Raw genomic sequence first — 115,343 nt, 5'->3', positions numbered from 1 at the left:
TATTGCGGAGCCATTCAAACGGATCACTTACGATGAAGCCATTGATCTCTTGCAAGAGCATGAAAATGATGAAGATGCGGATTATGAGCATTTGGAACATGGTGATGACTTCGGCTCACCACATGAAACTTGGATTTCAAACCACTTTGGTGTGCCAACATTTGTCATGAACTACCCAGCAGCTATCAAGGCCTTCTACATGAAACCAGTTCCTGGAAATCCAGAGCGCGTGCTTTGTGCAGACTTGCTTGCTCCAGAAGGCTATGGAGAAATCATCGGTGGCTCTATGCGTGAGGAAGACTACGATGCCCTCGTTTCAAAAATGGATGAACTTGGCATGGATCGCACAGAATATGAATTCTACCTTGACCTTCGTAAATACGGTACAGTTCCACACGGTGGATTTGGTATCGGTATCGAGCGTATGGTAACCTTCGCAGCTGGTACAAAACACATCCGTGAAGCCATTCCATTCCCACGTATGTTGCACCGTATCAAACCTTAATAGACGTAAAAACGCCATTAGGCGTTTTTCACTTTTATCTGCGTCAAAAAACTATGAAAGGAAACTCAATGCTGAAAATAGACATCATCGATGGGAAAGAATACGAGGATGGTCAGGGGGCTTTGATCGCAGATCTAGACCATAGCATTCAACAGATGCTCAAGACATCCTACCCGGAAAGTCAAATGGATGATTTTATCACTTATAAAAATTTGAGCCAATATTGCATGGATTATCTAGGTCAGATTATTGAGCGTGCCAATGATAAAAACGAAGCCATTAAACAGCAGGTGACAGGTGTCATGCCCGAAAGCGAGCGCCCCTTTAACGTTGAAGACCGCTTGACAGCCAGCTATACCTTCGGTCAGCGGGTAGCGGATTCTGTTGCGCGCTTCGGTGGTTCTTGGACTTTTATCATTAGTTTTATCCTGATGATGGCTATCTGGATGTTGATCAATGTCTTGCATCCCTTTGGCTGGAATTTTGATCCTTATCCCTTCATCTTGCTCAATCTTGCGCTTTCTACGATTGCGGCGATTCAAGCTCCTTTGATTATGATGAGCCAAAACAGGGCGGCAGATTATGATCGCCTGCAAGCGCGAAATGACTTTAACGTCAATATGGAGTCGGAACGAGAAATTCGCTTACTGCATACGAAGATTGATCATATGGTGCAGCAAGACCAGACGGATTTACTGGAAATTCAAAAGTTGCAAACCGAATTGTTGGTGTCCTTGTCTAATCAAGTGGCCCAGCTGCGTCAAGAAATGAATCAAGAAAAAATGAAGGAGGTGGAGAAGATGTAGGCAACTCTAAGTAAGTCTTTTAGAAACACTTATATAATCTATTGAAAGAGGAAAAACAATGTTTAAAAGAACTTACAAACGCAATATTTCACTCCTAGCAGGTCTGGAATTTACATCTTATTTTGGAATCACCAGTTTTTGGATTCTCTTTTTTATTCAAAATGGTCTTTCCTTGCTTCAAATCGGTCTATTGGAGAGTATCTTTCATGGGACGAGTCTCTTGTGTGAGATCCCGTCTGGTATGTTAGCAGATCGCTTTAGCTACAAGACTAATCTCTATTTGGCTCGCTGGTCCAGTATTGGATCTTCTATCTTGATCTTACTTGGTCAGGGGAATTTTTGGATCTATGCGCTTGCTATGATGGTCAATGCTTGGTCTTATAATTTTGACTCGGGGACCAGTACAGCTTTCTTATTTGATTCAGCTGTGGAAGCAGGTCAAAAAGACCGTTATCTTCAGATTTCTAGCTTTTTGTCTGGTGTGGCCGAAGTTACCCGAACTTTAGGGACAGTTGTGGCAGGCTTCTTTATTCACGGAGCATTGGCTTGGACCTATTATATTGCTATCGGGCTATCCTTGATTTCTATTCTTTTGATTTTTCTGATGAGAGAGCCAGAGAGCAAGAGTGATGAACGAAGTCACTTGACCTTAAAGCGGATATTGGAGGTAGTGAAACAAGAATGGCAGGAAAAACCAGTCTTGTTTTACTGGATGCTCACCTATCAGTTGGTAGGGACCATCATGTGTATGTTTTATTTTTACTACCAACAGAAAATCAGTGACTTAGCCAGTTGGCAAGTTTCGCTTATCATGTTAATTGGTAGTGGATTCAATCTCCTGGCGGTTTATCTGGCCAGTCAAATTGGGAAAAAATGGAATAGTAATCAAGTCTTTCCGGTTTTGGTTGCATTGACAGGATTGGCCTTGTTTTTGGTAGGCTTCAAGACTCCATTCGCCTATCTGTGTGTCTATCTCTTGACCAATGCTCTTTATGCCGTTTATCAACCCATCTACTACAATGATTTACAAGCCTATCTACCTTCCAGTGTGCGAGCAACCATGCTGAGTATCAATTCAATGATGTTTAGTCTTTCCATGATCGTGATCTTCCCACTGACTGGTTGGTTGATCGATACTTGTGGATTTATAGCTGTTTTTCTTATGCTAGGCCTGATAACACTCATCTCTTTCCCTCTCTTGATGTTTGGGTTGGGGAAAATGGGCAAGATCTTAAGCCAGGTAACAAAGACGGAATAAAATTGCTGACCACATCTGGTCAATATTCAACTCTCTCTGCTTTGCAGGGAGAGTTTTTTCATCTTTAGAAAATTGTGATAAAATATGTTTATCCTATTTAAAAAGAATCGAGTCGTATGAAATCATTATTGAAGTATTTTAAGGGCTATCTATGGGAAACTTTTCTAGGGCCCGTGTTTAAGCTTTTAGAAGCTATTTTTGAATTGTGTGTCCCCTTAATCATCGCCCACTTAGTCGATCAGGTCATTCCGAAAAAGGAAACGAGCGCAGTGGTGATGACTGTCGGTGTTTTGTTTTTATTTGCGAGCTTTGGGGTCGTCGTAGCTATTACGGCCCAGTATTTTTCTTCTAAAGCAGCTGTCGGATTTACCCGCGAGATGACCAAGGATTTGTATGATAAGATCTTATCACTTCCAAAGGACAAGCGCGATAGGATCGGTACTTCTAGTTTGGTAACACGCCTTACCTCTGATACCTATCAAATCCAGGTTGGGATCAATCTCTTCTTGCGGCTTTTTTTGAGGGCACCGATTATTGTCTTTGGAGCTATCATCATGGCCTTCACCATCAGTCCTAAACTCACTCTTTGGTTCTTGGGGATGGTAGCGATTTTAACCCTGATTATTGTGATCATGTCACGGATTGTCAATCCGCTCTTTGCTAAGATTCGGAAAATCACAGACCGGATGGTTACGGTGACGCGTCAGCAATTTCAAGGGATGCGGGTGATTCGGGCCTTTGGACAACAGTCTAGTGAATTAGAGGATTTTAGAGAGGTCAATCAGGACTACAAGATCTGGCAAATTCGCGCTGGTATCTGGTCTAGTTTGGTGAGTCCCTTGACCTTTCTTGTGGTCAATACGACCTTGGTTTGTGTCATTTGGCAAGGACAATTGAATATCTCTGCTGGTCTTTTAACCCAAGGGATGTTGGTCGCTTTGGTCAATTATTTATTACAAATTTTAACAGAATTGATCAAGCTGGCTATGCTGGTCACGTCCTTAAATATCAGCTATATTTCAGCCAAGCGTGTCCAAGAGATTTTTGATTTGAAGGAAGAAGACCTCCTTGAAGCTTTACCAGTAGAAACTGCAAGAGAGCAAGAAGCGATCAGCGCCCAGAAAGTTTCTTTCACTTATCCAACGGCTTCAAGCCCAGCTCTAGAAGATATTTCCTTTGATCTGGATCATGGACAGATGTTGGGAATTATCGGTGGTACAGGATCTGGGAAATCCACCCTGGTTCAGTTATTGAGTCACTTGTATGCCGTTAGTCAGGGAAAATTAGCCCTCTATCATCAAGGTCGCTCTCCTCAAACCCTAAAGGAGTGGCGGGAGTGGGTAGCTGTTGTCCCACAGAAGGCAGAGCTCTTTAGAGGGACTATCCGCTCCAATCTTTTACTAGGAATGGAAGAAAATGTGTCCGATGATGATTTGTGGTGGGCCCTAGAAACAGCTCAGGCGGCTGATTTTGTCCGTGAAAAAGAAGGACAACTCGATGAGCCAGTGGAAGCCTTTGGGCGAAATTTCTCAGGAGGCCAACGTCAGCGGTTGACCATTTCGCGTGCCCTTTTGAAGAAGGCTCCTTTCTTGATTTTGGATGATTCAACCTCCGCCTTGGATTATTTGACGGAAGCTCGTCTCTTAAAATCGATTAAAGAAGAATTGAGGGACACAAGTCTGATCTTAGTATCTCAACGAACCAATAGTCTCAAGTCTGCTGATCAGATTTTGGTTTTGAACAAGGGACATCAAGTAGGACTGGGAAATCATGATTTCCTCTTGTCTACCAATGAGATTTATCAAGAAATTCATTATTCACAACACGGGAGGGAGGAAGCATGAGTCAAAAACGTTCTAGTTATGTAAAACGTCTGTTTAGAGATTTTGCTCACCATCCCGGGCTCTTGATTCTAGCTAGTGTCGGAACCATCGCTCAAGTGGCCTTAACAGTCTGGTTACCGATCCTGATTGGACATGCGGTTGACTTGGTCATTAATCCTCAAGGGATGACAGTCTTATGGCCCGTTTTGATCCAAATGGTTCTGGTCATTGTGGCCAATACCTTGATCCAATGGATCAATCCTCTTGTCTACAATCAATTGGTCTATCGGTTTAGCCAAAACCTAAGAGCAGAAGTGATGGAAAAAGTACACCGATTGCCCTTGTCTTATCTAGATAAACAAGGGAGCGGAGACTTTGTCAGTCGTCTCACGACCGATGTAGAGCAGCTTAATAGCGGTCTTCTCATGGTCTTTAACCAGTTCTTTGTTGGCCTCTTAACCATTCTTGTCACCATCGTGACCATGGCAGAATTGGATTTCTTTATGATGGTGGCGGTTCTGGTCTTAACTCCTTTATCCCTAGTGATTGCTCGTTTTATTGCCAAGCGTTCTTATACGCTTTTCCAAAAGCAGACCAAGGCGCGTGGTCTTCAAACTCAGTTGATCGAAGAGTCTTTGACCCAGGAAAGTTTGATCCAGTCCTTTAATGCTCAGGATCAATTCCGTAAGGCTTTTAAAGGGACGAATGAAAGCTATGCCAATTATTCCCAATCCGCTGTCTTTTATTCCTCAACTGTCAACCCTGCCACTCGCTTTGTGAATGCCTTGATTTATGCAGTAGTGGCTGGATTTGGTGCTGTACGCATTATTTCGGGATCTCACTTTACTGTTGGTCAATTGGTGACCTTCCTCAATTATGTCAACCAATACACCAAGCCCTTTAATGATATCTCCTCTGTCTTGTCAGAACTCCAAAGTGCCCTTGCCTGCGCAGAGCGCTTGTACAGCGTCTTGGATCAAGCTGAGGTCGGAGAGACGGGGCAACGGGTCCTGGAAAGTCAGGATGTTAAAGGTGCGATTGGTTTTGAACACGTCACATTTGGCTATGATTTGGGGCGGACCTTGATCAAAGATCTAACCATTCAGGTTCCAGCCGGCAGTAAGGTTGCCATTGTAGGACCTACAGGAGCTGGAAAGTCGACCTTGATTAATCTGCTCATGCGTTTCTACCCTGTTAACTCTGGAGAGATCACGATTGATGGGGTGCCAATTACGGACTACACCCGTGCTTCTTACCGCCAACAGTTTGGTATGGTTTTGCAAGAAACCTGGCTCAAGGTCGGGACCATTCATGAAAATATCGCCTTTTCTCGTCCAGATGCAACTAGAGAAGAAGTCATCGAAGCAGCCAAAGCAGCCAATGCAGATTTCTTTATCCGGCAGTTGCCACAAGGGTACGATACCTATCTTTCAGATGCTGGAGAGTCTTTGTCTCAAGGACAACGCCAACTCTTAACGATTGCGCGGGTTTTCCTTTCAGTTCCTAAGATTTTGATCTTGGATGAGGCTACATCATCCATCGATACTCGGACGGAGGTCTTGATTCAAGATGCCTTTAATCAGCTCATGAAGGGACGGACCAGCTTTATCATTGCTCACCGCTTATCGACCATTCAAAATGCCGATATGATCCTTGTCATGGTGGATGGTGATATAGTTGAGCATGGCACTCATGAAGAGCTAATGCAAGCGCAAGGTGTGTACTACAAGATGCAGACAGCTCAGCAACAGGTTAGTTAGAATGTAGACAAACTATTTTTAAAGTAAATAAGTAAAGTAATTCTGTAAAGAAATAAATATCTACCTAATTTGTATAACGAATTAAGAGAACATTAAAACTTTCCGCCGTGAGAAAAGTGCCTGAAACAATTTAGTTTCAGGCACTCGGGAGTTTTGAAACTTTAGGTTCAAAACTAAGTCATGGAACTTCGTAGAAGTTCGCTGACGTCCGTACTCACCTAAGGAAAGTTTTTAATATGTCTTTATCTTCAATCTAAGCATTTTCAGATTTGAAAATGCTTTTTTGGGTCTAAAAAACATCTAGCAAAATTGCTAGATGCTTCAAAAACCACTATTTTTTAAACGTTTAGAACCTTATCCAAGAATTCTTTCAAGCGTGGGTGTTGTGGGTTGTCGAAGATTTGGTCTGGTTTACCATCTTCGAGGAATTCACCGTCTGCGGTGAAGATGACGCGGTTGGCTACTTGGCGGGCAAATCCCATCTCGTGGGTAACGATGATCATGGTCATGCCTTGCTCTGCCAACTCTTTCATAACGTTCAATACATCTCCAACCATCTCAGGGTCAAGGGCAGAAGTAGGTTCGTCAAAGAGCATAATATCTGGATTCATGGCGAGTCCACGGGCAATGGCCACACGTTGTTTTTGACCACCGGAAAGGCTGTTCGGATTGGCATCGGCTTTATCTGCGAGTCCAACTTTTTCCAACAATTCCATCCCGACTTTTTGAGCTTCTTCACGGGTCATCAGTTTGTGCTCTACTGGCGCAAACATAATGTTTTCAAGGACGCTCATGTGAGGGAAGAGGTTGAAGTGTTGGAAGACCATCCCGACATTTTCACGGACCAAATCGACATTGGTTTTTGGATCGGTTAGATCATAGCCATTTACGGTAATTTGACCTTTTGTAACTTCTTCGAGGAGATTGAGACTACGAAGGAAGGTCGATTTACCAGAACCGGACGGTCCGATAATACAGACTACGTCCCCTTCGTAGAATTTTGCTGAGATTCCTTTTAAGACCTCATTTTCACCATAGTATTTGTGGAGGTCATGGACATCAATTTTTAATTTAGCCATTAGTTAACCTTCTTTTCTAATTTTTTCGCAAATCGTGTTAGCAAGGTGATAATCACGAGGTAGAAGACGGCAAGGATCGCATACATCTTGAAACTTTGGTAGTTTCGAGCGATGATGATCTTACCAGTTTGGAAGAGTTCTACCAATCCGATCGCAGACACAATAGTTGTATCTTTCAGGGCAATGACGAATTGGTTAACAAAGTTTGGAAGCATGAGTTTGGTTGCTTGTGGCAAGATGATCTTACGCATGGTCTTGCCATAAGAGATTCCAAGGCTTCGGCTGGCTTCCATCTGTCCAATCGGTACAGCTTGGATCCCCCCACGAACAATTTCTGCAATATAGGCAGCAGCATTGAGAGAGAGTGCGATGGTACCTGCGACAAAGTCGTTGATTGGGGATTGATGACCTGTGACAGATTCAATCAAGTTTGGAATTCCCCAGAAGATGAAGGCGGCGAGGATCATGAGTGGGATCCCACGAATAACATCGACAAAGATCTCAGCAGTCCAGCGAAGCCATTTATAAGGGCTAACACTAAACATCCCAAAGATAACACCGATCACCATAGCAATGGCGAAAGAGAGAAGGGCAAGGGCAAGAGTGACACCCAAACCACTTAACAATTGTTTGTAGTTGTTTTGAAGCAAGCCCCAGATCGTTGTTTCATCTGCTGTTGTACTTGAAGTACTTGACTTGCTATCTGCTTTAAGGTATTTATCGAGGATCTTTTGGTATTGGCCGCTTTTCTTCAAGTTTGCAAGACCGTTATTGAACATTTCGATCAATTCAGGATTTTCACCCTTTTTAACAGCAAATGCTAGTTGACCACTTGGAGTTCCTTTGATAGGTGTTTTGAATTTACGTCCTTGTTTAATGGCGTATTTGATAACAGGTTCGTCATCCATGATCGCTGCAACAGAACCAGAATTCAAACTGTCATACATAGAAGCTCCGTCAGAGAACGTTTTGATCTTGTAACCATATTTCTTTTGGTTTTCTTCAAGGAAGTTTTGTGAGGAAGTACCGTTTTTAACACCGACTGTCTTTCCTTTTAGGTCATCATAAGAATCAATCTTGCTACTTTCTTGAACGGCTAGAATAGAATTGGCTGTGTAGTATGGTTCAGAAAAATCAAATGTTTCTTTCCGAGCATCTGTTACGGTCATCCCTGCGATCATTCCTTGCGCATGGCCGGATTGGACATCACTTACTGCTGCGTCAAATCCAGGATTATTAATCTCGATGGTAAATCCTTGGTCTTTGGCAATAGCCTTGATCAAGTCCATATCGATCCCTGTGTATTTGTTTTTTCCATTTTGGAAGACAAATGGTGCAAAGGAAGAATCACTTGAAATGCTATATTTTGATTTTTTAGGAGTTGCTTTTTGACCAGCAGGAGTGGTGGTTTCTGGAACGGCACTGTTACTTGATGATTGGCTTTCACCTGTCCATTTTTTGATGATCTCATCAAGTGTTCCATCAGCTTTCATTTGAGCGAGAGCCTTGTTAAATTCAGTGATTAACTTTTCATGATTTCCACCTTTTTTAACACCAAAGGCAAAGCCACCGACTGCTTCCCCGTCCATATTGATAGCTAGGTCCTGACCCTTTTGGATGGCGTATTGAATAACAGGTTGGTCGTCCATCACCGCATCGACCGCACCAGCTGATAAACTGTTATACATGAGATCACCAGTATCAAAAGTCTTGATCTTGTAGCCGTACTTGTCCTTGTTTTTATCGAGGAAGCGTTGGGCTGCAGTTCCGTTTTTGACACCGACTGTCTTCCCTTTTAATTGGCTGTACTTCGTGATTTTGTCAGCTTTCGTAGTCGCGATGACAACTTTTGTATCATAGTAAGTATCAGACATGGTGAAGACTTTTTCACGTTCTGTTGTTTTGGTCATTCCGGCCATGATGGCATCCGCTTGACCAGCTTGAACTGCATTGACTGCTGCATCAAATCCAGGGAAGGATTTGTCCAAATCCCAGCCGTTGATTTCAGCGACCTTGTCTAAGATCTCTACGTCGATTCCTTTATAGGTTTGATCTGAATCCTTAAATTCAAATGGTGCATACGCTGTATCGAAAACGACCTTGATCGTTTCAGCATGAGCATGACCAGCGAATGCAACGATTGGAAATAAGAAAAGCAAACATGCTAGTAATTTTTTCTTCATTTCTGTCTCCTTTAAATTCTTTTCTCTTAGGGGATTTGACCCATGAGCACATTGACCAAAGGATGGCCTAAAAAAAACAAATCATTCATACCAAAACGAGTATGAATGGTCTTATGTTTTTCTACAAGAGCTATTATATCAGAAAAGACGTTGCTTTGCAAGAAAAATCCGGTTTTCATGTTAGGTTTTCTAACACGAAACGATATTGCAGCTCTAGATTTTCTTTGCTACAATGGAACTATCAGATAAATGGAGGTTGATCATGAAGAAAGGAAAGATGATTCAGGATATAAAAACTAACACCTCATGGCCAGTTCTTATTTCTACACTATTTTATGTATTATTAGCATCTCTCTTTATAGAAGGAGGCCTTTGGATTGGTAGTGAACTTGTGGGGCCATTTTCCTTAGTGATAGGTTTTCTAGTGGAGTTCTTTTCGCCAGGAAATGGGACAGCAAGTATTCAAGAATTTTTCTACCATTATCTTCTCTATTATGAGCTTTTCAGTTTTGTAATCATACTATTTCTCTTTATTTTTTGGGTGAAGGTCATAGAGAAGAATGCTTTATCAAGCTTAGGCTTTGTAAAAAGAAATTGGCTCAAGTATCTAGTCTGGGGGATCATGATTTCACTTGTTCAAATGGGAGTGATCGCGCTTGTCTACCAAGTAAGTGGCATAGGGTCTTTTGTGTTAAATGAGCTGAGTATAGACCCCTTGCTTTTTATCCTAGGATTATTTCCATTTTGGCTTCTGCAAGGGGGGACTGAAGAAGTGGCGACGCGAGGTTGGCTTCTGACTCGGATTGCTGCAAGAACTAATCTGCCTTTCGCAATCGCGATTTCTAGTAGTCTCTTTGGCATTCTGCATATGGGAAATGCAGGAGTGACCTTCTTATCCGTTCTGAATATCATCCTCGATGGAGTACTGGCTGGTCTGCTTTTTATCTATACGGATAGTATCTGGCTAGTGGTCGCCCAACACGGAACTTGGAACTATGTACAAGGAAATCTCCTTGGTTTTCAAGTCAGTGGCACAGGCGCAGATGCGTCTATCTTTAGTTTTACCATGGGAGATGGACCTGACTGGTTGACCGGAGGGGCATTTGGAGCAGAAGGATCAATCATCACCACCCTAGTTCTTCTTGTATCCCTAGTGATTGTATATTGCTTAGGGGAGAGGAAAGAAAAGTTTGTTGACTAATCTCTGTGTAATGTCTGAAAGTCATATATGAAAAAGACAAACACCAAAAATGACGTTTGTCTGCATTCTGAGCCGAACACATAATGATGAGTTCGGCTTTTTCTATATAATAATGGGAATGATTAGCTTGACTTGTGCACCATTATGAATATTTTCTAAATGCATAGTTCCATTATGAAGTTTCATGACGCGTTTCACGAAAGATAAACCAAGTCCAAAGTGACTTTCTTGAGAGGGTGTTCTTGCTTGGTCCTCTTTATAGAAAAGATTTCCAGCATGTTGTAAAACATTTTTTGAAAAAGTAGATTGATTATTCCATATAGTTAGAACTAATCGATTATTTTCTTGTGACATTGTTAGTTGGATCTTTGCATCATTTTCTTTTTGATGTTGTATTGCATTATTAATAATATTTGTGATTGCTCGGAAAAATAGATTGGAATGAATGGCAATTTGTGTCGATGAAGTTACTGTGTTAGTAAAAACAAAATGTGTATTTCTAGGGAGTAAAGGAGTAATATGTTCCTTCAATTGATGAGTTACTTGTTTAATTGATATGTTCTCAAGTTGAATATCCTGGTCGTAAAAGGTTTTGGAGTATTGGATAAAGTGGTTAAAATAATCGTTTAACTGAATACTTGCTTGCTCAAGATCTTTTAGACATTCCATTACTTGAGGTGTTTGTTTGGTAGATTGTAGGAATTCAGCATTTCCTCTGATGACGGTTAGAGGAGTTCGAAGATCATGTGCAGCGCTAGATACTTGAAACATGAGTTCTTTTTTTTGTTCTTTTTCATTTTCAATCCTATTTTTTATATCAGATTGCATTTTTTCGATCAGATCATTTGTTTCAATAAATTCTTTAATCTGCAAATGGTGATGTTCATTTTTTGTGAAATATAGACCACTATGATAAACCATATTCATTTCTGTTTGAATCTCAGTTAATAATCGTCTAATATTTATTACAATGATAAAAATTAAAATGATGCAAAGATAAATCCAAGAACTGACGCTAAAAAATAAAGCAAAGCGATTGACATTTTTCTCATTAATTCCAGATACAGAAGATAGAAGAGCTGGAACTATGTAAAAAAGTATCAGACATAGAAGAAATTGCCACATGATTTTAAGGTAGGTACGCTTAATGAGTTGCTTGATTGTCAATTCTTTTTCCATTTGTATCCTCCTCCCCATACTGTTTTGATGGGATCAATTTGATGAATCTTAAATTTTTGTCTGATTTGATAGATGTATTCAGTAATGGATCGTAGTTGTGCATCAGAGTCTACAGGATAGAGGTAATTGTAAAGCTCTTCTATACTAAATATTCGGTTTTCATTTTTTGCTAAAAGATAAAGTAAATCAAACTCTCGCTTAGTTAATGAAATTCTCTTTGATTGATAATAAACTTCTTGACTATCTCGATAAAAAGTTATATTTGAATCCATCTCTTCTTTAGAGGCATGATGTGATCTTTCTTCTCTACGAAGATGCATTTGAATTCTTGCAATTAATTCTTTAATGCTGAATGGTTTTGTGATGTAATCATCTGCCCCAGCTTGAATTCCTTTTAGTAAATCTTCTTCAAAATCTTTAGCGGTTAGAAATAGGATTGGAGTAGTAATTTGTGAACGAATGGAACGACAGATTTCTAAACCAGAAATAGGCATCATGACATCAAGTAAAATTAGATCAAATCCAGTAAAGTCGCAGATATTGATTTCTTCTATATATTTACGAGTTTCCACGTGGAAGTTGTTGGCTTTTAATGCATTCTCTATTAATCGTAAGATTTTTTCATCATCGTCAATGGCTAAAATTTTATACTTCATAGTTCCTCCGATTATATGTGCATATTATAGCAAATCTAGAATGCAATTTGTTAGAAATGAAGAAAATAATTATTCTGATAATTTCCTGATTTTCTCCTGTTATACTTGCTCCAAGTGAAGGTGGAATTTCACTAAAAGTTAGAAAGGAAAAAGAATGAATGATAACAATTCAAAAGCTACATAAGGAATATAATAATAAAATTGTCCTTCAAAACGTGTCTTTCAAAGCCAAGAAAGGTGAGATTACCGGATTGATTGGACCGAATGGATCTGGAAAATCAACTTTAATTAGAATTTTACTTGGTTTAGAAAATAGTCAAATGGGAATGGCTTTGATCGATGGCAAAAAATACTCTCAATTGGGGGATAATCCTTTTTGTATTGTTGGATCATTCCTAGATTGTTGTCAACCTTATCCAACAAGAACCGGATTTCAGCATCTTCGGTGGATTGGCTTGGCTTGTGGCGTTGACAAAAATAGGTGCAACGAATGTTTAGAGTTGGTGGGGTTAAGTGAAGCTAAAAATAAAAAAGTAAAAGACTATTCATTAGGAATGAAGCAACGTCTTGGTTTAGCAACAGCCTTATTAGCAAATCCTGACATCTTAATTTTAGATGAACCAATCAATGGACTAGATCCAGAAGGAATACGCTGGGTACGCAATTTTTTGCAGTCTTTTGTCAATGAAGGTAAAACTGTATTAATGACAAGTCATTATATGAGTGAGTTAGAATTAACTGTAGATCATCTGGTTGGTATTTCTAATGGGAAAATTGTTATTGATGCTCCTACCAAAGACATTTTGAAACAGTTTGGATCTTTTGAGGAAGCATATTTTAAGGCGCTCGAAGGGAAAGAAGGTGAATAGTATGTTGAAGCGTTACTTTTTTAGTGACCTTTATAAATATAGTAGTTTACCTACTTTTAAAATTACTTTTTTTCTTATTTTAGGAGTCAGCATATTTTTTTCAATTCAAAATATCCAGGTGATAAATGCTTTAGTGGAAGGAAATGGTCAAGCAGTTAACCTTGATCCGTCTATGTTATCATCTAATCCAGTCTATACAGTCAGGGATGCTCTTTTATCTTCCCCCTACCAAGCAAGTGTTATTTTCTTACCAATCTTGGTTTCACTTGTTTATTCAACCCATTACCAATTTGGTGATGATAGTTTTACTCAGTTATTGATTCCTAACTGGAAAGTTCGTCTTACTGGGTTTATTGCAAGTTCGATTGTCCTATCGTTACTCTCTACTTTAATATTTTCTATAGTAAACGCTGTTATTTTATTCGTTTTTCTAGATTCAACTCTAAAGAATTTTTTAGAATTGACATTGTTTTTAGATGTCACGGTAAGGGTTATGATATTTGCAATCGTTCTTACTTTATTAGCTTTACTTTTCGTAATCGTAACGAAAAAATCAATGACTGCATTAATTGCAGACGTTTTATTATTGGTAATCACCTTATCAGGTATTCTAAGAGGAATTTCCTCTAAAATAGAAAATCTATTGCCTTTGATTGGAGCAAAGTCATTTGCATTTGGTAGAATTGAAGGGACTCAAACGAGCCAATTGTACGGCTTTACACTTTTAGTAGTAGAAGGGATCTTGTTCTTGGTGTTCATAATGGTTGTAGAAATGATTCGAATGAGGAGGAAGAATGGCAAGAATATTATTTAGTCTTATCGTCAAAAAATATAGTTTAAAACCCGTAAAGTACCAGATAGCTATACAGTCACTTTTGATAGGTTTTGTGTGTCTCTTCGGTGTGTTACCAGTTTCAATCAATGATACTGTTGTACAATTATCTATAAAGCAAGCTCTTGTTTTTGCCTCAATGCTCTCTGTTAGTATAGGGTGTGTTAATGTATTTGTTGAGTTACAATCACACGAAACAAAACTAGTTTATTTGGTAAGTGGAAAAAGGATCTTAAGTTCAATTCGGATCCTGTTCGTAGAGTTATGTGATGTAGTACTACAATCAACCTTTTATTTCATTGTATTGCTTATATGGTTTCATTTTTTTAGTAGCGAAAATGGTGTCAGTTTAGAAATTTTCAGCTTCTATTTGATTGGCTCCATCCAATACTTTTTGATTTCTTACTTCTTAAGTTATTTTTTCAAAAGTCCAATGGGGAGTTTAGCTATTTTATTGCTATTTCCTATTTTAGTACAACCATTCATAGAAAGAGTAGTGGAACCATTGACTAGTTACCTATTTTATAATATTGTTGCAGATACCATTTTAGGGAGAGCTTCCTATTTGCAACTCTGTACTTACGTTATTGGATTTGTATGTTCACTTGGAGCAACTCTCTACTTCTTGGTAAGGAATCAAGAAGTTAAGTAGTAAATAAAAATGATACTGATGAGCAAACTTTTCTAATTTTGGGAGAGTGGGACAGAAATCGGTCATTCGTTAGAATTCGATTTCGTCGTCCCACCTCCGCACAGTTGAGTAGGGCTGTAAAAGTTGATGAAATCAGCGTAGTAGAGCCCACTCAACCACTGCGTCTTGCTCGACAATCCAAAAACAATTAAGAGGCTATGACTTTTGTCCCAGCCTCTTGTTACGTATTGCATGGTTTTAGAATAAAAGACAAGACTTTCGAAGTAATTGCGAGAGTCTTGTTTAGTTTTTATGCTAATGAGTGTCCAATTAATTAGATTGTAATTCGCTCATGTACCAATTTAATAGATCGTTCTGTAACATGTTGTCTTCCCTCTTCATTCCTCATCTCAGAGAATTCTAGTGATTTATGGTAAAATAAGGTCTATATATGTGAGGACAAAGAGATGATTAATCGAATTACAGATAACAAATTTAAACTTGTATCCAAATACCAACCGTCTGGGGACCAACCGCAGGCCATCGAGCAGTTGGTGGATAACATCGAGGGTGGTGAAAAGGCCCAAATCTTGATGGGGGCAACTGGTACGGGGAAGACCTATACTATGAGTCAGGTTATTGCCCAGGTCAATAAGCCGACCTTGGTCATTGCCCACAATAAAACGCTAGCAGGTCAGCTCTATGGGGAGTTCAAGGAATTTTTCCCTGAAAATGCTGTCGAGTATTTCGTCTCTTACTACGATTACTACCAGCCAGAAGCCTATGTGCCATCGAGTGATACCTATATTGAAAAAGATAGCTCGGTAAATGATGAGATTGACAAGCTACGTCACTCAGCAACCTCCGCTCTTTTAGAACGAAATGACGTCATTGTAGTTGCGTCTGTTTCATGTATCTATGGGTTGGGTTCTCCCAAAGAATACTCGGATAGCGTGGTGAGCCTGCGCCCAGGTCTCGAGATTTCTCGCGATAAACTGCTGAACGACTTGGTGGATATCCAGTTTGAGCGCAATGACATCGACTTTCAACGGGGGAAATTCCGTGTCCGTGGAGATGTAGTCGAGATTTTCCCAGCTTCGCGTGATGAGCATGCCTTTCGAGTCGAGTTTTTTGGCGATGAGATTGATCGTATCCGTGAAGTTGAAGCTTTGACGGGTCAAGTCCTTGGTGAAGTAGACCACTTGGCTATTTTCCCAGCCACTCACTTCGTGACCAATGATGACCATATGGAAGTAGCCATTGCCAAGATTCAGGCGGAACTAGAAGAACAGTTGAAGGTTTTTGAAAAAGAAGGCAAGCTCTTGGAAGCCCAGCGCCTGAAACAACGGACCGAGTATGATATTGAAATGCTACGGGAGATGGGCTACACCAATGGGGTCGAAAACTACTCCCGTCACATGGATGGACGGAGTGAAGGAGAACCTCCTTACACCCTTCTTGACTTCTTCCCAGAAGATTTTCTCATCATGATCGATGAAAGCCACATGACTATGGGACAAATCAAGGGCATGTACAATGGAGACCGCTCACGTAAGGAGATGCTGGTCAACTATGGCTTCCGTTTGCCATCTGCCTTAGACAACCGGCCGCTGCGTCGTGAGGAGTTTGAAAGCCATGTCCACCAGATCGTTTATGTGTCTGCGACACCAGGCGACTATGAGATGGAGCAAACCGATACCATCATCGAGCAAATCATTCGTCCGACAGGTCTACTCGATCCCGAGGTGGAAGTGCGTCCGACTATGGGACAAATGGACGATCTCTTGGGTGAGATCAATGCACGTGTAGAACGTGGAGAGCGGACCTTTGTCACCACCTTGACCAAAAAGATGGCAGAAGACTTGACCGACTACTTTAAGGAAATGGGCGTCAAGGTCAAATACATGCACTCGGACATTAAGACCTTGGAGCGGACGGAGATTATCCGTGATTTGCGTTTGGGTGTCTTTGATGTACTTGTCGGTATCAACCTTCTTCGGGAAGGGATAGACGTACCAGAAGTCAGCCTAGTTGCCATTCTCGATGCGGACAAGGAAGGATTCCTTCGTAACGAACGGGGACTCATCCAGACTATCGGTCGTGCAGCCCGTAATAGCGAAGGTCATGTCATCATGTATGCGGATACCATGACCCAGTCTATGCAACGTGCGATTGATGAAACGGCCCGGCGTCGTCAGATCCAGATGGCCTATAATGAAGAGCATGGCATTGTGCCACAAACCATCAAGAAGGAAATCCGTGACCTGATCTCTGTTACCAAGGCTGTGGCCAAGGAAGAGGATAAGGAAGTGGATATCACTAGTCTCAACCGCCAAGAGCGTAAGGAACTGGTCAAGAAACTGCAAGGCCAAATGCAAGAAGCCGTCGAAGTGCTTGATTTCGAGCTGGCAGCGCAAATTCGCGATATGATGTTAGAAGTCAAAGCCTTGGACTAGTAGGAGGGAAGAATGAAGATTTTAGTCATCAACGGGCATCCGGATAAGGAAAGTTACTGTCAGGCTATTTTTCAAACCATTGTCGGAACTATTGACTCAAATCGCCACGAGCTCCAAGTGATCAGTCTCAATGAAGAGGACTTTGATCCGGTTCTTCGCTACGGCTATCGAAGGCGGATGGAGGAAGATCCCTTTATCCTTCGTTCTCAAGAATGGATCCAGTGGGCGGATCACCTGATCTTTGTCTATCCCATCTGGTGGAGTAGTATGCCGAGCCTCCTGAAAGGTTGGATCGATCGGGTCTTTACACCGGGGATTGCCTACTCGGCTAATGACCAGGGCAGCTTTATCTGGAATTACCTCAGAGGCAAGCAATTCAAGAAGTTGCTAAAAGGAAAAACGGCCAGTATTTATGCGACCTCCATGGCGCCTACTTGGTGGTACAAGATCTTTTCAGGCCCTCTCAACATTCCGGATAGTTATGGTATCTCTGTTTTGAAGAATGCCGTCTTGAACCATTGTGGGATTAAAACTAAGCGCGTCTGTATCTTGGGAGAAGTCGGCCGGGATGTGAACACCGCTAGCATGCGGGAACACCATCTCCAAAAGGTAGCAGCAGAAGTGAAGAAACTATTATGAAACAAGATTCTAAGAGACACAAATAATTAAAAAATAGTACAAGGTAAAGAGAAAGACAGATAACTAGACCGATTTGAAAAAAGGGTAAGAAGCTAATGGGGAAAATCCACACAAATGAAAAATAATCAAAGAAAATCAAATACAAAAAAGAATCTATCAAGGAGAGAAAGTTTTCGGTTTTGGATGGATTCGCATAAATTATTAGGCTTCTTCTTGGTATTTGGTCTAATCTTAGGAATAGGAATAGGTATCAATCTTATTTTTAATATTCTTCCTATTCCGTCGCCCTATAGAGATATCAATTATAGTTTTCCATTATATATAAATCTTTTTTGTCTGGTGTATCGATTATTTGACTATTGGTTCCTAGACTTATCTGGGACAAGAATGACAATAAAAAGATATGCAGATTTATTTATTTATCTTAATAGTATCGGTTTAGTGGTCCATCTTTTTATCGGGGTTGGTGGGAAAAATAGTAAGGGGCTCCTGCCTTCACTCTTATCCCTAGATCACAGTTACATTTGGTTTCCTATAGCAACCTATCTGGTCTTTTTTACCGTGTCTGCTTTAACGATTTTGCTTATGAAATATATCGAAACAAAGAGGAATAAATAATAGAAAGGAAATTTATGTCACGTACAACGCCTACTATACTGTGCAATCTTTGCATGGTCGAAGATCTTGAAAATGGGAAAGTAGTCCTCCAATACCGCTCACCTGAAAAGACTCACTGGGCTGGCTATGCTTTTCCAGGTGGCCATATCGAAGAAGGAGAAAGCCTTGTAGAATCCGTCATTCGTGAAATCTACGAAGAGACAGGACTTACAATTACAAATCCAAAACTGGTCGCAGTCAAAGACTGGCCACAAGATGAGGGCAGCCGCTACATCGTCTTTTGCTACAAAGCGACAGAATTTACAGGCCAGCTCAGATCATCTGAAGAAGGAGAAGTTTCTTGGGTTGAAAAAGACCAATTAGATCAGTTGGACTTGTCCTACGATATGCTTCCTCTGCTGGAAGTGATGGAAGACCCGGATTTATCGGAGTACTATTATCGTAAACGGACAGACGACGGCTGGGAAAAATTAAGATTTTAAGCAAAGAACTAGAACTATCTAGTTCTTTTTTAGCTCTAAGGATTGCCCCTTCGCTTGTATCTGCTTCTTAATTGTAGTATGATAGAGGAGTTGAAAAGATGCTAGAAAAGGTGGCAAGTAATATGAAAGATTTTCACTTTGATGCAATTGCTGCATTTGAAAATTATGAAATCGAAAAGATGAGAGATGGCCATGTAGTGGTGACAACCAAAGTCGTGGAATCATCGCTCAATTATTATGGAAATGCGCATGGAGGCTATCTCTTTACCCTGTGTGACCAAGTTAGTGGGTTGGTCGTGGTTTCTCAAGGGGTCGATGGTGTGACCCTGCAATCTTCGATCAATTACTTGAAAGCAGGGCGTCTGGGGGATGTTCTTACGATCCATGGCGAATGTGTCCACAGTGGGCGGACGACTCGAGTTGTGGATGTCGATATTACCAATCAAGACGGGGCCAATGTCTGCAAGGCAACCTTTACGATGTTTGTTACGGGAGTGAGAGATGAATCCGCACAAGTACGCATTTAAAAACTATATTTTTGATTTTTATGGAACCTTGGTCGACATCGAAACCGATGAGTCGAGTCCCATTTTATGGGATACCATGGCTCAGATCTACCAATCCTACGGGGCAAGCTATACAGGAGAAGGTCTGCGCCTGCGTTATAAAGAGTTGGTGCAACAAGCCGAAGAAGACTTGTCTAAGGAAAAACACGTTGCCTATCCGGAGATTGATCTGACGGTCATCTTTGTGCAATTGTATTTAGAAGGTCATCCAAGTGGGGATAGTGTTGCCCACCTCAAAGAGTGGGGACGTTTGATTGCGCGGACTTTTCGTGTCCTTTCTCGCAAGCGGTTGGAGCTTTATCCTCATACGAAAGAAGTATTAGAGGATATGAAAGCTGCAGGTTGCCGAATCTTTCTTTTATCCAATGCCCAAGCAGATTTTACCAATCCGGAGATTGATTTGGTTGGTTTGAGAGAGCTTTTCCATGCCATTTACTTGTCGTCTGACGCAGGTATTCGCAAACCTCAGCCAGAGTTCCTCTTGGAAGTCATCAAAGAACACCAGTTGAACCCTGAGAAAACGGTCATGGTGGGGAATGACTTTACGACAGATGTCGCTGTTGCCCAAAGTATCGGGATGGAGAGTATCTTGATCAATACCTTCCCCTACTCTGATGCTGAACTGCGCGAGAAGAATCAAGCAGGTGTACGCGTGATTCGAGATATTCAAGAATTGCAGGAAGATTGAGAAATATCATCCATGTAGGGAGGCCAAGTCGCCTCTTTTTTTCATGAAAATGCTACAATCGAGCAGGATTTGTCAAATTTTCGCTTTCATGGTATACTATGAAAGTTAATTTGAATAAGGAGATAAAAATGAATAACTTACCAAACTGTCCAAAATGTAACTCTGAATACGTCTATGAAGATGGAGCGCTCTTGGTGTGCCCAGAGTGTGCGTATGAATGGAACCCAGCTGAGGTCGAAGAAGAAGAGGGTGTCGTAGCGATTGATGCCAACGGAAACAAATTGGCTGATGGCGATACGGTAACCTTGATCAAAGATTTGAAAGTGAAGGGTGCACCGAAAGATTTGAAACAAGGTACGCGCGTGAAAAACATCCGTATCGTTGAAGGAGACCACAACATCGATTGTAAGATTGATGGCTTTGGTGCAATGAAACTCAAATCAGAATTTGTGAAGAAAATCTAAAGAAAAGTACACAAATTAATAGAGTTGTTTAAGTTTATAATGGAACTTTCCGCTGTGAGAAAAGTACTTGAAACAGTATTGATTCAAGTACTCGGGAGTTTTGAAACTTTAGGTTCAAAACTAAGTCATGGAACTTCGTAGAAGTTCGCTGACGTCCGTCCTCACTTAAGGAAAGTTCCTGATTAAACTGAAGGGGCTACCCCCTTTTCTTTCAGGAGAATACTATGAAATTCAAATTATTATTTAGCTATCGTTTTCTATTATTTATCTTAAGTGTGCTCGGTGTTTATCTGCAACTGACTAAGCATGGTGGCTTTGGCATGATGCTCTATTACACCATTTTATCTAACATGTTGGTCATGTTCTTTATGGGAGACATGGTTTGGCGCATGGTTCGAGGTCGTTCGACCCAGACTCAGGGTTACCTTCGTATGAAAGGCGCAGTTACCATGTCCATTATGATCACCTGTGTCATCTACCACTTTATGTTGGCGCCTATCGCGACACCCGAGAAGTTTTATCGTTTGGAAAACTTCCTTTGTCATTACATCGTTCCTTTGATGTTCTTCTTTGATACCCTAGTGATTGATAAAGCCAAGCAATACCGTAAGCTCGATCCTTTCTTTTGGACCTTGATTCCACTGGCTTACATGCTCTTTGCCCTTCTCAATGGTTTGGTCTTGAAGTGGCCAATTCCAGGTGCAAAAGATAGTCCCTTTGCCTATTTCTTTATCAATGTGAATAAATACGGCTGGGCTTTTGTGGGCAAATGGGTGGTGATCATCTTTATCGCCTACCTCTTGGCTGGCTATGTGCTCTATGGGATCAAAAATATCAAGCGAAAATCGGCTGTTTCTTAGTAAAAACCGAACATTATTCAGACGAAAAGTCATGTTTTTAAATTTTTTTGAAAAAAGTTGAGTTTTTTCTTGCATGTCATTTGAAACTGTGATATAGTTATCTCAATTAAATAAATCCTTTAATCCTGTCCCGTGAGGCAGGCAAGGAGACTGTGAAAAACAATGGCTAGGACCATAGGGCGAGACTCTATCCTCTTAGACCATCCATTTGCTGAACCTCCTTGAAAAAGGAGGTTTTTCTTTTACAACTAAGGAGGACTGAATGAAAACCAAAGAAGTCGTTGATGATTTGACGATGAAACGGGCCATTACCCGGATCACCTACGAAATCATTGAACGAAACAAAGATTTGAGCCAGATTGTGCTGGTGGGGATCAAGACGCGTGGTGTTTACATCGCTCGCCGGATCCAAGAACGCCTCTCTCAACTGGAACAAATCGATGTCCCTGTAGCAGAACTAGATACCAAGCCTTTCCGAGATGACATGAAGGCGACAGAAGATACAACGGTCTTACCAGTTGATATCGCTCATAGAGAAGTCATTTTGATCGATGACGTCCTCTATACAGGTCGCACGATACGCGCTGCCATTGACAATCTGGTCAGTCGCGGTCGTCCTGCTCGAGTGAGTCTTGCGGTTCTCGTCGACCGTGGGCATCGGGAGTTGCCGATTCGTCCGGACTTTGTTGGGAAAAATATCCCGACAAGTAAGTCAGAGGAAATCATTGTCGAGATGGTGGAGCTAGACGGTCAAGACCGCGTCCTCATCAAAGAAGCTTAAACAAATTGTAAATTATTTGCATCCACATTATAAAAGGAGAATCAACATGTCTGAAAATCAAATCGCTCTTAAAAACCTTGTCTCAATGGAAACTCTTACCAATGAAGAAGTAATGGCATTGATCAAACGTGGGATTGAGTTCAAAAACGGAGCTAAAGTAGCCTACGAAGATCAACACATCATCTCAAACCTTTTCTTTGAACCTTCAACTCGTACCCACAAAGCCTTTGAAGTGGCAGAGTTGAAATTGGGATGTGATCTCCTTGACTTTGATGTGAAGACAAGCTCTGTGAACAAAGGGGAAACACTTTACGATACTATCTTAACCATGTCAGCTCTTGGAGTAGATGTCTGCGTCATCCGTCACCCTGAAGTGGACTACTACAAAGAATTGGTTGAAAGCCCAACGATCACAGCCTCTATCGTCAATGGTGGGGACGGTTCAGGTCAACACCCAAGCCAAAGCCTGCTTGATTTGATGACTATCTACCAAGAATTCGGTCACTTTGATGGCTTGAAAGTTTGTATCGCTGGGGACTTGGATCACTCACGTGTGGCAAAATCAAATATGCAAATCTTGAAACGTTTGGGAGCAACCCTCTACTTTGCAGGTCCAGACGAATGGAGAAGTGCGGAATTTGAAGACTATGGAAGTTTCGTCACTATCGATGAAGTCATTGAAGAAGTAGATGTGATGATGTTCTTGCGTGTGCAACACGAACGTCATGATTACGAATCACTCTTCTCTAAAGAAAACTACCACCGTCTTCATGGCTTGACTCAAGAACGTTATGACCGTATGAAAGATACAGCGATCCTGATGCACCCAGCACCAGTCAACCGTGACGTTGAAATTGCGGACCACTTGGTAGAAGCTCCTAAATCACGTATCGTAGAACAAATGACCAACGGTGTCTTTGTCCGTATGGCCATCATTGAAGCCGTCCTTAAAGGTCGCGGTGCAAAATAAGATAACTGACAATTCATTGAAAGGAAAGGAAGAGGACAGAGTAGACAGCTACATGGAATCTGACTTTCCTTTTTTTGAGGAACTATGATAAAATTGGATTAGTGTAAAAGAAGGGAGGGGTTCGATGAAACGATTATTGGTCCTAGAGGATGGGACTGTATTTGAAGGAGAAGCCTTTGGTGCAGACTTATATGTGACTGGTGAATTGGTCTTTACGACAGCCATGACAGGCTATCAAGAATTGATCACGGATCAGGCTTTTAGTGGCCAGATCCTCTCCTTTACCTTTCCAGTTATTGGCGCAACAGGGATCAATCGGGACGATTCTGAATCCATTACACCCACTTGTTTGGCAGTAGTGGTTCAACATCTGGTGGAGATGCCGAGTAATTGGCGACAGCAGATGACCTTGGATGAATTCTTGAAGCGAAAAAAAATCCCTGGTATTGTAGGGATTGATACAAGACAGGTAGCAAAAATTGTCCGCAAGTATGGACGGATGAAGGCGACTGTCATTAACAAGGGGGATTCGATCGAGCATATCTTAGATCAGTTGCGAGCGACAGTCCTTCCCAAAGACCAAGTGCGTCAAGTCTCGACAAAAACGGCCTATGCTGTACCAGGTTTTGGAAAGAGTATTGCCTTGATTGATCTAGGGGTCAAGCACTCTGTCTTACGCCAGCTGAGTCAAAGGGACTGTAATGTGACAGTTTATCCCTATGATATCTCTTATGATGAACTGATGGAACAGCAACCAGATGGGGTTATTTTATCCAGTGGGCCTGGCGATCCCCATCAGGTGAAAAAACTCTGCCGCTTGATCAAAAAGCTCAATGGTCAAATTCCGATCTGGGGCATGGGCTTGGGAGCACAGGTACTGGCTCAAGCTTATGGAGCGGAGCTAGCTCCCATGGAAGTTGGACACTTCGGATTAAATATTCCTGTTCGTGAAATTGCGACAGGAAAAATTGAGATGACTAGTCAAAATCACTTGTATAGTATCGCACGCGATAGCCTACCCCATGATTTATTGGTCACGCATGAAAACGTCAATGACCATAGTATCGAAGCTTTTCGCCATCGTTACCAACCGATTTTAGGGGTTCAATTCCAAGTGGATGCGAGTCCAGGGCCAAGGGAAAATCTCTATTTTTACGATGAATTTTTAGAATTGATTGATGCCAAAATTCACGAAAGTAGAAGGGAGAAGGAATGATGAAAGAAAACCAGAAATTGCTTCTCCTATGTGGAGATTCTTATCAGGATATTAGCCTCTTGGCTGCGGTAAATGAAGTACAAAAACTTAATGCCAAGGATGGGAATGCTCTTGTCCTTTATCTGGGCGAAGAAAATACTATCACACAAGAAGCTGGAGAACAGGTAGTAGTCAGTAAGCTCAAGCTGGATGCTCTTAGGACGACTCTTCTTTCTTATACTGGATCTCGCTTGCTTCTAGCTTTTGCGGATAAACAGATTTTAAACCTCTTATTTCGATTGGAAGAAACTGGATTTTTCAAAGACGCATCGATCATGATTATCGGACCGAGCCTCCAACGTTATCGTAGTTTTTATCAGCAGGCGGATCAACGACGCCTCTTTCAAGAGCTGGGCTATCAGGTACCCGCTTCTGCCCTGGTCGGTTCTGTTCGAGAAGCCATCGAGTTTTCTGAAGGCATTCAATTTCCCATTATGATCTGGCCGGTAGCGAGTAAGCAAGGGCAGGGACGAAAAATTGCTCATAATCTAGATGACCTGTGCGAAGCAGTGGAAACGGGACTTTCAGTCTCTCCAAGTCAGCAGTGTTTGCTAGAGTTTTCGACCTATGGCTTTAAGGAATTGGATTTTGTCGTCATGCGCGATCGCGAAGACAATCACTACCTGGCGGCCTCTATTGAAAGCATTGATCCTGTCGGGATCCACTCTAGTGACTCTTATCAATTTATGCCAGCTGTCACCCTGACTGACCGGGAGTTTCAAAATCTTCGTGAAGCAGCGATCCACATCAGTCGCTATTTGAAGCTGACAGGAGCCATTTCGATCAAGTTTGCTCTAGATCCGACGAGCTATGCTTTTTATATCCTAGAAGTTAATCCATTTGCTTCAGACAGTATCTCAATGGCCTCTATGGGCTTGGGCTATTCCTTATTTGAGCAAGAAGTTCAGCTACAATTAGGGCGATCTCTCGAGCATTTGCCTCACCCTTTATTAAAGGATCTAAAGGCCGTTTACGAACCAAGTTTGGACTATATCTTCTTTAAGATCCCGATTTTTTCTGATGCTGCTAAAAATGCCCGCCTCAATACCCAAATTCACTCTTATGGGGCAGTTTATGGATTTGGGAAGAGAATCGATGAAGCTTATCAACAAGCCCTAGAAACCATTAAAGATAAGAACTTGCTGACCATCCTTCCTGAGGAAATGAGCGATGATGAATTAATCCAGAAAATTGCTCGTCATATGCCACACCGGCTCTTCTATATCTTAGAAGCTTTAAAACGTGGTTTTGAGTTTGAGGAACTCTTGGATTTGAGTAAATTAGCACCTGTTTATTTGCAGGTCTTGGCCAATCTAGTGGAGTTAGATAAAGGAGTAGAGGCTGAGACAAGTCCAGCCTTTCTTCCGGTTGAACCATCAGCTGGCTTATATGAGGTCAAAGCGGGAGCAGCCTATTATCTGACCCAAAACGGAACCAATGAATCATTGGCTTTGGAGGCTGCTTGTGTCTTGGTGGATGATCTAGAAATCTGCGATGAGAGTTTTTACCAAAAGGTGCGAAAGAAGGCTAAAGAGCTGAAAGAAAAAGGACAACAGGTGATCTTACTCACAAATCGTCCTTTTACAGAATCATTGGTAGATAAAGTCTATTATCTTTCGATCAATGAGACAAGCCTTCGCCTGATTCAGAAAATTGATCAGGTCAAAGATATTGTCAAGCTTTCTAATAGACAATAAAGGATCCGGACAACCTATCCGAATCCTTTTTTTGTTTCTTATTTTTTGGTCACAATACCGATAATGGTATCAACTGCGCGTTCCATGGTTTGGAGACTTACGTATTCAAAGCGACCATGCATGTTTTCTCCACCGGCAAAAATATTTGGTGTTGGAATTCCCATAAAGGAAATTTTAGATCCATCTGTACCACCGCGGATCGGTTCAATGATTGGAGTGATACCAAGATCTTCCATGACTCCCTTAGCAAGGGTAATCGGCGTCATATCTTTTGCAATCACTTGCTTCATGTTGTAGTACTGATCTTTGAGGGTGAGGAGAACGCGTTCGCTACCGAGCTCCGCATTCATCTGATCGGCAATAGATTTCATGAGGTCTTTGCGTTTCTCAAAGCTTTCAGTTTCAAAGTCCCGAATGATGTAGCTGGCACTTGCTTCCTCGACAGTTCCATCGATGTTCATCAAGTGGTAGAAGCCTTCATAGCCTTCGGTTAATTCTGGACGTGCTCCTTCAGGGAGTTTGTTATGGAAATCAATGGCCAATTGAAGAGCGTTGATCATTTGACCTTTGGCTGTACCTGGGTGGACATTGCGTCCTTTGAAGGTAATTTCAGCTCCAGCTGCTGAGAAGGTTTCGTATTGAAGCTCCCCAAGAGGTCCGCCATCAACCGTATAGGCAAAGTCTACGTCAAAATCCTCTGCATCAAATTGATCTGCCCCAACTCCGATTTCTTCATCGGGACCAAAGCCGACACGGATTTCTCCGTGTTTGATTTCAGGATGAGCTGTCAGGTATTCAATAGCTGTCATGATTTCAGCGATACCTGACTTATCGTCTGCACCCAGAAGAGTAGTACCGTCAGTTGTGATCAAGGTTTGTCCCTTGTAGTTGTTCAAATGAGCAAAATCAGCTGGATCGAGTGTGAAACCAGAGTCACCGAGGACAATGACACCCCCATCATAATTCTCAACGATTTGAGGATTAACATTTTCGGCATTGAAGTCAGCGGTATCCATGTGAGAGATAAATCCAATCTTGCGTGTAAAGCTTGGATCATTAGCTGGAAGTGTTCCAATAGCATAGCCGTTTGGTAAATAGTAGACGTTTTGAAGACCCACGCGTTTCATCTCAGGGATCAAGATGTTTGTTGCAAAATCAACTTGTGATTGGGTACTTGGAGTGGTTGTAGAATTTTCGTCTGAACGTGTGTTAACCTTTACATAGGTAATAAAACGGTCCAACAAATTTTGGTATTTCATAATCATTCTCCTTTTTCAGATTCAATTAATTTGTGAATAGCATAGGCCACGCCATCCTCATCATTGGTCAGGGTGATGAAGTCTGCTATTTCCTTGACAGCAGCATTGCCATTTCCCATAGCGACGCTATAACCAGCAAAACGTAGCATTTCAAGGTCATTATTGGCATCTCCAAGAGCCATGACCTGGTCTCTCCTGTAGCCTAATGTTTGACTTAATGCTTGAAGAGCAGAAGCCTTGCTCGCGCCTTTTGGCAAGATTTCAAACAAGATATCCTGTGAACGTACAGTGTTAAAATCGGCCTCTAATGCAGCCTCGTGCTGAGCTTGGAAGGCATCAATAGCAGAAGGATCTCCTACATACATGGCTTGGAAAATAGGAACAAGGTTGGGTAGATCTTCTTCTGAGACAGGTGTCGGTTTACTATTAACAATGCCCGCATCCATCGTGACAAGTTCACTGGCTTCAGGTGCGACCACTAGGTAGTGATCCATATCAAATAAGGTTAGCTGGACGTCTGTATCTTCCGTCAAAACTTGCAAGCGGTGCATGTCCTCAAGGCTCAATTCTTCCTTGTCAATGATTTCCCAATTCTTAGTCGACAAGGTTGTACACCCGTTATTGATAATCATATAGTAGTTGCCATCAGGAAGACCAATCTCTTCAAAGATGGGCCGTACACCCGCTAAGGGGCGCCCAGTACAGATCACAATATCATAACCGGCTTCATGGGCCCGGTGAAGTGCTTCAATATTTCCTTTGGATAAACTCTTGTCCTCGTGTAAGAGGGTGCCATCCAAGTCAATCGCTATTAATTGAATCATTTAATTTCCTCCAAATTGAGAGGAACAAAGCCATCTATAACCTTACCAATCACTCCAGGTTCCTCATCCAGTGGAATGATCTGATCACTATATTTCTTATTGAGGGAAACGAGTCGAATACCGTTGGCCTCACGAAAGACACGCTTGATCAAAGTTTGCCCATCAAAATCAATGGCATAAATAGCTCCTGCCTGATCGTAATAGGTTTGCTTGATTAAGACAACAGCTCCTTTTTCGTATTTAGGCTCGAGGGAATCCGTATGAATCCAAAAAGCCAAATCGTAAGGAATCTTTTGATCAAACCAGACGATATCAGCTTGCTTTTGATTTTGGTAAGCTGCAAAAGAATCATAGACAGAATACGAGTGGTATTGCTTTTCAATTTTCTGTCTTTCTTTTTGATGGGTCAAGAGACTCTTTCCATAAGAAAGAAGATTTTCTTGATTTCCTTCATCGAGCTGTTTATACAATCGTTCAATCTCTGAATCAATGACCACAAAATCATTGCGCAAGCGAGGGTCAATTTCAGCAACTGCTACCTGGAAAAAGGCTGCAATCTTCTCTAAATTTTCGGGAACGGGAAGAGAAGTTCCTTTTACATATCCAGTCAGGGTACTTGCAGGGATTCCAGTAATACGAGATAATTCGATCTGTTTTTTTCCTTGTTCTTTCAGTAATTCTCTAATCTTTTCCGATATAATCCGTAATGCCTCTTTGTCTTGAGGGCTTGCTTTTCCACGACCTCTAGCCAACGTACTCACCTCCTTGTATTTACCCTTACTATTATAATGAATTAAATCGAAAAAGTAAATAGAAATCCCTGAGAAATGTGAAAAAAGATGAATTTGATCTAAATCGGATTTTCTTTTTAAATTTTATTTGGTCTTCCTTTACTTTTTGAGGAAAAAGGTCTAAGATAAAAGCAAAGAGTTCATGGAGGTGGAGGTATGATTCGTACCGTTCAAGTCAGAGATGCAAGTCAAATTAGAGATTTATGTCATCAAGCATTGGGGTATGATTCGACCCTTGAAAAAGTGGCAGCTCAGATTGATAAGTTTAATCAGCCAGATTCGGGTCATTTTTGCTTTGTTTATGAAGAGGACCAAACTGGAAATATTCTTGGTTATGTGGAAGCGGAAGTCTATGAAAGCCTCTATAGTGATGCTGGTTTAAATATTTTGGGTCTTGCGGTTTTTCCATCTGCACGAGGACGTGGGATCGGTCGCCAATTGATGGAGCGAGTTGAAGAACTTGCCAAAAGCAAGCATTATGCTTTTATCCGTTTAAATTCTGCCTCTCATCGAAAAGAAGCTCATGTCTTTTACGAACGGATTGGATATGAGGGGAATAAAACGCAGAAGCGATTTTTGAAAATAATGAATTAAGATAGGCAAAGGCCTATCTTTTTTGTTATAATGAAGAGTACGATTAAATTTACTAGGAAGATGATTATGCCAAATTTTGAAGAATTAAAAAAACGACAAGAGAAGATTCGGAACTTCTCGATCATCGCCCATATTGACCACGGAAAGTCAACCTTGGCCGATCGAATTTTAGAAAAAACCGAAACCGTGTCTAGTCGGGAGATGCAAGCCCAACTTTTGGACAGCATGGACCTGGAACGGGAGCGTGGGATTACCATCAAGCTTAATGCCATCGAGTTGAACTACACGGCTAAAGATGGGGAAACCTATATCTTCCACTTGATTGACACACCAGGACACGTTGACTTTACCTATGAGGTTTCGCGGTCGCTCGCTGCCTGTGAGGGGGCCATTCTCGTAGTGGATGCCGCTCAAGGGATTGAAGCTCAGACCCTAGCCAATGTCTACTTAGCGCTGGACAATGATTTGGAAATCCTTCCAGTCATTAACAAGATTGACTTGCCAGCTGCAGATCCAGAACGGGTGCGCACAGAAATAGAAGATGTCATCGGCTTGGATGCTAGTGAAGCTGTCCTAGCCTCTGCCAAGGCTGGTATCGGGATTGAAGAAATTTTGGAGCAGATCGTTGAGAAAGTTCCAGCACCTACGGGTGATGTTGAAGCCCCTCTTCAAGCCTTGATCTTTGACTCTGTATATGATGCCTATCGTGGGGTAATCCTTCAGGTCCGAGTGGTCAATGGAATGGTTAAACCAGGCGATAAGATCCAACTCATGAGCAATGGCAAGACCTTTGATGTCACCGAGGTTGGGATCTTTACTCCTAAAGCAGTTGGACGTGATTTTCTTGCAACTGGAGACGTCGGCTATATTGCGGCTTCTATCAAAACCGTTGCGGACACCCGCGTCGGGGATACGGTGACCCTAGCGACCAATCCAGCAAGTGAGCCACTACATGGATACAAGCAAATGAATCCAATGGTCTTTGCTGGTCTTTACCCAATCGAATCTAACAAATACAATGATCTTCGTGAAGCCTTGGAAAAATTGCAATTGAATGACGCCAGTCTTCAATTTGAACCAGAAACTTCTCAGGCCCTCGGTTTTGGTTTCCGTTGTGGTTTCTTGGGTCTCCTTCATATGGACGTTATCCAGGAGCGCTTGGAGCGTGAGTTCAACATTGACTTGATCATGACAGCACCGTCTGTTATCTACAAGGTCAATTTGACAGATGGAGAAGCACTGGATGTCTCAAACCCTTCTGAGTTTCCAGATCCAACCAAGATCGCTTCGATCGAAGAACCATATGTCAAAGCACAAATCATGGTGCCACAAGAGTTTGTCGGGGCTGTCATGGAATTGGCCCAACGCAAACGTGGGGATTTTGTGACCATGGATTACATCGATGAAAATCGGGTGAATGTCATCTATCAAATCCCACTAGCGGAAATTGTCTTTGATTTCTTTGATAAATTGAAATCCTCTACTCGTGGCTATGCGAGCTTTGACTATGAGTTGTCTGAATACCGTCCATCTAAATTGGTTAAAATGGATATCCTTCTTAATGGGGATACTGTCGATGCCCTCAGCTTTATCGTTCACAAGGACTTTGCTTATGAACGTGGTAAGTTGATCGTTGAGAAGCTTAAGAAGATTATCCCTCGTCAACAGTTTGAGGTGCCCATCCAAGCAGCTATCGGTCATAAGATCGTGGCCCGTACAGATATCAAGGCCCTTCGTAAGAACGTCTTGGCCAAGTGTTATGGTGGGGACGTCTCACGGAAACGCAAGCTTCTTGAAAAACAAAAAGCCGGTAAGAAACGGATGAAAGCCATCGGTTCGGTAGAAGTGCCACAGGAAGCCTTCTTATCCGTATTGTCAATGGATGAAGAATAAGAAATAAAGTGCCCCCTAGAGGGCACTTTTGTTTTCTGTTTGATATTAAAACGAAATGAACGGGATTAGTGGGCTTGGATCAGATGTGACACTTATCCTATTTTAAAATACCTGCATTTATGGTAGACTAGAGGACGGAAAACGTTCACAAGGAGGTTGAGCATGAAACACAAATTACTAGTCGCATCATTGACGATTCTCTCTGCCTGCACACTAATGGCCTGTAGTCACACCACAAAAAAAGATACAGCAGCTTCTTCTACAAAAGAAAGTAGCAGCAAAGTCGAAAAGCAAACAAGCAGCTCTTCGTCAAAGGATACTTCTTCTACAAAGAAAAACACTTCCAGTCAAGAAACCAAGCGAATTGGTAATGCAGATTATGGATACATCGATATTCCAAGTAAATGGTTCAAGTTCACGGATATCGATGGGACAGAAGCTGTCCAATATACAGATGGCAGTGGCTATAATATTGTCACCTTGAACAGCTTTACGCGGGAAAAGGCCAAAGTTCCTGCGGATATCGAGTTTAATGCTGGATTTCTAGCCAAGAAACTAGCCGTAATGTGGCAAGATAACCAGGATGTTGGAAAGATGACGGGAGCGCGGACTAAAGTCGCAGGTCTAGACGCCTACCAGCTTCAAATTGTCATGAAATCTGGTCAATACCTGATTACTTGGGTTTTCCAGAAGGGTGAAAAAGTTTATACCATTTCTTTTGAAGGGGATGCAGAAACCTTGAAAACCTTTATCCCATACATCGAAGACACATGGAGCTTAGACGGAACGGGCGCTGTAACGGATTGATGAAGAGGAAGTTTGACTTAAACTATCTAGCCTTCGATGTTTGATAAGAATAACAGTATGACGCAGTGGTTGATTGGCATCTTTGTTCGCTTTTTAAGCTCCAAAGATAGCCTAATGAGGGAAACGAAGTTTCCTTTATCTGCAACCTCCAACAGTCTCCCAGACTGTTGGAGCTATGCGGGGGTGGGAAGATTGAAAAGGTTTGGGGAATCTTTTCAACTCTTTGAATTTCTCGGAGTTCTGTCCCACTCCCTTTTTCACAGTCTTTGTGGTATAATGCTTCTATTGTTTAGAAGAGGAAATAGAGGATGACACAGGAAATTGATATTGAAAAATACCATCAGTTAGCTCTCCAAAAGCAAAAGGAGCACCGCAAGGTATTGGCAAATCTCAAGAAGAAGCCACCTAAGAATTTAGATAAAATAGCGCAGGAAATCCACGATGAAGTTTTCCAAGAAATCGACTGTACGGCTTGTGCTAATTGCTGCAAAACCTTAGGGCCCGATTTTAAGGAAGCGGATATCACGCGGATCGCCAAATATTTCAAGATGAAGCTTCCTGCCTTTGAGGCAGAATTTCTTCAAGTTGACGAAGATGGGGACAAGGTTTTTAAATCCATGCCTTGCCCCTTTCTTGGTGGGGACAATCTCTGTTCCATTTATGATGTACGCCCAAAAGCTTGTCGGGAATTCCCTCACACCGATCGCAAGAAGATTTATCAGATCAACCATCTGACCATCAAGAATACCCTCACCTGCCCAGCAGCTTATTTATTTGTAGAAAAATTGAAGGATCGTTTGTAATGGCATATACATTTTTACTTTTTGATTTGGACCATACCTTGTTGGACTTTGAATCTGCTGAAGAAACAGCCTTGACGCAGATGTTAGAAGACATGAATTTTCCAGATGTACAGGCCTTTAAGGATTACTACAAACCCATGAACCAAGGTCTTTGGAAGGATTTGGAACAAAAGAAATTGACCAAGCAAGAACTAGTGGATAGTCGGTTTGCGATTGGGTTTGCCCACTTTGGGATTTCTGTTGATGGGGCTGAGATGGCTCTTCACTACCAAGATTACATCAGTCTTCAAGGGCAGTCTTTCCCCGGTGCTGAGGACTTACTGGCTCGACTTGAAAAAGCAGGTTACCAGCTCTATGGTGCAACGAACGGAGTGACTGCCATTCAAGAAGGACGCTTGGCTCATTCTACAATTGCTTCTTATTTCAAAGAGGTCTTTATCTCTGAGCAGCTTCATACTCAGAAACCAGAACCTGCATTTTTGGACAAAGTTGGCCAACTGATTCCAGGTTTTAGCAAGGAAGAGACCCTCATGATCGGTGATTCCTTGACGGCGGATATCGCAGGAGGAAATGCTGCGGGGATTGATACCGTCTGGTATAATCCTGATCACAAGGAAAATACTAGCCAGGTAGTGCCGACTTATACCGTTCGCAACTATCAAGAAATCGCCGATTTACTGATAAAATAAAAAATTTTAAATACTGTCAAGTTTTTTTCTTGACAGGTCTATAAAATGTGTTATAATAGATCATGTGCTAAATAGCTTGTCTATTTCACCGAAAATTAAAATATAGAAAAGAGACTTATAAAAATGGCAGTTAAAATTCGTTTGACTCGTATGGGTTCTAAGAAAAAACCTTACTACCGTATTAACGTAGCAGATTCACGTTCACCACGTGATGGACGTTTCATCGAAACAGTTGGAACTTACAATCCACTTGTTGAAGAAAACCAAGTAACTTTGAAAGAAGACCGCGTTCTTGCATGGTTGGCTGATGGAGCTCAACCTTCAGATACAGTTCGCAACATCCTTTCAAAAGCTGGTGTGATGAAGAAATTCCACGATTCTAAATTCTCAAAATAATTTTTTAAGTAGGTTGATGTATGGATACGATTGAAAATCTCATTATTGCAATTGTGAAACCCTTGATTTCACAACCGGATGCTTTAACCATCAAGATCGAAGATACTCCTGAATTCTTGGAGTACCATCTTGACCTTGATCCTAGCGATGTTGGTCGTGTAATCGGTCGAAAAGGTCGCACCATTTCTGCGATAAGAACGATTGTCTACTCTGTCCCAACTGAAGATAAAAAAGTAAGAATCGTTATTGACGAAAAATAAGAAAAGCGGGACAAGGTCTCGCTTTTTTTGCAAGGAGAAGGAATGAGAGATTTAACAGTTAGACAACTAGAGGAATACTTACTTGATCATTACCAACAATCTAGAACAGAAGAAGGACTTTTTATCAAACTAGTAGAAGAAGTTGGAGAAGTCGCTGAGGTTTTAAATGGACGTTCAGGTAGAAAAGAGGGTGTCCAAGATTCAAACGAGGAATTGGCAAAGGAGTTGGCAGATGTCATTCACTACACAGTGGCAATTGCAGCTATTAACCATATCGACCTAACGAAGACCATTTTTGAAAAAGACAAGAAGGCAGCCATCAAGTATCAGCATGAACAAGATTTGGAAGGTTTTTTAGTAAAAAAGGGCATTTGAGAAAATCCCTTGAACGTGATAAAATAAAACCTAAGAATGTTAAGTGAATGGTTGTTCAGAAGGAGTTATTTTGATATGAACCGATTTGAAGTATCTACAAAGATTGGTTGTCTATCTGTTACTTATAAAAAGGGAAATAAAATACTAGTTTGTTTAAATGGTGCTGGTTTGATACCAAGTTATGAAAATTTCCTACCAATACTTGAAAAACTTCCTTCCTCAATGGGTTACTTAACGATTGATTTTCCGAATACAGGTAGGAGTCCGATTCATAGTCAAACAGGACTTAATTTGGATAATCTTGTTGAAGCGGTATACGAAATCCTGAAGGGATTGGAAATTTCCAATTATATACTTTGTGTTCATAGTTTAAGTGGTGTTTTGGCTTTAAAGTTAATGAGTAAACCAATTAAGTGTCAAGCTTTGATAGCAATTGAACCAACAACCAAAAATATAATGTTTGCTGATTTTTCAAAAAATCCTTATCCAGAAATGGAAGAGCAAATGAGAATGATCGAAGAATGTGGTCCGGAAAATTATTTTAAGGGGCTAACTCAAGCAACATTTGAAGCTGAAACTGAAAAACTGATTTGGAAATTGATGGAAGAAAAGAGCTTAGAATTTGGAAAGCAAGTTCCTGGATTTCAGCTATCTGTAAATATTACTGCTGAAGATTTTGATAGTTCGTTCTTAGCAGATAATATTCCTATTTTCATATTTTGTCAGGCATATAGAGAAAAAGAGTACAGAGATTCAGAATATTGGAGTACTAAAACAAAACTCATTCTAGGTGGAAATCATCACTATCTACAGTGGTCAGAGTCGGAAAAAATTGCAACTATTATTAGAGACTTGTAGTGATAAACTAATTAAAAGAGGAATGTAAATAATAAAATGAACTACTTTAATGTTGGGAAAATTGTCAATACCCAAGGCTTACAAGGTGAGATGCGGGTCTTGTCTGTGACAGACTTTGCGGAAGAGCGCTTTAAAAAAGGAGCAGAGTTGGCTCTCTTTGATGAAAAGGATCGTTTTGTCCAAACGGTAATCATTGCTAGTCACCGCAAGCACAAGAACTTTGATATCATCAAGTTTAAGGATATGTACCATATCAATGCCATCGAGAAATTCAAAGGCTTTAGCCTCAAGGTTGCAGAAGAAGACTTGACGGATTTAGAGGATGGCGAGTTTTATTACCATGAGATCATCGGCCTTGATGTTTACGAAAATGACCAGCTGATCGGTCAGATCAAGGAGATCCTGCAACCAGGTGCCAATGATGTCTGGGTCGTAAAACGCAAAGGAAAACGTGACCTTCTCCTCCCTTATATCCCACCAGTGGTCCTCAATATTGATATCCCAGGAAATCGGGTGGATGTAGACATCTTAGAAGGGTTAGACGATGAAGATTGATATTTTAACTCTCTTTCCAGAGATGTTTTCACCTTTGGAGCATTCGATTGTCGGAAAGGCGCGTGAAAAGGGACTCCTTGAGATCAACTACCATAATTTCCGTGAAAATGCTGAGAAGGCGCGGCATGTGGACGATGAACCCTATGGTGGGGGGCAAGGTATGCTCTTACGTGCTCAGCCAATCTTCGATACCTTTGATGCCATCGAAAAAAAGAATCCGCGAGTGATCTTGCTAGATCCAGCTGGTCGGACTTTTGACCAATCTTATGCTGAAGAATTAGCTCAAGAAGATGAATTGATCTTTATCTGCGGTCACTATGAGGGCTACGATGAGCGGATCAAGACCTTGGTAACGGATGAGATTTCACTGGGGGATTATGTGCTGACAGGTGGGGAACTTGCTGCCATGACCATGATTGATGCGACAGTCCGCTTGATTCCAGAGGTGATCGGCAAAGAGTCCAGTCACCAGGATGATAGTTTCTCATCTGGACTTCTAGAATACCCTCAATACACACGGCCTTATGAATACAGAGGAATGACAGTTCCCGATGTTCTCATGAGTGGTCATCATGAAAATATCCGTCAGTGGCGCCTCTATCAGAGTTTGAAAAAGACCTTAGAACGTCGGCCAGACTTGCTAGAAAACTATGAGTTGACAGCAGAAGAAGTGAAGATGTTGGAACAAATTAAACAAGAAGACTAACAGCGTCAGCTGTTTTTCTTTTGCTCCAAAATTTTATGAAAAAAACTTTTTAAACCTACTAGTTATTGGTAACAAAATGTGGTATGCTAAGGGGTAGAGAAACTTCAAGAAATGATTCAGTTTTGGGGGTGAGTTTAATGGGAAAGAAATTAGGAAAATCGGTTTTCACGACGGGGATTGCCGCAACAACGGTCCTATCTGGTATGTTTAATCACAAGGCTAGTGCCGAAGAGGTGAAGCAAAATGAAAATGCAGAAACCAACAGTACAGAAGTATTCGAAAAACCAATTACGGTCGATGAGTTGAAGCAAATTACAGCTCAAAAAGGCCAAGTGGTGAAAGATGTCCACTACCAAGAGCAAAAAGTGATCGATGCTCAAACGGAAGTCAAGGCTGCTGGACAAGAACTGGAAGAAAAGAAAGCAGAAGTGACGGATGCGGAAAACCTCATCGCAACGACATCGGATGCCCAAGTTCAGAATGCAGAAAATGACGTCAAGGTGGCTCAAGCTTATGTGACTATCGAAGAAAATAAGGTTCGAGAAGCAGAAGCTGCACATGATCAAGTTGTAGAAGCTGTTCGTCAACAGGAAAATCAGGTTACTGCTCAGGAATCTTTGGTCGATGTAGCACAAAATGAATTGAACCAAGCCAAAGCACCGATTTCAAATGATGAGAATGTGCTCAACCAGGCTTTGTTGGAGCAAAGCCAAGTCGAGCAAAGTATTCGAGAATCTCAGAGTTATCTCGCGACCTTGCAAGCGAGTCAGCAGAATGGGGCTGACACAGTGGCTCAAATTGAGAGCGATATTCAACTGGCTCAAACGCGTCTGACAGATTTGAAAGCGGTCATCGCAACCAAGGAAGCAGAATTGGCAGCCTTAGAACAAGCAGCGGCCAATAGCCCTGTCCAGTTGAGTCAAGCAACCTACGAAGGCTACTTGCAACACTTGGCTGACAATGGCAATGAAGCTGCAGCAAGTGCTTTAGCCCTTTACAAGCGTGGTCGTGAAGAAGACGACTTGACGGTTGGAGAGTCTGGATCTTTGCAAGCCAACCTTCGAGCTCTTGAAATTGCTGATGCTATTAATAACTATCGTCGCAATGCCGGCTTGCCTGAATTGGAGCTGGATCCTTATTCCCTTCCTGCCAGCCAAGTACAGTTGGAATACTTCAAGAAAGCCAACTGGCATATGTTTAAGTATTTGCCAAACGAAAACATTGCTTATGGCTTCTCACCTGCTGGGGCGGTTGACTTTTGGTACAATGAAAAAGCGGCTTATCAAGAAGTAGCGGCTCAATATGGTCTACCAACAGACGAAACTCAAATCGATGCCAACGATATCTATATGAAGATTGGTGCTGAGGCCTTTGCTAAGGTTGGTCACTACCTCCAAATGGTAGACAACAAAGCGACAGCTTTATCAGTGGCTTATGACCCAAGCAATGCTATGTCAGAAGCAGCTTTCTTACACAGCCCAATCAATTCAGCAGTGTCAACCAGTGCACTCGCTTACCAATTGCGTCAGGGAGCTGGGGCCACGACGACAAGATCAGATGTGAAAGCCAAATCTGATGAAGTCGCTAATCTCAAGCTGGACAAGGCCAATCAAGAGTCTCAAATCATTATCTTGCAAGGCAAATTAGAAGATGCCCGCCATGCCAATTCAAATGTGACAGTAGAGATGGCCAATGTCCAAAAGACCATCCAAAATTACAAGATTCTTCTTGTCAGCAAGGACCATGCGGTTGAAAAGGCGAAGGCGACTCTTGATGTATCTCGAGGTCGGATTGAAGCAGCTATCCAGCCAAAAGAAGCAGCCCTTCAAAAAGCCAAAGATTTGTTAGCGGCTGCGCGTGAGAAATTAGATCGTTTAAAAGCAGAAGAAGCAGAAAAAGCCCAAGTCGTTCAAGAAGCGCATGAGGGCTTGAAGGCAGCTCAAGAGCGCCTAGTTGCTGCTGAAAAACGTCTTTCTGACTTTAAAAATGCTCCAGAATTATTGGTCAAAGCCCAATCTGTTTTATCAGCTGCGGTGGCTAATTTAGAGAATAAAAAAGAAAAATTGGAAGCAGAATTCACAACCCTTCAATCTTATCAAAGTGTCGTGGAACTGTTGAATTCCCAATATGAAGATCTAGCCTCACGGATAGATCCAGCTATTTTAGAAGCTGCAGATATGCCAATGGATATCCGCTCAAGCAATCCAACAACTTTCCCGGATAGACCAACGGTTCTTCCAACAACTACCAATAGTCCGAAAGTGCAAGCACCAACAGCTACTCCAGCTCCAAAACAAGAAGCCAAAGTGGAAGAAATCAAGCCTAAAAAAGAAAACAGCCAGGCCGTAGCAGGATCAGATTCATCTAAATATGCAGTAGCAACAACAGGTGTTGCCGTTGGGCTACTTGCTGGATTGTTTGGTTTCAAGAAAAAGAAACAATCTTCAAAAAATGATTAAGCCATACCGAAGATAGAGTGAATGCTTAGACACTTTATTGCTTAAACTCTTCAAAGAAGATAGATGAGGGTGGGAAAAGAACTCGCTTAACAAAATGAGTTCTTTCCTGCTCATTTTTTGTACATTTTTAGAATTTCTGAAAGAAAATGACAGAAAATGATAAAAAGTGTTGACATTTTTTGGAGATGGAGTATAATAGTCCTTGTAATCGATTGCAAAAGGAGGAGAAATGCTTAAGTCTGAACGAAAACAATTCATCCTCGAGAAGGTATTGAAGGAAAAGTTTGTTTCCTTAGAAACCCTTGTACAAGAGCTTGGAACGTCTGAATCAACGGTTCGACGTGACTTGGATGAATTAGAAGCTGAAAGTAAACTTCGCCGGGTTCACGGCGGTGCGGAAAGCCTGCATTTTCTTCAAGAGGAAGAAAGCAATAAAGAAAAATCTATCAAAAACATTCAAGTTAAGTCAAAGATTGCGGTAAAAGCAGCGGAATTGATCAAAGATCATGACGTGATCTTTATCGATGCTGGGACGACCAATGAACTTTTGGTACAAGAAATTGTCAATCCAACGGTAACCGTGGTGACCAACTCGATTCACCATGCGACCAAGTTGGTCGAGCGAAATGTTCCAACGGTCATCATCGGTGGGAAGGTAAAATCTTCTACAGATGCTAGTATCGGAGGGATTGCGCTCAATCAGATCGGTCAGTTGAACTTTGACAAGGCCTTTCTTGGAATGAATGGAATCGATGATGAATTTTACAGCACTCCAGACCTGGAAGAAGGATCTGTCAAGCGTGCGATTATCGAAAATGCGAAAAAAACCTATATCCTAGCGGATGATTCAAAAATTGGGGTGACATCCTTTGTCAAAGTGGCTCCTATCAAGCGAGCCATGATTATCACCAATCAATGTGAACCGCAACGATTAAAGGTTTTAAAAGAAAAAACGGAGGTTATAGAGGTTTGATTTATACAGTTACACTGAATCCAGCAATTGACTATATTGTCCGTCTCGATCATGTAGAGACCGGAGCGGTCAATCGGATGGCTTCAGAAGATAAATTCGCCGGTGGTAAGGGAATCAATGTCAGTCGTGTTTTGAAGCGTCTCGATATCGAGAACACAGCGACTGGATTTATCGGTGGTTTCACAGGACGCTTCATTGAAGACGTACTGATTAGCGAAGCCATTTCAACCAACTTTGTGACAGTGGACCAAGATACACGGATCAATGTCAAGATCAAAGCTGATGAGGAAACAGAGATCAATGGGAATGGCCCAGAAGTGACGGAAGCTCAGTTGCAAGAATTGCTCAACATCTTATCGAGCTTAACAGCAGATGATGTGGTAGTCTTTGCAGGATCTGCCCCATCTTCACTTGGAAATGCTGTTTACAAACAATTGATCGCAGCAACTCGTGCGACAGGTGCACAAGTCGTTTGCGACTTTGAAGGGCAAACTTTGATTGATTCCTTGGAGTTTAATCCGCAATTGGTTAAACCAAACAACCATGAGTTGGGAGATATTTTTGGCGTGACCTTGACGGAATTGCCAGAAATCGAACGCTATGCCAAAGAAATTTTGGCCAAAGGTGCACAAAACGTCATTATTTCCATGGCAGGTGATGGTGCTCTCCTTGTCAGTCCAAGCGGTACTTACTTCGCAAAACCAATCAAAGGGCAAGTGAAGAATTCTGTTGGGGCTGGGGATTCCATGGTAGCAGGCTTCACAGGGAAGCTCGCAACGACGGGAGATGTTATCGAAGCCTTCAAATGGGGCGTGGCTTGTGGCACAGCAACCACCTTCTCAGATGACTTGGCGACAGCTGACTATATTCAAGAAACTTATGAAAAAGTAGAGGTAGAAAAACTATGAATATTCAAGACGTTTTAAATAAAAACGTAATGTTGTTTGACCTTCAGGCAACAGATAAAGAGGGCGTGATCAATGAGATGGTCCAATCGCTCGTTGACAATGGTGTGGTGACAGATTTTGAAACCTTTAAAACTGGAATCATGAACCGTGAAGCACAAACTTCAACTGGTTTGGGTGACGGAATTGCTATGCCCCACAGCAAAAATGAAGCAGTCAAAGAAGCAACTGTCTTGTTTGCAAAATCAAACAAGGGTGTGGACTATGCTTCTCTTGATGGTCAACCAACAGACTTGTTCTTCATGATCGCAGCTCCAGAAGGAGCAAACGACACTCACTTGGCAGCCCTTGCTGAATTGTCTAAGTACTTGATGAAACCAGGTTTTGCGGACAAACTTCGCCAAGCCAGCACTCCTGATCAAGTGATCGCAGCCTTTGATGCAGAGGAGCAAGAAGCTGCCGCTGAAGAAGCGAAAAAAGCAGAAGCGGTCAAAGAAGCAGCTTCATCTGACAAACCTCTCATCGTTGCCGTAACAGCATGTACAACGGGTATCGCCCACACTTACATGGCAGAAGAAGCCCTCATCAAAAAAGGTGAAGAAATGGGTGTTACAGTTCGTGTTGAAACAAATGGTGCATCAGGTGTCGGCAACCGTTTGACAGCTGAAGAAATCGCCAAAGCTGAGGGAGTGATCATTGCAGCGGATAAAGCAGTTGAAACCGCTCGTTTCGATGGCAAAAAATTGATCTCTAAACCAGTCGCAGCCGGTATCCGTCAGACAGAAGAATTGATCCAAACCATCTTGGATGGCAAAGCAGATGTCTTCCACGCTGAAAATGCTGCACAAGCTAGCGCTAGCCAAGAAAAATTAAGCTTGGGTGGAGCCTTCTACAAACACTTGATGAGTGGGGTTTCTCAAATGCTTCCATTCGTTATCGGTGGTGGTATCTTGATTGCCCTTGCCTTCTTGATTGACCAAGTTATGGGTGTACCAACTGACCTTGAGTCTTTGAAACAACTTGGTTCTTATAACCAGCCTGCTGCTTACTTCATGACTGCTGGTAAAGCTGCCTTTGGTTTCATGTTACCAATTCTTGCAGGATTTATTGGATTCTCTATTGCAGAAAAACCAGGTTTGGTTGCTGGTTTTGTAGCAGGTGCTATTGCTGACAGCGGTGCTGCCCTCGGAAATGTTGCATACGGAGCTACTAAAGCAACTATTCCTGCCGCACAAAGTTCCGGTTTCCTTGGAGCCTTGGTTGGTGGTTTCCTTGCAGGTGGGGTGATTCTTGTTCTTCGTAAAGTTCTTGCAGGTCTTCCACGTACACTCGACGGTATCCGTTCAATCCTACTCTTGCCATTGCTTGGTGTTGGATTTACCGCAGCAATTATGTTTGTATTGAACATTCCAATGTCAGCTATTAACACTGGAATGAATACTTTCCTTACAAATCTTGGAGGAAGTTCAGCAGTTCTTCTTGGTCTTCTTGTCGGTGGTATGATGGCTGTCGATATGGGTGGACCAGTTAATAAAGCTGCTTATGTATTTGGTACAGGTACTTTGACAGCTTCAGCTCTTTCTGGTGGTGGTTCTACTGTTATGGCGGCAGTTATGGCAGCTGGTATGGTTCCTCCATTGGCAGTATTTGTAGCTACAGTTTTGTTCAAAGACAAATTTACTAAAGAAGAACGCGATTCTGGTTTGACTAACATTGTTATGGGTCTTTCCTTCATCACAGAAGGTGCCATTCCATTCGGTGCAGCTGACCCCGCTCGTGCGATTCCAAGCTTCATCGTAGGTTCAGCTTTGACAGGTGCCCTTGTTGGTCTTGCAGGCTTGAAACTTATGGCTCCTCACGGAGGTATCTTCGTTATCGCCCTTACATCAAATCCACTTCTTTACATCTTGTTCGTGTTGATCGGTGCTGTCGTAAGTGGTATCTTGTTCGGATTGCTTCGCAAACCTAAAAACTAAATATGACTAAAAGAGGCTGGGCAAAAATCGTCCAGCCTTTGAAGTCTTATAAAAATAAATATATGACGCAGTGGTTGATTGGCATCTTTGTTCACTTTATAAGCTCCAAAGATGACCTAATCAACTGTGCGGGGGTGGGAATACGAACTCTTTTAATTAGTCAGAGTTCTTTCCCACTCCCTTTTTTATTGCGCAAAAATACCAACTAGTAATGAAGTTGCTTATCTCTATAGATTTCGATATGATAGTAGAAAGCATTTTTCTTGGAGGATCAATGAGAAAAAAGAAGAAAGTTCTCATATTGGGATTTACAGCAATTGCGTTATCAGGAGTGGCCATTATCGGTTCTCAATATCAAAACTTGTTTTCAATTAGTAGTCATCAAGCGAATCAAGTCAGTCCTAAGGAACAACAGTTAGAAGATGTAAAGAAGCATGCGAAAGAAATTGAAGATTTTGTAAAATCGTTAAGTCCTAAAGTTGAATCTGTCCAGATTGCTTGGGATGAAACGCAATGGGATGAGATAGGAAATGGTACGCCACAAGGAGGTGGCGAAATTCTTATGGTCTATGGAGGATTTAATCATATCCAAAATTCAAGTTGGAGTGTTTTGGTCTATTTAAAAGACGGTAAAAATGGCGAGAAAGATTTAATCGAAGGTTTTGGTAGCGGTAGTCCACTTCGTGTAGGAGGCGAATATTTTGACGAATAGATCCCTAAAAAACTTTTGCAATGGATTAGATTTTTAGTAGAAAAGGGAAAGGGATAAATGAAAAAGAAAATTATTATTGTTGTTTCGTTAGTTCTAGCAATTGCAGTCGCTGTTTTTGGACTTTTTGCCTATCAACATCAGCAAAAAATAGAAAAAGCCAAGCAGGAGCGTGATAAATATGAAAAGTTATTTTTATATACTGGGAAATGGAAAATTGATTCCTATGAATTTTTAGAGGACGGTCGAGGTGTCGCAGTTCATTGGAAGAGCCAAACAAAAAAGGAAGATGACTTAGTATTAAAGTATGGTTCAAAAACCAGCAGGAACTATTTAAATAATATACATGGAGCATCCAATGAAAATTACATTGTTAGAGAGAATATGAAGCTTGATTCCTATAAGCCTAAAATAATGTCATCAAAAAATAACTCAGAAAATTACTACACATTATCAATTTATAAAATAGCAAATAAGAAATTAGAAGAATCAGAGGTAGATCTCTATAAACTGTTTGCGAAATACAATGCTAACTATGTCCCAACAGCCATAGGAAATATTGCTGAAATGAATGGTAAATTTTACTTACCTATTTCTACATATGAATCTGGCCATGATCTTTCTTATCGAAAACAAGTTTGGATGAATTTGGAAACTAAAACAATAGAATGGGAAGATCATAAAGAAGATCAGAATACTGAGATACCTAGTGTAGCTCTAGGTGAATTGAGAGAACGACTGTCAGATATGAATAGTAAATTAAATACGATTTCGTATTATGATTGGAACCATCAAAATCAAATAATGTTCAATAAAAAGTATCTAAAAGGAAGCGTTTTAGAAAAATATTCTCCCAAAGTATATCAATTATTGTCAGAAAAAGATTCTCAATTTTACATCCTTTTAGACTCAAAACTTGAAAATGATAGAGTTTACGGCAATGTTCAACAGTTTATCGACTTGTACCAACTTTTCGTTCCTGATAATACGAATCTCTATGAAGGAATTACGATTCCAGCAGAATTGAGTTCTGATGGTCTGGTCCATCAAGTGAATACCAAGGATGAGTTTGACAGATATTATGATGTACAAAAGGACGATGAGCTAAACAAGCAACGTCAGGTTTTGGTCGAGCGCCATTAGGTATTCTTTGTTCAGAGAAAGGTCGGGTCTCCGGTCTTTCTTTTTTTCAACCTCACAAACTAGTAAAGAAAATTGCCAATCAAATCAGATTTCGTTATAATTGTAACAACTTTTCCTTTTCTAGGAGGACGGATCATGAAAAAAGGGAAACTGATCATTCTTTTAGCTATTACCTCTGTAATAGCAGGGGGTGTGATCCTTACGAATCAAAAGAAAAATATATTTACAAATGACGCCCAAGCAAGTAAGCAACTCAGTGCGAAAGAGAAGCAACTGGCTTATTTAAAGGAACAGGAAAAAGATATGGCTGATTTTGTAAAATCGTTGAGCCCGAAAGTTGATAGTGTCCAGTTTGATTGGGATAGTATGGAAGTTGGACAAGTAGGCAATGGAACACCTCAAGGTGGTGGCTATATGTTAACTCTTAGAGGAAAGGTGAATCAGAATGAACAAACGAAATTCATGGTTGGCTTTTCTTTAGATAATGCTACCAGCACACCAAAAGAATTTGGAATTTATGAGATGCAACCCATAAGAATTTATAGGGATGGCGGTTGGTATTATTATGACTAATCGTCATTCAAAAGTCTTTATCTTGTTTTTTAGATCCTTACAAAATAATAATAAGCCAAACAAGCGAAGAATAAAGCAAAACTAGTTATCCACTGTCTAAAGAATGGCCAAACTTCCCCTGCCTTTTCTTCTTGTACTAGCAAAAAAATCACCTCAGTCGGCGTTGGTATCTTGAGCTGAATTATGATATAATAAGCCTATCGCATATTTTTAGGAGAATAAAAATGGATATTCAACGTGAAAAAGAATTTGTCAGCCAATACCACTATGATGCTCGTAATTTTGAGTGGGAAAAAGAAAATGGCATCCCTGAAACAAAAGTAGATGTAAACTTTCAATTGATCAATCGTGATCAAGAACAAAACACAACTTCTTTGATTGTCATCTTGAGCTATATGATCGTTTTTGACGGTTTTGTGATCAGCGGAACCATCACTCAAATCAACCACTTGTTTGGTCGTTATGTCAATGAACCAAGTGAATTCAGCAAAGACGAAGTGGAAGAATTGGCTCGCCCTTGCTTGAATATGCTCAACCGTTTGACTTACGAAGTCACAGAAATTGCCCTCGATTTACCGGGTATTAATTTGGAGTTTTAATCAATGAAATTAGCAGTGATCACGGATTCGTCTGCCTATTTACCGCAAGACGTGCTCCATCACGACGACTTATTTATTTTAGAGATCCCGATCTATATCGATGGGGAGTCTTATGTTGAAGGGAAGAACTTGACACACGATGAGTTCTACCAAAAGATGGCGGCGTCTAAGGAATTGCCAAAGACTAGCCAACCGAGTGTGGCAGAGTTAGAAGAAGTCTTATCTGGTTTGACAGCTAAGGGCTATACGCATGCTATTGGTCTTTTCTTGTCATCTGGTATCTCTGGTTTCTACCAAAATATCCAATATTTGAAGGACGAATTCGAAGGCTTGACCGTTGAATTTCCGGACTCAAAAATCACCAGTGCTCCATTAGGAATGATGGCAGAAGACTGCTTGAAATGGGCTGGTGAAGGTCGTTCTTTCGATGAGATTGTGGCCAATGTCCAACACCAGATTGATGGAACCTCTGCCTATATCATGGTGGATGATTTGAACCACTTGGTTAAAGGTGGTCGTCTGTCAAATGGGGCTGCTATTCTTGGGAACCTCTTGAGCATCAAGCCTATTCTTCATTTTAATGATGAAGGCGTGATTGAGGTCTTTGAGAAAGTCCGGACGGAAAAGAAAGCCATGAAACGCTTGGTAGAGATTGTTGTATCAGATATCGCAGATGGTCATTACCAAGTCTTTGTCATCCATGCCAATGTCCCTGAAAAAGCAGAAGCACTTCGCCAACTGCTCATTGAAGAAGGAGTGGAAGGTGATATTCCTTTTGCGACTTTTGGAGGGGTTATTGGGACGCACTTAGGTGACCATAGCTTAGCAGTTGGGTATATCCCTATCGTTTAAGGAGAATTCTATGTCCATTAAAGTCATTATCGCAGGTTTCAAAGGAAGAATGGGACAAGCAGCCTACAAGATGGTTTCTGAAGATCCTGAGCTAGAATTAGCTGGCTTGATCGATCCGTTCACAGATGAGACTGACGTCGCAGGGGTCCCTATCTTTAACCGCAAAGAAGATGTCGTGGGTCTTGAAGCAGATGTTTGGGTGGACTTTACCATGCCAAAGGTTGCTTACGAGAATACTCGCTTTGCAATTGAAAATGGCTTTGCTCCTGTTGTGGGAACGACTGGCTTCACGCCTGAGCAGATCCAAGAATTGACAGACCTTTCGCGTGAAAAGGATTTGGGTGGCTTGATTGCTCCGAACTTTGCTATTGGAGCTGTGCTCTTGATGCAATTTGCAGCGCAAGCGGCCAAGTATTTCCCAAATGTGGAAATCATCGAATTGCACCATGATAAGAAGAAAGATGCACCGAGTGGAACAGCGATTAAGACAGCTGAGCTGATCTCTGAGAAGCGCGAAAAAATCCAGCAAGGTGCAGCAGATGAAGAAGAGTTGATGCCTGGAGCAAGAGGGGCAGATTTTGAAGGGATGCGCATCCATTCTGTTCGATTGCCTGGCCTAGTGGCTCACCAAGAGGTGATTTTTGGTAGCCAAGGTGAAGGCTTGACTCTCCGTCATGATTCCTATGATCGTGTTTCCTTCATGACAGGAGTAAATCTAGGGATTAAAGAAGTTGTCAAGCGTCATGAGCTTGTCTATGGTTTGGAACACTTACTATGAGATTAAAAAAGATGCCTTCTGAGTTTCAGGAGGCTTTACCAATATTAGAGAAGATTAAAGCAGCTGGTTTTGAGGCCTATTTTGTGGGAGGATCTGTCCGAGATGCTCTCTTAGATCGTCCGATTCACGATGTCGATATCGCTTCCTCCTCTTACCCAGAGGAAACCAAGGCGATTTTTGATCGAACAGTAGATATCGGTATCGAACACGGGACCGTCTTGGTTCTTGAAAATGGTCAAGAATATGAAATTACGACCTTCCGGACGGAGGATGTCTATGTCGATTATCGCCGTCCAAGCTCCGTGTCTTTTGTCCGCTCACTAGAAGAAGACCTCAAGCGCCGCGATTTCACCGTCAATGCCTTTGCCTTAAATGAAAAGGGAGAAATTGTCGATCTCTTTCAGGGGTTAGCAGATTTAGAAAACAAGGTCCTTCGGGCCGTTGGGCTTCCTCATGAACGCTTTCATGAAGATGCGCTTCGGATCATGCGTGGCTTTCGTTTTCAAGCCAGTCTTGGCTTTGAATTAGAAGATGCAACCTTTGATGCTATGAAGGAGTGTGCTCCTTTGCTAGAGAAGATCTCTGTTGAGCGCACCTTCATCGAGTTTGATAAGCTCTTACTTTCTCCATATTGGAGACAAGGCTTGGAGGCCATGCTTGCAAGCGAAGCCTTTCACTATCTGCCAGAGATGAAGGATCGCAAAGAAGCACTTGAGCGTTTGTTTGACATAGAGCTTGTATTTACCTTTTCAACTTCTGAGCAAGCTTGGGCTGCTCTGGTTTTAGCACTAGACATCCAAGACATTCCAAAATTCTTTAAGAAATGGAAGACCTCAAGAGACTTTGCCAAGACGGTGGAGCAGATCGTGGAGATTCTTAAGCTTAGAGAAAAAGGAAGTCTAGACAAGCGGGCTTGTTACAAGTATGAGAAGCGCTTGTTGCTACTAGCGGAAGAATTACGTGAGGCTTCTGAATTAAGCGTCGATTACCTAGCGATTGAGCAGGTCTATGATAGCTTGACCATTCATGATAAGCACGAAGTGGTGGTCAATGGTGGCATGCTGATCAAAGAATACGGCTTTCAACCTGGTCCAGCCTTGGGAGAGATTTTGACAAAGATCGAATACGCCATTGTCGATGGGGAGCTGGCCAATGAAAAAGAAGCCATCATTGCCTATATCCAGCAAGTAAAAGAGGAGAAAAAATGAGCGATTTTATTGTCGATAAATTAACCAAATCTGTCGGAGATAAGACCGTCTTTCGTGAGATTTCCTTTATTATTCACGACTTGGATCGGATCGGATTGATCGGGGTCAATGGGACTGGAAAAACCACGCTGTTAGATGTGTTGTCTGGTCGCTCTGGCTTTGATGGAGATGTGAGTCCTTTTTCTGCCAAGAGTGATTATACGATTGGTTACTTGACGCAAGAGCCAGACTTTGATGATCAAAAGACAGTTCTTGATACAGTATTGTCCAGTGATTTGCGTGAAATGCAGCTGATTCGTGATTATGAATTCTTGATGGCGGATTACAGAGAAGAGAACCAAGCACGTCTGGAAAAGGTGATGGCGGAGATGGATTCACTCAATGCTTGGGAAATCGAAAGTCAGGTCAAGACAGTCCTTTCAAAACTTGGGATTGAAGACTTGAATGCAAAAGTTGGGGATCTATCTGGAGGCTTGCGTCGACGGGTACAGCTGGCCCAGGTATTGCTTTCTCACCACGACCTGCTCTTGTTAGATGAGCCGACAAACCACCTAGATATTGATACCATCGAATGGTTGACCAATTTCTTGAAGAATTCTAAGAAAACCGTGCTCTTCATTACCCACGATCGTTATTTTTTGGATAATATTTCAACACGGATCTTTGAGTTGGATCGAGCTAGTTTGATTGAGTATCAAGGCAATTACCAGGATTATGTCCGCTTAAAGGCCGAGCAAGATGAGCGTGATGCAGCCCTTCTTCACAAGAAGCAGCAACTCTATAAGCAGGAGTTGACCTGGATGCGAAGACAACCCCAGGCGCGTGCGACCAAGCAACAGGCGCGGATCAATCGTTTCCATGATCTTAAGCAAGACTTGTCTGGCCAAAGCAACCAGACGGATCTAGAGATGAACTTTGAGACCAGCCGGATTGGAAAGAAAGTCATCGAGTTTAAAGAGGTGAGTTTTGCTTTTGAAAACAAGCCGATTTTACAGGACTTTAACCTCTTGGTGCAAAACAAGGATCGCATCGGGATCGTCGGGGACAATGGTGTCGGAAAGTCCACTCTTTTGAATCTGATCGCTGAGCGACTCCAGCCTCAGTCAGGGCAAGTGACTATTGGGGAAACTGTGCGGGTGGCTTATTTCTCTCAACAGATCGATGGCTTGGATGAGAGTAAGCGCGTGATCAATTTCTTGCAAGAAGTGGCTGAGGAAGTCAAGACGACTGTCGGAACAACTTCGATCGCTGATCTTTTGGAGCAATTTCTCTTCCCACGTTCTATGCATGGAACCTTGATCGAAAAACTCTCCGGTGGAGAGAAGAAGCGCCTCTTTCTCTTAAAACTCTTGATTGAAAAACCCAATGTGCTTCTCCTCGATGAGCCGACCAATGACTTAGATATCGCAACCTTGACGGTTTTGGAAAACTTCCTTCAAAACTTTGGTGGTCCTGTCATTACCGTTAGTCACGACCGTTATTTTCTGGATAAGGTCGCTAGCAAGATCCTGGCTTTTGAAAATGGGGGCATTCGTGAGTTCTTTGGCAATTATACGGATTATTTAGATGAAAAAGCCTTTGAAGCAGCCCAGGTAACGGCTAGTCAAAAGATTGAAAAAGAGAAACCTGTCAAGCCAAAAGAAGAGAAGAAGCGCATGAGCTACAAGGAGAAGCAAGAGTGGGCAAGTATTGAGGCAGATATCGAAGCGATTGAAAATCGAATTGCAGAGATTGAAGTGGAGATGAATGAAAACGGCTCTGACTTTGGCAAGTTGTCAGCCCTTCAAAAGGAATTGGATCAGGAAAATGAGCGATTGCTTGAGAAATACGATCGCTATGAATACCTGAGCGAATTAGATGAATAAGGAGGCCCTATGAATCAATTGAACCGGATATCCCTTGGGATTTCAGCCACTATTTTTACCATTATCGGTATCGTCTTGTTTATCAATCCAATTGAGCATATTGGCTCGTTTAGCTGGTTGATTTCCTGTGGTTTCTTTTTAATCTCCCTTTCGCGTTTTTCACGCTATTACCGATTGCGCCAAGCTGGTATCATTCAGCAGCAACAGCTCTTTCACAGTATGGTCGCCTTGGTTTTTGCGGTCTACTTACTGCTCTATGGCTACAAGACCTTGCCGATTGTCTTTCCAGTTACTTTAGGAATTTGGCTGATCTATCGTTCGATTTTAAACTTCCGAAAAGCCAATTTCTACTCGAGAAAGGTTGAAGAACTGTCCAAGCGTTATATTTTCTTTGCCTTATTGCAGCTCTTTATCGGTTTATTCTTAATTGTTAGTCCGCTTTCGATTAGCGTTTTTCTATTAAATATTATTGGTTTGATTTTTCTGCTTCTAGGACTTCAATCCTTCAGTCTCTTGCTAAAAAATTAAGAAAAGTTACGTGCAAACCTTTGCATTTGTCTAAAAGTCTGATATAATAGAACTGTAAGTGTTTACAAGTTTGAAAGGAGTTACAGATGTCTAAAAAAATTATCGGTATTGACCTTGGAGGAACTTCCATCAAGTTTGCTATCCTCACTTTAGATGGGGAAGTTCAAGAAAAATGGTCTATTAAAACAAATATTTTGGATGAAGGTAGCCATATCGTCGACGATATGATCGAATCAATCGCGCATCGTTTGAAGATGCTTGAACTTGATGCTTCTGAATTCCAAGGAATCGGAATGGGATCGCCTGGTGTTGTTGACCGTGAAAAAGGTACAGTTATCGGGGCCTACAACTTGAACTGGAAGACCCTTCAACCAGTTAAAGAAAAGATCGAAAGTGCCCTTCATATTCCATTCTTCATTGATAACGATGCCAACGTTGCTGCTTTGGGTGAACGTTGGAAAGGGGCTGGTGAAAACCAACCAGATGTTGTCTTCATGACACTTGGTACAGGTGTTGGCGGTGGTATCGTCGCTGAAGGTCGTCTCTTGCACGGTGTGCGTGGAGCTGCTGGAGAACTTGGTCACATCACGGTTGACTTTGATGATCCAATCCAATGTACCTGTGGTAAAAAAGGCTGTCTTGAAACGGTTGCGTCAGCAACAGGGATCGTCAACTTGACTCGTCGTTATGCAGATGAGTACGAAGGGGACTCTCAATTGAAAGTCTTGATCGACAATGGTGAAGAAGTGACAGCTAAAACGGTCTTTGATCTAGCAAAAGAGGGTGACGCTCTTGCTTTGATCGTCTACAAGAACTTCTCACGTTACCTTGGACTTGCTGCAGCCAATATTGGTTCAACCTTGAACCCATCTAAGATCGTTATCGGTGGTGGGGTATCTGCGGCTGGAGACTTCCTCTTGGATGGCGTGCGCAAGGTCTTTGAAGAAAATTCATTCCCACAAGTACGTGAATCTACTCAATTGGCGCTTGCTACTTTGGGAAATGATGCTGGTGTCATTGGTGCCGCATCGCTAGTATTACAATAAGATTAAAAGGAGATCTGCCTCTCCTTTTTTCTTTGTCCTGTGATATAATGAAGGCAATAGTAGTTTTAGGAGGATATATGACAAAAGCAGATACGATTTTTAAAGAAAGCATTCGAAAAATCATGGAAGAAGGGGTCTGGTCAGAGCAGGCGCGTCCTAAATACAAGGATGGTAGAACGGCCAACTCTAAGTACATCACGGGAGCCTTTATGGAATTCGACCTCGCAAAAGGCGAGTTTCCTATCACCACCCTTCGTCCCATCGCGATTAAATCCGCCATCAAAGAGATGCTCTGGATCTACCAGGATCAGTCGAATAGCTTGGACCTTTTAGAAGACAAGTACAATGTCCACTACTGGAATGACTGGGAAGTGGGAGATAGCCGGACGATTGGACAACGCTACGGAGCTGTTGTCAAAAAGCATGACATTACGAACAAGATCCTCAAGCAATTAGAGGCCAATCCTTGGAATCGCCGCAATATTATTTCCCTCTGGGATTATGATGCCTTTGAGGAGACCGACGGACTCTTGCCGTGTGCATTTCAAACCATGTTTGACGTGCGTCGGGTTGATGAAGAGATTTATCTAGATGCGACCCTGACCCAGCGTTCAAATGATATGTTGGTAGCCCACCATATCAATGCCATGCAATATGTAGCTCTTCAGATGATGATTGCCAAGCACTTTGGCTGGAAGGTTGGAAAGTTCTTTTACTTCATTAATAACCTTCATATTTATGATAATCAATTTGAACAGGCTGAAGAGTTACTTCGTCGGGAGCCTTCAGATTGTCAGCCACACTTGGTTTTGAATGTACCAGATGGAACCAATTTCTTTGACATCAAACCAGAAGATTTTGAACTGGTCGATTATGATCCAGTGAGGCCACAATTGAAGTTCGATCTTGCCATTTAGTAATAAATCAAGGTTTTTTGATGCCTTGATCAATTGGTAAAATCCTTTTAGAATTAAAACAATTTTAGCTAAAAATTTTTACTCATTTTTGAGTCAAAATGTTTTGAAAATCGTTCGGTTTTTGTTAAAATAGATAAGGTTTGTAAAAACTAAACAATTTTAAAAAGAATGTTAATTTATAGATAAATATGGAGGTCCATTAGATGGGGAAAGACTTATTTAATGATCGTATTAGCAGATTCTCAATTCGTAAACTGAATGTGGGGGTTTGCTCAGTACTTTTGGGAACGCTTGTCATGGTTGGGACAGCCGCAAGTGCAGCCGCAGAAGAAAAGACAGATACGACAAGTGAAAGTGTAGCAGCAGTTGCAACAGCGTCAGAAGCGCCCGCAACTTCAACAGCTACAGCAACTTCAGCTACGTCAACTGCACCAGCTACATCGACTTATGATGCAAGCCCAGCCGTCACTGCTGCACCAGCTACATCAACTGCCGTAGCGTCTACAAGTGCCGCTTCAAGCGCGAGCACAGCAGCATCTGCTGCCTCGACTGCACCAGCAACATCAACAGGTTCAGAAACACCAAGCTTAGAAGTTGCTAAACCTGCAAACAAGGCGGCAGAAGTAACTTCAACAAGTGCAGATAAAAAAGAAACACCAACTCTTTCAGCTGGACAAGGTCTACCAACAAACAATACACTAGCCACTGAAGAGACAGCACAAACTTCTGGTAAACGTCGTAGTCGTCGTTCAATTGGGGATCCAAACGATCCAAACCTCATCGGAGATGATGTCCAAGATGCCACATCAACTCCAAAAGTTGAAAAACCTGGCTTTACAACAAATATCAAAGCTACAGACTTGGCTAGCCAAATCTCTTGGTTGGATTTTGGAGATGTAGCTAACTGGACAGGAACGACGACAACATCAAGCGGGAATCTGGCCCTTCAAGTAGGCTCTACCTACACCAAGGAAATCATGCCTGGCTATGTGGTCAAGATCAAGGTTAAATCCTTAAAACCCTTCCAAGCGACAGAACTTTATAAAAAACGTCTTGAAGAACGAGGAGCAACAGAAGCAGAAAAAGCGACCTATGACCCAAATGCTAAGAACGGATATATAGGAACAACTACTAATCCTGGAACTAACAATGCATTTGGAAAAGGTGAAGAAGCTAAAATTATTGCCGAAGCTCAAAACCGTTGGACAGAAATAAAAGGTGAAGGCATCGATACTGGCACTAAAAAAACAACCATCAGTTCCGAGTTTGACGGTGGAAATATTGGTGTTCAGTTTGAAATTTCTGCTACTTTCCGTGGCAAAACCGTAAAACCTGCTGTAGTCATGGCAGATGGTGAGTCCGCTAACCCTGGTGAATCGGTTATTTTCACCACAAACGGAGAAGGTTGGAAACAAATTGGGGAGTGGTATAAATATGGAAGAACATCTACTAAAACTTTTATTCCACAAGATACAGACAATTTATTTGGCCCAAATCCTTCCTTTAATATAGAAGGTACGAATTACTATTCGACGAACCTTAACTTACTTAAACGTGCAAATGAAGTGGGACCAGATAAAAAAGCGGTTGCTTGGAAGTACTTTGGAAGTGCTGATTTAACAACTGGAGGCCTCGGAACAGGGGTCTTCGGGCCAAATATTTCTGCAGGTCCTTCTGCCGTTCCCCTTGTTATGACAAAAGGAGCTTCTGAAGTTGGTCTTTACATTGCTTCAAGTGGTAAACAATCAGCCATGCTTGGATTCTTCCCACTTGATGAAGGAGATGCGCCAGCATCTTACGGGAAGGCGATTCATTCGATTGCAACTGTAGATGGTGTAACAGGTAAGAAAGTAAACCAACCTTATCTAGGTCACTTAAGCCCTGATATGGATGAAAACAATACGCTTGATTGGACGGGTGATGACAAGGCGACCACTGCGGATGAAGGCATCGACCAATTACTTCCAAATGATCTCAAAGGGAAAACCAATGAGCTGATCAAGATGGACCGGACACGTCCAGGTAATTACACCATTTCAGTGGAAGCTCATACGGATGGAGCAGCAAAAGCTAACATCTATGGTTGGGTAGATTTCAACCAAAACGGAACCTTCGATGAAGATGAACGGTCTGATTTAACAACCATTACCCAAGATGGAACGGCTACGTTAAGATTTACAAAGAGTAAAACCTATATTGATCCTAGTGTCAATGAATTAGGTGTTCGTGTCCGGATTGCTAAGGATGCTGATCAAATTGAAAGCCCAACGGGGATGGCTTTCTCTGGTGAGGTTGAAGACTTTAAGACTCAAATCACTCACCCACCAAAAGGGGAATTTAAAGAAACAACTGGCCCTCAAGGTGCAAAACAAACAGCAACCGTAGCCTTTACTGCTCGAGGTTTGCAAGGCTATAGCCTAACTGAGTCAGCAAAAATTGATGAAACAGTAGCTCCACAAATGATAGATAACCGTACGGGGCAAGTCGTAACACCTGGTGCAGATGGCTACTATGCTGTAGCTGGTCAAGGGAAGTACAAGATCACTTCAAACGGAACTTCTGTGGATGTTGAGTTCATTCCCGAAGATCACTTCCTTGGAACAGCTGACGGTATCTCTATCCGTCGTACAGACAGCAATGGCTACGATACGGGTTGGTCAACAAAATTCCCAGCCGATGAAGCCAATGTCGATACTGCCATCAATACCATGGACGGTCTATACATCCCAACAGTTACACCAACGGAAATTGAAGGGGTAGATAAGACTTCATCAGATGTCCAAGGTGCGACTCAAACTGGTACACCTACTTTTAACACAACTACAACGAATGCTAATGGCGAAAAGATCTCTGTCACTCCAAGCTTGGAATACCCTGCTAAATTGGTGGACCCAGCGACTGGTCAAGTAACCAATGCAACCTCTGTAACAGTAGCAGGTGAAGGAACATACAGCATTGACGATGCTACTGGTAAAGTAACCTTTGTTCCAGAACCAGGATTCACAGGTACAGCTCAAGGTGTTACCGTATCAGTGACAGCTCCTGTCGGAAGAGATAAAGACGGTACCGTTCGTGATGAATACCTTAAGACAGCGACAGCTAAGTACACACCAACGGTTACTCCAATCACAGTGACTCCTACAGACAAGGTTTCTGCGGATATTCAAAATGTTCCTCAAACCCAAACACCAACCTTTGATTTGAGTAACGATAAGACTGCTGAAATCACAAGCAAGAAATTGGTGGATCCAGCAACTGGTCAACCGACTGATGAAACAACTGTAACAGTAGCAGGTGAAGGTAGCTATACAATCGATCCTACTACAGGAGCGGTGACCTTCACACCTGAAAAAGACTTTGTTGGTACTGCAAAAGGAGTAACTGTTCAGGCAACTGCTACTATTACAAATGCTAATGGTAAGACTGCAACCATTACTTCAGATGCGACCTACACACCAACTGTTGTGCCAGCAGTTCCAACTGCAAACCCTGCAACTTCAAAAGATATCCAAGGTGCAACTCAAACCGGTACACCAACCTTTGCAGGAACTACTGTTCAAGTAAATGGTGAAGATAAAGCTATTACCATAAAAGACAATAGCTACACATTGCTAGATAAAGATGGTAACGAAGTTTCAACGACACCAGCTTATGCGGCAGACGGTACAACCGTGATCGGTAACTTCACAATCGACCCAGCAAATGGTCAAGTAACTTTCACACCGACTGATAAATCATACACTGGTTCAGTCACACCAGCCAAGGTTCAAGCTGAAAGCTCAAACGGTATCAAGGTGGATACAACTTACACACCAGAAATCGTTCCAGTAACCCCAACAGCAACACCAACTGAAACAAAAGATATCCAAGGTGCTACTCAAACAGGTAAACCTGAATTCAAGGGTGGAACTGTAACGGTTGATGGCGTTGAAAAGACTGTTGAAATCAACGAAGATGTTCCAGCGACATTTGACGATGGATCAACTACGAAGACCGTTGAAGGTGTTGGTACTTACACAGTAGCAGCAGATGGCACAGTGACATTTGTTCCTGAGAAATCATTTGTAGGAACTGCACCGGCTGTAACGGTTGTTCGTGAAGACATGAACGGAACTAAGGCTTCAGCGACATACACACCAACTGTAACTCCGGTAACGCCAACTGCAGCCCCAGCTGAAACAACTGATATCCAAGGTGCTACTCAAACTGGTAAGCCTGTATTTACTGAAGGCGACAGCCGTGTGCCAATGAACAATGATGTTCCAGCAACATTTGATGATGGTTCAACTACCAAGACTGTTGACGGCGTTGGTACTTACACAGTAGCAGCAGACGGAACAGTTACATTTGTACCAGAAAAATCATTTGTTGGTACTGCACCAGCGGTAACAGTTGTGCGTGAAGACATGAACGGAACCAAAGCTTCTGCGACTTACACACCAACTGTAACGCCTGTAACACCAACAGCTGAAGATGCTACTTCAACTGGTAAACAAGGTCAAACTCAAACAGGTAAGCCTGAATTTACTGAAGGCAACAGCCGTGTGCCAATGAACGATGATGTTCCAGCAACCTTCGATGATGGATCAACTACTAAGACAGTTGATGGCGTTGGTACTTACACAGTAGCAGCAGACGGAACTGTAACCTTTGTTCCTGAAAAATCATTCACAGGTAAAGCACCAGCCGTAACAGTTGTTCGTGAAGATAAGAACGGAACTAAAGCTTCTGCAACTTACACACCAACTGTAACTCCAGTAACTCCAACTGCAACACCAGCTGAATCTACTGGACCTCAAGGTCTTGTTCAAACTGGCACTGTAACCTTCACTGAAGGTGATGAAGTAGCTCCAATTAACAAGGATTCGATTACTCTTCTTGATGAAAATGGTCAACCAGCAGCATCAGTAGAAGCGAAATCACCAGCAGGTGATGTGATCGGTACATACACAGTTGATAAAGATACAGGTGTAGTTACTTTCACACCAACAGATAAATCTTATTCAGGGGATGTTGTCCCAGTTAAGGTTCAAGCAGCTGATGCAAATGGAACTACAGTTGAAACAACTTATACACCGAAGATTACTCCGGTTGTTCCAACTTCTGAAGATGCTACATCGACAGATATTCAAGGTCAAACACAATCTGGTAAACCAACCTTCACCGAAGGAAATCCAAATGTTCCAATCGATGAAGATACTCCAGCTACCTTCGAAGATGGCTCAACCACTAAGACAGTAGATGGTGAAGGAACATATACTGTTGCTCCAGATGGAACCGTAACCTTCGTACCAGAAAAATCATTCACTGGAACTGCTACAGGCGTAACAGTGAAACGCGTGGACAAGAACGGTACTGAAATCACAGCTAAGTACACACCAACTGTGACACCAGTAACACCAACAGCAACACCAGCTGAATCAACAGATATCCAAGGTGCAACTCAAACTGGTAAACCTAAATTCACCGAAGGTGACAGCCGTGTACCTATGAACGATGATGTTCCAGCAACCTTCGATGATGGATCAACTACGAAGACTGTAGATGGTGTTGGTACATACACAGTAGCAGCAGACGGTACAGTAACCTTTGTACCAGAAAAATCATTCGTTGGAACTGCACCAGCCGTAACAGTGGTTCGTGAAGATAAGAACGGAACAAAAGCTTCTGCGACTTATACACCAACCGTAACACCAGTTACACCAACTGCAGAAGATACAACATCTACTGACAAACAAGGTCAAACGCAAACAGGTACACCAACCTTCACACCAGGTAATCCAAATGTTCCAATGGATGATGATACACCTGCAACATTTGAAGATGGCTCAACTACGAAGACCGTTCCTGGTGAAGGAACTTACACTGTAGCTCCAAACGGAACTGTAACCTTTGTACCAGAAAAATCATTCACAGGAACAGGTACAGGCGTGACTGTTAAACGTGTAGATAAGAACGGTACACCAGTAACAGCTAAGTACACACCAACTGTGACTCCAGTAACCCCAACAGCAACTCCAGCTACATCAGAAGCACCTCAAGGTGTGGTTCAAACTGGAACTGTGACCTTCACCGAAGGTGACCCAGTTGCACCAATTGACAAAGATACCATTACTCTTCTTGATGAAAATGGTCAACCAGCAGAATCTGTAGTTGCTAAATCACCAGAAGGTAAAGAAATTGGTACTTTCACAGTTGATAAAGAAACAGGTGTTGTGACCTTCACCCCAACGGATAAATCTTACTCAGGTGATGTGGTTCCAGTTAAGGTTCAAGGTAAAGATACAAACGGAACAGTTGCTGAAACAACCTACACACCTAAGATTACTCCAGTTGTCCCAACTGCTGATCCTGCAACATCAACAGATATCCAAGGTAAAACACAAACAGGTACACCAAGCTTCACACCTGGTAACCCTGCAATCCCAATGGATGATGATACACCTGCAACATTTGAAGATGGATCAACAACCAAGACTATTCCAGGTGAAGGTACTTATACAGTAGCTCCAGATGGAACTGTTACTTTCGTACCGGAAAAATCATTCACAGGAACAGGTACAGGCGTAACCGTGAAACGTGTTGATAAGAACGGTACACCAGTTACTGCAACTTACACACCAACTGTAACACCAGTAACACCAACTGCAACACCAGCAGAAACAACTGATATCCAAGGTAAGACACAAACAGGCAAACCAACCTTCACACCAGGTAACCCAGATGTACCGATGGATGATGATGTGCCAGCAACATTTGAAGATGGTTCAACAACTAAGACTATTCCAGGTGAAGGAACCTACACAGTAGCTCCAGATGGAACAGTTACCTTCGTACCAGAAAAATCATTCACAGGAACAGGAACAGGCGTGACTGTTAAACGTGTTGACAAGAACGGTACACCAGTTACAGCTAAGTACACACCAACTGTAACTCCGGTAACACCAACAGCAGAACCAGCAACATCAACAGATATTCAAGGGCAAACACAAACAGGCAAACCAACATTCACACCGGGTAACCCAGATGTACCAATGGATGATGATACACCTGCAACCTTTGAAGATGGTTCAACAACTAAGGTAATTCCAGGCGAAGGAACCTACACAGTAGCTCCAGATGGAACAGTTACATTTGTACCAGAAAAATCATTCACAGGAACAGGAACAGGCGTGATTGTTAAACGTGTTGATAAGAATGGTACACCAGTTACAGCTAAGTACACACCAACTGTAACTCCAGTAACACCAACAGCAGAACCAGCTACAACTATTGGACCAAAAGGTAAAGAACAATCTGGTAAACCAACATTCAAGGAAGGCGATAGCCGTGTTCCAATGAATGATGATGTTCCAGCTACATTTGACGATGGTTCAACAACTAAGACTATTCCAGGAGTTGGTACTTACACAGTAGCACCAGACGGAACCGTAACCTTCAAACCAGAACCTGAATTCACTGGAACTGCACCAGCTGTAACAGTGGTTCGCGAAGATGTGAATGGAACCAAAGCTTCTGCAACTTACACACCAACTGTCCTTCCAATCACTAAGTTTGTTGATAAAGAAGGTAAGGAAATCCCAGGATACCCTACAGTTGATGGAGAAGAGCCAAAAGCTGAAATTCCAGGTTACCGCTTTGTGGAAACGAAGAAATTGCCTAATGGTGATACTGAACACGTCTATGAAAAAGTTACAACTTCATACGTAGACGAAAATGGTAATCCTATCCCAGGTAACCCAACAGAAGATGGGGAACAACCGAAGAAGGATATCCCAGGTTATGACTTCGTGAAGACTGTTGTAGATAAAGATGGAAACACACAACATATCTACAAGAAGACTGTGACACCAACTCCAATGCCGGATCCAACTCCGACACCAGAGCCACAGCCACAGCCTACTCCACAACCGCAACCAACACCAGAACCACAACCTACTCCACAACCAAAACCAGAAGAACCAACGATTCCTGTCGTTCCAGAAACGAAAGAAGAAGTGAAGTATATTGATCCACAAAATCCTACTGCACAACTTCCAAACACAGGAACAAAAGAATCTTCTACTGCTGGTCTTGCAATCTTTAGCGCTTTAGCAGGTCTCTCATTATTCGGATTTGCAAAACGCAAAAAAGAAGACTAAGCTAACTTGTGGCTAAGAAAAACCGCGAAAATCTCGCGGTTTTTTCTGTTTGTATTTAAAAAAATATCCTCCAAACTAGATAGTTGAAATCAGTCTTTTATAAGAAAATTTGATAAAATAGAAGTATCAGTGTAAAGGATGAGAGAATGAAAAAGATAATTGGTATCTGGGCTCAGACTGAAAATGGCATTATTGGAAAAGACCAAGTGATGCCTTGGCATCTGCCTGCTGAGCTTCAGCATTTCAAAGAAACAACCATGGGACAAGCCATTCTCATGGGAAGAGTGACCTTTGATGGTATGAAAAAACGGGTTCTACCAGGTCGAACTAGTATTATCTTAACGCAAGATCAAGCTTATGATCCTGAAAACGATGCTGTACTCGTCATGCACAGTAAGGAAGAAGTCTTGGAGTGGTATCAGAAGCAAGAGAAGAATCTTTATATTATTGGAGGCAGTCAGATTTTAAGGCTCTTTTCTGACCAGTTAGAAGAGTTGATCCAGACCATGATTCATGCGGATATTGATGGCGATACATTGGCACCGAGATTTGAAGAGAATCGCTATGAAAGAGTCCGTCAAGTCCATCATCCAAAAGATGAGAAGAACCCCTATGATTTTACGGTCAACTATTATAAGAGAAAGGATTTAGACTAATGGAGCGAAGTGTCTTTGGTTTTTTTACAGCTGTCCTATGTGTCATCTGTTTGATTTGCGCCTTACAAACCTTTCGTAAAAAACGGTTCGGCCTCGCTATTTTATTCTTACTAAATGCTTTTACCAATCTTGTGAATTCCATTCACGCCTTTTACATGACCTTATTTTAAACTAAATAGAAACAGAAAATGACAGAAAGAGGAAATACATGCCAACGAATCAAAATAATGATATGATGGTTTATTGTTCATTTTGCGGAAAGAGTCAAGATGAAGTCCAAAAAATCATTGCAGGAAACAACGCGTTTATCTGTAATGAATGTGTAGAGTTAGCACAAGAAATTATTCGCGAGGAGCTAGCAGAAGAAGTTCTTGCAGACCTTAGTGAAGTTCCAAAACCAATCGAATTGCTCAATATCTTGAACCACTATGTCATCGGTCAAGATCGCGCCAAGCGTGCCCTTGCTGTAGCGGTATACAACCACTACAAACGCATCAACTTCCATGATACGCGCGAAGACGAGACAGATGTTGAATTGCAAAAATCAAACATCCTCATGATTGGTCCTACTGGTTCAGGTAAGACTTTCTTGGCCCAAACCTTAGCACGTAGCTTGAATGTCCCATTTGCCATTGCAGATGCAACAGCCTTGACAGAAGCTGGTTATGTGGGAGAAGACGTTGAAAACATTCTCTTGAAACTTCTTCAGGCAGCTGATTTCAACATCGAGCGTGCTGAACGAGGCATTATCTATGTCGATGAAATCGATAAGATCGCTAAGAAAAGTGAAAATGTCTCTATCACACGTGATGTTTCTGGTGAAGGGGTACAACAAGCCCTCTTGAAGATCATCGAAGGAACCGTCGCTAGTGTCCCACCTCAAGGGGGACGTAAACACCCTCAACAAGAGATGATCCAAGTGGATACCAAGAACATCCTCTTCATCGTAGGTGGGGCTTTTGACGGGATCGAAGAAATTGTCAAACAACGTCTCGGTGAAAAAGTCATCGGTTTCGGTAAAAACAATAAAGCTATTGATGAATCAAGCTCTTACATGCAAGAAATCGTGGCAGAAGATATTCAAAAATTCGGGATTATCCCAGAATTGATCGGACGTCTTCCAGTCTTTGCTGCTCTTGAGCAATTGACAGTTGACGACCTTGTCCGTATCTTGAAAGAGCCACGCAATGCCTTGGTAAAACAATACCAAACCTTGCTTTCTTATGATAATGTTGAATTGGAATTCGATGATGAAGCCCTTCAAGAGATTGCTAATAAAGCCATCGAAAGAAAAACAGGAGCTCGTGGACTTCGTTCAATTATCGAAGAAACCATGATGGATGTCATGTTTGAAATTCCAAGTCAAGAAGATGTCAAACTTGTTCGAATTACAAAAGAAGCTGTAGACGGAACTGAAAAACCAATTCTCGAAACAGCCTAGAAAGATAAAATATGGAAATTAACACACATAATGCGGATATCCTCTTAAGCGCTGCAAATAAGAGCCATTATCCTCAAGATGAGATTCCAGAAGTTGCACTTGCCGGTCGATCCAATGTCGGCAAGTCTTCTTTTATTAATACTCTCTTAAATCGAAAAAACCTGGCCAGAACATCTGGGAAACCAGGAAAAACCCAATTGCTCAATTTCTTCAATATCGATGATAAACTCCGTTTGGTAGACGTACCTGGTTATGGTTACGCACGTGTCTCAAAAAAAGAGCGCGAGAAGTGGGGAAGGATGATTGAAGAATACCTCACTAGCCGGGAGAACTTAAAAGCAGTCGTTAGCCTAGTCGATTTTCGTCATGAACCTTCTGCAGATGATGTCCAAATGTATGAATTCTTAAAGTACTACGAAATTCCAGTAATCTTGGTAGCGACTAAGGCAGATAAAATTCCACGTGGAAAATGGAACAAACATGAATCGATCATCAAGAAAAAACTAGATTTTGATCCAGCTGACACCTTTATCGTCTTTTCTTCTGTAACCAGGGAAGGACTAGAGAAGTCCTGGGATGCTATTTTAGAAAATGCGTTTTACGAAATAAATTGAAATGACATGAAAATGTCATTTTTGTTTTGGATTTATCTCGCAATTGTAATACAAGTGTAATATAAGTGCCTTTGTTTTCTTCTATTTATATGGTATAATCTCTATAAAGATAAAAGATGATAAAAAATTAATTGGAGATAAATTGTATTATGAAAAAGAAAATACGGAATAAAACGAAATTATTTGGTTTGTTCGTTTCTGTATTAGCAGTGGGGACATTTGCTGCTGCTATGAGCGAGCACGTCACATCAGTTGGTGCTAATGATGGAACTTACCAAGCTTATTCAGACCCTACTGAAGCTTTCATCTCACAAATTGGTGAGTCAGCTCGTCAGCTCGGTCAAGAGAATGACCTTTATGCTTCCGTTATGATCGCACAAGCCATCCTTGAAAGTGGATCAGGTCAGTCTGGCTTGTCTTCTTATCCGCATTACAACCTTTTCGGGATTAAAGGAAGTTATGCTGGCCAATCTGCAGTGATGCAAACTTGGGAAGATGACGGGGCTGGAAATGCCTATACCATTAATGATGCTTTTCGTTCTTACCCATCCTACTACGAATCATTGCAGGACTACGTAGCTGTTTTGAAACAAGGACATTTTGCAGGTGCTTGGAAGAGCAACACCTCTAGTTATCAAGATGCAACAGCAGCGTTGACAGGGGTTTATGCGACAGACACAAGCTACTATGCAAAACTTAATAACATCATTGAAACTTATAATTTAACTCAATACGATTCACCAAATGTTCAAGGTGGTATTACAGGTTCGGTATACAATCCATATCGTCAACAGTTCACTTCACAAGAAATCTTGAATTTGGATATCGCTTGGGCAAACCGTTTGAATTATTAAAACTAAAACAGGCAGATGCCTGTTTTTTTATTTGTTTTTAGCACACAGTGATATTCGATATAAAACGTATATGATGAAAAGTTAAGAATTCTTCCTGAAAACCTTTTCAAACTTTTCTCTCTATGATATAATGATTTTGTTCACAAACATTATATAAGGAGAATATTATGTCTGAATCTAATTTTATTCAAAAAGTTGGAGCGGCGTGTAATAAGAAGGAAGATCTCTATCAGAAATCTAAAACGCGCTATGCAGTCCGTTCTATTTTTGCGGGTGGATTTCTTACTTTAAGTACGGCGGTTGGAGCAGTTGCAGCTGACTTATTAAATACCTTTGTACCTGGATCTGGTCGTTTTCTATTTCCATTCATCTTTGCCTGGGGCTTGGTTTACCTCCTATTCTTAAATGCGGAATTAACCACCTCAAATATGATGTATCTGACGGCGGGTACCTATCTAAAGAAAATTAACTGGAAGAAAGCGTTGGAGATTCTTCTTTATTGTACCTTCTTTAATTTAATTGGTGCTTTAATCGTCGCTTTTCTTTTCAATCAAACAACTGCCTTTGCACATATCGATCCAAAAGGTTTCCTAGCCACGGTAGCAGAAAATAAACTCCAACGAGGCAATCAAGTGGTTTTCTTTGAAGGAGTTATTGCCAATATCTTCGTAAATATTGCTATTCTTTCTTATCTATATTTCAAAGATGAAACAGCCAAGGTTCTCTTAGCCCTCTCAGCTATCTATATGTTTGTCTTTATGACCAATGAACACTTGGCAGCAAACTTTGCTTCCTTCTCATTATTAAGCTTTAATTCAGTATCTAGCCAATTACCGCATTTTGAGTTTTTAAATATTTTACGACATTATTGCGTGACTTTCTTTGCCAACTGGGTAGGAGGAGGAGTTCTAATGGGACTAGCCTATGCTTGGTTGAATAATATCAAGAGTCTTTATAACGATTAAAAAATATAAAAAAAGTTTGCAAAAGTACTTGCATTCTTTTTTTATATATGATAAACTAATCTACGGTTTGAAAAAACTGCCTAAGACAGTAGGGGAGCTCGACTCATAAAGATCCTACCGAGGACAAAACGTATCAATTAAAAGAAGCGTATTGTACTTTCGTGTCTAGGTTTGGGCGCGTTTTTCTTTTGGAAAAATTCCCCAAGCAAAATAATTACGGAGGTGAACACACTAATGAGTGAAGCAATTATTGCTAAAAAAGCGGAACTTGTTGACGTGGTAGCTGAAAAAATGAAAGCTGCTGCATCAATCGTCGTTGTAGATTCTCGCGGTTTGACAGTTGAGCAAGATACAGTTCTCCGTCGCAACCTTCGCGGAAGCGAAGTTGAGTTTAAAGTTATCAAAAACTCAATCTTGCGTCGTGCAGCTGAAAAAGCTGGTCTTGAAGATCTTGCATCTGTATTCGTTGGACCTTCTGCAGTAGCATTTTCTAACGAAGATGTTATCGCACCTGCGAAAATCTTGAACGATTTTGCAAAAGACGCTGAAGCACTTGAAATCAAAGGTGGTGCAATCGAAGGCGCTGTCGCATCTAAAGAAGAGATTCTTGCACTTGCAACTCTTCCAAACCGCGAAGGACTTCTTTCTATGCTCCTTTCTGTACTTCAAGCGCCAGTGCGCAACGTTGCTCTTGCAGTCAAAGCGGTTGCAGACAACAAAGAAGACGCAGCTTAATCTTAAGCTACGCAGCGTAGCCTAGCTACAAAAAATAAAAACATAAAATTAAAACTTATTTGGAGGAAATAACAATGGCATTGAACATTGAAAACATTATTGCTGAAATTAAAGAAGCTTCAATCCTTGAATTGAACGACCTTGTAAAAGCTATCGAAGAAGAATTTGGTGTAACTGCAGCTGCTCCTGTAGCTGTTGCTGCAGCTGGTGCTGCTGACGCAGGTGCTGCTAAAGATTCATTCGATATCGAATTGACATCTGCAGGCGACAAGAAAGTCGGCGTTATCAAAGTTGTGCGTGAAATCACTGGTCTTGGTCTTAAAGAAGCTAAAGAACTTGTTGATGGTGCACCTGGTGTCATCAAAGAAGGTGTTGCAGCTGCTGAAGCTGAAGAAATCAAAGGTAAATTGGAAGAAGCTGGAGCTTCAGTTACTCTTAAATAATAGAGTTTCCAATCAAAATGAAAACCGAGGTTTAGGCCTCGGTTTTTTTGTCGTTGAAAAAAATGATGATAGAATGTGAATAGAGGACTTTTATAAAGCTAACATGTGTAGCTCTCTTTATTTTCTCTAAACCTACTAAATAGTGCAGTTTTAATGATGTTACATTTGCTATATTCCCTTGAGATGTTGCTAATTTGTTGCTATAATGGCTATAAATCATATCATAAAGGAGAAGATGATGAAAAATTTTAAACGTCTTTTGTTAGCTGTTGTAGCTGTCTTTGCAGCCGTCCTTTTGGTAGCTTGTGGCGCTAAAAGCGATAATGGGACTTACGTGTTTGAGCCTACTAAGGATGAGATCAAAGATATTATGCCAAGTGAATTTCAATCTTTGATAGGTGATAATTACTCATTCACTATTTCGATTACAATCAATGATAAGAAAGGTGAGATGAAAGTAGACACCAATGCAGGTGGTCAAAATGTAAATCAAGTGATTGATTTGGAAGTAGACCAAAAAGCTAAAACTCTTGTCTCAGAAAATGAGTATGGGAAAGCGGAAATTACTTATCAAGTTTCAGGAAATGTGTTAACGATTAAGGATGTGAAGAATTCTTTGATGGGTGACACAGACATGTTTAATAACTACATGAAAATTGCTAAGTTCAAAAAAGTTAAATAAGCAATCATGGCGGGATTTAAATTCCGCCTTATTCTATTTCTTTGTTGATACAAGAAATATTACAAGAATATGACATTTATAAACTTTCATTGCCGTGTACCTGAATTGTTGATATAATAGTGTTAATCTAACTAAAAAGGAGAAGTTATGAAAAACTTTAAACGTATTCTTTTGGCTGTAGTAGCTGTTTTTGCAGCAGTCCTCTTGGTGGCATGTGGTGCCAAAAGTGATAACGGGACTTATGTCTACAAACCATCAAAAACTGAAGTGAAGGAAATCCTTGAAGAACAAGGTGCTCCAAGTTCAAGTGTAGATGCATTGATCGACAATGTTAAATTGGAAGTTTCAGTGACCATTAAAGATAAAACAGGTAGCCTTAAAATTAAAGGTGAAATGATGGGACAAAAGACTGACCAATCATTTGATATGAAAGTTGACCAACAAAAGAAAACTCTTCAATCTAAAACAGGTGAAGGTGAGAAGGTTAAATACAAAGTTTCAGGCGATGTGTTCACTTTTGATTTATCTGGTGAGAAGAGTTCAGGTCATGAAGCTGCTTTGGAAATGTTCAAAAACGCTAAATTCAAACGTACAAAATAATACAAGAGAAGGGCAGAGAGTATCTGCTCTTTTTCTTCTTTAAAACATCTTGAATCGGTATTAAAATAGTGGTAAAATCTGATTATAAAATACATTAGGAGATTGATTATGAAAAATATTAAACGTATTCTTTTAGCTTTCGTTGCAGTTTTTGCAGCAGTCCTCTTGGTGGCATGTGGTGCAAAAAGTGATAATGGGACTTATGTCTACAAACCATCAAAAACTGAACTCAAGAAAATTCTTGAGGAGCAAGGCTTATCAGGTAGTCAATTAGAGTCTATTGGAAACGTTATTAATTTTGAAGTTTCTATTAAGATCAAAGATTCTAAAGGAACCCTCAGCATCGCGGGTGAAGTCGCTGGTCAAAAGAATGAGCGATCTTATGATGTCAAAATCAATCAAAAAGAGAAAACAATCTCGTCAAATGATGGTAAAGGAGAAAAGATTACATACAAGGTCGATGGTGATTATTTGACATTTGATCTTTCTAAGTTAAGTAATAGCAACCAAGGGGATCTTATGATTCTTAAAAACGCTAAATTCAAACGCACGAAATAATGCATATGAAGAGTGGGGAAACCTGCTCTTTTGCTTTACTTTTATGACTAGTTTGGTATAATGAATGAGACTACAGATGGGACTGGGGCAGGAATGATTTTCTTTGAAAATGATTTCGTCTCGCTCCCTCTTTTCTGTGTGATCAAGGTTATTATTTATGGAAAAGGAGAATCATCTATGCTTTATATTTGGTCTTACTTGAAAAAGTATCCCAAGTGGCTAGCCCTGAATCTATTTTCAGCGGTCCTGTTTGTTATTGTCAATTTGGGCTTGCCAACGATTCTAGCTCGCATGATTGATGAGGGGATTAACCCGCGTGATGTGGATCGGCTATATTTCTGGGGCTGGGTCATGTTTGCGATCATTTTGCTTGGGATTGTGGGACGGATTATCTTGTCTTACGCGGTTGGTCAACTAACGACCACCATGGTCCGCGATATGCGCAATGACCTCTATGCTAAGTTACAGGAGTACTCGCATCGCGAGTATGAGCAAATTGGGGTATCGTCATTGGTCACTCGCTTGACTTCGGATGCCTTTGTTTTGATGCAGTTTGCGGATTCTATGTTGAAGATGGGGGTCATTACACCCTTGATGATGGTTTCCAGTGTTCTCTTGATTCTCACGACCAGTCCTTCTTTAGCGTGGATTGTAGCGGTTTCTGTACCATTTCTTGCTGTCGTCGTCTGGTATGTAGCAGTTAAGACACGTCCACTTTCCGAGAAGCAACAAAAGACCCTGGACCATCTTAATCAATTTGCACGTGAAAATTTGACTGGACTTCGTGTGATTCGTGCCTTTGCCCGTGAAGAATTCCAGGAAGAGAAATTTGCGGCTGAAAATGCAGTCTACGCAGAAAACTCGAATAAATTGTTCAAACTTACTGGTTTGACAGAGCCCTTATTTGTGCAGATCATCATTGCTATGATTGTGGCGATTGTCTGGTTTGCTTTGGATCCTCTTCATGACGGTAGTTTGAAAATTGGGGATCTGGTTGCTTTTATTGAGTATAGCTTCCACGCGCTCTTATCTTTCCTCTTTTTAGCCAATCTCTTTACCATGTATCCTCGGACTGCGGTTTCTAGCCGTCGTCTCAAGGAAATCATGGATATGCCCATTTCGATCGATCCAAATGAGAATGGTGTAACAGAAACAGCATCTCGTGGCTATTTGGAATTTGACAATGTCACCTTTGCTTATCCAGGTGAGACGGAGAGTCCAGTTCTTCACAACATTTCCTTTCAGGCCAAACCCGGCGAAACGATCGCCTTTATCGGCTCGACCGGTTCTGGGAAATCATCGCTTGTGCAGCTGATTCCTCGATTCTATGATGTAACACTTGGGAAGATTTTGGTGGATGGTGTGGATGTCCGTGACTACAATCTGAAAGCCCTTCGCCAAAAGATTGGTTTTATTCCACAAAAGGCCTTGCTCTTTACAGGAACCATTGCTGAAAACCTTCGTTATGGGAAAGAAGATGCATCTGTCGAAGAATTAGAACAAGCGGCTGATATTTCCCAAGCCAAGGAATTTATCGACAGCCGTGAGGAACGCTTCGACACGCATTTAGCAGAAGGTGGTAGCAACCTTTCGGGTGGTCAAAAACAACGCTTATCCATCGCTCGTGCTGTTGTCAAAGATCCAGATGTCTTTATTTTTGATGATTCCTTCTCTGCCCTAGACTACAAGACGGATGCCACTTTGCGGAAGCGTCTCAAAGAAGTTACAGGAGATGCGACCGTCTTGATCGTAGCGCAACGTGTGGGAACCATTATGGATGCGGATCAAATTATTGTCTTGGACCAAGGGGAAATCGTTGGTCGAGGAACCCACGATGAATTGATGGAAAGCAATGAGATCTATCGCGAAATTGCCAATTCGCAGCTCGATAGTCCATCATTAACAGAGGAATAGAAAGGAGAAGCAGATGAAACAAGAACAAAACAGTTTTAGTAGACTATGGACTTATTTGAGAGCCTATCGCTTGGAAGTTTGCTTGTCCATTTTCTTAAAAATCCTGAGTGTCGTCATGAGTGTTGTCGAACCCTTTGTTTTGGGGCTTGCCATTACTGAGTTGACAAAAAATCTCATGGATATAGCAAAAGGCCTTGCGGGAGCTGGTCTTAACACCTCCTATATCGCGATCATTATGACGCTCTATCTATTCCGTGGGGTCCTCTATGAGTTGGGATCTTATTATTCCAACTATTTCATGACTAATGCTGTTCAAAAGACCGTTCAGGACATGCGAAATGATTTGTCCCATAAAATCAATCACATTCCCGTTTCTTATTTTGACCGGCATCAGTTCGGAGATTTGCTGGGACGTTTTACTAGCGATGTCGAAACCGTCTCGAATGCCTTGCAACAGTCCTTCTTACAAATCGTCAACGCTATCTTTACCTTGCTCTTTGTCATCAGCATGGTCTTATACTTAAACATCCAGCTGGGGCTAGTGGTCATCTTGTCCATTCCGATCACTTATTTCAGTGCTCGATTTATCATGAAAAAATCGCAGCCTTACTTTAAAGAGCAGGCAGATGTTTTGGGGGCAATGAACGGATTTGTACAAGAAAATTTAACAGGCTTTAATGTCCTTAAGCTCTACGTCCGGGAAAAATCTTCCCAGGAAGAGTTTCATGATATTACCCATCACCTTCAAAAGGTAGGATTCAAGGCTAATTTCATTTCCGGCTTAATGATGCCGATTTTAAATGGGATTTCAGATTTGACTTATCTCATTATCGCTTTGTTTGGTGGCTTGCAAGTGATAGCAGGCCGTTTGACTGTCGGGAATATGCAGGCTTTCGTTCAATATGTTTGGCAGATCAACCAACCAATTCAAAACTTGACCCAATTGGCAGGTCAGCTACAAAGTGCTAAGTCGTCTCTAGATCGGATTTTCCAAGTCATGGATGAACCAGATGAAGTAGCAGATGTGACAGAAACCCTCTCTGGAGATTTGACAGGGCAAGTCAGCTTTAAAAACGTTGATTTCCAATATGTAGCGGACAAACCCTTGATTCGTGATTTCAACCTAGAAGTCAAACCAGGTGAAATGGTGGCCATTGTCGGACCAACCGGAGCAGGGAAAACAACTCTGATTAATCTGCTCATGCGCTTTTACGATGTGACTGCGGGATCGATTACAGTGGATGGTCATGATATTCGCCATCTGTCACGCCAAGATTACCGCAAACAATTCGGAATGGTGCTTCAGGATGCTTGGTTATATGAAGGAACCATCAAAGAAAACCTTCGCTTTGGTAATCTCGAGGCAACGGATGAAGAAATTGTGGAAGCTGCAAAGGCAGCCAATGTCGATCACTTTATCCGGACGCTTCCTGGTGGTTACAATATGGAAATGAACCAGGAGTCTAGCAATATTTCTCTAGGGCAAAAGCAACTTCTAACTATTGCGCGTGCGCTCCTTGCTGATCCCAAGATTTTGATTTTGGATGAAGCGACGTCTTCTGTCGATACGCGTTTAGAGCTCTTGATTCAAAAAGCGATGAAGAATTTGATGAAAGGGCGGACTAGCTTTGTTATTGCTCACCGCTTGTCTACCATTCAAGAAGCAGATAAAATCCTTGTCCTCAAAGATGGTCAAATCATCGAGCAAGGAAATCACCAATCCTTGTTAGCAGACAAAGGGTTCTACTATGAGCTCTACAATAGCCAATTTTCAAATAAAAAAGCGGAATAAGCGCGTGTCATCAAAAGAGGTTTGAGATAGAATTCTCAGCCTCTTTTTCTTGCTCACTTTTATTACTACATAAAAAGGTTAACATATCTGCAACAAATTGATACAGAATATTCACACAATTCACCTTGTTTGTCATGATATTTTTTATTAGGATAGAATTGTTGTAAAAAATAAAAGGAGAAATGTGTGATGAATCATTTAAACAAAGATATCGTTTTTGGCATTCGCAAGTCTAAGCTTGGAGTCTTTTCTGTCGTGATTGCGATCATGGGGGCTTGTTTTTTGACTGGACAATCTGTGGCAGCTGATCAAGCTGGAGAGCAGACACAAATCCAAACACAAGGGCAAGAAGCGACAACCTCTGATCCCGCTAGCTCTCAAGTAGATACCAGCCAATATGGCGCATCTATGCCTTACACCCGTTATGAAGCAGACAAAGGGAACCTCCTTGGAAAGGCAGAGGTAGAGCAGTCTCAAGACAGTCACTCAACAGCTATTGAAGCTTCTGATCAGACTTATGTCGCTTTAAAAGAAAAAGGAGATGGTGTCTCCTTTAAGGTAAATGAACCAGCCAATGCCTTAACTGTACGCTATACAGTGCCAGATGGAGCCAGTGGACAACTCGATGTACAGGTGAATGGTCATAGTGTTCAACAATTGGATCTTTCATCCACGTCTAACTGGCAGTACTTGAATGACAAAGGTGTTCATGATAGTGCCCAGGCTGATACACGCGCTCGGTTCCAATTTGATGAAGTACACAGCCTCCTTCCAGGCCTTCAGCTTCAAAAAGGAGATGTGGTTTCACTGGTGAAAAACAGGTCAGACGACGTCCATTACGGCCTTGACTTTGTGGAATTCGAGCAAGCTCCAGACCCGATTGCTCAAGGGGATAATGCTATCAATATTGTTTCTAAAGGAGCTACGCCAAACGACGATACTGATGACAGCCAGGCCCTCTATGATGCGATTTATGAAGCTAAACAAACCGGAAAGAATGTCTATATCCCAGCTGGGCGATTTAATCTCAATCGAAAAGTCGGTATCGATGCTTCTGATATGAAGATTTCAGGGGCTGGTATCTGGCATACCCAACTGCATTTCACTAGCGACCTAGCTGGTGGCGGTGGTTTTGACTTCCTTCATCAAGATAACCATGTTGAATTTAGCGATGTCTATCTATCCTCCAACCTCCGTTCACGCTATGGTGAAAACGCTCAGTACAAGGCCATTTCTGGAACACCAGGGAAGAACTCTCATATTCACGATATTTGGGCCGAACACTTTGAAGTTGGCATGTGGATTGGCGATTATGCTGGCAAAAATGATATGAAGTACACAGATGGTCTAGTAGTAGAAAATGTCCGTTTGCGAAACAATTTAGCTGACGGAGTTAACTTCGCCCAAGGGACTAAGAATTCGATTGTCCGCAATTCTAGTATCCGTGGGAATGGAGATGACGGACTTGCCAGCTGGTCAAGTATTGCAGATGGGACAGAATCGGCAGTAGCAGAAAATAATAAATTCTTGCACAATACGATTGAACTCGGTTGGCGCGCTGGTGGTGTTGGGATCTTTGGTGGAAAAGGCCATGAGATTGCCTACAATCGGATTAAAGACAATATCGGTGATGCTGGAATTCGCTTGACGACTGTCTTTAAGGGCCATAACTTTGATTTGAATGAAGAAGGGATTCGGGTTCACCACAATCTCTTGGAGCGCACAGGAACGAAGAGCGATATCTACAACAAGCATCGTGGATCGATTGATGTTGAAACGCGCTATGGAGATATTAAAAATGTCACCATTGAGGACAATGTATTTGTAGCGCCATTTGATACAGGTGTGACCGATCACCTCAATCCAAATGGAGGTATCCTAAACCATGTCGAAGTCAGAAATAATCAAACCATGAGTCAACTCTCTCATTCAGCTCAAGGAGGACTATCTGCTCCTGCTTCAAAACCAGTTGTACAAGCCTTGAAGGTGAAAGAAAAACCCCTTCAAACAGGCGCAGTGAAAGTTCCCCTTCAACCATCGAAAGTTCAACCGTCTAAAAAACAAACCGGTCTGAATCTTAAACAAGCAAAGACAGTCACTAAAACAGTCAAACCTAACTATGTCTTAAAAGCAACAAATTCCAAGCAAAAGAGCTTTTTGAAAGCTCCGAGTGCTTTATTCCTTTACCGGATGATGGGGTTACGTCAAACGGTTTAAGAAGGATGGAAATCCTGGATACAATTCCAGGATTTTTTGCTTGCTGCTAGTCCTTCATTGACAGTGAGAAGGCATATCGGTATACTAGGTATAATCTAATGAGGAGGCCACCATAATGATTCGACCCGTTCAGCTCAGCGATGCAGCAGCTATCCGAGCGATTTACCAACCTTATGTGACAGAGACAGCCATTACCTTTGAGGTTGATGTGCCGACTGTCCAGGAATTTGAAAGTCGCATCATAAAAACGCTGACCCAATTTCCTTATTTGGTCGCAGAAGTGGATGGGAAAGTTGTGGGGTATGCCTATGCTTCGACCTATTATGCACGCGCTGCCTATGATTGGACCACTGAATTGTCTATTTATGTAGCAAAAGAAGCGCGTGGACAAGGGATCGGATCGGCCCTTTATACTGCCTTAGAAGAGGAGTTGCAAGCACGAGGCTACTTACGCTTTCTGGCTTGTATCGCAGTTCCGAACGAAGCGAGCATTTCCATGCATGAAAAGCGAGGGTATGTCCAAGTGGCTCATTTCCCAAAGATTGGCTATAAGTTTAACAAATGGCATGATATCGTCTGGATGCAAAAGACGATCGAAGGGCCGGTGAGAAAAATACAGTAGAAATCACGACATTTGTAAATCGCAATAGTTAATTATCCCTGACTTTTTCATAGGCTAAAATGATACTAATAAAATTACTGAAAGAGACCGGAAAGTTGTGATGGTCTCCCCTACATGAAAGGAGCCTTTATGACTGAAGAACAAAGTGCTAGGCTGTTACCTCAAAAGCCCTCCAGATGGGCCAAAATTCTACTTAACCGAAAGGTTCCCATTCTTCTGTTCTTCTTACTGGAATTGGCCTTTCTTGTCTTTTCATATCTCAGTCTACAAGAGCATTTCCCATCCATTATCTTATGGGAACACTTGTTGAGTGTCTTTACCTTCTTTTACTTGCTCAATCGTTCCATGGATTCTCGTTCCAAACTGTCCTGGGTGATTATCATTGCCCTCTTTCCAATTTTTGGGACAGCTCTGCTTTACTTTTCGTTAGCTGATTTGGGTGTGAGACGCTTGAAGAAGCGGCTTGAGGATGCTACAGTGCAGGCATCTGACTATCTAAGCACCGATCCAGAAGTTGCTGATTATTTATCCCAAAGTGATCGCCAATTACAGAAATTAGCTTATTTTTTGGAGCATAGTCCAGCCCAGTTTCCTATCTACAGCAACACAGAGGTAACCTACTTTTCACTTGGAGATGACATGCTTCCAGCCTTGTTGGAGGATTTGAAAAAGGCGGAGCGTTATATCTTCATGGAATATTTCATTATCGACGAAGGGATCATGTGGGGCGAGATTTTAGCCATTTTGGAGGAGAAGACCAAGGCAGGTCTGGACGTTCGTGTCATGTTTGATGGAATGAATGAGATGACTACCTTGTCCTATGATTATATCGAGCGCTTGCACAAGGTTGGGATTAAAGCCCAGGCCTTCTCACCAGTCAAGCCTATTCTATCAACCTATTACAATTACCGAGACCATCGAAAAATTACAGTAATTGATGGTCAAGTTGCTTATACTGGTGGCGTTAATATCGCTGATGAGTATGTCAATAAACGAGAACGCTTTGGTCATTGGAAGGACACGGCCCTTCGCTTAGATGGTTCAGCAGTTCAAACACTGAAAGCTCTCTTTTTGACCATGTGGAAAGTGACTGGAATAGAAGATAAAAGGGATATGGAGCGCTATCTACAAGAAAAACCTCAACAAAGAAAGAGTCAGGGCTTTGTACTCCCTTATGGCAATTCACCATTGACCTATCACAAAGTGGCTGAGGATGTTTATCTTCATTTACTGAATACATCGACCGATTATGTTCACATCATGACCCCTTATTTGATCTTGGATGACGAATTGGTTAGAGCTATGACTTTCGCGGCCAAACGAGGAGTAGATGTTCGGATCATTATGCCAGGGATTCCAGATAAACAGTATGCCTTTGATATTGCGACGACCTATTTTAAAGCCCTCTTGGATGCTGGCGTCCGTATTTTCCGTTATAGCCCAGGCTTTGTCCATGCTAAAGTATATGTTTCTGATAGCCAACAAGCTGTGGTAGGAACCATTAATACAGACTACCGAAGTCTTTATCAAAATTTTGAAGATGGCGTATATCTTTATAAGAATCCGGAAGTGCTTAACATTGAACAAGATTTTGAGAGAACCCAGTCTCTCTCGGAGGAAGTAACATTGGAAAGTTTGTCAAAAATTCCTATAGCACATCGTCTAGGTGGTTATCTCTTTTCTTTGATTGGACCTTTGATGTAAAAAAGGAGGAATCATATGGATACAAAAATTCTTTTGAAATTGTTAGAAGACCAAGCTGATCCAGAGAAAGTCCCAGCAATGGAAGCTTATATGAAAAATAAATTCAGCTTTCTTGGCGTTCAAAAACCAATTCTCAAAAAGATTGAAAGAGATTTTTTTAAGCTTTTCATAAAGAATCCAATTGATTGGGCTTTTGTGGAAGAGTGTTGGCAGCAACCCTACCGTGAGTTCCAATATATTGCTATGGATTATCTGGATAAAAAGAAGAAGGAGCTTAGACCTGAAGATTTTCCAAAGCTAAAGGAATTGGCTCAAACCAAATCCTGGTGGGACAGTATAGATCAATTGGACCTTATCATCGGAGAGATTACTTTTCACTATCCAGAAACCAAGCAGGTTATGCTGGATTGGAGTAAGGATCAGGACTTTTGGTTGAGGCGGATTGCCATTGATCACCAGCTTATGAGGAAAGAAAAAACAGATACGGATTTGTTAGAAAAAGTGATCCTCAATAATCTAGGTCAAAGCGAGTTCTTTATAAATAAGGCAATCGGCTGGAGTTTACGCAATTATTCCAAGGTTAATCCGGATTGGGTAGGGGCCTTTATCGACCGCTATCGAGAGCAGTTATCTCCTTTGAGTATTCGAGAAGGAAGCAAGTACCTACCTTCTTGACAGTTTGTGGATGTTCATGGTAAACTAGATTTATGCGATGAGTCGATTGGCTCTTAGGAGCCTTTTGCGCTGAGGAGGTCTACATTCAATTGTAACGCAGGAGCGGACCTTGAACAGTTGTGTGAACCGGCGGTTCTCACCGAAAGGTGCCTCAAATCCTGGTCTTCGGATCAGGATTTTTTTGTACCTTCAAAGGACCGAAACTATTATAATACAGTTGCTACAAAGTTATGTTGGTGTTATAATATAGTAAAGTGCCTCGTGTCAGAAAGGAGTGGAGTTGATTGGGAGATTTCTATCATTCTAATGATTCAGCATCTACAGACTATTCGCAGAAAATTGAGGATCTTGAAAACTCCAAACAATTTCAGGATGCAATCGGATTGATCCGAGAACAGATGAAGAACAATCTTAAGTGGAATGTTTTGCGATCTTTTGGTATTATTTGTGCCATACTGTCTCTCATTTTATTGCGTTTTGCAGCTATTCCTTTGATCCTTTTAGTGGTTGGTTTGTATTATTGGCCACAATATAAAAAAAGAAAAGCCTTGTTTGGGGATCGAATTCGTTCGAACGATGAAATCTATCTTGATGATATCTTGTCGCCTGTATTAAAGGAAGTTTTTCCTAAGGCTTCGATCAAAGAGGACGGTTCCATCCCTTCTGAAGCTCTCTCGCATTTATGTCCTCGGTCGACTGATTTTCTGTGTTTCAAAGAGCTATCATTTCATGATGACAAAGAGCTGACGGTGTCAAATCTCTATGCCCATCATACAGAGACTCGTTACCGGACATCTAATGGTCATACGAGGACGGAACATGTGGAAGTTACAGATTTCCTTGGACAAGTGTTCTCTTTATGTCTACCGATCAATTTCTCGGGTCATCTTCGGGTGGTTCCGACCAAGAAATCATTTCTTTTTAAGAGGGAGGTGAATGGGGTTTATCCTGGAGCCAGAGGAGATGAAGTTCAGATTGAAACCGAGGATATTCGCAATAACGAAAATTACAATATCTACTGCACGGATGAACTGTCTGCCCGTAAATTTCTCACCCCTAAGATGTTGGAATGGTTTGATCGACAAATTTCTCAAAATGCCATGTGTGTATTTTTGAAAGACAAGAAACTATTTATTTCTTTGTATACCGATCGCTATATCTTTCCGACGCCCCAAAAACCAGAAGATATTGATCAACTATCTTTGGTATCTGAATATCATAAATTATGCAGAGAACTAGCTTTAATTAAAGAAATAACAGCAATTTTTGAAGGAGAAGCATCATGAATCTCATTATCTGCTTAATCATATTTGTTGCCCTATTGGCTATTTGGTTTATTAGTGTAGGAAATCGTCTCAATCGCTATCTAGTGACCATTGAAGAATCAAAGAGAACGGTCGATATCGTTCTCGTAAAACGCTATGATACCATTTCGGAAATGCTAAAAGTAGCCAAAGCTTATGCCAAACATGAGCAAGAGATTTTCACTGATTTAGTTGCTTTACGCCAAGGAGCAACTATTCAAGAATCCAACCAAGTCATTACCAATCAAAATGATGTCTTGGCACAAATTCGTGCAGTGGGTGAAAACTATCCAGAGCTCTTGTCTTCTAACCAATTCTTGGCCCTACAAAAGGAAATTGCTGACGAAAATGAAGATCTTGCTGCAGCGAAGCGAATTGTTAACAGTAATGTCAGCCACATCAATCAAGAAATTGTTTCCTTTCCAGCGTCTATCGTAGCAGGTGTAAAGGGGATCCATCAAGTTCCATTTCTTGCTGAAGAAACACAAGGTAAGAAAGATTTAAGTGATTTGAACTATGACCTGAATTAAAGAGCTTTTATGATAAATAACCATTAAAAATCCTGGTCTTAGAATCAGGATTTTTTCCTACTGTTGGTACTTTTCATTTATGCCAAAAAATTGTATAATAGTACAAATACTCAATTTTTAGAAAATTTTGAAAGAGGATTTACTATGGGATACACAGTTGCTGTTGTCGGTGCTACAGGTGCCGTTGGTGCTCAAATGATCAAAATGTTGGAAGAATCTACTCTTCCAATCGATAAAATTCGCTACCTTGCGTCTGCACGTTCTGCAGGGAAAGTCTTGCAATTTAAAGGTCAAGACGTGACCATCGAAGAAACGACTGAAGACGCATTTGAAGGGGTTGATATTGCACTTTTCTCAGCTGGTGGTTCAACATCTGCCAAATATGCACCTTATGCGGTGAAAGCAGGCGCAGTAGTGGTTGATAACACTTCTTATTTCCGTCAAAATCCGGATGTCCCATTGGTAGTTCCTGAAGTGAATGCACATGCTCTTGATGCTCACAACGGAATCATCTCTTGTCCAAACTGTTCAACCATCCAAATGATGGTAGCGCTTGAACCAGTCCGTCAAAAATGGGGCTTGGACCGTATCATCGTGTCTACTTACCAAGCTGTTTCAGGTGCTGGTATGGGAGCTATTCTTGAAACCCAACGTGAGTTGAAAGAAGTCTTAAATGATGGAGTTAATCCACGTGATGTTAAAGCAGAAATCTTACCTTCAGGTGGAGATAAGAAACACTATCCAATCGCCTTCAACGCTCTTCCACAAATTGATGTCTTCACAGATAATGACTACACATACGAAGAAATGAAGATGACAAACGAGACTAAGAAAATTATGGAAGACGATAGCATTGCTGTTTCAGCAACTTGTGTGCGGATTCCAGTCTTGTCAGCTCACTCAGAGTCAGTCTACATTGAAACAAAAGAAGTGGCACCAATTGACGAAGTGAAAGCTGCTATTGCAGAATTTCCAGGTGCAGTCCTTGAAGATGATGTTGCTCACCAAATCTATCCTCAAGCAGTCAATGCTGTAGGTTCACGTGATACCTTCGTTGGACGGATTCGTAGAGACTTGGATGCTGAAAAAGGAATCCACATGTGGGTTGTTTCAGATAACCTCCTTAAAGGAGCTGCTTGGAACTCAGTCCAAATCGCAGAAACCCTTCACGAACGTGGACTCGTACGTCCAACAGCTGAATTGAAGTTTGAATTGAAATAGGGAGAAAAACAGAAATCAGTAACTCGAAGAGTTTGATTTCGTAGTTTTTCCCCCGCACAGTTGATTAGGAAGTACGAATGTTGCAAACATGAGTAGTTCCAATCAACCACTGCGTCACGATTCAGAAATCTGCAACTCGAAGAGTTTGATTTCTTCCTCAGCTTTCTAACGAATCAACTTGTTTTATGAACAGATCATGAGGCAAAGGCAAGCAAGCCCCAGCCTCTTTCTTATATAGAGAAAGGTTTTTCTATGTCTTATAATGATTTAAAAGATTGTAAAATCATCACTGCATTTATCACCCCCTTCCATGAAGATGGAACCATTAATTTTGACGCTCTTCCTGACTTGATCGAGCACCTCTTGGCTCATCATACAGACGGGATTCTCTTAGCTGGAACGACTGCGGAAAGTCCAACTCTGACCCACGATGAGGAATTGCAACTCTTTGCGGCTGTTCAAAAGATTGTCAATGGTCGAGTTCCTTTGATCGCTGGTGTCGGAACCAATGAAACCCGCGACTCGATTGAGTTCGTTAAAGAAGTGGATGCTTTTGGTGGCTTTGCAGCAGGATTGGCTATCGTCCCTTACTACAACAAACCATCCCAAGAAGGAATGTATCAACACTTTAAAGCGATTGCGGATGCATCTAATCTTCCGATTATTATCTACAATATTCCAGGGCGAGTGGTTGTCGAAATGACACCAGAAACCATGCTTCGTTTGGCAGAACACCCAAATATCATTGGGGTAAAAGAGTGTACAACCCTGGCTAATATGGCCTACTTGATTGAACACAAGCCAGAAGAATTTCTCGTCTATACAGGGGAAGATGGAGATGCTTTCCATGCGATGAACCTTGGGGCTGATGGAGTGATCTCAGTGGCTTCTCATACAAATGGAGATGAAATGCATGAGATGTTCCAAGCCATTGAGCACAACGATATTAAAAAGGCTGCGGCTATCCAACGTCAATTTATCCCTAAAGTCAATGCTCTCTTCTCATATCCGAGTCCAGCTCCTGTCAAAGCTGTCTTAAACTATATGGGCTTTGAAGCAGGGCCAACTCGTTTGCCATTGGTGCCAGCACCGGCAGAAGAAGCGAAACGCATCATCAAGGTTGTAGTAGATGGGGATTACCATGCTACTAAAGAGATCATTACGGGAGTCCTTCGTCCGGATTATTAATAAAATTGTCATGAGGAATGTATGTCAGAGTTAGAAAAAACAGAGTTAGAAAAAACGGATTCAGAAAAATCAGAACTAGAAAAATTTAAAGAACGTCATGGTCTTGAAAAGTTAGATGGTGTGATGATCCATGATAAACCGACCATTAAAACAGGCGAAAAAGCTGGATGCATCGGCGCTCTCTTACTTTTAATTGGATTTGGTACAGGAATTATTTTATTGCTAGTTCATTTCATATTCGATTTCGATTCCAAGCTACTCAATCTTCTTTGGGAAACGGTAGCAGCTTTAGGATTTATTTTTAGTTTAGCAGGAGCTTTTCAAATTGGTCCCCTTACGATTCACCGCTACTCAAGAGAAGCCGACAAGGATAAACATTTTGAAATTGATAGAGCCTACAATCTCTATAATGTTCTCTATAAACCGACTAAAACAGTCCTTCTCCAATATGATAGTGACGAAGATCAGCTCATTGCTGTCAATGCTGGTGGTGAACTATTAGTGGAACTCCTTAGAAAAGTAGAGATGGAGAAGTTACCTCTGAAGAAGATTTTGAAGACCTTCCGTTTGGATCATGTCTCTGACAATCTTTGGAGATTGACCTACAGCTATAAAAAAGAAGATGTGGTCATGGAAAAAAGTGATCGTTAGATTTTTTCATCCAATCAAGCACAGTAAGTCCTGAAAAGAGCTTTGATTCTTGGCAAAAAAATTATATAATAAAGTAGTAGGTCTTCATTTCTTTCTAAGGGAAATGAAGTATTCATGAAAATTTAAACAAAAAGGAGACTCCGATGGAAGTCATTAAACGTAGTGGAGAAGTGGTTGAATTCAACCCAGATAAAATTTACCAAGCTATTTTGAAAGCTGCGCAAGTTGTCTATGTTTTGACAGATGATTTGCGACAAAACCTAGCTCAAGTGACCAAGAAAGTTGCTATGGATTTGGATGAAGCCCAAGTAGAACGCGCAACCATCAGTATGATCCAATCATTAGTGGAACAACGCTTGTTGGGAGCAGGTTATATTACCATTGCAGAACACTACATTTCTTATCGCTTGCAACGTGATTTGGAACGGAGCGGCTATGGTGATCATATCGCCGTGCATTTGCATTTTGAGCAAATTCGCTAGAATATGAAATAGAAGTTACTTCGGTAGCTTCATTTTTTTGTATTCTCGTTTAAGGCTGAGAATTCAAGAAAACATGGTATAATAGAAGAGATTGAACTGGAAAGGAATGGAGAACATGGCAACTATACAATGGTTTCCTGGACACATGTCCAAAGCTAGAAGACAAGTACAAGAAAATTTAAAATTTGTGGATTTTGTGACGGTTCTGGTAGATGCTCGTTTACCCCTATCAAGCCAAAATCCTATGTTAACGAAAATTGTTGGTGATAAGCCTAAATTAATGATTTTGAACAAGGTAGACTTGGCAGATCCTGTGGCAACAAAAGAATGGCAGGACTATTTTGAGTCTCAAGGCATTAAAACCTTGGCTATCAACTCCAAAGAGCAATCTACGGTTAAGAAGGTCACAGATGCTGCTAAGTCTTTGATGGCCGATAAAATTGCTCGTCAGAAGGAACGAGGGATTCAGATTGAAACCCTTCGGACCATGATTATCGGGATTCCTAATGCCGGGAAATCAACTCTGATGAACCGCTTAGCGGGGAAAAAGATTGCTGTTGTTGGAAATAAACCAGGGGTGACCAAGGGGCAACAATGGTTGAAAACCAATAAAGACCTTGAAATCTTGGATACTCCAGGGATTCTCTGGCCCAAGTTTGAAGATGAAGAAGTGGCCTTAAAGCTTGCTTTAACAGGCGCCATTAAGGACCAGTTGCTTCCAATGGATGAAGTGACCATCTTTGGCCTCAACTATTTTAAAGAGCATTATCCAGCTGTTTTGCAGGAACGTTTTAAACAAATGGATCTAGAACAAGAAGCTCCTGAAATCATTATGGAAATGACCCAGAAATTAGGATTTCGTGAGGATTACGACCGTTTTTACCAACTCTTTGTTAAAGATGTTCGCGATGGAAAATTGGGACGGTATACGCTGGATCGTGTAGGTGAAATAGATGCCAACAATTAAAGAAGTTAAAGAGCGTTTGGCAATGATTGACGAGCTAGATCATCCCTTCTTTGAAGAGTTGATCCTTGATGGTCGAGCAAGCGTTCAAGCGGCTATCAGCAAACGAAAACGCGAACTCCAAAAACAAGTGGACGAAGATTTGCGTTTGGAAAAAATGCTAGCCTATGAAAAAGAACTTTATACTCAAGGGATTCAGCTCATTGCAGGAGTGGATGAAGTGGGACGTGGTCCATTAGCGGGACCAGTTGTTGCAGCTGCCGTGATCTTGCCGAAAGCTTGTAAAATTCCAGGACTCAACGATAGTAAAAAGATTCCAAAATCAAAACACAAGGAAATCTATGAGGCTGTGCTCCAAAACGCCATTGCGATCGGAATCGGCATCAAGGATAATCACGTGATTGATCAGGTTAATATCTATGAAGCTACGAAGCTAGCCATGAGGGAAGCCATTGGTCAGCTAGAGCCTCAACCCCAGCATCTTTTGATTGATGCCGTGAGGTTAGATCTTCCTATTTCCCAAACTAGTATCATCAAAGGGGATGCCAACTCCTTATCCATTGCTGCAGCATCCATCGTAGCCAAGGTGACTCGGGATCAGATGATGGAAGAGTTTGATCGAAAATATCCGGGTTATGATTTTGCACAGAACGCTGGCTATGGGACAGCTAAGCATCTGGCTGGCCTCGACCAGCTGGGAGTGACCCCTATCCATCGGCGTTCGTTTGAACCCGTCAAATCAATGTGTGAGGATTAGGTTATGCTATTCACTATCGACATCGGTGGTACCTTTATAAAGTACGGTCTGATGGACGCAGACTATCAATTGGTTCATACAGACAAGATCCCAACACCACCTACGATTGAGGAGTTTTGGCAAGGATTAGAAGAAATCGTTACACCCGTAAGGGAAGAAATCGAGGGAATCGCCATTTCATGCCCCGGTGAGATCCAAAAGAGCCTTGGCTTTGTCTTTCGAGGTGGTCTCATTCCATATTTGCGCGGCATTCCTCTAGCAAGTAGACTCGAACAAACATTTCAAGTACCCGTCACTGTTGTCAATGATGGAGAAGCCGCTGGTCTAGCAGAAGCAAGGCTTGGTAATCTAAAAGATTGTCCATGTGGTGCGACCTTGGTCTTGGGGACAGGAGTAGGTCTCGCTCTTCTTTCTAATGGTGACCTATTGAGAGGATGGCAACTGACAGAATACATTCGGTCTATCTATAAGGCAGAAAGAACACCAGAAAATCGCCGCTTTCATCGTGAACTCTTTTTGCAAGGCATTTCCAATCTTTTGGAAAACACCGGTTCAGCTGTTCAATTTGTTGAGAAGGCTAGTCACATCTTAAACCTAGAAAAGGCAGATGGTATAGCTGTTTTCAAGGCTCTTGATCAAGGGGGCAACGATGAGCTGACATCCTTGTTTCAGGCTTATTGCCACGATATTGTTATTCTGATTTTTAATCTTCAATCTTTGCTCCTGATTGAAAAAGTGACGATTGGCGGGGGCATTAGTAGTCAACCACTATTGATCGATGAGATCAGTCGACAATACCATGACCTACTCTCTCAAAAAGGGCATAAACAATTTGAGGCCTTGCCCATACAAGCGGCTCGCTTCCACAATGAAAGCAACTTGATTGGTGCTGCAACTTACTTTTATTCTTCGACACATCAAAAAAAGTTCTAGAAATAGAGCTTTTTTCTTTTCTTTTTCGAATAAATAAGTGAGAGGAAGTAGAAGGTGACCATGGAGAAATTTGAAATCTTTAAATTAAAAGAAGCCGGTTTATCAAATGAGCAAGTCTTGAGAATCTTGGACTACTGTAGGAAAGAGCAAGTCTTACCAAGCTTAGAAGAGATAGCGAGGATCGCTCGCTGTCGCAGTATCCTTCATTTTGTAGACAAATACCGACAACTAAATGAAGACCATTTACACGAGGAGTTTGAACGGTTCCCATCTCTATCCATTTTTGATCCTGAATACCCTGAGGAATTGCTACAGATTTACAATCCTCCTGTACTCCTTTTTTACCAGGGAGATTTGGAATTGTTAACCAGACCGAAGATTGCAGTTGTTGGAGCTCGCGAGACCACGCGAGAAGGGGTTCGTTCTGTAGAGAAGATTATTAAGGAACTTGGGAATGAGTTGGTTATCGTTAGTGGACTTGCTAAGGGAATTGATGCGACAGCTCATTATGCCAGTATACGAAATGGTGGCAAGACCATCGGAGTGATAGGAACGGGACTGGATGTCTTTTATCCGAAAAGCAATCAAAGACTGCAGGCACATATGGGGGAACACCATCTGATCTTGAGCGAGTATGGTCCAGGGCAGGCACCACTTAAGTTTCATTTTCCTGAGAGAAATCGCATCATTGCAGGTCTCTGTCAGGCAGTGATTGTGGCAGAGGCGCGACTCCGTTCAGGAAGTTTGATTACTTGTGAGCGTGCTATGGAAGAAGGCCGAGACGTTTTTGCTATTCCGGGAAATATTTTAGATGGAAAATCTGCAGGCTGCCATCACCTGATTCAAGAAGGCGCAAAACTTGTCACCTCAGGCCAGGACATTCTTGATGAATTGAAATACAAATTGTGATTTTCCTATAGGAGAAGTTCCTAGTTGACATCTTTCTTAAAATGTATTAAACTCAATGAGATTTATACAATACAGAGGGATAAAACGTGGTAACAAAAAAGAAAAGCAGTACAACCAAGAAAAATTTGGTGATTGTGGAGTCTCCTGCGAAGGCCAAAACAATCGAGAAATACCTTGGTCGTAACTACAAAGTCATGGCCAGTGTTGGCCACATTCGGGACCTGAAAAAATCTACGATGTCGATCGACTTCGACAATAACTATGAACCGGAGTATATCAATATTCGCGGAAAAGGTCCCTTGATCAATGATTTGAAAAAAGAAGCTAAAAAAGCCAAACAAGTCTTTCTCGCAAGTGACCCGGACCGCGAGGGAGAAGCTATTTCTTGGCATTTAGCGCATATTTTGAACTTGGATGCCAAAGAAAAAAACCGTGTGGTCTTTAACGAAATCACCAAGGATGCTGTTAAAAATGCCTTTAAAGAACCGCGCCAAATCGATATGGACTTGGTCGATGCCCAACAAGCACGTCGGGTCTTGGACCGGATTGTAGGGTATTCCATTTCGCCTATTCTTTGGAAAAAGGTTAAAAAAGGACTTTCTGCAGGGCGCGTGCAATCTGTTGCTCTTAAATTAATCATTGATCGTGAAAATGAAATTAATGATTTCAAGCCGGAAGAATACTGGACCATTGATGGTGTCTTTAAAAAAGGGACCAAGCAATTCCAAGCTAGCTTCTATGGGATTGATGGCAAGAAGATGAAGCTCAACACCAATGAAGAGGTGAAAGCTGTTCTTGAACGCTTAGATGGCAAAGATTTTACCGTTGAAAAGGTGGAAAAGAAAGAACGTCGACGGAATGCGCCACTTCCATACACCACCTCTTCCATGCAGATGGATGCTGCCAATAAGATCAACTTCCGTACACGTAAGACCATGATGGTAGCTCAGCAGTTGTATGAAGGAATCAATATTGGCTCTGGTGTTCAAGGTTTGATTACCTATATGCGTACCGATTCTACACGGATCAGTCCAGTTGCGCAAAATGAGGCAGCTAACTTTATCGTAGATCGCTTTGGTGAGAAATATTCCAAGCATGGAAGCCGCGTGAAGAATGCTTCTGGTGCCCAAGATGCCCACGAAGCGATTCGTCCATCCAGCGTCTTCAATACACCTGAAAGCATTGCTAAATACTTGGACAAAGACCAACTCAAGCTCTACACCTTGATTTGGAACCGCTTTGTAGCTAGTCAAATGACTGCAGCTGTCTTTGATACCATGAATGTCCGTTTAGGTCAAAATGGGGTTCAGTATACGGCAAACGGAAGCCAAGTGAAGTTTGATGGTTATTTGGCGATTTATAACGACTCAGATAAGAACAAGATGTTGCCGGATATGGTAGAAGGCGATATCGTTAAGCAAGTCAATAGCAAGCCTGAGCAACACTTTACCCAACCACCTGCTCGATATTCTGAAGCGACTTTGATTAAGACCTTGGAAGAGAACGGTGTTGGCCGTCCTTCAACCTATGCACCGACGATTGAGACCATTCAAAAACGTTATTATGTGAAGCTGGTAGCCAAACGCTTTGAACCAACAGAATTAGGGGAGATCGTCAATAAACTGATCGTTGAATTCTTCCCAGATATTGTCAACGTGACCTTCACAGCGGAGATGGAAGGGAAACTCGATGATGTCGAACTTGGAAAGGAAGAGTGGCAAAAGGTCATTGATGCCTTCTACAAACCATTCTCTAAAGAAGTCGCAAAGGCTGAAGAAGAGATGGAAAAAATCCAAATTAAAGATGAACCAGCTGGTTTTGATTGTGAAGTCTGTGGCAGCCCGATGGTGATTAAATTAGGACGTTTTGGTAAGTTCTATGCTTGTAGTAATTTCCCAGATTGTCGTCATACCCAAGCCATCGTTAAAGAAATCGGTGTGGAGTGTCCTGACTGTCATCAGGGACAAATCATCGAGCGTAAAACCAAGCGCAACCGTATCTTCTATGGATGCAATCGCTATCCAGAGTGTGAATTTACCTCTTGGGATAAACCGATCGGTCGGGATTGTCCAAAATGTGGCCACTACTTAGTTGAGAAAAAAGTTCGTGGTGGCGGAAAACAAGTCGTATGTAGCAATGGCGATTACGAAGAAGAAAAAGTGAAATAAGCTTTTAAATGATTCAATGTCTATTATAACGGCAATTTTTATAAATGTCTGTTATAATAGACATTTTTACTTTTTTTCGTTATAATAGACATAAGGAGGTGGGCTTTATGTATCTTGCTTTGATTGCAGATGTGATTGATTCCAAAATCGTACAAGAACGTTTTGACCTGCAAAAACAGTTAGAAAAAACCCTTCAAAAGATCAATGAGCTTTTTAAAGACTGCCTAGCATCGGCTTTTACCCTAACTTTGGGGGATGAGTTTCAAGCGCTTTTAAAAGTGGAGGCTCCGGTTTTTCAAATCATTGATACCCTACGTTCAGAACTAAGACCGACTCAACTTCGTTTCGGCATTGGCCTCGGGGAGATTGTAACGGATATCGATCCCCTGCAAAGTATCGGTGCAGATGGACCAGCCTATTGGAATGCACGCGCAGCTATTAATCTGGTCCATCAGAAAAATGATTATGGTAACACCCAGATCTATTTTTTGAGCGGTAATGACAGCCAGGACTTAGTGGTGAATGCGCTCATCGCTTCCGGAGAAGCCATACGTTCGGGTTGGCGAGAGAGTCAGGAAGAGATTCTGCTCAATCTGCTAAAGAGATCTGTCTATAGTGAAAGCTTTAGCCAACAGGAATTGGCCCAAGCGCTAGAGCTCAACCCTAGTGCACTGTCCAAGCGATTAAAGAGTAGCAGTATTCGTGTTTATTTACGGGGGCGAGCAGCAGCACTAGCTTGTATTCAAAACTTAGAGAAAGGAGAGGCCCATGAGCGGATTGTCTAGTATCGTAATGAATCCATACTTGATCCTCTTGTTGATTTGTCATTTGTTATCGGATTATTATTTTCAAAGTCAAAAGATGGCGGATCGCAAGGATCAGGATAAGAAGGTGCTCGGGCTTCACATTCTATATGTGGCTTTGCCTTTGTTCATTGTTTCGCTCTTTCATCTAGCCTTGTGGTGGATTTGCTTGGTCATTTTACTGACACATGCTGGAATAGATTTCTTGAAACCGATCGTGCAGAAGGGATTGAAATTACCAAAAGCCTGGATTTTTGCATTGGATCAAGTCTTGCATATTGGTATCCTAACTTGTCTGGTCCTTATGGGAGCGAAGAATGGCACGACCTATCTACCCTTGGACATTTTAAATCTAATCTTTTATGTCCTCCTAGTTGGGAAACCAAGCAATATCGCCTTTAAAATTCTGTTTGCCAAGTATCAACCCACCAGCAAGAAGAAAATGGATACGATCACTGGGGCTGGTTCCATGATTGGCTTTTTAGAGCGTTTGGTGATCGGTGTCTGTCTCCTCTATGGGCAATTTGCTTCGATCGGCCTAGTATTTACAGCCAAATCTATCGCCCGCTATAATAAAATTTCGGAGAATCCTGCCTTTGCGGAGTATTATTTGATTGGGTCCTTATTCAGTATCCTCTCTGCCCTCTTAGCAGCCTGGTTGTGTTTATAAGGAAACAAATTATAGACTTAAGTCTGGACAGGAAAGATTAGCCTCCCTGTCTTTTTACTTGGCTTTTTGGTATAATGAACCAAGTAGAAAATTAGAAAGATTTGTGGGTGTCTAACAGTTCAGTGAGGTGGTTTGATACCCAAAGAGGTATTAGTGTCATGTCTCAATCTTATATCAATGTGATCGGTGCGGGTCTTGCTGGCTCGGAAGCAGCTTACCAGATTGCCCAACAGGGTATTCCGGTCAAGCTTTACGAAATGCGTGGGGTCAAATCCACTCCGCAACACAAAACAGACAACTTTGCTGAGTTAGTGTGTTCCAACTCTCTTCGTGGGGATTCTCTCACCAATGCTGTCGGGCTCCTCAAAGAAGAAATGCGCCGTCTGGGTTCTGTCATCCTTGAAGCAGCGGAAGCGACTCGCGTGCCGGCTGGTGGAGCGCTGGCAGTGGACCGGGAAGGGTTTGCTAGCCGGGTGACGGAGAAGGTGTCCCAACATCCGCTCATTGAAGTGATTCGCGATGAAATTACGGAATTGCCGACAGATGCCATCACAGTGGTCGCAACAGGCCCTCTAACCAGTGATGCCTTGGCAGAAAAGATCCATGCTCTCAATGGTGGCGACGGTTTCTATTTCTATGATGCAGCAGCTCCGATTATCGATGTCAATACCGTTGATATGAACAAGGTCTATCTCAAGTCACGCTATGACAAGGGAGAAGCAGCCTATCTCAACTGCCCCATGACCAAACAAGAATTTATGGATTTCCACGAGGCCTTGGTCAATGCAGAAGAAGCCCCGCTCAACTCTTTTGAAAAAGAAAAGTATTTTGAAGGTTGTATGCCCATTGAAATCATGGCCAAACGAGGCATCAAAACCATGCTCTATGGCCCTATGAAGCCAGTTGGGCTCGAGTATCCAGATGATTACAAAGGGCCACGTGATGGGGAGTTTAAGACACCTTACGCAGTCGTTCAGTTGCGCCAAGACAATGCGGCTGCCAGCCTCTACAATATTGTTGGTTTCCAAACTCACCTTAAATGGGGCGAACAAAAACGGGTCTTCCAAATGATCCCAGGTTTGGAAAACGCGGAATTTGTGAGATATGGTGTCATGCACCGCAATTCCTACATGGATTCTCCAAATCTGCTGGAACAAACCTACCGTTCTAAGAAACAAGCTAATCTCTTCTTTGCAGGTCAAATGACAGGTGTAGAAGGCTATGTTGAATCAGCTGCCTCAGGTTTGGTAGCTGGATTCAATGCAGCTCGCCTTTTCAAAGGAGGAGAAGCAGCCATTTTCCCTGAAACGACAGCTATCGGAAGTTTGGCTCACTATATCACCCATGCCGACAGCAAACATTTCCAACCCATGAATGTCAACTTCGGGATTATCAAGGAGATAGAAGGACCACGCATTCGAGATAAAAAAGAGCGTTATGAAAAAATTGCCGAACGTTCTTTACAAGATTTAGCTCAGTTTATGGAAAAATAACCCAATAAAGGAAAAAGTTTGGAGAAAATCCAGACTTTTTCTTCTAAAAATGGTATAATGAATAAAATTTAGAATATAGAGAGTTTTCTGACAATGAACAAATCCTATTTTTATTTAGATATGAAGACACACGAGTTGAAAGTGCCTTATACCGGAAAACTCCGTCGTGTGCGAGTCTTATTACCTAAGAATTATGAAACGGATACAGATAGACGTTACCCTGTGGTTTATTTCCACGATGGGCAAAACGTTTTGTACAGCAAGGAAGCTTATGCGGGTCATTCCTGGAAGGTGATTCCAGCCATTAAGCGGAATCCCGATATTAGTCGCATGATTGTTGTTGCGATCGATAACGATGGTTTGCAACGCATGAACGAGTACTCTGCCTGGAAGTACAAGGAATCTAATATTCCTGGCATGCAATTTGGTGGCAAGGGCGTTGAGTACGGCGAATTTGTCATGGAGGTGGTGAAACCTTTTATCGACCAAGAATACCGGACTCTTGCTGATCGAGAACATACGGCCATGATTGGTTCTTCCTTAGGTGGAAATATTACCCAATTCTTGGGATTAGAGTACCAAGATCAAATCGGTTGTTTAGGGGTCTTTTCATCCGCTAACTGGCTACACCAAGATGCCTTCAATCATTATATCGAACGCAAAAAATTATATGCAGACCAACGGATCTACATTTATGTGGGGACTGAAGAGGCGGATGATACTGATAAAACTTTGATGGCAGGAAACATCAAGCAAGCCTATATCGACTCATCCCTTCGTTACTATCACGATGTCATTCAACAAGGGGTGGCTTTGGAAAATATTGCCATTCGGATTCAATCTGGGGCTATTCACCACGAAGAAGCATGGGCAGAGCACCTACCAGAATGCCTTCGCTTTTTGGCAGAAAAATGGGATTAATAGACTGTAAATTAAAGAAATAAAGGAAAGAGAGAACTTATGAATATTGAACATTTAAGCCACTGGAGTGGTCAACTCAACCGTGAAATGTATTTGAATCGCTATGGACACGCAGGGATTCCTGTTGTGGTCTTTGCCTCCTCAGGTGGGAGCCATAACGAGTACTATGATTTTGGTATGATTGATGCTTGTGCTCAGTTTATCGAAGAAGGACGAGTTCAATTCTTCACGCTTTCTAGTGTCGATAGTGATAGCTGGCTTTGTAATTGGAAGAATCCTCACGATCGTGCCGAAATGCATCGTGCTTATGAACGCTATGTGATTGAAGAAGCCATTCCTTTTATCAAACACAAAACAGGCTGGTTTGATCCGATGATGACAACTGGTTGCTCTATGGGAGCCTACCACGCACTTAATTTCTTCTTGCAACATCCAGATGTCTTTAACAAAGTGATTGCCTTGAGTGGTGTCTATGACGCTCGTTTCTTTGTTGGTGACTTTGGAGGCGATGAAGCGATTTATCAAAACTCGCCATCTGATTATATTTGGAACCAAAATGATGGCTGGTTTATCGATCGTTACCGTCAGGCTGAAATCGTTGTTTGTACTGGTTTAGGGGCTTGGGAACAAGATGGACTTCCATCTTTCTACAAACTGAAAGAAGCCTTTGATCACAAAAATATTCCTGCATGGTTCGCTGAATGGGGACATGATGTCGCCCACGATTGGGAATGGTGGCGCAAACAAATGCCATATTTCCTAGGCCAAATGTATCTATAAGTAAAAAGGGAGGAGACCTCAATGAATTATATCGTTATTTCACCATATTACCCACAAAACTTCCAACAATTTACAATCGAACTGGCTAATAAAGGGATCACTGTCTTGGGAATTGGTCAAGAGCCATATGAACAGTTAGATGAGCCTTTGCGCAACAGTTTAACAGAATATTTCCGTGTTGAAAATTTGGAAAATCTGGATGAAGTGAAGCGTGCGGTAGCCTTTCTCTTTTACAAACATGGTCCAATTGACCGTATCGAATCTCACAATGAATACTGGTTGGAATTGGATGCGGCGCTTCGGGAGCAATTCAATGTCTTCGGAGCTAAGCCAAAAGATTTGAAGAAAACCAAGTTCAAATCAGAAATGAAGAAACTCTTCAAGAAGGCTGGAGTCCCAGTCGTACCTGGTGCAGTAGTTAAAACAGAAAAAGACATTGATAAGGCTGTGAAGAAGATTGGGTTACCATTGATTGCTAAGCCTGACAATGGGGTAGGAGCAGCAGCAACCTTCAAGATCGAAACGCCAGAAGATGTGGACCATTTCAAGGCAGAATGGGATGGCCATACTGAGTATTTCTTTGAGAAATTCGTCACTTCTAGTGAGATTTGTACCTTTGATGGTCTAGTGGATCGTGACGGCAACATTGTTTTTTCAACTACATTTGACTATGCTTATACGCCACTCGATTTGATGCTCTACAAGATGGACAACTCTTATTATGTTCTTAAAGAGATGGATCCAAAATTGCGTCAATACGGGGAAGCGATTGTCAAAGCCTTTGGTATGAAGGAACGTTTCTTCCACATTGAGTTCTTCCGCGATGGGGATGACTATATTGCGATCGAGTACAATAATCGCCCTGCAGGTGGCTTTACCATCGACGTCTACAACTACGCTCACTCGATTGATTTGTACCGTGGCTATGCTGCCATCGTAGCAGGGGAACCCTTCCCGGCTTCTGAGTTTGAACCCCTTTATTGCTTGGCAACTTCTCGTCGTGCCAATGCAGCCTATGCTCTGTCAGAAGAAGAAGTTTTGGCTAAATACCATGATCAATTCCGTGTCAAGAAAGATATGCCTGCAGCCTTTGCTGAGCTTCAAGGTGATTACCTTTACATGTTAACAACGCCTAGTCGTGAAGTATTAGAACAAATGATTCATGACTTTGGTCAACGCCAATCATAAGATAACGACCGGTAGGATAGGATCCTATCGGTTTTTTATATTTTAATGCAATCTCATGAAAGAAAAGTTTGTGAAATAGTTTATTTTAAGTTGAAAATGCTTATAAAACCTTCCTCCAAGGTATATAGTTTGTGAAATCATTTGAGCATTATTTTTGACAGTGCTTTCATTTTTGGCTAGAATGAAAGAGAATGAATAAATGCTAAGAAAGGCGAAATGATGGCAACATTAGATAAAAGTCTCTTATTGGAAATGTTCCGTAAAATGGAAGAAATCCGTCGCATGGACTTAAAAATTGCACAGTTAGTAAAAAAAGGGAAAGTGCCAGGAATGACGCACTTTTCTGTTGGGGAAGAAGCGGCTAACGTTGGAGCGATGTTGGCTTTAAACGACGATGATTTGCTGACATCTAACCACCGTGGTCACGGACAAGCCATTGCTAAAGGAATCGATTTGAATGGCATGATGGCTGAGATACTTGGTAAGTATACCGGTACTTGTAAAGGGAAGGGTGGCTCCATGCATATCGCTGACCTGGATGCTGGTAACCTTGGTGCTAACGGGATCGTTGGTGGTGGTATGGGAATTGCAGTAGGTGCTGCCCTTACTCAACAAATGAAAAAGACTGGTAAGATTGTCGTCTGCTTCTTTGGCGATGGTGCAACCAATGAAGGTGTCTTCCACGAAGCGGTGAATATGGCTTCTATTTGGAATCTTCCAGTAATTTTCTACTGTATCAATAACGGTTATGGAATCTCTGCTGACATCAAGAAAATGACCAATATCCAGCATATCCACGAACGTAGTGCTGCTTACGGCATTCCTGGAATGTTTATTCCTGATGGAAATAACGTTATCGATGTCTATGAAGGATTCCAAAAAGCTGTTGAACACGTCCGCTCTGGTAAAGGACCTGTCTTGATTGAAAGTGTCACCTATCGTTGGCTTGGTCACTCTTCATCTGACCCTGGTAAATACCGGACTCGTGAAGAAGTAGAAGAGTGGAAGAAGAAAGATCCAATCGAAAACCTTCGCAAGTATCTCCTTGAAAATGAGATTGCTAGCGCAGAAGAATTGGATCAGATCCAAGAAGAAGTAAAAGAAGCAGTGGAAGCTTCAGTGAAATTTGCGGAAGAAAGCCCATTCCCTCCACTTGAATCAGCTTTCGAAGATATTTACGCAGACTAAGGGGGAGTAGAGAATTATGGAAACTAAATTAATGTCTTTCCGCGATACCATTATCCTTGCTATGTCTGAGGAAATGCGTAGCGATGAAAATGTATTGTTGATGGGAGAAGATGTCGGAGTTTTCGGTGGAGACTTCGGTACTTCTGTAGGGATGCTGGAAGAATTTGGACCAGAACGAGTTCGTGACTGTCCGATTTCTGAGGCTGCGATTTCAGGGGCGGCAGCTGGTGCAGCCATGACTGGCCTTCGTCCAATTGTTGATATGACCTTCATGGATTTCTCAGTAATTGCCATGGATGCTATCGTTAACCAAGCTGCTAAGACTCGCTACATGTTTGGCGGGAAAGGTCAAGTGCCGATGACCATTCGCTGTGCTGCTGGTAACGGAGTTGGTTCTGCAGCCCAACACTCCCAATCTTTGGAATCTTGGTTTACTCATATTCCTGGTTTGAAAGTTGTTGCTCCTGGTACGCCAGCGGATATGAAAGGACTGCTCAAGTCATCTATCCGTGATAACAACCCCGTTATTATTCTTGAGTACAAATCAGAATTCAACCAAAAAGGGGAAGTGCCAGTTGATCCAGACTACACGATTCCACTTGGTGTCGGAGAAATCAAACGTGAAGGAACTGACGTCACTGTCGTAACCTACGGGAAAATGCTTCGTCGCGTTATGCAAGCTGCTGAAGAATTGGCAGAAGAAGGCATCTCAGTTGAAGTAGTAGACCCACGGACCTTGGTTCCTCTTGATAAAGAAATCATCATTAACTCTGTCAAGAAGACAGGAAAAGTAGTCCTTGTCAATGATGCCCATAAAACAAGTGGCTATATCGGTGAAATTTCAGCTATCATTTCTGAATCAGAAGCATTTGATTACTTGGATGCACCAATCCGCCGTTGTGCGGGGGAAGATGTGCCAATGCCTTACGCACAAAACCTTGAAAATGCAATGATTCCAACAGTTGAAAGCATCAAAGATGCCATTCGGAAAACGTATAATAAAGAATAGTACATAACATAAATTATTTTATGTGAATGAAATTCGTTTTTCTTTCTCGTTTTTTATCTGAAAAATGCGACATGAGAGAGTCGAATCGATGGTATTCGACGAACGAATTAGTAAGTCTACTAGGTTGACCGCCTGATAGCGGCAACCGTAGCAACTTGAGATACGCATGTATCCAAGTTGCTTGTAGAACTGAACTCGGGCTAAAGTCTGTGTGAAAAAGATAAACTTACCTAGAAACTAAAGTTTCTTCGTTAAGTTTCCTATTTTCACTTTGACTTTTGACGCCCTTAGTATCTTATAATAGAATAGGAGAGGTCATGGCTGATGATAAGCTAAGAGCGACTCCTGCGGCTAGAAAATTAGCGGATGATCTTGGGATCAACCTCTATGATGTTTCTGGTTCAGGCGCAAACGGTCGTGTCCACAAAGAAGACGTGGAAACATATAAAGACACAAATGTGGTTCGCATTTCACCACTTGCAAAACGAATTGCTTTAGAACACAATATTGCTTGGCAAGAAATCCAAGGAACTGGTCATCGTGGTAAGATCATGAAGAAGGACGTCCTTGCTTTCCTTCCTGAAAATATTGAAAATGAGACCATTAAGTCACCGGCTGAAATCGAGAAGGTGGAGGAAGCTCCAGATAATGTGACACCTTATGGTGAGATCGAGCGGATTCCGATGACACCAATGCGGAAGGTGATCGCTCAACGGATGGTGGAATCTTACTTGACAGCACCAACCTTTACTTTGAACTATGACGTTGATATGTCTCAAATGTTGGCCCTTCGTAAGAAGGTATTGGATCCAATCATGGAAGCCACTGGCAAGAAAGTCACTGTAACAGATTTGCTTTCTCTAGCAGTGGTTAAGACCTTGATGAAACACCCATACATCAATGCGTCATTGACAGAAGATGGCAAAACCATCATTACTCATAACTATGTCAACTTAGCGATGGCAGTTGGGATGGACAATGGACTGATGACACCGGTTGTCTATAACGCAGAAAAGATGACCTTGTCAGAGTTGGTCGTAGCCTTCAAGGATGTTATCGGACGTACCTTGGATGGTAAGCTTGCTCCAAGTGAATTGCAAAACTCAACCTTTACCATCAGTAACTTGGGAATGTTTGGCGTTCAATCATTTGGACCAATCATCAACCAACCAAACTCTGCCATCCTTGGCGTTAGTGCAACGGTTGAAAAACCAGTTGTTGTGAATGGTGAAATTGTTATTCGTCCAATCATGAGCTTGGGCTTGACCATTGACCACCGCGTTGTCGATGGAATGGCTGGTGCCAAATTCATGAAAGACTTGAAAGCCTTGATTGAAGACCCGATTTCAATGTTGGTCTAATCAACGAGAGAGAATAGAAACAAGAAAAAGAGGGAAATAAAATGGCCTTAGAAGTAATTATGCCAAAAGCCGGCGTAGATATGACCGAAGGACAAATCGTTCAGTGGAATAAAAATGTCGGCGAATTTGTAAAAGAAGGAGAAGTTCTCCTTGAAATCATGACAGACAAAGTCAGCATGGAGTTGGAAGCGGAAGAAGATGGCTACTTGATCGCTATCCTGAAAGGGGACGGAGAAACTGTTCCTGTAACAGAAGTGATTGGTTATCTTGGTGAAGAAGGGGAAAATATCCCTACAGCTGGAGCAGCAGCACCAGAAGCGAGTCCAGCACCAGCTGCAGTAAGTGATTCAAACGATGACAATAAGAGTGATGACGCTTATGATATCGTAGTAATCGGTGGGGGCCCTGCTGGTTACGTATCTGCTATTAAGGCAGCACAATTAGGCGGTAAAGTTGCTCTTGTTGAGAAATCTGAACTTGGTGGAACATGCTTGAACCGCGGATGTATCCCAACTAAGACTTACCTCCACAACGCTGAAATCATTGAAAATATTGGTCATGCAGCAAACCGTGGTATTATCATTGAAAATCCAAGTTTCTCAGTAGATATGGATAAGGTTCTTGAAACCAAGAACAAGGTCGTAAATACCCTCGTCGGTGGAGTTGCAGGACTTCTTCGTAGCTACGGAGTGGATGTTCACAAGGGTATCGGTACCATTACGAAAGATAACAATGTCTTGGTCAACGGTTCTGAATTGCTTGAAACCAAGAAAATCATCCTTGCCGGTGGTTCAAAAGTTAGCAAGATTAACGTTCCAGGTATGGAATCATCCCTTGTCATGACGAGTGACGACATCCTTGAAATGAACGAAGTACCAGAAAGCCTTGTCATCATCGGTGGTGGGGTTGTCGGTATTGAACTTGGTCAAGCCTTCATGACTTTTGGTTCAAAAGTAACAGTCATCGAAATGATGGACCGCATCGTTCCAGCTATGGATGCGGAAGTATCTAAGAACCTCCGCTTGATCCTTGAACGCAAGGGTATGACCATCTTGACCGATACTAAATTGCAAGAAATCATTGAAGAAGATTGCAAACTCCGTATCAAGGTTGAAGGAAAAGATGATATCATCGCCAACAAAGCTCTTCTTTCAATCGGGCGTGTTCCAGATCTTGAAGGAATCGGTGAAGTCGAGTTTGAATTGGATCGTGGACGGATCAAGGTTAATGAATACATGGAAACGTCTGTTCCAGGTATCTATGCGCCAGGTGATATCAACGGTACTAAGATGTTGGCTCATGCTGCCTTCCGTATGGGTGAAGTTGCCGCTGAAAATGCCCTTAAGGGAAATCATGCTGTTGCCAAATTGAATTTGACACCTGCAGCTATCTACACCCTTCCAGAAGTTGCGGCTGTTGGTTTGACCGAAGAACAAGCTCGTGAGAAATATGATGTTCAAATCGGTAAGTTTAACTTTGCGGCTAATGGTCGTGCCATTGCATCAGATGCGGCTCAAGGATTCGTTAAAGTCATTGCAGACAAGAAATACGGTGAAGTTCTTGGGGTTCACATCATTGGTCCAGCAGCTGCTGAATTGATCAACGAAGCTTCTACTATCATTGAGATGGAAATCACTGTAGAAGAAATGCTCAAGACCATTCATGGGCACCCAACCTTCTCAGAAGTGATGTACGAAGCCTTTGCGGATGTACTTGGCTTGGCAGTTCACTCACCTAAGAAGAAATAATATTTGAAATGATAGAATGGCTGGACAGCAAATGCTGGACCAGTCTCTATCGTATATAAAGGAATCTTATGAAATACATTATTAATTATTCAAATGATACTGCTTTTAATATTGCTTTAGAAGAGTATGCTTTTAAGCACCTCTTGGATGAGGATCAAATCTTCCTTCTCTGGATTAACAAACCATCCATTATCGTCGGTCGTCACCAAAACACCATTGAAGAAATCAACCGTGACTATGTTCGGGAGCATGGGATTGAAGTGGTTCGTCGGATCAGTGGTGGTGGCGCTGTTTACCACGATTTGAACAACCTCAACTACACCATCATTTCAAAAGAAGACGAAAATAAGGCCTTTGACTTCAAGAGCTTCTCAACTCCTGTGATCAACACCTTGGCTCAACTTGGGGTTAAGGCTGAATTCACGGGTCGTAACGACTTAGAGATTGATGGCAAGAAATTCTGTGGAAATGCCCAAGCTTACATCAATGGTCGGATTATGCACCATGGTTGCCTTCTCTTTGACGTGGATTTGTCTGTCCTTGCTAATGCTCTCAAGGTGTCTAAAGACAAGTTTGAGTCTAAAGGGGTTAAATCGGTTCGTGCTCGTGTGACCAATATCATCGATGAATTGCCAGAAAAAATCACGGTTGAAGAGTTCCGTGACTTGCTTTTGGACTACATGAAGAAAGAATATCCTGAGATGACAGAATATGTCTTCTCGGATGAAGAATTGGCAGAGATCAACCATATCAAGGAAACCAAGTTCGGTACCTGGGACTGGAACTATGGAAAGTCTCCTGAATACAATGTCCGTCGTGGCACTAAATTCCCAAGCGGTAAGGTGGAAATCTTCGCTAATGTCATTGAATCAAAAATTCAAGATATCAAGATTTACGGTGACTTCTTTGGTATCGAAGATGTTGCAGCAGTAGAAGATGTTCTTCGTGGCGTTAAATACGAACGTGAAGACGTCCTCAAAGCCCTTCAAACCATTAACCTAGGTCGTTACTTTGCAGGTATCACTGCAGAAGAAATTGCTGAAGCAGTGGTGGAATAAAGTAAAAGATATCCATGTTAAATGGATATCTTTTATCTTAAACTTGATATTTAAATACCATGAGTGTAGAATATAGAGGAAATCTGAACAAAAAAGGGGATCATATTCGATGATGAAAGTTCCAGTTGAAAATCTTGGTCTATTTGAACAGTTAGATCGTACTGTAGTAGCATTTTTTAAGAATCAAGAAATTACAAATCCATATGATTTAAATGTCAGTATTACACAAGAACACCTTGACCAGAAAAAGCAGGAGCTAGAACCTTTAGGCTATCAAGCTGTCCAACTACCATTAGGAATGGCTTTAGATAACGTCATCCAGCAACCTCATTATGAAAACTTAATCATTGGTGGTCTTGCTCCTGAGGAAATAATCGTTAGCAAAGAAGAATTAATACCTTTGAAAGATATCGTGGATAGCTTTTGTATCATGTACGCTGCAGCGAATAACAGATTGGAAAATAGTAAAGCTTATGAATTAATGAAAGATAAGACGGTTTATTTTATTGGTAAACTATTTACAGATTTTCCGAAGGCCGGTGATGAAATTGCTTATTTAGGAATTGATCGAATAGCAAGTGACGGAACACCATATGAAGCAGTTAAATGCTTTTTAACGGAAGAAAGTGCAGAAAAGTATAATAGTGAAAAAAGACCGGTCACCCCTGCAAACCTGGCTTATCTAAAATCATTTTGGGGAAAACCAGTCATTATTGAGCCACACCGTAATTATTGGATCGAGTTTTTATAGAATAATAAAAGAGCGTTAGATAATCAAAAATCTATCGCTCTTTTTCTAATATAAAAATCATTTACATAATTTACATTATGTAATATCACAAACTATCCAAGGCATTTTTCTGCTCATCATTAACGATATGCGTATACAAGTCGGTAACTTGTGTGCTAGCATGTCCCAGCTGATGGCTGACCAAAACCTGTGATTTGGTTGCATCATAGAGACGGGTTGCTAATGTATGGCGAAGTTTGTGGGGAGTCACACGGACTTTAAAATCTTCTGAATACTTAGCCACCATCTTTTCAACGCTAGAAGCATCAATCCGATTTGGAACACCTCGATACAAGGTCAGAAAGAGGGCTGTATCAGTCTTTTCTGTCTTGTAACGTTTGTCTCGAATAGCAAGATATTGCTCCAGATAAGGCTTCGCAAAGGCAGCAACGTTAACTGAGTCACGTTTCCCACCTTTCCGAGTGACATCAATGACCATCATCTTAAGATTGAGGTCACGAAGGTCCAAGTTGACTGCCTCAGATAAACGGACACCAGAGGCAAGAAGGAGTGCGATAATGGCTAAATCTCGCTCTTTATTCTTATTAAAGGAAGATAAGGCGCGATTTGAGAGTGTTTGCGGGTACTCCTGGTCGATATAGTTAAGAAAACCTTCCGTTTCATCCCCTAAAAAGAGCTTTTGTTTGATATTTTCAGCTCGAGCAGCCAAGGTTTCTTTCTTTTTCTTGGTAGCAACCTTCTTCATGACATTACGGTAGAAATAAGGTTCCCCTTGCTCATTTTCAACCTCCTCAGTCAAATACTTATAGAGACTGGACAGTGCGGAAAGGGTACGGTTAATGGTTGTTTGGGAAACCCCGTTTTTTGTCGTATTGGCATTGAGCAGAGGACGTTCACGTAAGTAAAGAATAAAGGATTCCATGTCTTTCTTGGTCATGTGCTCCAGAACGTCCAAAGGGATCTCGGCAATGGTATCAGCATCCGATATACCAGATTCCAAGACCCAGGTGAAAAATCGATCGTATTCCTTTAAGTATTCGTACAAGGTTGTAAAACTGTAGGGAACGGCCAGTTTCGATTGGTAATATTCCAATACGTACCAGGGCATGACTTGTTTGAGTTTATCAATCCGTTCTAATAAGATCTCGCGTTTCATGTTTTTCTCCAAATCTTTCTATACTAGTAGTATAGCATAGCCAGATATATTTTTCAAGAAAATTATAGTTTTTCGGAAAGATGTTATAGGGTTCTTATAGGTTAACTGGAAAAAATTTTTCTCGAAAAAATGTACTTTATTCCCTTGAAAACTAAATCTTTCGCATACTAAAATTCTGTACATTACCTCCTTGAAAACTAAAAATACATTTTTTTAAAATAATGTACATTATAAAAATCTATGATAAAAAAACAGGTTCAAATTTGAACTTGTTTTTTAAATTTTCCTATAAGGAACAAAATGTTCTCTTTTTCGTCTACGCCCTTTACAAAACATACATGGCTCGATAGATCGTTTTACATTTGCAATCTTATCTACGATAGCCATTCTATAACGATGCTCTGGATTATTCTTACAAATCCACCAAAATCTTAATTGCGTATTATTGGTGATTCTTTCTGGATCTCCTAGAATAAGATTGTTAAGATAGTCCCACTCGTTCATCAAATCTTCAAAAGAGATATTATCTTGTCTTTCTTTTAATTCTCCAAAAAATGGACACATTTCTTTAAGATCTTTTGTCTCGGAACTTAAATACTTATTTAATACAATGCTGAAGCGCTCATGAAATTCGAAGTTACATTCTTTACAGCGCCATAAATAAAACCTTTTTTCAGTTAATAATGGAACAAAACTATCTATAGAGACTTTATTATTTGGTGCCCACAATTTTGCTAGTTCAGGGTACAAATAATCAAATGTATTATACCCCTTCAGAGGCTTATCGTTGTTACAGTAAGGACAACACTGAGAAACTTCTCTTCGAATAGTGAACAAGCTTTAATAGTTTCAATAAGAAAAAGTTTGTGAGTGAACAGGATTTAAAGCAAAAAAATAAGAGCCGATGGGCTCTTATAATTATCTCTATAACTTGTAATTTTTTATTTACTTAAAACTTTTCTTTGCCAACTTTTCTCATTACATTTTGGACATTTCATATATCTTGTAGTTCCAAAGTGCATTGCAAAATATACTTTACCGTATTTTGGCACATATTTATTATGGCATTTTTGACATTCATAATAACCTGTTTCTGTCTCTATTTTTAATGCAAATGAAACACCTATTATTAAAAGAACGAATGCTAATATAAACAACAATATTCTTGCTATATTATTCTCTATTAAAAATGATGTAACAAAAATTAGTGTTAAAAAAGATATTGTTGAGCCAAAACCAATAACATTTTCATACATCATTAGTTTTTTATTTTGCATTTCTTCCTTTTTTGCCATTTCTAACAAATTTTTTTCTGCTATCTCATTATAATTATTCATATCAATCATCTCCCCACTTAATAATTCATTTACACTTATTTTAAGTTCATTACATAAATCTAGCATAATTGATGAATCAGGCATTGCTTTTCCATTTTCCCATTTAGATATAGCCCTATCTGTAATATTTAACTTTTCTGCAAGTTGCATTTGAGTCAAATTATTCTTTTTCCTACTTTCAGCTATAAATTTTCCAATTTTAATCTGATCCATAACTTTTACCTCCTTCAATTTAAGTGTAAATTATTATTATTAAAAAGTACACATACCATTGGTTGAGTGGGATATTTTTTATATCAACTAATGGTTGAATAAGTGTAAATTGTCTTTATAATAGTGATACAACTAAGCCAACAATTAAGCAGACAATTAGTCCAATAATTTCTCCAATAATTGAGCCTTTTATATGAAACCAATAGTTATGATATTCTTGTATCATATCTTCCGTACCTTCTATTATAAATTGTTTACTATGGCAAAACCATAAAGATAAATATAATTATTTTTTTCATGATTTATTAATAATACTGACCCTTAGGATACAGTGTACTCCTTTCTAGGAAGAATTCTTATTATCCCTATCTTTATTATAGGCCTACAGCAATTTATATTCAATTATTTATATATGAAGGTAATTTCAGAATTTGAACTTTAAATTTTTTATTATACATTGATTATCATTGAAAATAATGTACAAATTAATTTCTCAGATTAGAGGATATTATGTACTAGAAAACATACAAAATACCACTCCAGAATAATGTACAAAACAAAAATAAAGTACACTCCTTAAAGAATGTACTTTATGCTTCTAATTCAGTTGTATCAATGGTTTAGCTCTTGTTAAGTCAATTGTACATAAACTTTTAGTTTATATAGGACTGTTTTGTATCCCTATCTATACTAGATCCCTTTTAACCACAATAAAATCAGCAAACCTCATGGATCTACTGATTATTTTCTTCTCTAACTTATTTTTCTACATATCGAAATGGAATCTTGCTACCACAGAGCCAATTATAGACTCGATCATTGACTTGAACGTTCATGGCTTCATGAGCATATTCTGGCATAATTAAATGCTCTTTTGGACATTCTAATCGATTATAAATGGCAAACTGCGTTTCAGGATAACAGACATCATCATCTAGCCCGGTAATCATGTGAACCTGTCCTTTAATGCGATGGGCAAAATTTTTCACATCAATATAGGCTAATGTCTCCATGATTTGGTCTTCCGTTTCATGGAATGGATCATGGAATTTGAAATAACGGAAAAGCTCGTCATAGGCTTCACTGGTGTTTCCAATCTCTAATACACGTCTGAAATCCGATAAGAATGGATAAATGGCTACCGTTCGTTGAATTCTTGGATTTAATCCGGCAGCTACCAGGGCCAGGGCACCACCTTGAGATGCTCCATAGCTGGCGAGTTTGCTGTCGTCAACTTGAGGAAAGCTAGCTAAAATTTCTATTAACTGGTAAAGATCTAAGTAGATATCCTTATAAAAGAGATGTTCCGGACCTTCCACGGCTCCGCGGATAATCTGTCCTTTTACAGTATTTCCAAGTGGTGATCGATCTCCGTCTGTTGAATAGCCTGATTGACCTCTTACGTCCATAGACACAACTCCATAGCCTGCTACTGTATAAGCCAACATGTCTGTCCAATCCCAACAACGGCCCATATAGCCATGAAAATGGAAAATAACTGGAACCTTTTGATATCTTTTTGGGAAAACAACCCGCGCATAAACAAGACCATCTCGTGTTCCTTTAAAGCTTAATTCATAACAAACAACATTTGGAATGCTGAAATCTTGTTCTTCGAGCTTGTATTCAGGAAGTTCAACAATCTTTGCTAGGGATTGATCCCAAAAAGCATCAAAGTCTGCGGGAACTTCATCCCGTCCCCTGTAATCTTTCATTAATTCTAGTAATTTAGGATCTTTCATAAAATCCTCCTTGGGTATATGTAATCGCTACCAAAAATGTACCATATTTACTTAAGGATTGCAAGAGACAAATAAAAATTACATAACCGAAATTATGTAATTTACTTATAGATTTAAAAATAAACTTAATTGTTTCACTAGATCTGAATTAGTGGGTAAAGATGAATGATGAGCCTTGCGTCCTTTTAAATTTACTTCTGTATAGGCTTGTTTCTCAAAAATAGATTGTGCTGCTTGTGCACTAGAAAGAGGGACGATTCCGTCTGATTTCCCAGCAAAATTACCGACAAAATTAAGGACCTCTACTTCTTTTCCTAAGCGATGCCTCCATGTTTGAAAATCATCATACATCTCTTGATTGAATTGGTATGGACTTCCAATAATAACCAGCTTGCTTACGGTTAGTTTTTTCTTTTCTAAAAAGCCACTTTCCAATAAACCAGTCAAAACTAGACCACCATTGGAGTGCCCTACTGCCTTAAACTCTGTAAAATGATAGTGATCCAAAAGGTAGGTAAGAGCGATCTTAAGGGATTCGATTTGCTGCTTGATATTGCTGTAACCATCTCGATTATTTTCAAAGCCAATCACAATCATCGGATTCGGCTCTTTTGTATTTAGTCTTCCCTCCATCTCTATAGACTCATCTTTATTGACTTTTATTTTTAAGAGACTCTGCTTTTTTCTAGAATAGCGATGGAGCATGCGGATGGTTCCATTGAAACGCTGAATACTGGCTGAACTACCAGGTACAAAGATGATCGGTCTGATCGGTGGTTTCTTCGACCCTTTTGGGAATTCAAAGGGCTTGCTGTGCGAAGAAAAGAGTCTTCCAAAGAAACGAATGAGTTGTTGAAATAGTTTTTTTAACATGTTTCCTCTAGTAGTAGTTTCTAAAAGAACCCAGAACAGTGTGTTCCAGGCCCTTATTAGAAAGAATTATTTCCGTTTTTTCTTATTTTTGCGCATTTGTTTGGCCATCTTGTTCATCGCCCGTTTCATCATGAATTCGCCGGCTTTTCCTTTGAGACCACCACCGAACATTTGGCTCATATCAGGCATTCCAGCGCCTCCGCCAAGAGCTGATAAGTCAGGCATCCCGCCTTGTCCCATCATGCCTTCGAGGGCAGACATATCAGGCATGCCACCAGGCATATTCTTCGGCATATTATTTGGATTAAGCCCCATTTGTTTCATCATCTTGTTCATATCACCAGAGAGGACACCTTGCATCATCTGTTTAGCTTGGTTAAAGTCCTTGATGAATTTGTTCACTTCGACAAAGCTGTTTCCTGAACCAGCAGCAATCCGACGACGACGGCTAGGGTTCAAGAGATCTGGATTCTCCCGTTCAGCTGGTGTCATGGATGATACGATCGCGCGTTTGCGAGCAATTTCTCGTTCATCAACCTTGAGGTTTTTCATGGCTGGATTGTTGGCCATCCCTGGAAGCATCTTGAGCAGGTCTTCCATTGGACCCATGTTTTGAACTTGATCTAACTGGTCGATAAAGTCGTTGAAATCAAAGGTGTTTTCCCGCATCTTTTCAGCGAGTTCAAGGGAGCGTTTCTCATCGTATTCTTGAGAAGCTTTCTCGATCAGCGTCAGCATATCCCCCATACCGAGGATCCGACCAGACATGCGGTCTGGGTGGAAGGTTTCGATATCGGTTATTTTTTCACCAGTACCAGTGAATTTGATTGGCTTCCCAGTAATCTGACGGACAGAAAGGGCTGCACCACCACGGGTATCCCCATCAATCTTGGTCAAGATGACCCCGGTCACTTCGAGTTGTTCGTTAAACTCACGCGCCACATTGGCCGCTTCTTGACCGATCATGGCATCCACAACCAAGAGGATTTCATTTGGCTCAGCAAGGGCTTTGACGTCGCGCAACTCACCCATGAGTTTTTCATCGATTTGCAGACGACCGGCCGTATCGATCAAGACATAGTCATTGTGGTTAGCTCTTGCCTGCTCCAAACCTTGACGTACGATCTCAACTGCAGGGACTTCTGTACCGAGTGAGAAGACAGGGACATTGATCTGTTGACCAAGAGTCTTCAACTGGTCGATGGCAGCTGGACGATAGATATCGGCCGCAATCATCAAAGGACGTGCATTTTCTTCCTTGACTAATTTGTTAGCCAATTTCCCAGCAAAGGTTGTTTTACCAGCCCCTTGAAGACCGACCATCATGATAATGGTTGGGATCTTAGGCGACTTGATAATGTCTGCTGTCTCAGAACCCAAAATGGCTGTCAATTCTTCATCGACAATCTTCACGATTTGTTGGGCAGGATTAAGGGTTTCAATGACTTCATGCCCTACAGCCCGCTCGCGGACACGTTTGATAAAGTCTTTTACAACAGGAAGGGCAACGTCGGCCTCTAAGAGGGCTAGACGAATTTCTTTGGTTGCCTCTTGGACATCCGCTTCAGATATTTTCCCTTTCTTACGAAGATTTTTAAAGACGTTCTGTAAACGTTCGGTTAAACTTTCAAATGCCATTATTTTCTCCTATTTTTTCAATTCAGTGGAAATCGTCCGAAATGTTGCAAACATTCTAGTTCTTCGGGTGTGACTTCTTTCATGATTTCATTTGGATATCCCCAACAGCTAAAACCTATTTGCATAGCTTTGGAGATATCATTGGGCGAGATAATTTGTAGTCGAGTAGGAAATACTCCCTCTGCGACTAATAGTTTGCAAGGTATTCCTTGATAAATGACGAGACTGCCCATAATCACTCCCGATTGTCAATGCTTGATAAAATTTCAACCTGCTCTTGTAGAAAAGTATCTTCCGGATAGCGTTCTAAAATCTGATCAAAAATCTGACTACGAACAATGTAATCGGAATACATATGGAGTTTCATTTCGTAGTCCTCCAAAATCTTTTCTGTACGTTTAATATTGTCATAGACCGCCTGACGGCTCACTCCAAACTCTTCCGCAATCTCAGCCAAGCTGTAATCATCGGCGTAATAGAGCTCGATGTAGTTCATTTGCTTGTCCGTCAAGAGCGCTGCATAAAACTCAAAGAGCGCATTCATTCGGTTGGTTTTCTCAATTTCCATACCTTTCATTATATCAAAAAAGCCCGCTAAAGACTAGCGGGACTTGATGCTTTTTGAGCTTGAAATAAAAGGATCTATCATTAGAGTTTTAATGCTAACATATTGACTGTCATCCCTGCTGCAGTTCCCATCAAGAAGATGGTATCTCCCTCCTTCACATAGCCATGATCAAGTGCATAGGCTAAACCGAAAGGCACGGCTACCGAAACCATATTGCCATAATCGCTGACAATATTGAGATATTTATCTTTGCCAACTCCCATTTTGTCCATGACGAGTGGCAAGGCCCGGCTAGCTTGATGGGGAATAATATAATCTACAGCATCTTTAGAAATGCCTGATTTCTCTTGGAATTCTTTGAACATTTCTGGAATAACACGAGCAGAAAGTAAGAGAATTTTCTTCCCTTTCATGTCAAACATGAAATCAGTCTTGGTTGATTCAGAGTACAATTTCGGATGATAAGCTGTCAAACCACCCCGAATTTCAGTATCATGTGCTCCCTCAGACCAGGTACGTTGCATGCTGGCAATGATTCCTTTGTCTTGGCTTGTTGCTTCAAAAATAAAGGCAGCTGCTCCATCGCTGAATAATTCAAAACTCTCTTTTTGTTTAGGATTAAGGCCAAGACTTCCTACTTCACTGGATACAATGAGGACACGCTTGTATTCACCACCTTCAATCAGATAGGAAATGGTGCTTAAGGCTGATACAAAACTAGTACAGGTGGTATTAATATCCATGGCTGGAATCGTCAGTCCCTTGGCCACGCGCTCATGGATCAAAGAAGCCGTACAAGGAATAGGCTGAACGCCAACCGCACTAGCCGAAACCAGGCAGTCGATATCTGTCATTTCAAGCCCTGCATGTTTTAAAGCAGCTTTAATTGCATGCTCTGCTAGATCAATCTGTGTTTCTTCTCCTTCTTTCACCCGGTAACGAGTCTGGTCTTTGAAGTTTACTGTATGAGCTGGAAGCGCTGTTCCATAGCCTTTGATTTGTAGATGTCTTTTTACTGTAGTCATAGGATTCTCCTTTTATTGAAGTCGTTGAACACGTTTTAATTTACGTGTTGGGTCCCATTGGTAATCGATAAATTGAATACTTGGGAGGATGAATTGTTTTTGTTGAGCCAAGAGTTCAAATTGGGCAAAAATCGATCGCTCAATAGACTCTGTCCGGTGACTCAAGGCAATGGTAATGGATCCATCTGCCAACTGAGTTACTTGATAGTCCTGAATATTTTCGACAAAGAGAATACACCGTCGAATAAAATCCGGATAGATCATCTGGCTACTGCCACCTTCTTTTTTGAAATAGAAGATATCATCCGATCGCCCTTCGATCTTTGCGATTCGAGTAAAGACGGAACCACAAGGGCAAGGAGACTTTTCTTCCACCAAAATATCATTGAGGCGGTAGCGGTAGATGGGTTGACTCGTTCGTTTGAAATCCGTAATAATCGGATAAAAGCGGCTATCATCTAGATACTCTTTTTCGACATACAAAATATCTTCGTTGAGATGTAGATTGCCTTCTGAACAGGTACAAGCTAAAAATCCCTCTGTTGCTTGGTAGACCTGATCAACCTTGTCTAGTTGAAAAGCTTTGGCGATTGTCTCAGCATCTCGATCCTCTAGGATCTCTGCGACAGAGACAACCTTGACGGGTTGAATCGCAAGTTGCTGATTGCTGACATAGTTGGCTAACTCAATCAAGGTGGAAGCTGGTGCAACCACAATGGTTGGTTGATAGTCTTTGAGACGCTCTAAATGCTCCTTGCTATCCTTGAAAATATCAAAATATTCCAAGCGGATAAGGCCTGAATTAATGGTTTGATAGAGTTCATTGTCCGCTCGTAAGAAAAAGGCAATGCGATGACCAAACAGTTTTCCTTTCGGTAGCATCTTGGCTAAGATCGCTGCAGCCCACATACTTCTTTCTTTTTCTGTGGTGACAAAAACTCCTCGGTGGCCGGAAGTTCCAGAAGACAAGCCTACTGCTACTTCTCCATTCATCTCGGTAAAATCTCGCGTCTGTTCTCCGCGAATCGCCATCTCTAAAGCCTGATCTCGATCCACCCCTAGGGTATTGAGCTCATTGAAATGTGTCATCATGAAGGTTTTATCCATCGTTCCAAAGGATTCGGGAGAATGAGTCTGGAAATAGGGAGATTGAGAGGTGATAAAAGCATGGTAGCGTGCCAATTGCTTATCTTGGTATCGCTTCAAGGCCTCTTTTGAACGGAATCGGTGGCACCATCTGGTTTCAATAAAGGTTTTCAGAAAGACTGTTTTTTTCATTTAAAATCCTTTCAATCCGTTTTTGCGGGTCGTGGCTGACCACAACTTGAATACCATCTTGCAAGAGTGTTTCCAGCAACTCAGTTCCTTTTAAATAAGCCTTCTTATCATCCTGAACCAAGGAAGGAATCAGTCGCATTTGCCCTGTGTAAGGCAAGAGGTCTACTCCCCAAGAAAGATCTGCTCCGATGAAGAGTTTGAGCTCATCCAGATAAAGACAGCCTTGTCCTCTCGCATGTCCATCGATAGACGATACAAGAATGCTCCCATCTCCAAAAAGATCCGCAGTCGGGCGATAGGGGAAAGCAGGATGCCTTTGATCTGCTTTGAGACAAGTCACCCGATCTTTGAAATCAGCTGGAAGAAACTCTTTAAAAATCAGATCTTTAAATTTCGGTTTTTGGTACACCTCATAGACTTCCTGGGTAACAACGAAATGAGCATTTGGAAAAAGTGCTGCTCCACCGAGATGATCAGGGTGCAAATGCGAAAGAATCACATAGGAAATGGCTGCTGGATCAATTCCACGCTCTCGCAATAAATAATCGATCTGGTCTTCTTTTTTCATCTGCATTGGGGTGGCTAGACGGTACCAGAAATACCGTGCTTTTTTCTTAATCTCGTAGTGATAGCCGGTATCGTACAAAATATAGCCTTTTTCACGATGATGAATCAAAAAGACACCTGCTGGAAATTGCATTTTTTCATTCGGAATCCCTTTAAATAAGAGACCAGAATGACTGCTACAATAGCCTGCTGGAAAATAATCAATGCGCTTGATCATGTTGGACATACTTGTCAATCCCTTCTTCAATGGTCATTTTTGGATAGTAGCCAAGTTCTGTTTGGGCCTTTTGAATATCGAGAGTTTGGCTATATCGAAGGAGATAATAAGTGTAGCGAGTCAAGGGGGGTTCAGCTTTCAGATGAAAGAATCGATACACCCCTTCAAGGCTATAAGCCACACCTGCTACTAGACCTGCTGGAATTTTCCGATAGCGAATCGGCTCTCCCAATCCCTTTAGTGTGGTTTCGATCAAATACTTAAAGGTCTTTGGTTCCCCATTTGTAATATTATATACTTGTCCGTGAGCTTCTTTTGCTTCCAGAGCCAAGCGAATAGCTAGGGCGACATTTTCCACACAGGTCATATCCATGAGCTGCTCTCCCCCTCGAATCAAAGGAATTCCAATTTTTCGACTGAGGCGTAAGACACGAGGCAAAATGCTGGTATCCCCCACACCAAATAATCCTCTAGGACGCAAGATGATACTTGGCACATCCGGATAGTCAGAAAAAAGTATTTCAGACGCCAATTTACTTCGGATGTAATTGTTGAGGTGATTTTCTTTGGGAGCATCACTTTCCTTGATGTTTAGTTGGTCTTTGCCAGCTGCGTAAATACTAGGAGAAGAAACGTAAACCAAACGTTTTACCGCATATTCACGGCACAAGTCAAGGACATTTTGAGTACCAACTACATTCGCCTGATAGAAAGCTTTCCAAGGCCCCCAGGCAGTGGATAAAGCTCCAGCGTGAACCACAGCATCAACAGACTGAAAGGCTTGTTTTAATTCCTCAATAGAGCTCAAATCCCCTTTCACAAATTGGACGCGCTCATTTTCCAGGGCCTTCCCAATTTTTTCATTTCGGCCAAAGGCTACAATGGAATAATCGTGAGCCAACAACTCATCGATCACATATTTTCCAAGGAAGCCAGTCGCACCTGTTACAAGTATTTTCATAGTTTCCCATCCGTTCCACGTCTTAATAATCGTTGAATTTCAAACTCCAAGGTATCCAACGGCTTGTAGGTTTTTGAAAGTTTGTTTAGTCTTTCTAACTTTTCCCAAGATTCTTTTTCTAATAGGGCCTTAAAACCTGCTTGAATCTCTTCGGTGCGATTGCGATGTGCTTGAAAAGCAATTCCTGCTTCTACTCCTCGAATCGCATAGTCAAATTGGTCATAATCATGTGGCAAGATCAAGGCTGGTTTTTTAAATTCGATACACTGATAAAAGATTCCAGCTCCTCCATGGTGAATGACATAGTCCATCTGCGGAATATATTCTTTGTAGGGTAGATAAGAGACAACCGTCACATTTGGCGCTACTTCTTCTTCAGAGAATTCCTTTGCCCCATCTCCAAGAGTGACAAAAAAGTGACATTCTGGATGCTCTTTGGCCAACTGCTTGGTTTGTTCTAGCAAATTCTCCTTCGCCCAAGGCAACTGGGTTCCACATGTCACGAGGACCTTCGTCTTGTCCTCGTAAGGACTGAGATCTAAAGGATAATCTTCAGCTTTTTCAAGAGAAGTTCCCAAAGGGCCAAGCCACGCATATTGATGAGGGAAGTGTGTCTTCAACTCTAGCTCCATCATCCCAATTCCAAAGATGGCATAAGGAGAGTAGATGGTCTCCACTCCATTTTGATTGTACAACTTGAAATTGTATCGTTTTAAGCGTTTGCGTAAGAGGAAAGCCCCACAGTATTTTCCAATGCGCGTGAGTTTACGGCATAGTGCTTGGATCTTCTCTTCCTTCTTCGTACGCGCGACTCCCATCCCTCCGAAGAAGCAAGGAGGACCATAAGGAGTTTCGATTGCAAATTGTGTTGCCATGGTGGTAATCCAAGGAATTTCTAACTCTTCTGCCACAAAGCCTGCTGATAGAGTGATAAAGTCAGCAATGACAATATCTGGACGGTTGACACGCCACTCCTCTAGCAATTGATCCGATACATGATTAATCAAATCAAGACTCCTAGACAATTGCCGATAAGCTGAAAAGAGATTGTGTTTTTTATCGTTATTAGCCACACGTTCAAATTCTTCTACTTTGTCCTCTAGAATCGGAACGACCGTGAAGCCGAGACTTTCTGCGACGGCTTTTTTCTGAGGACCCGTGAAAACTCGGATTTCCATAGTTGGATCATCTAATAAGGGTTTAACGAGATTTAAAGTTGGGTACAGATGCCCACTCAAGGGAACAGCTACCACATCGATTTTAATTTTTTTCATTTTTTCCTGCCTTATATCTTTTTTAGATCTAAAACTAGCTTCTATCTATTAATTCGTAAAAAAAAACAAAAATTGAAGAAAAAATAAAATTTTTTTTAAAAATTTTTAAAAATTTTCAATGTTGCCTTTACTATCACTATTTAGAAAGAATGATTTCAACCTAAAAAAGCTCCCAAATGCCAAAGAGAGTGAGCCTCTCACACAT

General features: G+C 41.5%; 106 protein-coding genes, 1 pseudogene and 1 other annotated feature (1 of these 108 cut by a window edge). Of the genes and pseudogenes, 86 read left to right on the top strand and 21 right to left on the bottom strand.

All coding sequences use genetic code 11. The features are described from left to right. From asnS to GMC92_RS02890, 5 genes are all read left to right on the top strand, one after another. Window positions 1-505 carry the 3' portion of an asparagine--tRNA ligase gene (gene asnS / locus GMC92_RS02910; protein WP_155199679.1) on the top strand. It extends 842 nt beyond the left edge of the window, so only the last 505 of its 1,347 coding nucleotides appear in the window; its start codon lies beyond the left edge, outside the window; its stop codon occupies window positions 503-505. A gap of 68 nt (window positions 506-573) precedes the next feature. Further along, window positions 574-1,311: a DUF1003 domain-containing protein gene (locus GMC92_RS02905; RefSeq protein ID WP_173019395.1), complete on the top strand. Its 738-nt coding sequence runs from the start codon at window positions 574-576 to the stop codon at window positions 1,309-1,311. A gap of 58 nt (window positions 1,312-1,369) precedes the next feature. Then, window positions 1,370-2,569, top strand: coding sequence for an MFS transporter (locus tag GMC92_RS02900; protein WP_155199677.1), 1,200 nt, complete (start codon window positions 1,370-1,372; stop codon window positions 2,567-2,569). 116 nt (window positions 2,570-2,685) lie between these two features. Beyond that, a complete protein-coding gene (locus tag GMC92_RS02895; protein ID WP_155199676.1) occupies window positions 2,686-4,413 on the top strand; it encodes an ABC transporter ATP-binding protein in 1,728 nt (575 codons plus the stop codon). Next, the gene (locus GMC92_RS02890) at window positions 4,410-6,152 is read left to right on the top strand and encodes an ABC transporter ATP-binding protein (RefSeq protein ID WP_155199675.1); all 1,743 of its coding nucleotides are present in this window, start codon (window positions 4,410-4,412) and stop codon (window positions 6,150-6,152) included. The genes GMC92_RS02895 and GMC92_RS02890 overlap by 4 nt, the downstream gene beginning before the upstream one ends. Window positions 6,153-6,490: 338 nt before the next feature. Here GMC92_RS02890 and GMC92_RS02885 read toward each other — a convergent pair whose 3' ends face one another. Beyond that, entirely contained in the window at window positions 6,491-7,231 is a 741-nt protein-coding gene (locus GMC92_RS02885; RefSeq protein WP_045759520.1) for an amino acid ABC transporter ATP-binding protein, read from the bottom strand. Further along, the gene (locus GMC92_RS02880) at window positions 7,231-9,414 is read right to left on the bottom strand and encodes an amino acid ABC transporter substrate-binding protein/permease (protein WP_155199674.1); all 2,184 of its coding nucleotides are present in this window, start codon (window positions 9,412-9,414) and stop codon (window positions 7,231-7,233) included. Before GMC92_RS02880 ends, GMC92_RS02885 begins: the two co-directional genes overlap by 1 nt. A gap of 262 nt (window positions 9,415-9,676) precedes the next feature. Between GMC92_RS02880 and GMC92_RS10915 the strand changes: the two genes are divergently transcribed. Beyond that, the gene (locus tag GMC92_RS10915) at window positions 9,677-10,615 is read left to right on the top strand and encodes a CPBP family glutamic-type intramembrane protease (RefSeq protein WP_173019394.1); all 939 of its coding nucleotides are present in this window, start codon (window positions 9,677-9,679) and stop codon (window positions 10,613-10,615) included. A gap of 102 nt (window positions 10,616-10,717) precedes the next feature. On the opposite strand, the gene GMC92_RS02870 is transcribed toward GMC92_RS10915, so the two are convergent. Together GMC92_RS02870 and GMC92_RS02865 are read right to left on the bottom strand one after the other, a co-directional pair. Then, a complete protein-coding gene (locus GMC92_RS02870) occupies window positions 10,718-11,794 on the bottom strand; it encodes a sensor histidine kinase (RefSeq protein WP_070846494.1) in 1,077 nt (358 codons plus the stop codon). Then, entirely contained in the window at window positions 11,779-12,450 is a 672-nt protein-coding gene (locus GMC92_RS02865) for a response regulator transcription factor (protein WP_070846492.1), read from the bottom strand. The genes GMC92_RS02870 and GMC92_RS02865 overlap by 16 nt, the downstream gene beginning before the upstream one ends. 158 nt (window positions 12,451-12,608) lie before the next feature. On the opposite strand from GMC92_RS02865, the gene GMC92_RS02860 reads away from it, so the two are divergent. The 15 genes from GMC92_RS02860 to GMC92_RS02785 all read left to right on the top strand — a co-directional run bounded on the left by GMC92_RS02860 (window position 12,609) and on the right by GMC92_RS02785 (window position 26,258). Next, the gene (locus GMC92_RS02860) at window positions 12,609-13,319 is read left to right on the top strand and encodes an ABC transporter ATP-binding protein (RefSeq protein ID WP_118095235.1); all 711 of its coding nucleotides are present in this window, start codon (window positions 12,609-12,611) and stop codon (window positions 13,317-13,319) included. A 1-nt stretch (window position 13,320) separates the two neighbouring features. Then, window positions 13,321-14,133: a hypothetical protein gene (locus GMC92_RS02855; protein ID WP_155199672.1), complete on the top strand. Its 813-nt coding sequence runs from the start codon at window positions 13,321-13,323 to the stop codon at window positions 14,131-14,133. Then, the gene (locus GMC92_RS02850) at window positions 14,114-14,803 is read left to right on the top strand and encodes a hypothetical protein (RefSeq protein ID WP_155199671.1); all 690 of its coding nucleotides are present in this window, start codon (window positions 14,114-14,116) and stop codon (window positions 14,801-14,803) included. Before GMC92_RS02855 ends, GMC92_RS02850 begins: the two co-directional genes overlap by 20 nt. Window positions 14,804-15,249: 446 nt before the next feature. Beyond that, on the top strand, window positions 15,250-17,238 hold the full coding sequence (uvrB, locus tag GMC92_RS02840; protein ID WP_155199670.1) for an excinuclease ABC subunit UvrB: 1,989 nt from the start codon (window positions 15,250-15,252) through the stop codon (window positions 17,236-17,238). A gap of 12 nt (window positions 17,239-17,250) precedes the next feature. Beyond that, window positions 17,251-17,877, top strand: coding sequence for an NAD(P)H-dependent oxidoreductase (locus GMC92_RS02835; protein ID WP_155199669.1), 627 nt, complete (start codon window positions 17,251-17,253; stop codon window positions 17,875-17,877). 114 nt (window positions 17,878-17,991) lie between these two features. Next, window positions 17,992-18,495: a hypothetical protein gene (locus GMC92_RS10810; protein WP_241672874.1), complete on the top strand. Its 504-nt coding sequence runs from the start codon at window positions 17,992-17,994 to the stop codon at window positions 18,493-18,495. Between the two features lie 14 nt (window positions 18,496-18,509). Continuing rightward, window positions 18,510-18,977 carry an 8-oxo-dGTP diphosphatase gene (locus GMC92_RS02825; RefSeq protein ID WP_173019393.1) on the top strand — a complete coding sequence of 156 codons (468 nt, stop codon included), beginning with the start codon at window positions 18,510-18,512 and terminating at the stop codon, window positions 18,975-18,977. 122 nt (window positions 18,978-19,099) lie between these two features. Further along, window positions 19,100-19,504, top strand: a complete 405-nt coding sequence (locus tag GMC92_RS02820) for a PaaI family thioesterase (RefSeq protein WP_003016342.1) — start codon at window positions 19,100-19,102, stop codon at window positions 19,502-19,504. Beyond that, window positions 19,479-20,231 (top strand): HAD family hydrolase, encoded by a 753-nt coding sequence (locus tag GMC92_RS02815; protein ID WP_155199668.1) that lies wholly within the window; start codon window positions 19,479-19,481, stop codon window positions 20,229-20,231. Before GMC92_RS02820 ends, GMC92_RS02815 begins: the two co-directional genes overlap by 26 nt. 128 nt (window positions 20,232-20,359) lie before the next feature. Continuing rightward, on the top strand, window positions 20,360-20,695 hold the full coding sequence (locus GMC92_RS02810; protein WP_003016288.1) for a zinc ribbon domain-containing protein YjdM: 336 nt from the start codon (window positions 20,360-20,362) through the stop codon (window positions 20,693-20,695). Window positions 20,696-20,919: 224 nt separating this feature from the next. Beyond that, window positions 20,920-21,555, top strand: a complete 636-nt coding sequence (locus GMC92_RS02805; RefSeq protein WP_049496284.1) for a Pr6Pr family membrane protein — start codon at window positions 20,920-20,922, stop codon at window positions 21,553-21,555. A gap of 262 nt (window positions 21,556-21,817) precedes the next feature. After that, the gene (gene pyrR / locus GMC92_RS02800; protein WP_155199667.1) at window positions 21,818-22,336 is read left to right on the top strand and encodes a bifunctional pyr operon transcriptional regulator/uracil phosphoribosyltransferase PyrR; all 519 of its coding nucleotides are present in this window, start codon (window positions 21,818-21,820) and stop codon (window positions 22,334-22,336) included. Window positions 22,337-22,382: 46 nt separating this feature from the next. After that, window positions 22,383-23,306: an aspartate carbamoyltransferase catalytic subunit gene (locus GMC92_RS02795; protein ID WP_155199666.1), complete on the top strand. Its 924-nt coding sequence runs from the start codon at window positions 22,383-22,385 to the stop codon at window positions 23,304-23,306. A 124-nt stretch (window positions 23,307-23,430) separates the two neighbouring features. Further along, window positions 23,431-24,522, top strand: coding sequence for a carbamoyl phosphate synthase small subunit (locus GMC92_RS02790; protein ID WP_155199665.1), 1,092 nt, complete (start codon window positions 23,431-23,433; stop codon window positions 24,520-24,522). After that, complete coding sequence (locus tag GMC92_RS02785) at window positions 24,519-26,258, top strand: ATP-binding protein (protein ID WP_155199663.1); 1,740 nt, start codon at window positions 24,519-24,521, stop codon at window positions 26,256-26,258. The genes GMC92_RS02790 and GMC92_RS02785 overlap by 4 nt, the downstream gene beginning before the upstream one ends. 38 nt (window positions 26,259-26,296) lie before the next feature. On the opposite strand, the gene pepT is transcribed toward GMC92_RS02785, so the two are convergent. The 3 genes from pepT to GMC92_RS02770 are packed head-to-tail and all read right to left on the bottom strand — an operon-like array spanning window position 26,297 to window position 29,093. Next, window positions 26,297-27,517, bottom strand: coding sequence for a peptidase T (gene pepT, locus GMC92_RS02780; RefSeq protein WP_155199661.1), 1,221 nt, complete (start codon window positions 27,515-27,517; stop codon window positions 26,297-26,299). Window positions 27,518-27,519: 2 nt separating this feature from the next. Further along, window positions 27,520-28,341, bottom strand: coding sequence for a Cof-type HAD-IIB family hydrolase (locus GMC92_RS02775; protein ID WP_155199659.1), 822 nt, complete (start codon window positions 28,339-28,341; stop codon window positions 27,520-27,522). Beyond that, window positions 28,338-29,093, bottom strand: a complete 756-nt coding sequence (locus tag GMC92_RS02770; RefSeq protein WP_155199657.1) for a LexA family transcriptional regulator — start codon at window positions 29,091-29,093, stop codon at window positions 28,338-28,340. Before GMC92_RS02770 ends, GMC92_RS02775 begins: the two co-directional genes overlap by 4 nt. 195 nt (window positions 29,094-29,288) lie before the next feature. Here GMC92_RS02770 and GMC92_RS02765 point away from each other — a divergent pair, with 195 nt between their 5' ends. From GMC92_RS02765 to dapA, 47 genes are all read left to right on the top strand, one after another. Then, window positions 29,289-29,726 (top strand): GNAT family N-acetyltransferase, encoded by a 438-nt coding sequence (locus tag GMC92_RS02765; protein WP_155199655.1) that lies wholly within the window; start codon window positions 29,289-29,291, stop codon window positions 29,724-29,726. A 66-nt stretch (window positions 29,727-29,792) separates the two neighbouring features. Next, complete coding sequence (lepA, locus tag GMC92_RS02760; RefSeq protein WP_049517723.1) at window positions 29,793-31,619, top strand: translation elongation factor 4; 1,827 nt, start codon at window positions 29,793-29,795, stop codon at window positions 31,617-31,619. Window positions 31,620-31,781: 162 nt separating this feature from the next. Beyond that, a complete protein-coding gene (locus GMC92_RS02755; protein WP_155199653.1) occupies window positions 31,782-32,426 on the top strand; it encodes a hypothetical protein in 645 nt (214 codons plus the stop codon). Window positions 32,427-32,734: 308 nt separating this feature from the next. Further along, window positions 32,735-33,229: a YkgJ family cysteine cluster protein gene (locus tag GMC92_RS02750; protein ID WP_003001664.1), complete on the top strand. Its 495-nt coding sequence runs from the start codon at window positions 32,735-32,737 to the stop codon at window positions 33,227-33,229. Beyond that, complete coding sequence (pynA, locus tag GMC92_RS02745; protein ID WP_155199652.1) at window positions 33,229-33,918, top strand: pyrimidine 5'-nucleotidase PynA; 690 nt, start codon at window positions 33,229-33,231, stop codon at window positions 33,916-33,918. Before GMC92_RS02750 ends, pynA begins: the two co-directional genes overlap by 1 nt. A gap of 123 nt (window positions 33,919-34,041) precedes the next feature. Then, window positions 34,042-34,314 (top strand): 30S ribosomal protein S16, encoded by a 273-nt coding sequence (gene rpsP / locus GMC92_RS02740; protein ID WP_003007475.1) that lies wholly within the window; start codon window positions 34,042-34,044, stop codon window positions 34,312-34,314. Between the two features lie 20 nt (window positions 34,315-34,334). Further along, entirely contained in the window at window positions 34,335-34,574 is a 240-nt protein-coding gene (gene kphA, locus GMC92_RS02735) for an RNA-binding protein KphA (RefSeq protein ID WP_003001620.1), read from the top strand. Window positions 34,575-34,616: 42 nt separating this feature from the next. Continuing rightward, complete coding sequence (locus GMC92_RS02730) at window positions 34,617-34,949, top strand: MazG nucleotide pyrophosphohydrolase domain-containing protein (protein WP_070587376.1); 333 nt, start codon at window positions 34,617-34,619, stop codon at window positions 34,947-34,949. A 75-nt stretch (window positions 34,950-35,024) separates the two neighbouring features. Next, complete coding sequence (locus GMC92_RS02725; protein ID WP_155199650.1) at window positions 35,025-35,807, top strand: alpha/beta fold hydrolase; 783 nt, start codon at window positions 35,025-35,027, stop codon at window positions 35,805-35,807. Window positions 35,808-35,843: 36 nt separating this feature from the next. After that, window positions 35,844-36,362, top strand: coding sequence for a ribosome maturation factor RimM (gene rimM / locus GMC92_RS02720; RefSeq protein WP_021153302.1), 519 nt, complete (start codon window positions 35,844-35,846; stop codon window positions 36,360-36,362). Continuing rightward, window positions 36,352-37,068 (top strand): tRNA (guanosine(37)-N1)-methyltransferase TrmD, encoded by a 717-nt coding sequence (gene trmD, locus GMC92_RS02715; RefSeq protein WP_070449023.1) that lies wholly within the window; start codon window positions 36,352-36,354, stop codon window positions 37,066-37,068. The genes rimM and trmD overlap by 11 nt, the downstream gene beginning before the upstream one ends. 137 nt (window positions 37,069-37,205) lie before the next feature. Then, entirely contained in the window at window positions 37,206-39,527 is a 2,322-nt protein-coding gene (locus GMC92_RS02710) for a CAP domain-containing protein (RefSeq protein ID WP_155199648.1), read from the top strand. A 229-nt stretch (window positions 39,528-39,756) separates the two neighbouring features. Next, on the top strand, window positions 39,757-40,500 hold the full coding sequence (locus tag GMC92_RS02705; RefSeq protein WP_003001800.1) for a DeoR/GlpR family DNA-binding transcription regulator: 744 nt from the start codon (window positions 39,757-39,759) through the stop codon (window positions 40,498-40,500). After that, a complete protein-coding gene (pfkB, locus tag GMC92_RS02700; protein ID WP_155199646.1) occupies window positions 40,497-41,408 on the top strand; it encodes a 1-phosphofructokinase in 912 nt (303 codons plus the stop codon). The genes GMC92_RS02705 and pfkB overlap by 4 nt, the downstream gene beginning before the upstream one ends. Next, window positions 41,405-43,381: a PTS fructose transporter subunit IIABC gene (locus tag GMC92_RS02695; RefSeq protein ID WP_155199644.1), complete on the top strand. Its 1,977-nt coding sequence runs from the start codon at window positions 41,405-41,407 to the stop codon at window positions 43,379-43,381. The genes pfkB and GMC92_RS02695 overlap by 4 nt, the downstream gene beginning before the upstream one ends. A gap of 274 nt (window positions 43,382-43,655) precedes the next feature. Continuing rightward, window positions 43,656-44,093, top strand: coding sequence for a hypothetical protein (locus tag GMC92_RS02690; RefSeq protein ID WP_155199643.1), 438 nt, complete (start codon window positions 43,656-43,658; stop codon window positions 44,091-44,093). A gap of 57 nt (window positions 44,094-44,150) precedes the next feature. Continuing rightward, window positions 44,151-45,233 (top strand): hypothetical protein, encoded by a 1,083-nt coding sequence (locus GMC92_RS02685; protein ID WP_155199642.1) that lies wholly within the window; start codon window positions 44,151-44,153, stop codon window positions 45,231-45,233. A 135-nt stretch (window positions 45,234-45,368) separates the two neighbouring features. After that, on the top strand, window positions 45,369-45,806 hold the full coding sequence (locus GMC92_RS02680) for a hypothetical protein (RefSeq protein ID WP_049472526.1): 438 nt from the start codon (window positions 45,369-45,371) through the stop codon (window positions 45,804-45,806). Window positions 45,807-46,030: 224 nt separating this feature from the next. Further along, window positions 46,031-46,405, top strand: a complete 375-nt coding sequence (locus GMC92_RS02675) for a DUF1149 family protein (RefSeq protein WP_003001888.1) — start codon at window positions 46,031-46,033, stop codon at window positions 46,403-46,405. A 3-nt stretch (window positions 46,406-46,408) separates the two neighbouring features. Further along, window positions 46,409-47,257 (top strand): DegV family protein, encoded by an 849-nt coding sequence (locus GMC92_RS02670; protein ID WP_070588949.1) that lies wholly within the window; start codon window positions 46,409-46,411, stop codon window positions 47,255-47,257. 10 nt (window positions 47,258-47,267) lie between these two features. Next, a complete protein-coding gene (dapB, locus tag GMC92_RS02665) occupies window positions 47,268-48,035 on the top strand; it encodes a 4-hydroxy-tetrahydrodipicolinate reductase (protein ID WP_155199641.1) in 768 nt (255 codons plus the stop codon). Further along, window positions 48,032-49,243, top strand: a complete 1,212-nt coding sequence (locus GMC92_RS02660) for a CCA tRNA nucleotidyltransferase (RefSeq protein WP_155199640.1) — start codon at window positions 48,032-48,034, stop codon at window positions 49,241-49,243. The genes dapB and GMC92_RS02660 overlap by 4 nt, the downstream gene beginning before the upstream one ends. Beyond that, the gene (locus tag GMC92_RS02655) at window positions 49,240-51,108 is read left to right on the top strand and encodes an ABC-F family ATP-binding cassette domain-containing protein (protein WP_155199638.1); all 1,869 of its coding nucleotides are present in this window, start codon (window positions 49,240-49,242) and stop codon (window positions 51,106-51,108) included. Before GMC92_RS02660 ends, GMC92_RS02655 begins: the two co-directional genes overlap by 4 nt. A gap of 9 nt (window positions 51,109-51,117) precedes the next feature. Then, window positions 51,118-51,636, top strand: coding sequence for a hypothetical protein (locus tag GMC92_RS02650; RefSeq protein WP_118228138.1), 519 nt, complete (start codon window positions 51,118-51,120; stop codon window positions 51,634-51,636). Window positions 51,637-51,722: 86 nt separating this feature from the next. Beyond that, on the top strand, window positions 51,723-52,682 hold the full coding sequence (locus GMC92_RS02645; RefSeq protein WP_021153285.1) for an ROK family glucokinase: 960 nt from the start codon (window positions 51,723-51,725) through the stop codon (window positions 52,680-52,682). A 77-nt stretch (window positions 52,683-52,759) separates the two neighbouring features. Further along, a complete protein-coding gene (locus tag GMC92_RS02640) occupies window positions 52,760-53,599 on the top strand; it encodes a thymidylate synthase (protein WP_155199636.1) in 840 nt (279 codons plus the stop codon). A gap of 203 nt (window positions 53,600-53,802) precedes the next feature. Continuing rightward, the gene (locus tag GMC92_RS02635; protein WP_155199634.1) at window positions 53,803-61,740 is read left to right on the top strand and encodes a CshA/CshB family fibrillar adhesin-related protein; all 7,938 of its coding nucleotides are present in this window, start codon (window positions 53,803-53,805) and stop codon (window positions 61,738-61,740) included. A gap of 146 nt (window positions 61,741-61,886) precedes the next feature. Beyond that, on the top strand, window positions 61,887-62,396 hold the full coding sequence (locus GMC92_RS02630) for a dihydrofolate reductase (RefSeq protein ID WP_021153282.1): 510 nt from the start codon (window positions 61,887-61,889) through the stop codon (window positions 62,394-62,396). Between the two features lie 208 nt (window positions 62,397-62,604). Further along, window positions 62,605-63,837 carry an ATP-dependent Clp protease ATP-binding subunit ClpX gene (gene clpX / locus GMC92_RS02620; RefSeq protein WP_003001797.1) on the top strand — a complete coding sequence of 411 codons (1,233 nt, stop codon included), beginning with the start codon at window positions 62,605-62,607 and terminating at the stop codon, window positions 63,835-63,837. A gap of 11 nt (window positions 63,838-63,848) precedes the next feature. After that, window positions 63,849-64,451: a ribosome biogenesis GTP-binding protein YihA/YsxC gene (yihA, locus tag GMC92_RS02615; RefSeq protein WP_003016353.1), complete on the top strand. Its 603-nt coding sequence runs from the start codon at window positions 63,849-63,851 to the stop codon at window positions 64,449-64,451. A gap of 149 nt (window positions 64,452-64,600) precedes the next feature. Then, window positions 64,601-65,305, top strand: coding sequence for a glucosaminidase domain-containing protein (locus GMC92_RS02610; protein ID WP_021153281.1), 705 nt, complete (start codon window positions 64,601-64,603; stop codon window positions 65,303-65,305). Between the two features lie 167 nt (window positions 65,306-65,472). Continuing rightward, window positions 65,473-66,270 carry a formate/nitrite transporter family protein gene (locus GMC92_RS02605; protein ID WP_155199632.1) on the top strand — a complete coding sequence of 266 codons (798 nt, stop codon included), beginning with the start codon at window positions 65,473-65,475 and terminating at the stop codon, window positions 66,268-66,270. A gap of 61 nt (window positions 66,271-66,331) precedes the next feature. After that, window positions 66,332-66,466 (top strand) — a sequence feature (ribosomal protein L10 leader region). Window positions 66,467-66,504: 38 nt separating this feature from the next. Then, entirely contained in the window at window positions 66,505-67,005 is a 501-nt protein-coding gene (rplJ, locus tag GMC92_RS02600) for a 50S ribosomal protein L10 (protein ID WP_003001722.1), read from the top strand. A gap of 74 nt (window positions 67,006-67,079) precedes the next feature. Beyond that, entirely contained in the window at window positions 67,080-67,448 is a 369-nt protein-coding gene (rplL, locus tag GMC92_RS02595; protein ID WP_003001622.1) for a 50S ribosomal protein L7/L12, read from the top strand. A gap of 238 nt (window positions 67,449-67,686) precedes the next feature. Then, window positions 67,687-68,130 carry a hypothetical protein gene (locus tag GMC92_RS02590; RefSeq protein ID WP_023918201.1) on the top strand — a complete coding sequence of 148 codons (444 nt, stop codon included), beginning with the start codon at window positions 67,687-67,689 and terminating at the stop codon, window positions 68,128-68,130. A 147-nt stretch (window positions 68,131-68,277) separates the two neighbouring features. Beyond that, window positions 68,278-68,730, top strand: a complete 453-nt coding sequence (locus tag GMC92_RS02585) for a hypothetical protein (RefSeq protein ID WP_003007432.1) — start codon at window positions 68,278-68,280, stop codon at window positions 68,728-68,730. 108 nt (window positions 68,731-68,838) lie between these two features. After that, window positions 68,839-69,288: a hypothetical protein gene (locus GMC92_RS02580; RefSeq protein WP_023918199.1), complete on the top strand. Its 450-nt coding sequence runs from the start codon at window positions 68,839-68,841 to the stop codon at window positions 69,286-69,288. Between the two features lie 177 nt (window positions 69,289-69,465). Further along, window positions 69,466-71,202 carry an ABC transporter ATP-binding protein gene (locus GMC92_RS02575; RefSeq protein ID WP_023918197.1) on the top strand — a complete coding sequence of 579 codons (1,737 nt, stop codon included), beginning with the start codon at window positions 69,466-69,468 and terminating at the stop codon, window positions 71,200-71,202. 13 nt (window positions 71,203-71,215) lie between these two features. Further along, window positions 71,216-72,994 carry an ABC transporter ATP-binding protein gene (locus GMC92_RS02570; RefSeq protein ID WP_023918195.1) on the top strand — a complete coding sequence of 593 codons (1,779 nt, stop codon included), beginning with the start codon at window positions 71,216-71,218 and terminating at the stop codon, window positions 72,992-72,994. A 189-nt stretch (window positions 72,995-73,183) separates the two neighbouring features. After that, window positions 73,184-75,211, top strand: coding sequence for a glycosyl hydrolase family 28-related protein (locus GMC92_RS02565; RefSeq protein ID WP_155199630.1), 2,028 nt, complete (start codon window positions 73,184-73,186; stop codon window positions 75,209-75,211). A gap of 115 nt (window positions 75,212-75,326) precedes the next feature. Next, window positions 75,327-75,833, top strand: a complete 507-nt coding sequence (locus GMC92_RS02560; RefSeq protein WP_155167729.1) for a GNAT family N-acetyltransferase — start codon at window positions 75,327-75,329, stop codon at window positions 75,831-75,833. Window positions 75,834-75,962: 129 nt separating this feature from the next. Then, complete coding sequence (cls, locus tag GMC92_RS02555) at window positions 75,963-77,537, top strand: cardiolipin synthase (protein ID WP_155199629.1); 1,575 nt, start codon at window positions 75,963-75,965, stop codon at window positions 77,535-77,537. Window positions 77,538-77,552: 15 nt separating this feature from the next. Beyond that, window positions 77,553-78,212: a DNA alkylation repair protein gene (locus GMC92_RS02550; RefSeq protein ID WP_155199627.1), complete on the top strand. Its 660-nt coding sequence runs from the start codon at window positions 77,553-77,555 to the stop codon at window positions 78,210-78,212. A 284-nt stretch (window positions 78,213-78,496) separates the two neighbouring features. Beyond that, window positions 78,497-79,498, top strand: a complete 1,002-nt coding sequence (locus tag GMC92_RS02545) for a DUF3137 domain-containing protein (protein WP_155199626.1) — start codon at window positions 78,497-78,499, stop codon at window positions 79,496-79,498. Further along, a complete protein-coding gene (locus tag GMC92_RS02540) occupies window positions 79,495-80,046 on the top strand; it encodes a LemA family protein (RefSeq protein ID WP_155199624.1) in 552 nt (183 codons plus the stop codon). The genes GMC92_RS02545 and GMC92_RS02540 overlap by 4 nt, the downstream gene beginning before the upstream one ends. A 144-nt stretch (window positions 80,047-80,190) precedes the next feature. Then, on the top strand, window positions 80,191-81,267 hold the full coding sequence (locus GMC92_RS02535) for an aspartate-semialdehyde dehydrogenase (protein ID WP_036757608.1): 1,077 nt from the start codon (window positions 80,191-80,193) through the stop codon (window positions 81,265-81,267). 252 nt (window positions 81,268-81,519) lie between these two features. Then, window positions 81,520-82,455: a 4-hydroxy-tetrahydrodipicolinate synthase gene (gene dapA, locus GMC92_RS02530; RefSeq protein WP_155199622.1), complete on the top strand. Its 936-nt coding sequence runs from the start codon at window positions 81,520-81,522 to the stop codon at window positions 82,453-82,455. 8 nt (window positions 82,456-82,463) lie between these two features. On the opposite strand, the pseudogene GMC92_RS10920 reads toward dapA, so the two are convergent. After that, window positions 82,464-82,511, bottom strand: a pseudogene (locus tag GMC92_RS10920) (hypothetical protein); the annotation flags it as partial. A gap of 738 nt (window positions 82,512-83,249) precedes the next feature. On the opposite strand from GMC92_RS10920, the gene GMC92_RS02520 reads away from it, so the two are divergent. The 18 genes from GMC92_RS02520 (at window position 83,250) to GMC92_RS02435 (ending at window position 102,289) form a co-directional block, all read left to right on the top strand. Next, the gene (locus GMC92_RS02520) at window positions 83,250-83,588 is read left to right on the top strand and encodes an ATP cone domain-containing protein (RefSeq protein ID WP_003001449.1); all 339 of its coding nucleotides are present in this window, start codon (window positions 83,250-83,252) and stop codon (window positions 83,586-83,588) included. Between the two features lie 115 nt (window positions 83,589-83,703). After that, a complete protein-coding gene (gene ylqF / locus GMC92_RS02515; protein WP_155199620.1) occupies window positions 83,704-84,555 on the top strand; it encodes a ribosome biogenesis GTPase YlqF in 852 nt (283 codons plus the stop codon). Beyond that, window positions 84,542-85,309, top strand: a complete 768-nt coding sequence (locus GMC92_RS02510; protein ID WP_155199618.1) for a ribonuclease HII — start codon at window positions 84,542-84,544, stop codon at window positions 85,307-85,309. Before ylqF ends, GMC92_RS02510 begins: the two co-directional genes overlap by 14 nt. A 3-nt stretch (window positions 85,310-85,312) precedes the next feature. After that, window positions 85,313-86,242 (top strand): ROK family protein, encoded by a 930-nt coding sequence (locus GMC92_RS02505; protein ID WP_155199617.1) that lies wholly within the window; start codon window positions 85,313-85,315, stop codon window positions 86,240-86,242. A 60-nt stretch (window positions 86,243-86,302) separates the two neighbouring features. Then, window positions 86,303-87,151 (top strand): DNA-processing protein DprA, encoded by an 849-nt coding sequence (gene dprA, locus GMC92_RS02500; RefSeq protein WP_155199615.1) that lies wholly within the window; start codon window positions 86,303-86,305, stop codon window positions 87,149-87,151. Between the two features lie 86 nt (window positions 87,152-87,237). Further along, window positions 87,238-89,319, top strand: a complete 2,082-nt coding sequence (topA, locus tag GMC92_RS02495) for a type I DNA topoisomerase (protein WP_023918171.1) — start codon at window positions 87,238-87,240, stop codon at window positions 89,317-89,319. Between the two features lie 107 nt (window positions 89,320-89,426). Continuing rightward, complete coding sequence (locus GMC92_RS02490; RefSeq protein WP_118228157.1) at window positions 89,427-90,104, top strand: SatD family protein; 678 nt, start codon at window positions 89,427-89,429, stop codon at window positions 90,102-90,104. After that, on the top strand, window positions 90,088-90,792 hold the full coding sequence (locus tag GMC92_RS02485; RefSeq protein WP_155199614.1) for a DUF3307 domain-containing protein: 705 nt from the start codon (window positions 90,088-90,090) through the stop codon (window positions 90,790-90,792). Before GMC92_RS02490 ends, GMC92_RS02485 begins: the two co-directional genes overlap by 17 nt. A gap of 158 nt (window positions 90,793-90,950) precedes the next feature. Continuing rightward, window positions 90,951-92,285: a methylenetetrahydrofolate--tRNA-(uracil(54)-C(5))-methyltransferase (FADH(2)-oxidizing) TrmFO gene (gene trmFO, locus GMC92_RS02480; RefSeq protein WP_155199612.1), complete on the top strand. Its 1,335-nt coding sequence runs from the start codon at window positions 90,951-90,953 to the stop codon at window positions 92,283-92,285. Between the two features lie 93 nt (window positions 92,286-92,378). Then, on the top strand, window positions 92,379-93,206 hold the full coding sequence (locus GMC92_RS02475; RefSeq protein ID WP_070594818.1) for an alpha/beta hydrolase: 828 nt from the start codon (window positions 92,379-92,381) through the stop codon (window positions 93,204-93,206). Window positions 93,207-93,245: 39 nt separating this feature from the next. After that, the gene (locus GMC92_RS02470; protein WP_003010966.1) at window positions 93,246-93,986 is read left to right on the top strand and encodes an esterase family protein; all 741 of its coding nucleotides are present in this window, start codon (window positions 93,246-93,248) and stop codon (window positions 93,984-93,986) included. Window positions 93,987-94,007: 21 nt separating this feature from the next. Next, the gene (locus tag GMC92_RS02465; RefSeq protein ID WP_155199611.1) at window positions 94,008-95,174 is read left to right on the top strand and encodes an ATP-grasp domain-containing protein; all 1,167 of its coding nucleotides are present in this window, start codon (window positions 94,008-94,010) and stop codon (window positions 95,172-95,174) included. A 219-nt stretch (window positions 95,175-95,393) separates the two neighbouring features. Next, complete coding sequence (locus GMC92_RS02460; protein ID WP_003014979.1) at window positions 95,394-96,362, top strand: thiamine pyrophosphate-dependent dehydrogenase E1 component subunit alpha; 969 nt, start codon at window positions 95,394-95,396, stop codon at window positions 96,360-96,362. Window positions 96,363-96,378: 16 nt separating this feature from the next. Then, the gene (locus GMC92_RS02455; protein WP_155199610.1) at window positions 96,379-97,371 is read left to right on the top strand and encodes an alpha-ketoacid dehydrogenase subunit beta; all 993 of its coding nucleotides are present in this window, start codon (window positions 96,379-96,381) and stop codon (window positions 97,369-97,371) included. A gap of 317 nt (window positions 97,372-97,688) precedes the next feature. Continuing rightward, window positions 97,689-98,732, top strand: coding sequence for a dihydrolipoamide acetyltransferase (locus GMC92_RS02450; protein WP_070665775.1), 1,044 nt, complete (start codon window positions 97,689-97,691; stop codon window positions 98,730-98,732). Between the two features lie 41 nt (window positions 98,733-98,773). Beyond that, on the top strand, window positions 98,774-100,480 hold the full coding sequence (lpdA, locus tag GMC92_RS02445) for a dihydrolipoyl dehydrogenase (protein ID WP_155199608.1): 1,707 nt from the start codon (window positions 98,774-98,776) through the stop codon (window positions 100,478-100,480). Between the two features lie 68 nt (window positions 100,481-100,548). Then, entirely contained in the window at window positions 100,549-101,538 is a 990-nt protein-coding gene (locus GMC92_RS02440) for a lipoate--protein ligase (RefSeq protein WP_049483565.1), read from the top strand. 109 nt (window positions 101,539-101,647) lie between these two features. Continuing rightward, entirely contained in the window at window positions 101,648-102,289 is a 642-nt protein-coding gene (locus GMC92_RS02435; RefSeq protein ID WP_049483566.1) for a hypothetical protein, read from the top strand. Window positions 102,290-102,374: 85 nt separating this feature from the next. On the opposite strand, the gene xerS is transcribed toward GMC92_RS02435, so the two are convergent. From xerS to GMC92_RS02375, 13 genes are all read right to left on the bottom strand, one after another. Next, window positions 102,375-103,445, bottom strand: a complete 1,071-nt coding sequence (gene xerS, locus GMC92_RS02430) for a tyrosine recombinase XerS (protein ID WP_049483475.1) — start codon at window positions 103,443-103,445, stop codon at window positions 102,375-102,377. Between the two features lie 276 nt (window positions 103,446-103,721). Beyond that, window positions 103,722-104,195 carry a zinc-ribbon domain-containing protein gene (locus GMC92_RS02425; RefSeq protein ID WP_241672873.1) on the bottom strand — a complete coding sequence of 158 codons (474 nt, stop codon included), beginning with the start codon at window positions 104,193-104,195 and terminating at the stop codon, window positions 103,722-103,724. Window positions 104,196-104,386: 191 nt separating this feature from the next. Then, on the bottom strand, window positions 104,387-104,995 hold the full coding sequence (locus tag GMC92_RS02420; RefSeq protein WP_155199607.1) for a helix-turn-helix domain-containing protein: 609 nt from the start codon (window positions 104,993-104,995) through the stop codon (window positions 104,387-104,389). Between the two features lie 758 nt (window positions 104,996-105,753). After that, window positions 105,754-106,737 (bottom strand): acetylxylan esterase, encoded by a 984-nt coding sequence (locus GMC92_RS02415; RefSeq protein WP_155199605.1) that lies wholly within the window; start codon window positions 106,735-106,737, stop codon window positions 105,754-105,756. Between the two features lie 105 nt (window positions 106,738-106,842). Next, window positions 106,843-107,610 carry an alpha/beta hydrolase gene (locus tag GMC92_RS02410; protein WP_155199604.1) on the bottom strand — a complete coding sequence of 256 codons (768 nt, stop codon included), beginning with the start codon at window positions 107,608-107,610 and terminating at the stop codon, window positions 106,843-106,845. Window positions 107,611-107,676: 66 nt separating this feature from the next. Then, window positions 107,677-109,248, bottom strand: a complete 1,572-nt coding sequence (gene ffh, locus GMC92_RS02405; RefSeq protein ID WP_009731038.1) for a signal recognition particle protein — start codon at window positions 109,246-109,248, stop codon at window positions 107,677-107,679. 17 nt (window positions 109,249-109,265) lie between these two features. Next, the gene (locus GMC92_RS10800; protein ID WP_049514330.1) at window positions 109,266-109,481 is read right to left on the bottom strand and encodes a hypothetical protein; all 216 of its coding nucleotides are present in this window, start codon (window positions 109,479-109,481) and stop codon (window positions 109,266-109,268) included. Window positions 109,482-109,483: 2 nt separating this feature from the next. Continuing rightward, the gene (locus GMC92_RS02400; protein ID WP_003001435.1) at window positions 109,484-109,816 is read right to left on the bottom strand and encodes a putative DNA-binding protein; all 333 of its coding nucleotides are present in this window, start codon (window positions 109,814-109,816) and stop codon (window positions 109,484-109,486) included. An 80-nt stretch (window positions 109,817-109,896) separates the two neighbouring features. Then, window positions 109,897-110,841: a 3-oxoacyl-[acyl-carrier-protein] synthase III C-terminal domain-containing protein gene (locus GMC92_RS02395; RefSeq protein ID WP_155199603.1), complete on the bottom strand. Its 945-nt coding sequence runs from the start codon at window positions 110,839-110,841 to the stop codon at window positions 109,897-109,899. 12 nt (window positions 110,842-110,853) lie between these two features. After that, window positions 110,854-112,119 carry a F390 synthetase-related protein gene (locus tag GMC92_RS02390; protein ID WP_155199602.1) on the bottom strand — a complete coding sequence of 422 codons (1,266 nt, stop codon included), beginning with the start codon at window positions 112,117-112,119 and terminating at the stop codon, window positions 110,854-110,856. Then, window positions 112,085-112,912: an MBL fold metallo-hydrolase gene (locus GMC92_RS02385; protein ID WP_155199601.1), complete on the bottom strand. Its 828-nt coding sequence runs from the start codon at window positions 112,910-112,912 to the stop codon at window positions 112,085-112,087. The genes GMC92_RS02390 and GMC92_RS02385 overlap by 35 nt, the downstream gene beginning before the upstream one ends. Next, window positions 112,887-113,864, bottom strand: coding sequence for an NAD-dependent epimerase/dehydratase family protein (locus tag GMC92_RS02380; RefSeq protein ID WP_155199600.1), 978 nt, complete (start codon window positions 113,862-113,864; stop codon window positions 112,887-112,889). The genes GMC92_RS02385 and GMC92_RS02380 overlap by 26 nt, the downstream gene beginning before the upstream one ends. Continuing rightward, window positions 113,861-115,138, bottom strand: a complete 1,278-nt coding sequence (locus tag GMC92_RS02375) for a glycosyltransferase (protein ID WP_155124890.1) — start codon at window positions 115,136-115,138, stop codon at window positions 113,861-113,863. The genes GMC92_RS02380 and GMC92_RS02375 overlap by 4 nt, the downstream gene beginning before the upstream one ends. Between the last annotated feature and the right edge of the window lie 205 nt (window positions 115,139-115,343).

The sequence above is a fragment of the Streptococcus parasanguinis genome (assembly GCF_009717775.1).
Lineage (GTDB): Bacteria > Bacillota > Bacilli > Lactobacillales > Streptococcaceae > Streptococcus > Streptococcus parasanguinis_AG.
The sequence above is the reverse complement of the archived record's forward strand: the minus strand, read 5'-3'. Positions and strand labels throughout refer to the sequence as shown.

Coding starts and splice junctions, on each gene's coding strand:
- GMC92_RS02905 (WP_173019395.1), top strand. CDS start 574: ATGCTGAAAATAGACATCATCGATGGGAAAGAATACGAGGATGGTCAG.
- GMC92_RS02900 (WP_155199677.1), top strand. CDS start 1,370: ATGTTTAAAAGAACTTACAAACGCAATATTTCACTCCTAGCAGGTCTG.
- GMC92_RS02895 (WP_155199676.1), top strand. CDS start 2,686: ATGAAATCATTATTGAAGTATTTTAAGGGCTATCTATGGGAAACTTTT.
- GMC92_RS02890 (WP_155199675.1), top strand. CDS start 4,410: ATGAGTCAAAAACGTTCTAGTTATGTAAAACGTCTGTTTAGAGATTTT.
- GMC92_RS02885 (WP_045759520.1), bottom strand. CDS start 7,231: ATGGCTAAATTAAAAATTGATGTCCATGACCTCCACAAATACTATGGT.
- GMC92_RS02880 (WP_155199674.1), bottom strand. CDS start 9,414: ATGAAGAAAAAATTACTAGCATGTTTGCTTTTCTTATTTCCAATCGTT.
- GMC92_RS10915 (WP_173019394.1), top strand. CDS start 9,677: ATGAAGAAAGGAAAGATGATTCAGGATATAAAAACTAACACCTCATGG.
- GMC92_RS02870 (WP_070846494.1), bottom strand. CDS start 11,794: ATGGAAAAAGAATTGACAATCAAGCAACTCATTAAGCGTACCTACCTT.
- GMC92_RS02865 (WP_070846492.1), bottom strand. CDS start 12,450: ATGAAGTATAAAATTTTAGCCATTGACGATGATGAAAAAATCTTACGA.
- GMC92_RS02860 (WP_118095235.1), top strand. CDS start 12,609: ATGATAACAATTCAAAAGCTACATAAGGAATATAATAATAAAATTGTC.
- GMC92_RS02855 (WP_155199672.1), top strand. CDS start 13,321: ATGTTGAAGCGTTACTTTTTTAGTGACCTTTATAAATATAGTAGTTTA.
- GMC92_RS02850 (WP_155199671.1), top strand. CDS start 14,114: ATGGCAAGAATATTATTTAGTCTTATCGTCAAAAAATATAGTTTAAAA.
- uvrB (WP_155199670.1), top strand. CDS start 15,250: ATGATTAATCGAATTACAGATAACAAATTTAAACTTGTATCCAAATAC.
- GMC92_RS02835 (WP_155199669.1), top strand. CDS start 17,251: ATGAAGATTTTAGTCATCAACGGGCATCCGGATAAGGAAAGTTACTGT.
- GMC92_RS10810 (WP_241672874.1), top strand. CDS start 17,992: ATGAAAAATAATCAAAGAAAATCAAATACAAAAAAGAATCTATCAAGG.
- GMC92_RS02825 (WP_173019393.1), top strand. CDS start 18,510: ATGTCACGTACAACGCCTACTATACTGTGCAATCTTTGCATGGTCGAA.
- GMC92_RS02820 (WP_003016342.1), top strand. CDS start 19,100: ATGAAAGATTTTCACTTTGATGCAATTGCTGCATTTGAAAATTATGAA.
- GMC92_RS02815 (WP_155199668.1), top strand. CDS start 19,479: ATGAATCCGCACAAGTACGCATTTAAAAACTATATTTTTGATTTTTAT.
- GMC92_RS02810 (WP_003016288.1), top strand. CDS start 20,360: ATGAATAACTTACCAAACTGTCCAAAATGTAACTCTGAATACGTCTAT.
- GMC92_RS02805 (WP_049496284.1), top strand. CDS start 20,920: ATGAAATTCAAATTATTATTTAGCTATCGTTTTCTATTATTTATCTTA.
- pyrR (WP_155199667.1), top strand. CDS start 21,818: ATGAAAACCAAAGAAGTCGTTGATGATTTGACGATGAAACGGGCCATT.
- GMC92_RS02795 (WP_155199666.1), top strand. CDS start 22,383: ATGTCTGAAAATCAAATCGCTCTTAAAAACCTTGTCTCAATGGAAACT.
- GMC92_RS02790 (WP_155199665.1), top strand. CDS start 23,431: ATGAAACGATTATTGGTCCTAGAGGATGGGACTGTATTTGAAGGAGAA.
- GMC92_RS02785 (WP_155199663.1), top strand. CDS start 24,519: ATGATGAAAGAAAACCAGAAATTGCTTCTCCTATGTGGAGATTCTTAT.
- pepT (WP_155199661.1), bottom strand. CDS start 27,517: ATGAAATACCAAAATTTGTTGGACCGTTTTATTACCTATGTAAAGGTT.
- GMC92_RS02775 (WP_155199659.1), bottom strand. CDS start 28,341: ATGATTCAATTAATAGCGATTGACTTGGATGGCACCCTCTTACACGAG.
- GMC92_RS02765 (WP_155199655.1), top strand. CDS start 29,289: ATGATTCGTACCGTTCAAGTCAGAGATGCAAGTCAAATTAGAGATTTA.
- lepA (WP_049517723.1), top strand. CDS start 29,793: ATGCCAAATTTTGAAGAATTAAAAAAACGACAAGAGAAGATTCGGAAC.
- GMC92_RS02755 (WP_155199653.1), top strand. CDS start 31,782: ATGAAACACAAATTACTAGTCGCATCATTGACGATTCTCTCTGCCTGC.
- GMC92_RS02750 (WP_003001664.1), top strand. CDS start 32,735: ATGACACAGGAAATTGATATTGAAAAATACCATCAGTTAGCTCTCCAA.
- pynA (WP_155199652.1), top strand. CDS start 33,229: ATGGCATATACATTTTTACTTTTTGATTTGGACCATACCTTGTTGGAC.
- rpsP (WP_003007475.1), top strand. CDS start 34,042: ATGGCAGTTAAAATTCGTTTGACTCGTATGGGTTCTAAGAAAAAACCT.
- kphA (WP_003001620.1), top strand. CDS start 34,335: ATGGATACGATTGAAAATCTCATTATTGCAATTGTGAAACCCTTGATT.
- GMC92_RS02730 (WP_070587376.1), top strand. CDS start 34,617: ATGAGAGATTTAACAGTTAGACAACTAGAGGAATACTTACTTGATCAT.
- GMC92_RS02725 (WP_155199650.1), top strand. CDS start 35,025: ATGAACCGATTTGAAGTATCTACAAAGATTGGTTGTCTATCTGTTACT.
- rimM (WP_021153302.1), top strand. CDS start 35,844: ATGAACTACTTTAATGTTGGGAAAATTGTCAATACCCAAGGCTTACAA.
- trmD (WP_070449023.1), top strand. CDS start 36,352: ATGAAGATTGATATTTTAACTCTCTTTCCAGAGATGTTTTCACCTTTG.
- GMC92_RS02710 (WP_155199648.1), top strand. CDS start 37,206: ATGGGAAAGAAATTAGGAAAATCGGTTTTCACGACGGGGATTGCCGCA.
- GMC92_RS02705 (WP_003001800.1), top strand. CDS start 39,757: ATGCTTAAGTCTGAACGAAAACAATTCATCCTCGAGAAGGTATTGAAG.
- GMC92_RS02695 (WP_155199644.1), top strand. CDS start 41,405: ATGAATATTCAAGACGTTTTAAATAAAAACGTAATGTTGTTTGACCTT.
- GMC92_RS02690 (WP_155199643.1), top strand. CDS start 43,656: ATGAGAAAAAAGAAGAAAGTTCTCATATTGGGATTTACAGCAATTGCG.
- GMC92_RS02685 (WP_155199642.1), top strand. CDS start 44,151: ATGAAAAAGAAAATTATTATTGTTGTTTCGTTAGTTCTAGCAATTGCA.
- GMC92_RS02680 (WP_049472526.1), top strand. CDS start 45,369: ATGAAAAAAGGGAAACTGATCATTCTTTTAGCTATTACCTCTGTAATA.
- GMC92_RS02675 (WP_003001888.1), top strand. CDS start 46,031: ATGGATATTCAACGTGAAAAAGAATTTGTCAGCCAATACCACTATGAT.
- GMC92_RS02670 (WP_070588949.1), top strand. CDS start 46,409: ATGAAATTAGCAGTGATCACGGATTCGTCTGCCTATTTACCGCAAGAC.
- dapB (WP_155199641.1), top strand. CDS start 47,268: ATGTCCATTAAAGTCATTATCGCAGGTTTCAAAGGAAGAATGGGACAA.
- GMC92_RS02660 (WP_155199640.1), top strand. CDS start 48,032: ATGAGATTAAAAAAGATGCCTTCTGAGTTTCAGGAGGCTTTACCAATA.
- GMC92_RS02655 (WP_155199638.1), top strand. CDS start 49,240: ATGAGCGATTTTATTGTCGATAAATTAACCAAATCTGTCGGAGATAAG.
- GMC92_RS02650 (WP_118228138.1), top strand. CDS start 51,118: ATGAATCAATTGAACCGGATATCCCTTGGGATTTCAGCCACTATTTTT.
- GMC92_RS02645 (WP_021153285.1), top strand. CDS start 51,723: ATGTCTAAAAAAATTATCGGTATTGACCTTGGAGGAACTTCCATCAAG.
- GMC92_RS02640 (WP_155199636.1), top strand. CDS start 52,760: ATGACAAAAGCAGATACGATTTTTAAAGAAAGCATTCGAAAAATCATG.
- GMC92_RS02635 (WP_155199634.1), top strand. CDS start 53,803: ATGGGGAAAGACTTATTTAATGATCGTATTAGCAGATTCTCAATTCGT.
- GMC92_RS02630 (WP_021153282.1), top strand. CDS start 61,887: ATGAAAAAGATAATTGGTATCTGGGCTCAGACTGAAAATGGCATTATT.
- clpX (WP_003001797.1), top strand. CDS start 62,605: ATGCCAACGAATCAAAATAATGATATGATGGTTTATTGTTCATTTTGC.
- yihA (WP_003016353.1), top strand. CDS start 63,849: ATGGAAATTAACACACATAATGCGGATATCCTCTTAAGCGCTGCAAAT.
- GMC92_RS02610 (WP_021153281.1), top strand. CDS start 64,601: ATGAAAAAGAAAATACGGAATAAAACGAAATTATTTGGTTTGTTCGTT.
- GMC92_RS02605 (WP_155199632.1), top strand. CDS start 65,473: ATGTCTGAATCTAATTTTATTCAAAAAGTTGGAGCGGCGTGTAATAAG.
- rplJ (WP_003001722.1), top strand. CDS start 66,505: ATGAGTGAAGCAATTATTGCTAAAAAAGCGGAACTTGTTGACGTGGTA.
- rplL (WP_003001622.1), top strand. CDS start 67,080: ATGGCATTGAACATTGAAAACATTATTGCTGAAATTAAAGAAGCTTCA.
- GMC92_RS02590 (WP_023918201.1), top strand. CDS start 67,687: ATGAAAAATTTTAAACGTCTTTTGTTAGCTGTTGTAGCTGTCTTTGCA.
- GMC92_RS02585 (WP_003007432.1), top strand. CDS start 68,278: ATGAAAAACTTTAAACGTATTCTTTTGGCTGTAGTAGCTGTTTTTGCA.
- GMC92_RS02580 (WP_023918199.1), top strand. CDS start 68,839: ATGAAAAATATTAAACGTATTCTTTTAGCTTTCGTTGCAGTTTTTGCA.
- GMC92_RS02575 (WP_023918197.1), top strand. CDS start 69,466: ATGCTTTATATTTGGTCTTACTTGAAAAAGTATCCCAAGTGGCTAGCC.
- GMC92_RS02570 (WP_023918195.1), top strand. CDS start 71,216: ATGAAACAAGAACAAAACAGTTTTAGTAGACTATGGACTTATTTGAGA.
- GMC92_RS02565 (WP_155199630.1), top strand. CDS start 73,184: ATGAATCATTTAAACAAAGATATCGTTTTTGGCATTCGCAAGTCTAAG.
- GMC92_RS02560 (WP_155167729.1), top strand. CDS start 75,327: ATGATTCGACCCGTTCAGCTCAGCGATGCAGCAGCTATCCGAGCGATT.
- cls (WP_155199629.1), top strand. CDS start 75,963: ATGACTGAAGAACAAAGTGCTAGGCTGTTACCTCAAAAGCCCTCCAGA.
- GMC92_RS02550 (WP_155199627.1), top strand. CDS start 77,553: ATGGATACAAAAATTCTTTTGAAATTGTTAGAAGACCAAGCTGATCCA.
- GMC92_RS02540 (WP_155199624.1), top strand. CDS start 79,495: ATGAATCTCATTATCTGCTTAATCATATTTGTTGCCCTATTGGCTATT.
- GMC92_RS02535 (WP_036757608.1), top strand. CDS start 80,191: ATGGGATACACAGTTGCTGTTGTCGGTGCTACAGGTGCCGTTGGTGCT.
- dapA (WP_155199622.1), top strand. CDS start 81,520: ATGTCTTATAATGATTTAAAAGATTGTAAAATCATCACTGCATTTATC.
- GMC92_RS02520 (WP_003001449.1), top strand. CDS start 83,250: ATGGAAGTCATTAAACGTAGTGGAGAAGTGGTTGAATTCAACCCAGAT.
- ylqF (WP_155199620.1), top strand. CDS start 83,704: ATGGCAACTATACAATGGTTTCCTGGACACATGTCCAAAGCTAGAAGA.
- GMC92_RS02510 (WP_155199618.1), top strand. CDS start 84,542: ATGCCAACAATTAAAGAAGTTAAAGAGCGTTTGGCAATGATTGACGAG.
- GMC92_RS02505 (WP_155199617.1), top strand. CDS start 85,313: ATGCTATTCACTATCGACATCGGTGGTACCTTTATAAAGTACGGTCTG.
- dprA (WP_155199615.1), top strand. CDS start 86,303: ATGGAGAAATTTGAAATCTTTAAATTAAAAGAAGCCGGTTTATCAAAT.
- GMC92_RS02490 (WP_118228157.1), top strand. CDS start 89,427: ATGTATCTTGCTTTGATTGCAGATGTGATTGATTCCAAAATCGTACAA.
- GMC92_RS02485 (WP_155199614.1), top strand. CDS start 90,088: ATGAGCGGATTGTCTAGTATCGTAATGAATCCATACTTGATCCTCTTG.
- trmFO (WP_155199612.1), top strand. CDS start 90,951: ATGTCTCAATCTTATATCAATGTGATCGGTGCGGGTCTTGCTGGCTCG.
- GMC92_RS02475 (WP_070594818.1), top strand. CDS start 92,379: ATGAACAAATCCTATTTTTATTTAGATATGAAGACACACGAGTTGAAA.
- GMC92_RS02470 (WP_003010966.1), top strand. CDS start 93,246: ATGAATATTGAACATTTAAGCCACTGGAGTGGTCAACTCAACCGTGAA.
- GMC92_RS02465 (WP_155199611.1), top strand. CDS start 94,008: ATGAATTATATCGTTATTTCACCATATTACCCACAAAACTTCCAACAA.
- GMC92_RS02460 (WP_003014979.1), top strand. CDS start 95,394: ATGGCAACATTAGATAAAAGTCTCTTATTGGAAATGTTCCGTAAAATG.
- GMC92_RS02455 (WP_155199610.1), top strand. CDS start 96,379: ATGGAAACTAAATTAATGTCTTTCCGCGATACCATTATCCTTGCTATG.
- GMC92_RS02450 (WP_070665775.1), top strand. CDS start 97,689: ATGGCTGATGATAAGCTAAGAGCGACTCCTGCGGCTAGAAAATTAGCG.
- lpdA (WP_155199608.1), top strand. CDS start 98,774: ATGGCCTTAGAAGTAATTATGCCAAAAGCCGGCGTAGATATGACCGAA.
- GMC92_RS02440 (WP_049483565.1), top strand. CDS start 100,549: ATGAAATACATTATTAATTATTCAAATGATACTGCTTTTAATATTGCT.
- GMC92_RS02435 (WP_049483566.1), top strand. CDS start 101,648: ATGATGAAAGTTCCAGTTGAAAATCTTGGTCTATTTGAACAGTTAGAT.
- xerS (WP_049483475.1), bottom strand. CDS start 103,445: ATGAAACGCGAGATCTTATTAGAACGGATTGATAAACTCAAACAAGTC.
- GMC92_RS02420 (WP_155199607.1), bottom strand. CDS start 104,995: ATGGATCAGATTAAAATTGGAAAATTTATAGCTGAAAGTAGGAAAAAG.
- GMC92_RS02415 (WP_155199605.1), bottom strand. CDS start 106,737: ATGAAAGATCCTAAATTACTAGAATTAATGAAAGATTACAGGGGACGG.
- GMC92_RS02410 (WP_155199604.1), bottom strand. CDS start 107,610: ATGTTAAAAAAACTATTTCAACAACTCATTCGTTTCTTTGGAAGACTC.
- ffh (WP_009731038.1), bottom strand. CDS start 109,248: ATGGCATTTGAAAGTTTAACCGAACGTTTACAGAACGTCTTTAAAAAT.
- GMC92_RS10800 (WP_049514330.1), bottom strand. CDS start 109,481: ATGGGCAGTCTCGTCATTTATCAAGGAATACCTTGCAAACTATTAGTC.
- GMC92_RS02400 (WP_003001435.1), bottom strand. CDS start 109,816: ATGGAAATTGAGAAAACCAACCGAATGAATGCGCTCTTTGAGTTTTAT.
- GMC92_RS02395 (WP_155199603.1), bottom strand. CDS start 110,841: ATGACTACAGTAAAAAGACATCTACAAATCAAAGGCTATGGAACAGCG.
- GMC92_RS02390 (WP_155199602.1), bottom strand. CDS start 112,119: ATGAAAAAAACAGTCTTTCTGAAAACCTTTATTGAAACCAGATGGTGC.
- GMC92_RS02385 (WP_155199601.1), bottom strand. CDS start 112,912: ATGTCCAACATGATCAAGCGCATTGATTATTTTCCAGCAGGCTATTGT.
- GMC92_RS02380 (WP_155199600.1), bottom strand. CDS start 113,864: ATGAAAATACTTGTAACAGGTGCGACTGGCTTCCTTGGAAAATATGTG.
- GMC92_RS02375 (WP_155124890.1), bottom strand. CDS start 115,138: ATGAAAAAAATTAAAATCGATGTGGTAGCTGTTCCCTTGAGTGGGCAT.